119 protein-coding genes and 1 riboswitch (2 of these 120 running past the window's edge) are annotated in these 109,841 nt (G+C 64.5%); of the genes, 71 read left to right on the plus strand and 48 right to left on the minus strand.

Annotated elements, in window-relative coordinates; genetic code table 11:
- The 4 genes from GO499_RS17985 to GO499_RS18000 all read right to left on the minus strand — a co-directional run.
- Positions 1-737: the 5' portion of an ABC transporter permease gene (locus GO499_RS17985; protein WP_161863481.1), read on the minus strand. 64 nt of this gene lie to the left of the window's left edge; 737 of the gene's 801 nt are visible here — the first part of the coding sequence; its start codon is at positions 735-737; its stop codon lies beyond the left edge, outside the window.
- The gene (locus GO499_RS17990) at positions 734-1,702 is read right to left on the minus strand and encodes an ABC transporter permease (RefSeq protein WP_161863482.1); all 969 of its coding nucleotides are present in this window, start codon (positions 1,700-1,702) and stop codon (positions 734-736) included. The genes GO499_RS17985 and GO499_RS17990 overlap by 4 nt, the downstream gene beginning before the upstream one ends.
- Before the next feature lie 73 nt (positions 1,703-1,775).
- Positions 1,776-2,837 carry an ABC transporter ATP-binding protein gene (locus GO499_RS17995; protein ID WP_161863483.1) on the minus strand — a complete coding sequence of 354 codons (1,062 nt, stop codon included), beginning with the start codon at positions 2,835-2,837 and terminating at the stop codon, positions 1,776-1,778.
- A 7-nt stretch (positions 2,838-2,844) separates the two neighbouring features.
- Positions 2,845-3,918: an ABC transporter substrate-binding protein gene (locus GO499_RS18000; RefSeq protein ID WP_161863484.1), complete on the minus strand. Its 1,074-nt coding sequence runs from the start codon at positions 3,916-3,918 to the stop codon at positions 2,845-2,847.
- A 244-nt stretch (positions 3,919-4,162) separates the two neighbouring features.
- Here GO499_RS18000 and GO499_RS18005 point away from each other — a divergent pair, with 244 nt between their 5' ends.
- Positions 4,163-5,239, plus strand: a complete 1,077-nt coding sequence (locus tag GO499_RS18005) for an isopenicillin N synthase family dioxygenase (RefSeq protein WP_161863485.1) — start codon at positions 4,163-4,165, stop codon at positions 5,237-5,239.
- 4 nt (positions 5,240-5,243) lie between these two features.
- On the opposite strand, the gene GO499_RS18010 is transcribed toward GO499_RS18005, so the two are convergent.
- From GO499_RS18010 to GO499_RS18020, 3 genes are all read right to left on the minus strand, one after another.
- Positions 5,244-5,738 (minus strand): SRPBCC family protein, encoded by a 495-nt coding sequence (locus GO499_RS18010; protein WP_161863486.1) that lies wholly within the window; start codon positions 5,736-5,738, stop codon positions 5,244-5,246.
- A gap of 3 nt (positions 5,739-5,741) precedes the next feature.
- Positions 5,742-6,092 carry an ArsR/SmtB family transcription factor gene (locus GO499_RS18015; protein WP_161863487.1) on the minus strand — a complete coding sequence of 117 codons (351 nt, stop codon included), beginning with the start codon at positions 6,090-6,092 and terminating at the stop codon, positions 5,742-5,744.
- Positions 6,093-6,202: 110 nt separating this feature from the next.
- Positions 6,203-6,958, minus strand: a complete 756-nt coding sequence (locus tag GO499_RS18020; RefSeq protein WP_161863488.1) for a Crp/Fnr family transcriptional regulator — start codon at positions 6,956-6,958, stop codon at positions 6,203-6,205.
- Positions 6,959-7,110: 152 nt separating this feature from the next.
- On the opposite strand from GO499_RS18020, the gene GO499_RS18025 reads away from it, so the two are divergent.
- The 6 genes from GO499_RS18025 to GO499_RS18050 all read left to right on the plus strand — a co-directional run bounded on the left by GO499_RS18025 (position 7,111) and on the right by GO499_RS18050 (position 14,695).
- Positions 7,111-8,208: a LacI family DNA-binding transcriptional regulator gene (locus tag GO499_RS18025; protein WP_161863489.1), complete on the plus strand. Its 1,098-nt coding sequence runs from the start codon at positions 7,111-7,113 to the stop codon at positions 8,206-8,208.
- Between the two features lie 36 nt (positions 8,209-8,244).
- A complete protein-coding gene (locus tag GO499_RS18030; protein WP_161863490.1) occupies positions 8,245-9,600 on the plus strand; it encodes an ABC transporter substrate-binding protein in 1,356 nt (451 codons plus the stop codon).
- A 54-nt stretch (positions 9,601-9,654) separates the two neighbouring features.
- Positions 9,655-10,896 (plus strand): carbohydrate ABC transporter permease, encoded by a 1,242-nt coding sequence (locus GO499_RS18035; protein WP_161863491.1) that lies wholly within the window; start codon positions 9,655-9,657, stop codon positions 10,894-10,896.
- Positions 10,897-11,053: 157 nt separating this feature from the next.
- Positions 11,054-12,283 carry a carbohydrate ABC transporter permease gene (locus tag GO499_RS18040; RefSeq protein ID WP_161864055.1) on the plus strand — a complete coding sequence of 410 codons (1,230 nt, stop codon included), beginning with the start codon at positions 11,054-11,056 and terminating at the stop codon, positions 12,281-12,283.
- 136 nt (positions 12,284-12,419) lie between these two features.
- Positions 12,420-13,649, plus strand: coding sequence for an MGH1-like glycoside hydrolase domain-containing protein (locus GO499_RS18045; protein WP_161863492.1), 1,230 nt, complete (start codon positions 12,420-12,422; stop codon positions 13,647-13,649).
- Positions 13,649-14,695, plus strand: coding sequence for an ABC transporter ATP-binding protein (locus GO499_RS18050; protein ID WP_161863493.1), 1,047 nt, complete (start codon positions 13,649-13,651; stop codon positions 14,693-14,695). Before GO499_RS18045 ends, GO499_RS18050 begins: the two co-directional genes overlap by 1 nt.
- 78 nt (positions 14,696-14,773) lie before the next feature.
- Here GO499_RS18050 and GO499_RS18055 read toward each other — a convergent pair whose 3' ends face one another.
- The 4 genes from GO499_RS18055 to GO499_RS18070 all read right to left on the minus strand — a co-directional run bounded on the left by GO499_RS18055 (position 14,774) and on the right by GO499_RS18070 (position 18,282).
- Entirely contained in the window at positions 14,774-15,142 is a 369-nt protein-coding gene (locus GO499_RS18055; RefSeq protein ID WP_161863494.1) for an HIT domain-containing protein, read from the minus strand.
- A gap of 27 nt (positions 15,143-15,169) precedes the next feature.
- Positions 15,170-16,159, minus strand: coding sequence for an adenosine kinase (locus tag GO499_RS18060; protein WP_161863495.1), 990 nt, complete (start codon positions 16,157-16,159; stop codon positions 15,170-15,172).
- Positions 16,156-16,800 carry an endonuclease III gene (nth, locus tag GO499_RS18065; protein WP_161863496.1) on the minus strand — a complete coding sequence of 215 codons (645 nt, stop codon included), beginning with the start codon at positions 16,798-16,800 and terminating at the stop codon, positions 16,156-16,158. Before nth ends, GO499_RS18060 begins: the two co-directional genes overlap by 4 nt.
- 306 nt (positions 16,801-17,106) lie before the next feature.
- Positions 17,107-18,282: a type III PLP-dependent enzyme gene (locus tag GO499_RS18070; protein ID WP_161864056.1), complete on the minus strand. Its 1,176-nt coding sequence runs from the start codon at positions 18,280-18,282 to the stop codon at positions 17,107-17,109.
- 324 nt (positions 18,283-18,606) lie between these two features.
- On the opposite strand from GO499_RS18070, the gene GO499_RS18075 reads away from it, so the two are divergent.
- Both GO499_RS18075 and GO499_RS18080 read left to right on the plus strand, forming a co-directional pair.
- Positions 18,607-19,443 carry a methylated-DNA--[protein]-cysteine S-methyltransferase gene (locus GO499_RS18075; RefSeq protein ID WP_161863497.1) on the plus strand — a complete coding sequence of 279 codons (837 nt, stop codon included), beginning with the start codon at positions 18,607-18,609 and terminating at the stop codon, positions 19,441-19,443.
- A 147-nt stretch (positions 19,444-19,590) separates the two neighbouring features.
- Positions 19,591-20,232 (plus strand): YiaD family glycine zipper/OmpA-like lipoprotein, encoded by a 642-nt coding sequence (locus GO499_RS18080; RefSeq protein ID WP_161863498.1) that lies wholly within the window; start codon positions 19,591-19,593, stop codon positions 20,230-20,232.
- A gap of 167 nt (positions 20,233-20,399) precedes the next feature.
- Here GO499_RS18080 and dxs read toward each other — a convergent pair whose 3' ends face one another.
- Genes dxs through irrA form a run of 5 tightly spaced genes read right to left on the minus strand, consistent with a single transcriptional unit; the run spans position 20,400 to position 24,928 of the window.
- On the minus strand, positions 20,400-22,331 hold the full coding sequence (dxs, locus tag GO499_RS18085; protein ID WP_161863499.1) for a 1-deoxy-D-xylulose-5-phosphate synthase: 1,932 nt from the start codon (positions 22,329-22,331) through the stop codon (positions 20,400-20,402).
- A 35-nt stretch (positions 22,332-22,366) separates the two neighbouring features.
- The gene (locus GO499_RS18090) at positions 22,367-23,254 is read right to left on the minus strand and encodes a polyprenyl synthetase family protein (protein ID WP_161863500.1); all 888 of its coding nucleotides are present in this window, start codon (positions 23,252-23,254) and stop codon (positions 22,367-22,369) included.
- A gap of 51 nt (positions 23,255-23,305) precedes the next feature.
- Positions 23,306-23,548 (minus strand): exodeoxyribonuclease VII small subunit, encoded by a 243-nt coding sequence (locus GO499_RS18095; RefSeq protein ID WP_161863501.1) that lies wholly within the window; start codon positions 23,546-23,548, stop codon positions 23,306-23,308.
- Complete coding sequence (locus GO499_RS18100) at positions 23,545-24,480, minus strand: histone deacetylase family protein (RefSeq protein ID WP_161863502.1); 936 nt, start codon at positions 24,478-24,480, stop codon at positions 23,545-23,547. Before GO499_RS18100 ends, GO499_RS18095 begins: the two co-directional genes overlap by 4 nt.
- 10 nt (positions 24,481-24,490) lie before the next feature.
- Complete coding sequence (gene irrA / locus GO499_RS18105; RefSeq protein ID WP_161863503.1) at positions 24,491-24,928, minus strand: iron response transcriptional regulator IrrA; 438 nt, start codon at positions 24,926-24,928, stop codon at positions 24,491-24,493.
- Positions 24,929-25,103: 175 nt separating this feature from the next.
- Here irrA and fabA point away from each other — a divergent pair, with 175 nt between their 5' ends.
- The 4 genes from fabA to GO499_RS18125 all read left to right on the plus strand — a co-directional run bounded on the left by fabA (position 25,104) and on the right by GO499_RS18125 (position 28,575).
- The gene (gene fabA, locus GO499_RS18110) at positions 25,104-25,610 is read left to right on the plus strand and encodes a bifunctional 3-hydroxydecanoyl-ACP dehydratase/trans-2-decenoyl-ACP isomerase (protein ID WP_161863504.1); all 507 of its coding nucleotides are present in this window, start codon (positions 25,104-25,106) and stop codon (positions 25,608-25,610) included.
- Positions 25,611-25,773: 163 nt separating this feature from the next.
- A complete protein-coding gene (gene fabB / locus GO499_RS18115; RefSeq protein WP_161863505.1) occupies positions 25,774-27,000 on the plus strand; it encodes a beta-ketoacyl-ACP synthase I in 1,227 nt (408 codons plus the stop codon).
- Between the two features lie 4 nt (positions 27,001-27,004).
- Positions 27,005-27,793, plus strand: a complete 789-nt coding sequence (locus tag GO499_RS18120) for an enoyl-ACP reductase FabI (RefSeq protein WP_161863506.1) — start codon at positions 27,005-27,007, stop codon at positions 27,791-27,793.
- A complete protein-coding gene (locus GO499_RS18125) occupies positions 27,790-28,575 on the plus strand; it encodes a metalloprotease (protein ID WP_161863507.1) in 786 nt (261 codons plus the stop codon). Before GO499_RS18120 ends, GO499_RS18125 begins: the two co-directional genes overlap by 4 nt.
- 3 nt (positions 28,576-28,578) lie before the next feature.
- Here GO499_RS18125 and GO499_RS18130 read toward each other — a convergent pair whose 3' ends face one another.
- Positions 28,579-29,025, minus strand: a complete 447-nt coding sequence (locus GO499_RS18130) for an NUDIX domain-containing protein (RefSeq protein ID WP_161863508.1) — start codon at positions 29,023-29,025, stop codon at positions 28,579-28,581.
- Between the two features lie 118 nt (positions 29,026-29,143).
- Between GO499_RS18130 and hslO the strand changes: the two genes are divergently transcribed.
- The 6 genes from hslO (at position 29,144) to GO499_RS18160 (ending at position 33,598) form a co-directional block, all read left to right on the plus strand.
- Entirely contained in the window at positions 29,144-30,127 is a 984-nt protein-coding gene (gene hslO / locus GO499_RS18135) for an Hsp33 family molecular chaperone HslO (RefSeq protein WP_161863509.1), read from the plus strand.
- A 50-nt stretch (positions 30,128-30,177) separates the two neighbouring features.
- Positions 30,178-30,828 carry a CoA pyrophosphatase gene (locus GO499_RS18140; RefSeq protein WP_284154805.1) on the plus strand — a complete coding sequence of 217 codons (651 nt, stop codon included), beginning with the start codon at positions 30,178-30,180 and terminating at the stop codon, positions 30,826-30,828.
- The gene (locus GO499_RS18145; protein WP_161863510.1) at positions 30,828-31,988 is read left to right on the plus strand and encodes a CCA tRNA nucleotidyltransferase; all 1,161 of its coding nucleotides are present in this window, start codon (positions 30,828-30,830) and stop codon (positions 31,986-31,988) included. The genes GO499_RS18140 and GO499_RS18145 overlap by 1 nt, the downstream gene beginning before the upstream one ends.
- Positions 31,989-32,025: 37 nt before the next feature.
- The gene (locus GO499_RS18150) at positions 32,026-32,631 is read left to right on the plus strand and encodes a LysE family translocator (RefSeq protein ID WP_161863511.1); all 606 of its coding nucleotides are present in this window, start codon (positions 32,026-32,028) and stop codon (positions 32,629-32,631) included.
- A 79-nt stretch (positions 32,632-32,710) separates the two neighbouring features.
- Positions 32,711-33,088: a SnoaL-like domain-containing protein gene (locus GO499_RS18155; RefSeq protein WP_161863512.1), complete on the plus strand. Its 378-nt coding sequence runs from the start codon at positions 32,711-32,713 to the stop codon at positions 33,086-33,088.
- Positions 33,089-33,112: 24 nt separating this feature from the next.
- Complete coding sequence (locus tag GO499_RS18160) at positions 33,113-33,598, plus strand: GNAT family N-acetyltransferase (RefSeq protein WP_161863513.1); 486 nt, start codon at positions 33,113-33,115, stop codon at positions 33,596-33,598.
- Positions 33,599-33,601: 3 nt separating this feature from the next.
- Here GO499_RS18160 and hemF read toward each other — a convergent pair whose 3' ends face one another.
- A complete protein-coding gene (gene hemF, locus GO499_RS18165; RefSeq protein ID WP_161863514.1) occupies positions 33,602-34,501 on the minus strand; it encodes an oxygen-dependent coproporphyrinogen oxidase in 900 nt (299 codons plus the stop codon).
- A gap of 238 nt (positions 34,502-34,739) precedes the next feature.
- Here hemF and GO499_RS18170 point away from each other — a divergent pair, with 238 nt between their 5' ends.
- From GO499_RS18170 to GO499_RS18210, 9 genes are all read left to right on the plus strand, one after another.
- Positions 34,740-35,024, plus strand: coding sequence for a hypothetical protein (locus GO499_RS18170; protein WP_161863515.1), 285 nt, complete (start codon positions 34,740-34,742; stop codon positions 35,022-35,024).
- Positions 35,025-35,087: 63 nt separating this feature from the next.
- Positions 35,088-36,926: an ABC transporter ATP-binding protein gene (locus GO499_RS18175; RefSeq protein WP_161863516.1), complete on the plus strand. Its 1,839-nt coding sequence runs from the start codon at positions 35,088-35,090 to the stop codon at positions 36,924-36,926.
- Positions 36,923-38,782, plus strand: coding sequence for an ABC transporter ATP-binding protein (locus tag GO499_RS18180; RefSeq protein ID WP_284154806.1), 1,860 nt, complete (start codon positions 36,923-36,925; stop codon positions 38,780-38,782). The genes GO499_RS18175 and GO499_RS18180 overlap by 4 nt, the downstream gene beginning before the upstream one ends.
- A gap of 39 nt (positions 38,783-38,821) precedes the next feature.
- A complete protein-coding gene (locus tag GO499_RS18185; RefSeq protein ID WP_161864059.1) occupies positions 38,822-40,636 on the plus strand; it encodes an ABC transporter ATP-binding protein in 1,815 nt (604 codons plus the stop codon).
- Entirely contained in the window at positions 40,636-42,465 is a 1,830-nt protein-coding gene (locus tag GO499_RS18190; protein WP_284154807.1) for an ABC transporter ATP-binding protein, read from the plus strand. Before GO499_RS18185 ends, GO499_RS18190 begins: the two co-directional genes overlap by 1 nt.
- An 84-nt stretch (positions 42,466-42,549) precedes the next feature.
- Positions 42,550-43,092, plus strand: a complete 543-nt coding sequence (locus GO499_RS18195) for a P-loop NTPase family protein (protein ID WP_161863517.1) — start codon at positions 42,550-42,552, stop codon at positions 43,090-43,092.
- A 14-nt stretch (positions 43,093-43,106) separates the two neighbouring features.
- Positions 43,107-43,514, plus strand: coding sequence for a hypothetical protein (locus GO499_RS18200; protein WP_161863518.1), 408 nt, complete (start codon positions 43,107-43,109; stop codon positions 43,512-43,514).
- Entirely contained in the window at positions 43,511-44,437 is a 927-nt protein-coding gene (locus tag GO499_RS18205; RefSeq protein WP_161863519.1) for a sterol desaturase family protein, read from the plus strand. The genes GO499_RS18200 and GO499_RS18205 overlap by 4 nt, the downstream gene beginning before the upstream one ends.
- A gap of 54 nt (positions 44,438-44,491) precedes the next feature.
- A complete protein-coding gene (locus GO499_RS18210; protein WP_161863520.1) occupies positions 44,492-45,286 on the plus strand; it encodes a TlyA family RNA methyltransferase in 795 nt (264 codons plus the stop codon).
- On the opposite strand, the gene GO499_RS18215 is transcribed toward GO499_RS18210, so the two are convergent.
- A complete protein-coding gene (locus GO499_RS18215) occupies positions 45,219-45,716 on the minus strand; it encodes a VOC family protein (RefSeq protein ID WP_161863521.1) in 498 nt (165 codons plus the stop codon). The two genes, GO499_RS18210 and GO499_RS18215, sit on opposite strands and share 68 nt — an antisense overlap.
- Before the next feature lie 122 nt (positions 45,717-45,838).
- Between GO499_RS18215 and GO499_RS18220 the strand changes: the two genes are divergently transcribed.
- Positions 45,839-47,035 carry a class I SAM-dependent RNA methyltransferase gene (locus GO499_RS18220; protein ID WP_161863522.1) on the plus strand — a complete coding sequence of 399 codons (1,197 nt, stop codon included), beginning with the start codon at positions 45,839-45,841 and terminating at the stop codon, positions 47,033-47,035.
- Positions 47,036-47,074: 39 nt separating this feature from the next.
- Here the strand turns inward: GO499_RS18220 and GO499_RS18225 are convergent, their stop codons facing one another.
- Both GO499_RS18225 and GO499_RS18230 read right to left on the minus strand, forming a co-directional pair.
- Positions 47,075-47,266, minus strand: a complete 192-nt coding sequence (locus GO499_RS18225) for a hypothetical protein (RefSeq protein ID WP_161863523.1) — start codon at positions 47,264-47,266, stop codon at positions 47,075-47,077.
- The gene (locus GO499_RS18230) at positions 47,263-47,970 is read right to left on the minus strand and encodes a rhomboid family intramembrane serine protease (RefSeq protein ID WP_161863524.1); all 708 of its coding nucleotides are present in this window, start codon (positions 47,968-47,970) and stop codon (positions 47,263-47,265) included. The genes GO499_RS18225 and GO499_RS18230 overlap by 4 nt, the downstream gene beginning before the upstream one ends.
- A 77-nt stretch (positions 47,971-48,047) precedes the next feature.
- Here GO499_RS18230 and trpS point away from each other — a divergent pair, with 77 nt between their 5' ends.
- From trpS to GO499_RS18245, 3 genes are read left to right on the plus strand one after another with little or no spacing between them, the layout of a single operon-like run.
- A complete protein-coding gene (gene trpS, locus GO499_RS18235) occupies positions 48,048-49,076 on the plus strand; it encodes a tryptophan--tRNA ligase (protein WP_161863525.1) in 1,029 nt (342 codons plus the stop codon).
- Entirely contained in the window at positions 49,073-50,575 is a 1,503-nt protein-coding gene (locus GO499_RS18240) for a GNAT family N-acetyltransferase (RefSeq protein WP_161863526.1), read from the plus strand. The genes trpS and GO499_RS18240 overlap by 4 nt, the downstream gene beginning before the upstream one ends.
- Positions 50,572-50,961, plus strand: coding sequence for a hypothetical protein (locus tag GO499_RS18245; RefSeq protein WP_161863527.1), 390 nt, complete (start codon positions 50,572-50,574; stop codon positions 50,959-50,961). Before GO499_RS18240 ends, GO499_RS18245 begins: the two co-directional genes overlap by 4 nt.
- A gap of 4 nt (positions 50,962-50,965) precedes the next feature.
- On the opposite strand, the gene GO499_RS18250 is transcribed toward GO499_RS18245, so the two are convergent.
- From GO499_RS18250 to thiB, 3 genes are read right to left on the minus strand one after another with little or no spacing between them, the layout of a single operon-like run.
- On the minus strand, positions 50,966-51,640 hold the full coding sequence (locus GO499_RS18250) for a thiamine ABC transporter ATP-binding protein (RefSeq protein WP_431309906.1): 675 nt from the start codon (positions 51,638-51,640) through the stop codon (positions 50,966-50,968).
- 7 nt (positions 51,641-51,647) lie between these two features.
- On the minus strand, positions 51,648-53,222 hold the full coding sequence (locus GO499_RS18255; protein ID WP_284154808.1) for a thiamine/thiamine pyrophosphate ABC transporter permease ThiP: 1,575 nt from the start codon (positions 53,220-53,222) through the stop codon (positions 51,648-51,650).
- A complete protein-coding gene (thiB, locus tag GO499_RS18260; protein ID WP_161863529.1) occupies positions 53,219-54,202 on the minus strand; it encodes a thiamine ABC transporter substrate binding subunit in 984 nt (327 codons plus the stop codon). Before thiB ends, GO499_RS18255 begins: the two co-directional genes overlap by 4 nt.
- Before the next feature lie 38 nt (positions 54,203-54,240).
- A riboswitch (TPP riboswitch) is annotated at positions 54,241-54,342 on the minus strand.
- Between the two features lie 127 nt (positions 54,343-54,469).
- Between thiB and GO499_RS18265 the strand changes: the two genes are divergently transcribed.
- The gene (locus GO499_RS18265; RefSeq protein ID WP_161863530.1) at positions 54,470-54,925 is read left to right on the plus strand and encodes a YtoQ family protein; all 456 of its coding nucleotides are present in this window, start codon (positions 54,470-54,472) and stop codon (positions 54,923-54,925) included.
- Between the two features lie 132 nt (positions 54,926-55,057).
- Positions 55,058-55,327 (plus strand): usg protein, encoded by a 270-nt coding sequence (locus GO499_RS18270; RefSeq protein WP_161863531.1) that lies wholly within the window; start codon positions 55,058-55,060, stop codon positions 55,325-55,327.
- A 134-nt stretch (positions 55,328-55,461) separates the two neighbouring features.
- On the opposite strand, the gene GO499_RS18275 is transcribed toward GO499_RS18270, so the two are convergent.
- Positions 55,462-56,169: a glutathione S-transferase family protein gene (locus GO499_RS18275; RefSeq protein ID WP_161863532.1), complete on the minus strand. Its 708-nt coding sequence runs from the start codon at positions 56,167-56,169 to the stop codon at positions 55,462-55,464.
- A gap of 176 nt (positions 56,170-56,345) precedes the next feature.
- On the opposite strand from GO499_RS18275, the gene mscL reads away from it, so the two are divergent.
- Positions 56,346-56,732: a large conductance mechanosensitive channel protein MscL gene (mscL, locus tag GO499_RS18280; RefSeq protein ID WP_161863533.1), complete on the plus strand. Its 387-nt coding sequence runs from the start codon at positions 56,346-56,348 to the stop codon at positions 56,730-56,732.
- Positions 56,733-56,819: 87 nt separating this feature from the next.
- Here mscL and ald read toward each other — a convergent pair whose 3' ends face one another.
- Entirely contained in the window at positions 56,820-57,938 is a 1,119-nt protein-coding gene (gene ald / locus GO499_RS18285) for an alanine dehydrogenase (RefSeq protein WP_161863534.1), read from the minus strand.
- Between the two features lie 101 nt (positions 57,939-58,039).
- Between ald and GO499_RS18290 the strand changes: the two genes are divergently transcribed.
- Positions 58,040-58,528 (plus strand): Lrp/AsnC family transcriptional regulator, encoded by a 489-nt coding sequence (locus GO499_RS18290; RefSeq protein WP_161863535.1) that lies wholly within the window; start codon positions 58,040-58,042, stop codon positions 58,526-58,528.
- A 33-nt stretch (positions 58,529-58,561) separates the two neighbouring features.
- Here the strand turns inward: GO499_RS18290 and GO499_RS18295 are convergent, their stop codons facing one another.
- Positions 58,562-58,894: an AzlD domain-containing protein gene (locus GO499_RS18295; protein WP_161863536.1), complete on the minus strand. Its 333-nt coding sequence runs from the start codon at positions 58,892-58,894 to the stop codon at positions 58,562-58,564.
- Complete coding sequence (locus tag GO499_RS18300; protein ID WP_161863537.1) at positions 58,891-59,604, minus strand: AzlC family ABC transporter permease; 714 nt, start codon at positions 59,602-59,604, stop codon at positions 58,891-58,893. Before GO499_RS18300 ends, GO499_RS18295 begins: the two co-directional genes overlap by 4 nt.
- A gap of 234 nt (positions 59,605-59,838) precedes the next feature.
- On the opposite strand from GO499_RS18300, the gene GO499_RS18305 reads away from it, so the two are divergent.
- The 3 genes from GO499_RS18305 to mobA are packed head-to-tail and all read left to right on the plus strand — an operon-like array spanning position 59,839 to position 61,818.
- Complete coding sequence (locus tag GO499_RS18305; protein WP_161863538.1) at positions 59,839-60,699, plus strand: formate dehydrogenase accessory sulfurtransferase FdhD; 861 nt, start codon at positions 59,839-59,841, stop codon at positions 60,697-60,699.
- The gene (locus GO499_RS18310; protein ID WP_161863539.1) at positions 60,692-61,219 is read left to right on the plus strand and encodes a YcxB family protein; all 528 of its coding nucleotides are present in this window, start codon (positions 60,692-60,694) and stop codon (positions 61,217-61,219) included. Before GO499_RS18305 ends, GO499_RS18310 begins: the two co-directional genes overlap by 8 nt.
- Positions 61,216-61,818 carry a molybdenum cofactor guanylyltransferase MobA gene (mobA, locus tag GO499_RS18315; protein WP_161863540.1) on the plus strand — a complete coding sequence of 201 codons (603 nt, stop codon included), beginning with the start codon at positions 61,216-61,218 and terminating at the stop codon, positions 61,816-61,818. Before GO499_RS18310 ends, mobA begins: the two co-directional genes overlap by 4 nt.
- A 19-nt stretch (positions 61,819-61,837) precedes the next feature.
- Here mobA and GO499_RS18320 read toward each other — a convergent pair whose 3' ends face one another.
- Both GO499_RS18320 and GO499_RS18325 read right to left on the minus strand, forming a co-directional pair.
- On the minus strand, positions 61,838-62,332 hold the full coding sequence (locus tag GO499_RS18320) for a hypothetical protein (protein WP_161863541.1): 495 nt from the start codon (positions 62,330-62,332) through the stop codon (positions 61,838-61,840).
- A 32-nt stretch (positions 62,333-62,364) separates the two neighbouring features.
- Entirely contained in the window at positions 62,365-63,318 is a 954-nt protein-coding gene (locus GO499_RS18325; RefSeq protein ID WP_161863542.1) for a zinc transporter ZntB, read from the minus strand.
- Positions 63,319-63,441: 123 nt separating this feature from the next.
- Here GO499_RS18325 and GO499_RS18330 point away from each other — a divergent pair, with 123 nt between their 5' ends.
- Entirely contained in the window at positions 63,442-64,884 is a 1,443-nt protein-coding gene (locus GO499_RS18330) for a gamma-glutamyltransferase (protein ID WP_161863543.1), read from the plus strand.
- A 64-nt stretch (positions 64,885-64,948) separates the two neighbouring features.
- Here GO499_RS18330 and GO499_RS18335 read toward each other — a convergent pair whose 3' ends face one another.
- The 6 genes from GO499_RS18335 to GO499_RS18360 form a co-directional block, all read right to left on the minus strand.
- The gene (locus tag GO499_RS18335; protein WP_161863544.1) at positions 64,949-65,947 is read right to left on the minus strand and encodes a Hint domain-containing protein; all 999 of its coding nucleotides are present in this window, start codon (positions 65,945-65,947) and stop codon (positions 64,949-64,951) included.
- A 123-nt stretch (positions 65,948-66,070) separates the two neighbouring features.
- Entirely contained in the window at positions 66,071-66,844 is a 774-nt protein-coding gene (locus GO499_RS18340) for a sulfite exporter TauE/SafE family protein (protein ID WP_161863545.1), read from the minus strand.
- A 36-nt stretch (positions 66,845-66,880) separates the two neighbouring features.
- On the minus strand, positions 66,881-67,255 hold the full coding sequence (locus tag GO499_RS18345) for a VOC family protein (protein WP_161863546.1): 375 nt from the start codon (positions 67,253-67,255) through the stop codon (positions 66,881-66,883).
- Positions 67,256-67,281: 26 nt separating this feature from the next.
- Entirely contained in the window at positions 67,282-67,680 is a 399-nt protein-coding gene (locus tag GO499_RS18350) for a GFA family protein (RefSeq protein ID WP_161863547.1), read from the minus strand.
- A gap of 67 nt (positions 67,681-67,747) precedes the next feature.
- Positions 67,748-68,548, minus strand: a complete 801-nt coding sequence (locus GO499_RS18355) for an endonuclease/exonuclease/phosphatase family protein (RefSeq protein ID WP_161863548.1) — start codon at positions 68,546-68,548, stop codon at positions 67,748-67,750.
- A gap of 1 nt (position 68,549) precedes the next feature.
- A complete protein-coding gene (locus GO499_RS18360; protein WP_161863549.1) occupies positions 68,550-69,314 on the minus strand; it encodes a metallophosphoesterase family protein in 765 nt (254 codons plus the stop codon).
- A gap of 240 nt (positions 69,315-69,554) precedes the next feature.
- Between GO499_RS18360 and GO499_RS18365 the strand changes: the two genes are divergently transcribed.
- From GO499_RS18365 to GO499_RS18390, 6 genes are all read left to right on the plus strand, one after another.
- A complete protein-coding gene (locus GO499_RS18365; protein WP_161863550.1) occupies positions 69,555-71,228 on the plus strand; it encodes an acyl-CoA dehydrogenase family protein in 1,674 nt (557 codons plus the stop codon).
- A 413-nt stretch (positions 71,229-71,641) separates the two neighbouring features.
- On the plus strand, positions 71,642-72,133 hold the full coding sequence (mobB, locus tag GO499_RS18370) for a molybdopterin-guanine dinucleotide biosynthesis protein B (protein WP_161863551.1): 492 nt from the start codon (positions 71,642-71,644) through the stop codon (positions 72,131-72,133).
- The gene (locus GO499_RS18375) at positions 72,130-73,158 is read left to right on the plus strand and encodes an aminotransferase class V-fold PLP-dependent enzyme (protein WP_161863552.1); all 1,029 of its coding nucleotides are present in this window, start codon (positions 72,130-72,132) and stop codon (positions 73,156-73,158) included. Before mobB ends, GO499_RS18375 begins: the two co-directional genes overlap by 4 nt.
- Before the next feature lie 17 nt (positions 73,159-73,175).
- Positions 73,176-74,006 carry an aminoglycoside phosphotransferase family protein gene (locus tag GO499_RS18380; protein WP_161863553.1) on the plus strand — a complete coding sequence of 277 codons (831 nt, stop codon included), beginning with the start codon at positions 73,176-73,178 and terminating at the stop codon, positions 74,004-74,006.
- A complete protein-coding gene (locus tag GO499_RS18385) occupies positions 73,999-75,249 on the plus strand; it encodes a molybdopterin-binding protein (protein WP_161863554.1) in 1,251 nt (416 codons plus the stop codon). The genes GO499_RS18380 and GO499_RS18385 overlap by 8 nt, the downstream gene beginning before the upstream one ends.
- Positions 75,250-75,252: 3 nt before the next feature.
- A complete protein-coding gene (locus GO499_RS18390) occupies positions 75,253-76,521 on the plus strand; it encodes a glycosyltransferase family 2 protein (RefSeq protein ID WP_161863555.1) in 1,269 nt (422 codons plus the stop codon).
- On the opposite strand, the gene GO499_RS18395 is transcribed toward GO499_RS18390, so the two are convergent.
- Positions 76,508-77,059 carry a dTDP-4-dehydrorhamnose 3,5-epimerase family protein gene (locus GO499_RS18395; protein ID WP_161863556.1) on the minus strand — a complete coding sequence of 184 codons (552 nt, stop codon included), beginning with the start codon at positions 77,057-77,059 and terminating at the stop codon, positions 76,508-76,510. The two genes, GO499_RS18390 and GO499_RS18395, sit on opposite strands and share 14 nt — an antisense overlap.
- A 184-nt stretch (positions 77,060-77,243) precedes the next feature.
- Here GO499_RS18395 and greA point away from each other — a divergent pair, with 184 nt between their 5' ends.
- From greA to GO499_RS18415, 4 genes are all read left to right on the plus strand, one after another.
- A complete protein-coding gene (gene greA, locus GO499_RS18400) occupies positions 77,244-77,714 on the plus strand; it encodes a transcription elongation factor GreA (RefSeq protein ID WP_161863557.1) in 471 nt (156 codons plus the stop codon).
- A gap of 15 nt (positions 77,715-77,729) precedes the next feature.
- Entirely contained in the window at positions 77,730-78,629 is a 900-nt protein-coding gene (locus tag GO499_RS18405) for a hypothetical protein (protein WP_161863558.1), read from the plus strand.
- 291 nt (positions 78,630-78,920) lie between these two features.
- The gene (locus GO499_RS18410; protein ID WP_161863559.1) at positions 78,921-79,829 is read left to right on the plus strand and encodes a Hint domain-containing protein; all 909 of its coding nucleotides are present in this window, start codon (positions 78,921-78,923) and stop codon (positions 79,827-79,829) included.
- 165 nt (positions 79,830-79,994) lie between these two features.
- Positions 79,995-81,167: a serine hydrolase domain-containing protein gene (locus GO499_RS18415; protein ID WP_161863560.1), complete on the plus strand. Its 1,173-nt coding sequence runs from the start codon at positions 79,995-79,997 to the stop codon at positions 81,165-81,167.
- On the opposite strand, the gene GO499_RS18420 is transcribed toward GO499_RS18415, so the two are convergent.
- Entirely contained in the window at positions 81,157-82,323 is a 1,167-nt protein-coding gene (locus tag GO499_RS18420) for an MFS transporter (protein ID WP_161863561.1), read from the minus strand. The genes GO499_RS18415 and GO499_RS18420 overlap by 11 nt on opposite strands.
- A gap of 255 nt (positions 82,324-82,578) precedes the next feature.
- On the opposite strand from GO499_RS18420, the gene GO499_RS18425 reads away from it, so the two are divergent.
- The 4 genes from GO499_RS18425 to GO499_RS18440 all read left to right on the plus strand — a co-directional run bounded on the left by GO499_RS18425 (position 82,579) and on the right by GO499_RS18440 (position 87,849).
- Positions 82,579-83,229 carry a hypothetical protein gene (locus GO499_RS18425; protein ID WP_161863562.1) on the plus strand — a complete coding sequence of 217 codons (651 nt, stop codon included), beginning with the start codon at positions 82,579-82,581 and terminating at the stop codon, positions 83,227-83,229.
- A gap of 243 nt (positions 83,230-83,472) precedes the next feature.
- Positions 83,473-85,128: an electron transfer flavoprotein-ubiquinone oxidoreductase gene (locus GO499_RS18430; RefSeq protein ID WP_161863563.1), complete on the plus strand. Its 1,656-nt coding sequence runs from the start codon at positions 83,473-83,475 to the stop codon at positions 85,126-85,128.
- 121 nt (positions 85,129-85,249) lie between these two features.
- Positions 85,250-86,947, plus strand: a complete 1,698-nt coding sequence (locus GO499_RS18435; RefSeq protein ID WP_161863564.1) for a tetratricopeptide repeat protein — start codon at positions 85,250-85,252, stop codon at positions 86,945-86,947.
- Between the two features lie 26 nt (positions 86,948-86,973).
- Positions 86,974-87,849: a 4-(cytidine 5'-diphospho)-2-C-methyl-D-erythritol kinase gene (locus tag GO499_RS18440; protein WP_284154809.1), complete on the plus strand. Its 876-nt coding sequence runs from the start codon at positions 86,974-86,976 to the stop codon at positions 87,847-87,849.
- Here the strand turns inward: GO499_RS18440 and GO499_RS18445 are convergent.
- On the minus strand, positions 87,835-88,773 hold the full coding sequence (locus GO499_RS18445; protein WP_161864063.1) for a polyprenyl synthetase family protein: 939 nt from the start codon (positions 88,771-88,773) through the stop codon (positions 87,835-87,837). The two genes, GO499_RS18440 and GO499_RS18445, sit on opposite strands and share 15 nt — an antisense overlap.
- 114 nt (positions 88,774-88,887) lie before the next feature.
- Between GO499_RS18445 and GO499_RS18450 the strand changes: the two genes are divergently transcribed.
- The 3 genes from GO499_RS18450 (at position 88,888) to GO499_RS18460 (ending at position 90,136) form a co-directional block, all read left to right on the plus strand.
- Positions 88,888-89,103 carry a putative signal transducing protein gene (locus tag GO499_RS18450; RefSeq protein ID WP_161863565.1) on the plus strand — a complete coding sequence of 72 codons (216 nt, stop codon included), beginning with the start codon at positions 88,888-88,890 and terminating at the stop codon, positions 89,101-89,103.
- The gene (locus tag GO499_RS18455) at positions 89,084-89,848 is read left to right on the plus strand and encodes a tRNA1(Val) (adenine(37)-N6)-methyltransferase (RefSeq protein ID WP_161863566.1); all 765 of its coding nucleotides are present in this window, start codon (positions 89,084-89,086) and stop codon (positions 89,846-89,848) included. Before GO499_RS18450 ends, GO499_RS18455 begins: the two co-directional genes overlap by 20 nt.
- 117 nt (positions 89,849-89,965) lie before the next feature.
- On the plus strand, positions 89,966-90,136 hold the full coding sequence (locus tag GO499_RS18460; RefSeq protein WP_161863567.1) for a YdcH family protein: 171 nt from the start codon (positions 89,966-89,968) through the stop codon (positions 90,134-90,136).
- Between the two features lie 63 nt (positions 90,137-90,199).
- On the opposite strand, the gene GO499_RS18465 is transcribed toward GO499_RS18460, so the two are convergent.
- Entirely contained in the window at positions 90,200-90,955 is a 756-nt protein-coding gene (locus GO499_RS18465; protein WP_161863568.1) for a type 1 glutamine amidotransferase, read from the minus strand.
- A 10-nt stretch (positions 90,956-90,965) separates the two neighbouring features.
- Entirely contained in the window at positions 90,966-91,907 is a 942-nt protein-coding gene (gcvA, locus tag GO499_RS18470; RefSeq protein ID WP_161863569.1) for a transcriptional regulator GcvA, read from the minus strand.
- Positions 91,908-92,038: 131 nt separating this feature from the next.
- On the opposite strand from gcvA, the gene GO499_RS18475 reads away from it, so the two are divergent.
- The gene (locus tag GO499_RS18475) at positions 92,039-92,200 is read left to right on the plus strand and encodes an RSP_7527 family protein (RefSeq protein ID WP_161863570.1); all 162 of its coding nucleotides are present in this window, start codon (positions 92,039-92,041) and stop codon (positions 92,198-92,200) included.
- 48 nt (positions 92,201-92,248) lie between these two features.
- On the opposite strand, the gene phbB is transcribed toward GO499_RS18475, so the two are convergent.
- The 4 genes from phbB to GO499_RS18495 form a co-directional block, all read right to left on the minus strand.
- Positions 92,249-92,971: an acetoacetyl-CoA reductase gene (gene phbB, locus GO499_RS18480; protein WP_161863571.1), complete on the minus strand. Its 723-nt coding sequence runs from the start codon at positions 92,969-92,971 to the stop codon at positions 92,249-92,251.
- Positions 92,972-93,046: 75 nt separating this feature from the next.
- Positions 93,047-94,222, minus strand: coding sequence for an acetyl-CoA C-acetyltransferase (locus GO499_RS18485; RefSeq protein WP_161863572.1), 1,176 nt, complete (start codon positions 94,220-94,222; stop codon positions 93,047-93,049).
- Between the two features lie 108 nt (positions 94,223-94,330).
- Positions 94,331-95,569, minus strand: a complete 1,239-nt coding sequence (locus GO499_RS18490; protein ID WP_161863573.1) for an alpha/beta hydrolase — start codon at positions 95,567-95,569, stop codon at positions 94,331-94,333.
- Complete coding sequence (locus GO499_RS18495) at positions 95,566-95,715, minus strand: hypothetical protein (protein WP_161863574.1); 150 nt, start codon at positions 95,713-95,715, stop codon at positions 95,566-95,568. Before GO499_RS18495 ends, GO499_RS18490 begins: the two co-directional genes overlap by 4 nt.
- A gap of 128 nt (positions 95,716-95,843) precedes the next feature.
- Between GO499_RS18495 and phaR the strand changes: the two genes are divergently transcribed.
- The 11 genes from phaR to GO499_RS18550 all read left to right on the plus strand — a co-directional run bounded on the left by phaR (position 95,844) and on the right by GO499_RS18550 (position 105,170).
- Complete coding sequence (phaR, locus tag GO499_RS18500) at positions 95,844-96,443, plus strand: polyhydroxyalkanoate synthesis repressor PhaR (RefSeq protein ID WP_161863575.1); 600 nt, start codon at positions 95,844-95,846, stop codon at positions 96,441-96,443.
- A 174-nt stretch (positions 96,444-96,617) separates the two neighbouring features.
- Positions 96,618-98,618, plus strand: coding sequence for a TonB-dependent receptor domain-containing protein (locus GO499_RS18505; RefSeq protein WP_161863576.1), 2,001 nt, complete (start codon positions 96,618-96,620; stop codon positions 98,616-98,618).
- Between the two features lie 24 nt (positions 98,619-98,642).
- Positions 98,643-99,710, plus strand: coding sequence for a hemin-degrading factor (locus GO499_RS18510; RefSeq protein WP_161863577.1), 1,068 nt, complete (start codon positions 98,643-98,645; stop codon positions 99,708-99,710).
- Entirely contained in the window at positions 99,707-100,555 is an 849-nt protein-coding gene (locus GO499_RS18515; RefSeq protein WP_161863578.1) for a heme/hemin ABC transporter substrate-binding protein, read from the plus strand. The genes GO499_RS18510 and GO499_RS18515 overlap by 4 nt, the downstream gene beginning before the upstream one ends.
- A complete protein-coding gene (locus tag GO499_RS18520) occupies positions 100,515-101,615 on the plus strand; it encodes a FecCD family ABC transporter permease (protein ID WP_161863579.1) in 1,101 nt (366 codons plus the stop codon). The genes GO499_RS18515 and GO499_RS18520 overlap by 41 nt, the downstream gene beginning before the upstream one ends.
- Positions 101,608-102,411 carry an ATP-binding cassette domain-containing protein gene (locus GO499_RS18525; protein WP_161863580.1) on the plus strand — a complete coding sequence of 268 codons (804 nt, stop codon included), beginning with the start codon at positions 101,608-101,610 and terminating at the stop codon, positions 102,409-102,411. The genes GO499_RS18520 and GO499_RS18525 overlap by 8 nt, the downstream gene beginning before the upstream one ends.
- The gene (gene hmuQ, locus GO499_RS18530; protein WP_161863581.1) at positions 102,408-102,719 is read left to right on the plus strand and encodes a heme-degrading protein HmuQ; all 312 of its coding nucleotides are present in this window, start codon (positions 102,408-102,410) and stop codon (positions 102,717-102,719) included. Before GO499_RS18525 ends, hmuQ begins: the two co-directional genes overlap by 4 nt.
- A 1-nt stretch (position 102,720) precedes the next feature.
- Positions 102,721-103,392 (plus strand): MotA/TolQ/ExbB proton channel family protein, encoded by a 672-nt coding sequence (locus tag GO499_RS18535; protein WP_161863582.1) that lies wholly within the window; start codon positions 102,721-102,723, stop codon positions 103,390-103,392.
- Positions 103,393-103,396: 4 nt separating this feature from the next.
- Positions 103,397-103,774 (plus strand): ExbD/TolR family protein, encoded by a 378-nt coding sequence (locus tag GO499_RS18540; protein ID WP_161863583.1) that lies wholly within the window; start codon positions 103,397-103,399, stop codon positions 103,772-103,774.
- Positions 103,771-104,157, plus strand: coding sequence for an ExbD/TolR family protein (locus GO499_RS18545; protein ID WP_284154810.1), 387 nt, complete (start codon positions 103,771-103,773; stop codon positions 104,155-104,157). The genes GO499_RS18540 and GO499_RS18545 overlap by 4 nt, the downstream gene beginning before the upstream one ends.
- Positions 104,157-105,170, plus strand: a complete 1,014-nt coding sequence (locus GO499_RS18550) for a TonB family protein (RefSeq protein ID WP_161863584.1) — start codon at positions 104,157-104,159, stop codon at positions 105,168-105,170. Before GO499_RS18545 ends, GO499_RS18550 begins: the two co-directional genes overlap by 1 nt.
- A 191-nt stretch (positions 105,171-105,361) precedes the next feature.
- On the opposite strand, the gene GO499_RS18555 is transcribed toward GO499_RS18550, so the two are convergent.
- From GO499_RS18555 to GO499_RS18565, 3 genes are all read right to left on the minus strand, one after another.
- Positions 105,362-106,222: an EAL domain-containing protein gene (locus GO499_RS18555; protein WP_161863585.1), complete on the minus strand. Its 861-nt coding sequence runs from the start codon at positions 106,220-106,222 to the stop codon at positions 105,362-105,364.
- A gap of 324 nt (positions 106,223-106,546) precedes the next feature.
- Positions 106,547-107,143, minus strand: a complete 597-nt coding sequence (locus GO499_RS18560) for a DUF922 domain-containing protein (RefSeq protein WP_161863586.1) — start codon at positions 107,141-107,143, stop codon at positions 106,547-106,549.
- A 74-nt stretch (positions 107,144-107,217) separates the two neighbouring features.
- Positions 107,218-107,790, minus strand: coding sequence for a TlpA family protein disulfide reductase (locus GO499_RS18565; protein WP_161863587.1), 573 nt, complete (start codon positions 107,788-107,790; stop codon positions 107,218-107,220).
- A 24-nt stretch (positions 107,791-107,814) separates the two neighbouring features.
- Here GO499_RS18565 and argH point away from each other — a divergent pair, with 24 nt between their 5' ends.
- Complete coding sequence (gene argH / locus GO499_RS18570; RefSeq protein WP_161863588.1) at positions 107,815-109,197, plus strand: argininosuccinate lyase; 1,383 nt, start codon at positions 107,815-107,817, stop codon at positions 109,195-109,197.
- Between the two features lie 151 nt (positions 109,198-109,348).
- Positions 109,349-109,841, plus strand: the 5' portion of a protein-coding gene (locus tag GO499_RS18575) for a P-loop nucleotide/nucleoside kinase family protein (protein WP_161863589.1). 2 nt of this gene lie beyond the right edge of the window; the window shows 493 of its 495 coding nt (coding positions 1-493); it begins with the start codon at positions 109,349-109,351; the stop codon is cut by the window's right edge — 1 of its three bases falls inside, at position 109,841.

Genomic DNA, 109,841 nt, shown 5'->3' on the forward strand with positions numbered 1-109,841 from the left:
AAGACGATGATGGATACGGCGATGAAGGTAATGGCGGCAACGGCCATCGTCGGCGTATAGCCGTTGCGCAGCGAGTTGAAGATTTGCAGCGTGACGGTGGAATAGGCGGAGGCCGACACGAAGAACATGACTATGAACTCGTTGAACGACAGCACCAGCGCGAAGAAGAAGCCGGAGGCGGTGTAGGGCAGTGTCTGCGGCAGGATGATGGTGCGGAAGGCCACGGCTTCGGTGGCGCCCATGGTAGCGGCGGCGTCGAGATGCGCGCGCTCGATGGATTGCAGGCCGATGGAGATGGTGACGAGCGGCAGCGCCATGAAGAGTGCGGCGTGGCTGACGATGGCAACCGGGAGCGCGCCGAGAACGCCCGCGAAGCTCCAGAAAAAGCCGAGACCGACGCCGAAGACGATTGGCGGCAGCGCGAAGGGCAGCGAGCCAAGGGCTGCGAGGGTTTTGGAGAGGCGCGAACCCTTTGCCCAGAGTAGGTAGGCGACGGGCCAGGCGATGAGAACGGCGAGGGCGGCGGAGCCGAAGGCGATGATGAGCGAATTCCACAGGGCCACGCGCCAGACCGGCTCGGTTATGAAGAACTCGGCAAAGCGGGCAAGTGTCGGATCCTGCGGAGGGAACAGCATCGTGCGGCCGCCGTTCAGTGCTGCGCCGGAGACGACGATGATGGGCAGGGCCAGCATGATGGCGGAGAGGGCCATGAAGGCGGGGGCGAGCGCGCGCTTCATGGCCTGCCCCGCAGCATCAGCAATTGCCCGAGGCCCAGGAAGGTCGCGGCGGTGACCAGCAGGATGACGGCCTGCGCGGCGCCGAACGGGGCGTTGAGGGTGGAGCCGCGGACGCTCTCGTAGACGGAGATCGCGGTGGTCTGTTTCGCGGGTTCGGCGAAGACGGTGACGGCGACATATGTGCCGAGCAGGAACACGAACAGCAGCAGCACCGCGCCGGTGAGCGGCAGGCGCACGGCGGGGAGGATGACGGTCGTGAGCACCTGGCGTGGGGTGGCGCCCATGGTTCGGGCGGCTTCGATCTGGCTCTGATCGAGCCGGGAGAGGGCGGGATAGAGCAGGATGACGGCGTATGGCCAGACGAGGTAGGCCATGCACATGACCGTGGCGAAGGCGGAGGTCTTGAACTTGACGTTGCGGGGCGAGGCGAGGCCCCATTCGCGGAGCAGGTCGAAAAGGCCGTTGGCTTTCAGCCAGTCCGTCAGGCCGGTTTCCCTGAAGACCATCGGCAGGCCGGAGCGGTTGGAAAAGAGCACATCCCAGCCCATGACGACGAAGACCTCCGACAGTGACAGGGAGGCGAGTATGAACACCAGCCAGCGGCTCTGCGCCCGTCGGGACAGGCGGGTGAGGCAGAGTGTGAAGGGAAAGGCGGTGAGCACCGCCAGCAACGAGGCGATGACGGCGTAGTAGAGCGAGTACCAAAGGCGCTGGAGGTAGAGGTAGGTGACATCCTCGGGCCAGCCGGCGCCGACGAAGAAACGCTGGAAGTTGGCGAAGGTGAACGCCCATTCCCAGCCGGCGCCCTCGATCTTCTGACCGAAGGCGATGGCGATGACCAGCAGGAACGGGGTGACGCAGAGCAGGAGAATCAGGGCTGTCAGCAGCGCCGGCAGCAACCGCGCCGGGTTGAAAGCGGGGCTTGGCGGTGCCGCCGGCAGGGTAAGGGATTCGCTATGGCTCATCTGGGGTGGTCACGGCGCGTGTGTCGGGTTGCGCGGGGCAGGCGGCGGGCGTTGCCCACGGGCAGACGCGCGATCATGCTGCTGCCTCCTCGGGGAAGACCTGCAAGGCTTCGGGCGGCAGGATGAGGTCGATGCTGTCGCCGACGGCGAAGGGGCGGGCCGATTCCCCGATGGCGTATTCGACGATGATCGGACCGATATCGGTTTCGAGGTGGATATCGCGCACCGGGCCCAGATCCCGCACGAAGGTGATGCGTGCGGGCAGGCGGTTGGTGGCGCTGTCGCTTTCATCGAGGCAGGCCTTTTCCGGGCGGCAGGCGACGCGAACGGCGGCGCCGTCGATAAAGCTGGCGGCGGGGCTGACTGAGAGGTTGCGGGGGCCGATGCGCACCGTGCCGTTCTCCACCACGCCGTCGAAAAAATTGGCGCGGCCGATGAAATCCGCGACGAATGCATTGGCGGGCCGGTGATAGATTGTTTGCGGCGGGCCGACCTGTTCCACGCTGCCGCGGGACATGACGACGATGGTGTCGGCCATTGTCATCGCCTCGCGCTGATCATGGGTTACGACGATGGTGGTGATGCCCAGACGCTGCTGGAGAAGGCGCAGTTCTACCTGCATTTCCTCTCGCAACTTGGCATCAAGAGCGGACATCGGCTCGTCCAGGAGGAAGATATCCGGTTCCTGCGCGAGGGCGCGGGCAATGGCGACGCGTTGGCGCTGGCCGCCGGACAACTCACCGATGCGCCGGCTGGCGAAAGGCTGGAGCTGGACGAGATCGAGGAGGCGATGGGCGCGTTCCGCTGCCTCGGCCTTGGCAACTCCAGCGATGGTGAGGGCGTAAGCGACATTTTCTGAGACGTCGAGATGCGGAAAGAGCGCGAAATTCTGGAAGACCATGCCGAACTTGCGCTTGTGCGCGGGCAGGTTGGTGATGTTGCGACCCCCGAGGGTGATCATGCCGCGGGAAGGTTCCTCCAGCCCGGCGATCATGCGCAGGAGTGTGGTCTTGCCGCAGCCGGAAGGGCCGAGAAGGGCGGCAAGCTCGCCCTCCCGGAAGGTGAGGTTGGCGGAACCGACAGCGCGGGCGCTGCCATAATCCTTGCCGATGTTCTGAAGAACGAGGTCCGCCATTTTCGGATCACGCCCCGGCGAGCATCTTGTCCCACGCCTCTTTCATGAAGGTTTCCTTGTCGAGATAGGCCTCGTAGGCGGGTTTGATGGAAGGCGTGCCGGAGACGAAGGCAAACTCCTCGTCTGTCAGGTCCGTCTTCGACTGCTCCAGCAGCGGAGCTGTGCCGATCTTGCGCGACATCAGCGCCTGTATGGCGGGATCGGAGGAGAAGTTGATGAATTCGGCGGCTTCCGCGCCCTTGTCCGACAGGGCTGACAGGCACCAGGAGCCGTAATCCTGCGGGTTCCCTTCTTTCGGGAAGACGGCCTGGATCGGGAAGCCGTCGGCGGCCATGAGGTTGGAGACGTCGAGATAATAGAGGCCGCCGATGACGTCGGCGTTCTTCATCGACTGTTCCATCTGGCTTTCCGCCGACCACCAGAGCGCGACGTTGGGCTTCAGTTCGGCGGCCTTCTCGATCAGGGCAATGATGCCCTCGTCGGTGGCGAAGGTGGCTTCGCCTTCGAAGAACGTGGCGGCGACGATGTCGAGGAAGTGGGAGTTGTAAAGCTTGGAAATGCCGAGCGAGGCTTCGTATTTTTCCGAATCCCAGAATTCGGCCCATGAGGCGGGAGGCCCCACCTCGTCGGGGTTGATGACCATGGCGGTGAACCATGACATAGCGCCGACGCCGATAGGACCTGTGCCGTCCTCGAAGACGAAGTAGCTGTCCAGACCCTCGGCGGCGGGAATGGCGGACATGTCGAGTTTTGCGAGCATGCCGCCGAGACGGCTGGCCTTGATCATCGTGTCGCGGGCATAGAGCGACAGGTCGGCGGGTACGGAGCCGGCGGCGGTGGCCTGCTGCATGGTTACCAGCCAGTCGGAGGAGTTGGGCTGTGTGACGCTTTCGACAGCGATGCCGGTGGCTTCGGTGAAGGCGGGATAGACATGTTCCTTGAAGCTGTTTTCGAAATAGCCGCCATAGGAACCGATTTTCAGCGTGCGGTCCTGCGCGATGAGTGGCGTGCCAATGACGGCGGAGGCTGCGGCAAGGCCGGCCGTGTTCTTCAGGAGGGTTCTTCTGCTGAGGTTGGACACGAGTGTTCCCCTTTGGACATGGTGGTTACAGCCGCGCTCCCGGTGCGCGGAACGGTTTCATTGGGGCGGGGATACGGCGGTGCGGTCAACGGGTCTTGGATGAAAATGGTGCAGTTGCGAAATGGAATGCAAAATATTTGGACATAAATTTAGATGAAGGCTGAAAAGTAATCAAAAAAGGATGCGCTGCTGTTTAGGGGCGGGCAGGCTTCAGCGGTAATCGGGCAAACAGGGGAGACGAGCCATGACCGAGACCGCCGCAGACCAGAAAGCGTTGACGGTAGAGGATGCTACGCTGCCGGTGATCGACCTGTCGGGCCTGTTCGGCGGCGGGGCGGACGACAGGGCGGCGGTGGCCGCGGCACTGGGCGAGGCGGCGCGGACTTCCGGCTTCTTCTACATCACCGGACACGGTATCCCGCAGGCGCAGATCGACGCGCTGCTGGCGGCGTCGCGGCAATTTCACGAAATGCCGCGCCGCTTCAAGATGAAATACTGGTCGGGGTTCACCACCCATCACCGGGGTTATGTGCCGTTCGAGGAGAACGGCGGGGATTTTCCAAAGTCGATCAACTTCAACGAGGCGTGGGACATGTCGTTCGAGGCACCGGCGGACCACCCGGACTACCTGGCCGGCTGGCGGATGACGGGGCCAAACATCTGGCCCGACATTCCCGGCTGGAAGGAGACGGTTAGCGGTTATTACGACGCGGTGTTCGGGCTGGGGATGAAGATGCTGGAGGCGCTGGCGCTGGAGCTTGACGTTGATCCGGAGGAACTGACGCGCCAGATCAGTGCCCCGACTTCGCAATTGCGGCTGCTGCGCTATGTCGAGAACGACATGCCGGCAACCAAGGACGTGGTGGGCATCGGCGCGCATTCGGATTTCGAGTGCTTCACCATTCTGCTGCAGGGCGGGCCGGGGTTGCAGGTGCTGAGCACGGAGGATGTGTGGATCGAGGCGCCGCCGCTGCTGGGATGCTTCATCGTCAATATCGGGGACATCTTCGAGACGTGGTCGGGCGGGCAGTTCAAGTCCACCCAGCATCGGGTGGCGAATATCGGGCGGGAGCGGTATTCCGTGCCGCTTTTCTTCGGGCTGGACTACCATGCGGTGGTCGAGCCGCTGGCGAAGTTCCGCACGCCGGAGGTGGTGGCGAAATACCCGCCCATGAAGGCGGGTGAGCACCTGATGCGGATGTCGATTTCCGCGTTCCGCTACATGGCCGACGCGAAGGCGAAGGGCGAACTGGTGCCCGACTACGAAGTGCCCGAGGAGAACCCGTTCAAGCGCGAGGCGAAGCAGACGGCGGCGGAGTGACGGTTCAGGCCGGTGGCTCGGCGAGGATGGTGTCGATCTCGGCAAATCCCGAGCCCCAGCCGTTCTGCATGTTGCCCATCGCCTGCGCGAAGCACTGGAGTTCCGCTTCGGTGGCGTCCTGCGGTGTCATCGTCAGCGTGACTTCGGTTTCCGCGCCCGCCTCCGCGAGTGTGATGGCGATGTAGAATACACGCGGCCAGTCGGGCATCATCGGGTTGGCGGCGGGTTGCCAATCTGCGTCGGTGGACATCTGCTGCCAGCTGAGACGAGCCGGCGGTTCTACCTCCGCGAAGGTCATCTGGCTGTAGTCGGACATCGAGCGCATCTTCATCTCGTTGCGCCAGTGGCCGCCGGGGCGAAGATCAAAGCCGTGGATCACCGTTTCGACGCCGGGGCCGTACCACCGGGAAAGGAGGGCCGGATCGGTGAAGCAGGTCCAGACGCGTTGGCGGCTGGCGCTGAAGCGGCGGGTCATCGTGAAGGTGGGCGCGTCGGTCATTGGTCAGTCCTTCGTCAGGGAAGCAAGAAGATCGTCGAGCTGGTCGAAGCTGCCGTGCCAGAAGGCGCGAAACTCGACGAGCCAGGCGGTGGCCTCGCGCAGGTTTTTGGCGTTCAGGCGGGCGGGGCGGCGCTGCTCGTCGATGCCGCGCTCTACCAGTCCGGCGCGTTCCAGAACCTTGAGGTGACGCGAGATCGCGGGCTGGCTTATGGGAAAGGGGGCGGCGATTTCCTGTACTGAGGCCTCACCTCCGGCGAGCCGCATGAGGATGGCCCGGCGTGTCGGATCGGCGAGCGCGGCAAAGACCGCGTCGAGGTTGGTTGGGACGGAGGATGCATAACCAGGTGATTCCATAACTATATGGTTATATAAAATCGACGGGCGGTCAAGTTGCCGGTTGCGGTAACGGTATCGATGACTTGAGGATGGTCCCTGGATGCACGCAGGCTCGGGCGGCGCGGGCTTCAGCCGTCCGAGGAGGTGGCGTCGCGCAGGGCGTCAATATCGGGAATGCGGATGTAGCGGTTCTGGGTGACCTCGACGAGGCCTTCCTTGCGCATCTCCGTCAGGCGGCGGCTGACGGTTTCGGGGGTGAGGCCAAGAAAATCGGCGATATCGGTGCGCTTGAGCGGCAGTTCGAATTGGGCGCTGTGGATGCCGTTGGTGTCTTCGCTGCCCTCGGGATCGATGTGGTCGGCGATGAGGCAGAGGAAGCTGGCCAGTTTTTCCCGCGCGGAGCGGCGTCCCAGCGACAGCAGCCAGTCGCGGGCTTCGTCCAGTTCGCGCAGTGCCTGATTGTGGAGGCGGTGTTCGAGGTCCGGGGCTTCCTCGATCATCTTTTCCAGCGCCGATTTGGGGAAGGAGCAGATGCGGAGGGTGGTGGCGGCCTCGGTTGTGAGATCGCTCTGTTCGGAGAACGGGCGGCCGATGAAATCGGGTGCGAACTGAAGGCCGACGATCTGCTGGCGACCGTCGGGGAGCAGCTTGGAGAGTTTCACGACGCCGCCGAGGATGTTGGAGAACTGGGTCACATCTTCACCGGCGCTGGTGAGGGGTGTTTCCTTGGAGACGGCCTTGCGTGTGGTAGACCTGCTGAGGCGGACAAGCTGGTCTTCCGTAAGCGCGCCGCAGACGCCCTTGTGACGGGCTTCGCAGGCACGGCAGAGCACGGGGATGCCCGCGCTGTGGATGTCCTTCCGCTTGTCGTCGCCGCCTGCCATCGCCCGCCATCGCTGCGTGTTGCCCCTTGAAACTAGGGATGAGCGCCCGTTTGCGCCAGAGAAAACCGGCGTGCGAGCGGCAGATGATGCAAAGAAAGATATTGACGAAACCGGTTTCGGAAGGCACGGTTTGATGCAAGGGGAGGAAATACTTGGACGAAACTCTGGCAAAACAGGGATCCAAGGTTGGTTCGAACAAGCTGAAGATCGGGGATCTTGCCCGGCATCTCGGCCTGTCGAAGGGCACGGTTTCGCGTGCGCTGAGCGGCTATCCCGACATTTCCGAAAAGACCAAGGAACGCGTGATCCGGGCGGCGAACGAGCTTGGCTACAAGCCGAGTTCGTATGCGCGGGCGCTGTCGACTGGCCTGGCGCGATCCGCCGCGCTGGTGCTGTCCGTTTCCGGCGACAGCGTACAGAAAGCCTATCTGCCGGATATTCTCGACGGGCTGTCAACGCGACTGGGCGCGGATGGCTGGACGCTGACGGTGGCTACGGCCTCGCCCGAAGAGGATGACCTTGCCGTTCAGGAACGGTTGATCGCGGAGCGGAAGGTGGACGGGTTCATCATCACCCGCACCCGTCGCCACGACCCCCGGATCACGGCGCTGCTGGAGGCGGAGGTGCCGTTCGTGATGTACGGGCGGCAGGAAGACATGAGCGGCAAACCCTCGTTCGATTATCTAGGCGAGACGGCGATGGAGCAGGCGGTGATACGGCTGGCCAGGCTTGGGCACCGCCGGATCGGCTATATCGGTGCGCGCGACGGGTTCTACATGCAGGAGCGCCGGACAGAAGGTTACGTGGCGGGGCTGGCCGATGCCGGCTTGCCGCTGGACATGGACATGGTGCGTGCCGGCGGGATGACGGAGGCCGAGGGCGCGGCGCTGGCGGCCGACCTGCTGGCGCAGACGGAGCCGCCGACCGCGATTGTCTGTGCGATGGATGTGGCGGCGCTGGGCGCCTATCGCGCGGTCGAAGCGCTGGGCCTGCGGGTGGGGCACGAAGTTTCGCTGATGGCCTATGACGGCATCGCCGAGGGTGCCTATGCGCGGCCGGGGCTGACGACATATGCCGTGGACGGGCGTGCCGCGGGGCAGGCACTGGCGGACCTGCTGTTGCGGCGGATCGCGGGTGAGGCGCCGGACAGGTTGCAGGAGACTGGCGAGGCACGGCTGATCGCGCGGGGTTCCGACAGGGCACCGGCGCTGACCTCTGCCGAACTGGCGGTGCGGATCGCCGGGCGCTGACATGACATTCAAGAAGAGTTCAACAGGGAGAAGACCATGAAACTCAGTAAATCGTTCGGGCCGCTTGCTTTGGCCACTGTTCTCGGCCTCGGCGTTTCCGCCGTGGCGGTACAGGCGCAGAGCATCCGGTTCTGGACCACGGAGGAGCAGCCGGAGCGGCTGGCCAAGCAGCAGGAGATGGCGGATGCCTTCCGCGAGGAGACCGGCATTGCCGTGGAGGTGATCCCGGTGACGGAAACCGACCTCGGGACCCGCGCCACGGCGGCGTTTGCTGCCGGTGACCTGCCGGACGTGATCTATCACACGTTGCAGTATGCACTGCCCTGGGCGGAGGCCGGTATCCTGGATACCGACGCGGCGACGGAAGCAATCGAAGACCTTGGCGAGGACACTTTCGCTTCCGGAGCGCTGGGCATGGCGGCGACGGACGGCGGCTATGCCTCTGTCCCGGTCGATGGCTGGACGCAGATGATCATCTACCGCAAGGACCTTTTCGACGAGGCCGGGCTGGAAGCACCGGACAGCTATGCCGACGTGCTGGCGGCCATCGAGGCATTGCACAACCCGCCGGAGATGTTCGGCTTCGTGTCGGCCACCAAGGTGGACGAGAACTTCATGAGCCAGGTTCTGGAACACGTGTTCCTCGCCAACGGTGTCTCGCCGGTCGGACCGGATGGTTTCTCGCCGCTGGATGAAGCCGCGACGACCGAGGTGCTGGAGTTCTACAAGGCGATCACCGAAGCCTCGCCGCCGGGTGAGCTGTTCTGGCAGCAGAGCCGGGAGCTGTATTTCGCGGGCAAGGCCGCGATGATCATCTGGTCGCCGTTCATCCTCGATGAGTTGGCTGGTCTGCGCGACAGCGCGCCGCCGACGATCAACGATGACCCGACTTCCGCCGAATTGGCATCCATGACCGGAGTAGTGACGAAGTTCTCCGGCCCCTCCAACCCCGATGGCGCCGCCTGGGGGGACCTGCGCTATTTCGGGATTACCTCGGACGCCGATATCGACAGTGCGCTGGACTTCGTGAAGTACTCGATGGACGAGGGTTACATGCAGACGCTCTCCATTGCGCCGGAGGGCAAGTTCCCGGTGCGGCGCGGAACGGCGGATGCGCCGGGCAAGTTCTCCGAGGAATGGGCGAAACTGCCGGTGGGCGTCGACCGCAAGGCGCCGCTGTCCGATCTCTATGATCCGGCGATGATCGACGAGATCGTGGCCGGTCTGGACACCGCCCAGCGTTGGGGCGTCACCGATGGGCAACTGGCGCTGGCCTCGAAGATGATCAACTCGCAGGTCATCAACCGTCTGGTGCGCGAGTATATGGATGGTGAACGCGACGCGGCCGCGACCGTGGCGGCGATGAACGACGAACTGTCGAAAATCGAGTGAGCGAACGGCGGGGCCGGCGATGGTGCCGGCCCCGCGACCATGACGGACGGACACATGACGGATATTGCACCAACAGGCCGGGGAGCACTGGAGAAACGCGAGGCGCGGCTGGCCTGGGGCCTGCTGGCGCCGACGCTGATATCGGTGGCGCTGGTGGTGCTGCTGCCGTTGGCGGCAATCTTCTGGATCAGTTTCAAGCCGGTGGAACTGGCAGATTTGCGGGTGCCGGAAGCGGAGGCCTATGAACGGCTGCGCGGCGATATCGAAGCGCCGGGTGACAGTGCCGAGATCTCCTACCGGCTGAGCAACTCCTCGCGCGAGGTGGCGGTGACCGGGGTGACGCTGCGCGACACCCTGCCCGTCGGGCTGGAGGTGCAGAACATCGACCCGCGGTGCACGCTGGAGGGTCGGGAACTGTTCTGCGACCTCGGCGATTTCGAGCCGGGTCATCGCGAGCAGATGCGGATGGACGTCGTTGCCGCCGAGGATTTCACCGGGCCGCTGCCGAGCCTGCGCGACACTCCGGCGGAGATGGTGGGCAGCGCCTCCTCCGACCTGTGGAACGCCACGTTCACGCTCGAGAACTTCCGCACCCTTTTTGATGGCGGCCAGTTCTGGAATGTTCTGGGGGTGACGCTGTTCTACACGGTGTTCGGCACCATCGGGGCACTGGTCGTAGGCCTGTTCGCGGCGCTGCTGCTGAACAAGAGTTTTCGCGGGCAGGGGCTGTTGCGGGGGTTGTACCTGTTTCCCTATGTTGCCCCGGTGATCGCCGTGGCCTTCACCTGGGTGATCCTGCTCGACCCGTTCTCCGGCTCCATCAACGCGCTGCTGGTGCAGATGGGGGTGGTGAACAGCCCGATCAACTTCTTCGGCGAGCGGCCGCTGGCACTGATCATGGTGACGGTGTTCGAGATCTGGCGGTATTTTCCGCTGTCGTTCCTGTTCATCCTGGCGCGGATGCAGAGCATCGACACGGATATGTACGAGGCCGCCGATATGGACGGGGCATCACCGTTTCAGCAGTTCTGGTATCTGAGCATGCCGCAGTTGCTGGGTATCCTGAGCGTGCTGTTCCTGCTGCGCTTCATCTGGACGTTCAACAAGTTTGACGACATCTTCCTGCTGACGGGCGGCAATGCGGGCACGCGGACGCTGACGGTGAATGTCTACGAACAGGCGTTCGCGGTTTCCAACATCGGTGCGGGGGCCGCGGTGGCGGTGGTGATCTTCGGCTGCCTGATCCTGTTCGCGCTGTTCTTCTTCCGCTTCGTCAGTCGGGAGGAGGGGCTATGAGAAGAGTGCCTCCGGCGGGGATATTTTCGGGAAAAATGAGGGGGCGTGCCTTCGTGCCCGACAGTGGGCCGCGGGGCGCGGCAGGGATGGTTATTTGTGGAATGATGAAGGGTGCGGCGCGGTGGCAGCGGACCCTTCGGGCCGGGAGGGGCGCGTGATGCGGGCGGTGCGTTACGGCTATGTGACCGGGCCGCTGATCGGCGGGTTGTGGGGCGTGGTGATGGCGGTGGTGATCGCCGTCGTCGTGAGTTTCGCGACCGGGGCCGGGCTGCGACCGGTGCTGCTGCCCGCTTTCGCGTTCGGGGCCTGGCTGGGGCTGGTGTGGTTGCCCGATGGCGGACGCGGGATGCGGGCCCGGCTGGCGCTGGGCGGCGCGCTGGCGGTGGTGGTGCTGGCCGTGTTCTGGCTGTTCGGCCTGCCGCTGGCGGGTGCGGCGGAGACCGGACTGGGCGTGATGCTGGTGGCGTGGCTGTTGTGCGCCGCCGCGGTGTTGTGGCCGCTTTTGTCGATGCTGCGGCCGTTGCCGTTCGGGGTGGCGACGCGGCACGAATTCGAGGACGCGGTGATCCGGTTTCTGACCGGTTTCGGCTACATCTTCTTTACGGCGCTGGTAGCCATTCCCTTCTACGTGATGGTGATGACGAGCCTGAAATCGCAGCAGGCGCTGTTGCTGAACCCACTGGACTTCAGCCTCGATCTCGAACGGGGCTGGGGGCTGTTCCGTTCCTATTTCGAGTTGTTCGGGCAGTTCAACTTCGGCGACTATCTGCTGACCTCGTTCTTCGTGTCGGTGATGACGGTGTTCATCACGCTGCTGTTCAGCGTGCCGGGAGCCTATGCGGTGGCGCGACTGCGGTTTCGCGGGCGGGCGGCCATGGGGCGTTCGATCCTGCTGATCTACATGGTGCCGATGATCGTGCTGGCGCTGCCGATCTACATCGCCTTCTCGATGCTGGAGTTGCGCAATTCGCTGGTGGGTATCCTGATGATCTATCCCGTCACCACGATCCCCGTGGCACTGTATATGCTGCAGGGGTATTTCCGCGGGCTGCCGGCGGAGGTGGAGGAAGCGGGGCTGATGGACGGGCTTTCGCGCCTCGCCGTGATCTGGAAGATCACGCTGCCGCTGAGCCTGCCGGCGCTGGCGAGTGTTTCGCTCTATGTGTTCATGATCGCGTGGAACGAGTTTCTGCTGGCGTTCATGCTGCTCGACGATCCATCCAAGTTCACGCTGACGCGGGGGGTGGCGATGCTCAATTCTTCCGAGATACCGCGCCAGCACCTGATGGCCGGTTCGGTGATCGCCACCGTGCCGATCATGGTGATCTTCCTCGGGCTGGAGAAATTCATGACCAAAGGCCTGACAGCCGGATCGGTGAAGGGATGAGCACCGGTTTCGAGAAACGAGGCGAAAGGCGTCGGTGGCGTGTTTCGAAAGACGAATGCGGCGTCGTCCTGCCCGGGGCCGGTTTCGTCGTGGACTTTGACAACACGGGCCGCATGGCCCTCTGGAGACTGCAAGCGTGAGAGAACTTGACGACCGGGCGAGAGCCATTCTGACGGGCAACGACCGGGGCGGGTACACCGTGCCGACGCGGGGGCTGTACCCGTATCAGTGGAACTGGGACAGCGCCTTCGCCGCGATGGGTTTCTCCGCCTTTGATCCCGACCGGGCGTGGCGGGAACTGGAGACGCTGTTCGCTGCGCAATGGGAAACGGGAATGGTGCCGCATATCATCTTCCACGAGGTCGATCCCGGGTATTTTCCGGGGCCGGACGTGTGGCAGACGCACCGGCAACCGCCGACCACCGGCATTACCCAGCCGCCGGTGGCGGCGACAGCGGCGCGCCGGATCTACGAGCGTGACCATGACCGGGCGCGGCTGGCGGCCCTCTATCCGAAGATGCTGGCGTGGCACCGCTGGTTCGCGGCCCACCGGCTGGACCGGGGTGCGGTGTGTATTGCCCATCCATGGGAGGCCGGGCGGGACAACGCGCCGGACTGGGACGGGGCCATGGCGGGCGTCGACAGTTCCGGTGTCGGCGAATACACGCGCCGCGATACTGCCCATGTGGACGCGGCAATGCGGCCGCAGAAGATCGACTACGACCGTTACCTCTCGATCCTCTATTTCGGGCGCGACACCGGCTGGGACGCTGCCGAGATTGCCGCGAACGGGCCGTTTTTCGTTGCCGATCCCAGCATGACCTTCATCCTGCTGCGGGCCAACCGCGACCTGGCGGTGCTGGCCGGGGTGCTGGGGGAGGATAGCGGCGAAATCGAGGGCTGGATCGCGGAGCTGGAAGCCGGGGCTGAGACATTGTGGAACGCGGACGGCGAATACTACGACAGCCGCGATGTGCGCACCGGAACCTTCGCCAACTCGCTGTCCTGTGCCTCGTACCTGTGCTGGTATGCCGGCATCGACAACCGGCGGATGCTGGAGCACCTGCGTTCCGTGCTTGGCCGGGTGCGCTATGGCGTGCCGAGTTATGACCCGGAGGGGCCGGAGTTCAATGCCCTGCGCTACTGGCGCGGGCCGGTGTGGGGGGTTGTCAATTTCCTGATCGCGGACGGGCTGGCGGCGGCGGGCCACGAGGTACAGGCGGATCGGATAAGGGCCGATACGCGGGCGCTGATCGAGCGGAACGGATTCTTCGAATATTTCGACCCGCTCGAGGGACGACCTGCGGGCGGCGATAATTTCACCTGGACGGCCGCCATATGGCTGATCTGGGCGGGGAGGGACTGATGGGAAGCATCGCACTGAGGAGTGTCGAAAAATGGTTCGGACAGACGCAGGTGATCAAGGGTATCGACCTTGATATCGGCGACGGCGAGTTCGTGATCTTCGTCGGGCCTTCGGGCTGCGGCAAGTCCACCCTGTTGCGGATGATCGCCGGGCTGGAGGACATCAGCCGGGGAACGCTGACATTGGACGGCCGCGACGTGACTGCCGAGCCGCCCTCGAAGCGGGGGCTGGCGATGGTGTTCCAGTCCTACGCCCTGTACCCGCACATGGACGTGCGTGCCAACATGGGTTTCAGCCTGAAAACGGCGGGCCGGAGCAAGGCGGAGGTCGCGGCCAAGGTGGATGCCGCCGCCAAGGCGTTGCGGCTGCAGCCGTTTCTGGACCGGCGGCCGAAGGAGCTTTCCGGTGGGCAGCGGCAGCGGGTGGCGATCGGGCGCTCGATTGTCCGTGACCCGGTGGCGTTTTTGTTCGACGAGCCGTTGTCCAACCTCGATGCCGCCCTGCGGGTGGAAATGCGCTACGAGATCGCCAAGCTGCACCAGACTCTGAAATCGACGATGATCTATGTGACCCATGATCAGGTGGAGGCGATGACGCTGGCGGACCGGATCGTCGTGCTGCAGGGCGGGGTGATCGAGCAGGTGGGCTCGCCCAAGGAGCTATACGAGCGACCCGGCAACCTGTTCGTCGCCCAGTTCATCGGCAGCCCGAAGATGAACGTTCTGCCAGGCACCTGCGCCGGGGGGCAATTCGACATCGCGCTGGGAACATCCGTGCCCGGACCGGAGGGCGCGGCCTATCTCGGGATCCGTCCGGAGGACATCGAGATCACCGCACCGGGCGGCGGCCAGATGGACGGAATCGTCGACGTGACGGAGTATCTCGGCGCCGACACCTACCTGATCGTGGAGACCGGCGCGGCGGAGAAGATCACCGTGCGGGCGCCCGGTGGCATCGATATCCGGGCCGGGGCCGAGGTCGGGCTGGGCTTTCCAGAGGCGCGGCGGCATTTCTTCGACGCCGACGGACGGGCGTTGCGCGGCTGAGAGCGGCAAGCTGCGCCGCCCCGGATAGTGTGTGCGAATAAGAAGGCGCAGCGCTGTGGATGTCGGCGCCGACCCGGATCAGGCTTTGCCGAGGATGCGCCCGAGCGGCCGGCCGCCGACAATATGGACGTGGAAATGCGGGACTTCCTGCACCGCGTCTTCGCCCGCATTCGATATAAGCCGGTAGCCGTTGCCGGCGGCGAGGCCGGCCTCGTTGCAGATCCGGCCGACGGTGCGGGTGAAGTCAGCAATTTCGGCATCGCTGGCTTCGGCGGCGAAGTGATCGTAGGTGACGTAGGCACCCTTGGGGATGACCAGCACGTGGGTCGGCGCCTGGGGGGCGATATCCTCGAAAGCGAGGGTGTGCTCGGTTTCCGTCACTGTCTTGTTCGGGATCTCGCCGCGCAGGATCTTGGCGAAGATATTCTGGTCGTCGTAGCTGTGCATCTGGGGTCTCCCGGATCGTATTGCGGTTCAGATCAGGCCAGCCTGCCGGAACAGGTGCTGGACATTTGCTTCGGGGCGGGGGCCGATGTGGCCGATGACCTCGGCGGCGGCGACGCAGCCCATTTTTCCAGCCACGGCCAAAGGCTGGCCGGTGGCGTAGCCGTAGAGGAAGCCCGCAGCGAACTGGTCTCCCGCACCGGTGGCATCTACGGGCGTGGCGGGAGTGACCGGAACTTCGACACGGGTCTCGTCTTCGATCAGGATCACCGGTTCGCCGGAATGGGTGCAGACAACGAGGCGGCAATCGCGCGCGGCCGCGGCCAGCGCTTCATCCAGGTCGTCGCACTGGTAGAGCGATTTCCATTCGGCGGCGTTGCCGATGACATAGTCGAGGGTGGTGACGAGACGGCGGAAATCCCGGCGGTGCCTGTCGACGCAGAACGGGTCGGACAGGGCGATGCCCGCCTTGCCGCCACCTTCGTGACAGGCGGAGGCCGCACGCTCGAACGCTTCCTTGCCCTTGTCCTTGTCGTAGAGGTAGCCCTCCAGGAACAGGATGCGGGAACGGCTGACGGCGGTGTCGTCGACGTCGCCGCCGCCGACTTCGGAGGAAATGCCGAGATAGGTGTTCATCGAGCGTTCGCCATCCGGCGTAATGAAGATCATAGAGCGCGAGGTCGGCAATTCGCCCTGCGGTACCGGCGGGTTGAGAAAACTGGTGCCCTCTTTCTCCATCTCGGCTGCATAGAAGCGCCCCAAGGCATCGTCGCGGACGCGGCCGATAAAGCCGGTGCGCAGGCCAAGCATGCCGAGGCCCGCCAGCGTGTTGGCGACCGAGCCGCCCGCGGCTTGCCGCCGCGCATCCATCGCAGCGTAGAGCGTTTCGGCCCGCGTCTGCTCTACCAGCTGCATGATGCCTTTCTCGATGCCCATGATGTCGAGGAAATTGTCATCGGCGGCGGACAGAACGTCCACCACCGCGTTGCCGATGCCGATCACATCATAGGTTTCGCTCATATGGTTTTCTCCTCAAAGGCGCAAAGATCGCTGATGAGGCAATCGACGCAGCGGGGTTTGCGGGCGAGGCATATGTAACGCCCGTGCAATATCATCCAGTGGTGCGCGTGGCGCTGGAACTCGGCGGGGATGTGATCCTCTATCGCGCGTTCCACCGCAATGACATCCTTGCCGGGGGCCACCCCCGAGCGGTTGCCGAAGCGGAAGATGTGGGTATCGACGGCCTGTGTGGGCTGGTGGAACCACATGTTCAGCACCACATTGGCGGTCTTGCGGCCGACGCCCGGCAGGGATTCCAGTGCCGCGCGGGAGGAGGGCACCTCGCCACCGAACTCGTCCATGATCCTTTGGCTGAGCGCGATGACGTTCTTGGCCTTGTTGCGGTAAAGCCCGATGGTCTTGATGTGCTCGGTCACGCCCTCGAGGCCGAGCGCCAGCATCTTCTGCGGCGTATCCGCTACCGCGAAGAGCCCGCGCGTGGCCTTGTTCACGCCCTTGTCGGTGGCTTGTGCGGACAGCGCCACGGCAACGACCAGCGTGAAGGCGTTCACGTGCTCAAGCTCACCCTTCGGCTCCGGCTCTGCGGCCTGGAACCGGGTAAAGATTTCCTTGATCGTGGCATAGGGAAGCTGCTTGGCCATGCGGGTTCTTGGCATGGGTTCGGAAGCGCATCAAGAGCGCGGATGACGCGGTTAAGGAGAGAAGCGCTACAGGGCGTCAGTTTGCACCTGGCTGCCGGTGCGAATACCGGGAACGTCGAGAGATTTGGCGGGTATAAGCGCGGTTTATTTATGCAGCGCACGGCGTCGCGCGGGCAGACGCTCGCCCGGCCCGCATTGTAAGACTTGACTGGTGGATTGGCCGAAAGAAGAGCGGCCTCGGCTGGGGAGTCGAGGCGGGGCGGGCGGCACGGCGGTAATCTCGCCTGCCGCGCCGCCCGGAAGCCATCAGATGCAGATCACATCCAGCGGCGGGAAGCCGTTGAAGCCGATCGAGGCATAGGTTGTGGTATAGGCGCCGGTGGCGAGAATGCGCACCTGATCGCCTGCCTTCAACGCCACGGGAAGCTGCATCGGGCGCTTCTCGTAGAGCACGTCGGCGCTGTCGCAGCTCGGGCCCGCGAGGATGCAGGGGCCCATTTCGCCGCCGTCTGCCGTCGTCTCGATCTGGTAGCGGATGGCTTCGTCCATCGTCTCGGCGAGACCGGAGAATTTGCCGATGTCCAGCGTCACCCAGCGGGCGATGTCGCTGGGCCGTTTGCGGGCGACCAGCAGGACTTCGGCAGCGATCACGCCGGTATTGCCGACGAGGCCGCGACCCGGCTCCGCCATCACGTAATCGACATGGCCAAACAGTTCTCCGACCATGCCGCGCACGGAGCGGCCGTAGTTTTCCGGGTCTTCGACCGGATCGCCATAGTAGGTCGGGAAACCTCCGCCGATATTCAGCAGGCTGAGGTCGTGGCCCTTGCGCACGGCTGCGTGCCAGATTTTTGCCACGTCTTCCAGCACGCGGCGCCACATCGCTGCACGGCGCGTCTGGGAACCGACGTGGAAGGAGATGCCAACGGGGCGCAATCCCAGTACCACGGCTACATCCATCAATTCCAGCACGCCCTCGGCGGGGACGCCGAATTTGCGTGAGAGCGGCCAGTCGGCTTCGGAGTTCTCGACGAGGAAGCGGATGTAGACGCGGGTGCCCGGGGCATGGGCCGCGATCTTCTCCAGCTCTTCGGCGCTGTCCGCGGCGAACAGGTCGATGCCTTCGGCGAAGGCCCAGGCGATATCGAGCGGCTTCTTGACGGTGTTGCCGAAGGAAATGTCCTGCGGCTGCGCACCGGCGGCGCGGCAGAGCGCGATTTCCTGACGCGAGGCGGCATCGAAGCGCGAGCCTTCGGCGACCAGCGCCTCCAGAACCGCGCGTTCCGGATTCGCTTTCACCGCGTAGTGGATGTGGGTCTTTCCGAGGCCGGCTTTCAGGGCACGGTAGTTTTCGGCCACTTTCTCGATATCGAGAACAAGCGTCGGCCGTGCGAACGTGGCGCTGTCGAGGAACGCCCGCAGGCGCTCCGGCGCGGCGGAGTTGGTGAAGGGACGGCGGGCAGCAGCAATCGCCGCCGGCATAAGGGCAGTTTCAGCAAACATTATGAGTATCCTCGGTGCGTGAACGCAATTGGGCCGGAATGTTCCGGGGTAGACGAAACGAGGACGCTTTTCGTCGCTACATAAACACGGTGCTGTTAACACGTATTCGGCCAGAGGCGCGTGCTAGGGCGTCAATCGCGCATATGGGGCAAGTGGGTGAATCGTGCAAATGTTTTTTGCACTGACGGCACAGTTTTTTTCGTACCGTTTCCCGCTGGAGGCACAGGGGGCGATTTGCGCAGGAAACGGGTGGTGCGCAGGCGGTGGCTGCGGGATGATGTTCGGGCTTTCGGAGGAGTGAAGATGTCGGAGACACCAAGCTATCATTACGGCGTCATGGCCCGGGCGATCGACTATATCGGCGCGGAGCGCAATGCGCAGCCGACGCTGGAGGATGTGGCGGCGGCGACTGGGCTGTCTCCGGCGCATTTCCAGCGCATCTTCAGCCAGTGGGTGGGCGTCAGCCCGAAACGCTACCAGCAGTACCTGACGCTCGATCATGCCAAGACACTGCTGGCGGAGCGGTTTACCCTGCTCGACACGGCGGCGGAAACGGGGCTTTCGGGCACAGGCCGGTTGCATGACCTGTTTCTGCGCTGGGAAGCGATGACGCCGGGCGAATACGCGCAGGGCGGTGCAGGGCTGACGCTGCGATGGGACTGGGTGGAGACGCCTTTCGGCGAGGCGCTGCTGATGGTGACCGACCGGGGAATCGCCGGGCTGGGGTTCTCCTCGGAGACGGGACGGGTGGCGACACTGGCAGATATGACCGCACGCTGGCCGAAGGCGGAGTTCGTGCAGGACGGCGCTGCGGTGGCGCCGCAGGCGGCGGCGCTGTTTCGTGCCGAAGGCGCGGCGTCGCTCCACCTGATCGGCGCGCCGTTCCAGATCAAGGTTTGGGAGGCGCTCTTGCTGATCCCCACCGGCCACGTGACGACCTACTCGGAAATTGCCGGTGCGATCGGTCATCCGAAGGCGGTGCGGGCCGTCGGCACGGCGGTGGGCCGCAACCCCGTGAGCTGGCTGATCCCCTGCCACCGCGCGTTACGCAAATCCGGAGGGCTGGGTGGCTATCACTGGGGGCTGCCGGTGAAGCGGGCGATGCTGGCGTGGGAAGCGGCGCGGCTGGAAGCGGGGTAAAGCCGCCGGCGCGCATCTGAAATCATCGGTAAGAAACCGCCTATAGGCGCACCAGTGCGTGATGATGCAACCTTTTCCATTGGTTCCGCGTTCCGGTACGGTTAAGCAAACGCAAACCATATGACCAAAACCAACAAGGGTACAAAAATGGCTAGCTTTACGCGCCCAATCATTCTGATCGCCGCAACCGGCTTCGGCCTCGCGGCCTGTACGAACCCAGACGGCTCCCAGAACCGGACCGGGACAGGCGCTGCCATCGGCGGCCTGCTCGGCGCAGCAACGGGTGCAATCGTTTCCGGCGACGACAAGAAGGGTGCCGTCATCGGCGGTATCGCCGGTGCAGCGGTCGGTGCCGGCATCGGCAACGTTCTTGACCGCCAGGCCCGCGATCTGGAGCGTGATATCGGCGGTTCCGGCGCGCGCATCATCAACACCGGCGATCAGCTGATCGTCCGTATGCCGGAGGCCATCACCTTCGCGACGGAGAGCGCCAACGTACGTCCGTCCATTCAGGATGACATCCTCGCCATCGCTCGCAACCTTCAGCAGTATCCGAACAACACGGTTCAGGTTATCGGCCATACCGACAACACCGGCACGGCCAGCTTCAACCAGGGCTTGTCGGAGCGTCGTGCAAGCGCCGTTGCCTCGCTGCTGCGTCAGGGTGGCGTACCGGGTGGCCGTATCGTGGCCTTCGGCCGTGGCGAGACTCAGCCGCTGGCGTCCAACGGCAACGCCGAGGGCCGCGCCCAGAACCGCCGCGTAGAAATCATCATCACGCCGCGCTGATCCGGCCTGCAGGCACAATGAAGGGCGTCCCGGTTTCGGGGCGCCTTTTTTATTTGGAGGGTAGCTCGGGTTAAATTGTCTAGGAACCGGGCCGCGCTGCGACCATCCGCTCTCCCATCGCCGGGTCGAAGCCGAAACAGCGCGTCAGCGGCGGGACGGAGGCGGCATCAGGCCCGTCGTTCGGCCGCGAGGCTGGCGATGTCCAGTACCTTCAGCACCTTTGCCTCGATGTCGGGTGCGTTCATGGCGGCGGCCGCATACATCGACGCCGGGCTGTCGTGATCAATGAACGTGTCGGGGAAGACCATCGAGCGGAATTTCAGGCCAGTGTCGAGAAGGCCTTCGTCAGAGAGGAACTGGGCGACGTGGGAGCCGAAGCCGCCAACGGCACCTTCCTCGATGGTGATGAGCGCCTCGTGGTTGGTCGCCAGATCGCGGATCAGGTTCTGGTCCAACGGTTTGGCGAAGCGGGCGTCGGCGATTGTCGGGGTGATGCCGCGCGCCGCCAGATTCTCGGCGGCCCTGAGGCATTCCGACAACCGGGCACCGAAAGACAGGATGGCAACGCGGCTGCCCTCGCGCACGATACGCCCTTTGCCAATTTCCAGCGGTGTGCCGCGTTCGGGCATCTCGACGCCGACACCCTCGCCGCGCGGAAAGCGGAAGGCTGACGGGCGGTCGTCGATACTGGCGGCGGTGGCGACCATATGCGCCAGTTCCGCCTCGTCCGCCGCGGCCATGACTACGAAGTCCGGCAGGTTGGCGAGAAAGGCGATGTCGAAGCTGCCTGCGTGGGTGGGACCGTCGGCACCGACCAGTCCGGCACGATCGATGGCGAAGCGCACCGGCAGGCGCTGGATCGCGACGTCGTGGACAACCTGGTCGTAGCCACGTTGCAGAAACGTGGAATAGAGTGCGCAGAACGGTTTCAGCCCGCCGGCAGCCATTCCGGCGCAGAAAGTGACGCCATGTTGTTCGGCGATGCCGACATCGAATGTGCGATCAGGGAACCGTTCCGCGAACAGGTTGAGGCCGGTGCCGGAAGGCATCGCGGCGGTGACGGCGGTGATCAGCGGATCGGCCTCGGCCTCACGTATCAGGTAGTCGGCGAAGACGCGGGTATAGGACGGCGCGTTGGAGGGGGCCTTTTTCTGTTCACCTGTCGCGGGGTCGAATTTCGCGGTGGCGTGGCCCTTGTCCTTCGCCTGTTCCGCCGGGGCATAGCCCTTGCCCTTGCGGGTGATTGCGTGGATCAGCACCGGGCCGTCAGCGCGGGCCTTGACGGTGCGGAGTACGTTCAGCAACTGCTCCATATCATGGCCGTCGATCGGGCCGATGTAGGAAAAGCCCAGTTCCTCGAACAAGGTGCCGCCAACGGTGACTGACTTGACCAGCTCCTTGGCCCGGCGGGCCCCTTCCTGGAAGGGTTCGGGCAACAGCGACACCGCGCCCTTGGCGGCGGCCTTGAACTCCTGAAACGGCGCGCCGGCGTAGAGGCGCGAGAGGTAGGAAGACATCGCACCGGTCGGTGGCGCAATGGACATCTCGTTGTCGTTGAGGATGACGATCATCCGCTTTTTCAGGTGGCCCGCGTTGTTCAGACCCTCGTAGGCCATTCCGGCCGAGATCGCGCCATCGCCGATAACGGCGATGACGTCGCCAAGGCCGTGCTCGGGACTGGCACCGAGGTCGCGCGCGACGGCAAAGCCGAGCGCGGCGGAAATGGACGTTGAGGAATGGGCCGCGCCGAACGGATCGTAGGGACTTTCACTGCGCTTGGTGAAGCCGGACAGGCCGCCGCCCTTGCGCAGGGTTTTTGCCCGCGGGCGCCGTCCGGTGAGTATCTTGTGGGGATAGCACTGGTGGCTGACATCCCAGATCAACCTGTCGCGTGGGGTGTTGAACACGGCATGAAGTGCGACTGTCAGTTCGACGACGCCAAGGCCGGCGCCGAGATGACCGCCGGTTTCCGCCACCGTAGAAATGGTCTCATGCCGCAGCTCATCCGCGATCTGACGCAATTCCGTATCCGAGAACCCCTTCAGGTCCGAGGGCAGGTTCACCCGGTCGAGCAGCGGTGTGGCTTGGTCTGGCGTCATTGCGTGTCTTTCCCGGCCCGATGGCCACGTTTCCTTCAGTTTTCGCGGGCGACGATATATTGCGCCGCACGCCGCAGCCCGGAGGCGGCGGATCCGTAGGGCGCCAGTGCATCGCAGGCTTCGCTGACAAGGTCTTGCGCTTTTTTACGGGCGGCGTCGAGGCCCAGCAGGGATACGAAGGTCGCCTTGCCCGCCTCGGCATCCTTGCCGGTGGCCTTGCCGGTGGTTTCGGCGGTGCCGGTTACGTCGAGAATGTCATCCTGGATCTGGAACGCCAGCCCCACCGCCTCCGCATAGACTGCCAGAGCATCCGTGTTGGATTTCCCGAGGATGCCGCCTGCCTCGACCGACCAGGAAATGAGTGCCCCGGTCTTGAGCGCCTGCAGGTCGGTGATCTCCTCAAGGCTGAGCGGCGTGCGGCGGGTCTCGGCCAGGATGTCGAGCATCTGGCCGCCGACCATGCCGCGCGCGCCGGCGGCTTCTGCCAGCCGGGTGATCAGCTTCAGCCGGACCGCCGGGTCCGGGGCCGTCTTGGGTGCGGCGAGAATCTCGAAGGCGATGGTCTGGAGCGCGTCTCCGGCGAGGATGGCGGTGGCATCGTCCCATTTCCGGTGCACGGTGGGTTTGCCGCGGCGCAGGTCGTCATCATCCATCGCCGGCAGATCGTCATGGATCAGCGAATAGGCGTGCAGGCATTCCACCGCCGCCGCCGCGCGAACGGCCTGCGTTGGCGGTACGTGGAACATGTTGCAGGTCTCGATCACGAAAAAGGCGCGCATGCGCTTGCCGCCGGACAGCGTTGCATAGCGCATGGCTTCCGTCAGCGGGCTGGAAGCCGGCGGCAGCAACGCCTCCAGCGCCTCCTCGGTAGCGGTTGCGACCTGGCTCAACAGCGCGTGGAAATGGAGCGTCTCGGTATCCATCGCATCCGCTCTTGTTTTCGGTGTTACGGCGCCGGCGTGCAGCACGGGCCGTCAATCCACGGAGAGTGGTTTCGTGCCCGTCGCCTTGCCATCCGGCCCCTGCGTGATCTGGGCGACCTTTTCCTCGGCGGCGGCAAGCTTGGCTTCACAATGCTTCTTCAGTTCGGCGCCACGCTCATAGAGTGCAATTGACGCCTCCAGCGGGACGGATCCGGATTCCAGTTGCGAGACGACATCCTCCAGTGCGGCCATTGCGTCCTCGAAGGTCATCTCTGCAATCGGTGTGTCAGTCACTTGGCGGCCTCCATCAGTGTGCGGACATGCGCGGCAGCGGAACTTGCCAGCGCATCGAGATCGTAGCCGCCTTCGAGAGTGGAGACAACGCGGCCGCCGCAGAGCCCATCCGCCAGCCTGCAGATTTCCCGCGTTGCCCAGGCGAAATCTTCCTCGATCAGGTTGAGATTGGCCAGTGGATCGTCGCGGTGCGCATCGAAGCCGGCGGAGATGATGATGATCTCGGGCTTGTGGGCCTCGACGGCAGGAAAGACGATCCTCTCATAGGATTTGCGGAAGAGCGTGCCGTCGGAGTTGGGTGGCAGGGGCACGTTGACGATCTGGCCGTGCGCGCCCTGCTCCTCCGGCTTGCCGGAACCGGGGTAGAGCGGGCTCTGGTGCGAGGAGGCGAACAGGATGTCGGCGTCGTCCCAGACGAGATCCTGCGTGCCGTTGCCGTGGTGCACGTCGAAGTCGATGATCGCGGCGCGGGAAAGGCCATGGGCCCGCAGCGCGTGGCGGGCGGCGATCACGGCATTGCCGAACAGGCAAAAGCCCATCGGCGTCTGTTTTTCCGCATGGTGGCCGGGCGGTCGGGTGGCGCAGAATGCGTTGCCGACCTCGCCATCCAGCACCATGTCCACGGCTTTCACATTGGCACCGACGGCGCGGAGCGCCGCGTTCAGGCTGCCGGGCGACATGTGCGTGTCGGGATCGAGCGAGATGGTCTCGTCCGCAGGCGCGGCGTTGCGGATCGCGGTGACATAGGCCTGCGGATGCGCAAGCAGGAGATGCGCGTCCTCGCCTAGCGGCGCCTCGACGCGCACCAACGGGGCGAATTCATCCGTGGACAGCGCCCTGCTTACATATTCGAGGCGGGCAACCTGTTCGGGGTGGCCATACGGTGTGACGTGGCCGAGGCAATCGGCGTGGTGAAGAAGGGCTGTGCTCATGTCCGGGCGGTCAACGGGTTTTGCGAAGGCGGATCACGACATCGACCTTGGCGATCTCGCAGCCTTCAGGCGGTGTCGGCAGCGCCTCGATCCGCACGCTGTCCACCGGCGCATCGGTGATGCGACCATCCTCTTCCCAGTAGTAGTGGGGATGATCATCGGTGCGTGTGTCGAAGTAGGACCGGTTGCCGTCGACCGTGACTTCCGTCATCAGACCGGCATCGCAGAAGGCGCGCAGCGTGTTGTAGACGGTCGCCAGCGATACGGCCTCGTCACTCTCTCCGGCGGCTTCGTGCAGGCTCTCGGCGGTGACGTGCCGGTTGCGGCCGTCGCCCACCAGCAGCGCGGCAAGCGTCAGGCGCTGGCGCGTGGGTCGCAGACCCGCCTCCGTCAGCCATGCGGCCGCGCGGGTTTTCGGATCGTTCAAATCAGATGCGGCATCACTCATGGCGCAAGATATAACGTGCTTGGCCGGGCTTTGGCGAGTCCCCGCGCGGATTTTTCGCCTGCGTGGCATGGCCGCACGCCGGTTTCGGAAGGCTTGCACCTGTTCCACCGCGTCTGATAGGAGAGGCGAAACGCAGAAAGGCGTGCAAAGAGGCCGGGACAGGAAGACGCACAGCATGGCAGAGAGACCGACCAGTTTTGATTTCGAGGGCCTGATGGAATGCGCGCGGGGCGAGCTTTTCGGCCCGGGCAATCCGCAACTGCCGGCGCCGCCGATGCTGATGATGGACCGCGTCACGGAAATATCCGCCGACGGCGGCAGTACCGGCAAGGGCCACGTGATTGCCGAATTCGACATTCGCCCGGACCTCTGGTTCTTCGAATGCCATTTCCTCGGTGATCCGGTGATGCCCGGTTGCCTCGGCCTCGATGCGCTCTGGCAGTTGACCGGCTTCAACCTCGGATGGCGCGGCATGCAGGGCAAGGGCCGGGCACTCGGCGTCGGCGAGGTCAAGTTCACCGGCATGGTGGTGCCGACGACGAAACTGGTGACCTATGAAGTCGATTTTACCCGTGTCATCGACCGCAAACTCAAGCTCGGCCTCGCGAACGGGCTCGTGAAGGCGGACGGCGAGACGATCTTCACGGCCACCGACATGAAGGTGGGCGTGTTTCAGGAATAGGTTTTGACGGCGTTGCAGGACGTGTTCGGCGAGGGGTGAAGACAATGCGCTCTTTCATCTTTCACGAAATATCCCCGCCGGAGGCAAAAACTCTTGTAATACCGGCCAAGAGATCAAACGTACTCGGGCGGAGTGCGATCAGAAAGCAAGGGGAGGTGCGGTCATGAAGCGCGTCGTCATCACGGGATTGGGGATCGTTTCTTCGATCGGGAATTCGGCCGAAGCGGTCCTGGCGTCCCTGAAACAGGGCAAGTCGGGCATCAGTTTCGCCGAGGACTACGCGGAGCACGGCTTCCGCAGCCAGGTTCACGGTCAGCCGGACATCGACATCACCGAACACATCGACAAGCGCAACCTGCGCTTCATGGGTGATGGCGCGGCCTACAACTTCATCGCCATGGAGCAGGCGATTGCAGACAGCGGCCTGGAAGACAGCGATGTCTCCAACGAGCGGACGGGGCTGGTGATGGGGTCCGGCGGACCTTCTACCAAGAGTTTCTTTCGCGCCCACAACATCGTGCGTGAAACAGGCAGCCCCAAACGGATCGGCCCCTTCGGTGTGACCAAGGGCATGAGTTCGACCAATTCCGCCTGTCTTGCGACACCATTCAAGATCAAGGGTGTCAACTATTCGATCACGTCCGCCTGCTCCACCTCCGCCCATTGCATCGGCAACGGGGTCGAGCAGATCCAGATGGGCAAGCAGGACATCGTCTTTGCCGGCGGCGGCGAGGAGCTGGACTGGACGCTTTCGTGCCTGTTCGATGCGATGGGGGCGATGAGTTCTAAATACAACGACACCCCTTCCACCGCATCCCGCGCCTATGACGCCACCCGCGACGGATTTGTCATCGCCGGCGGCGGCGGTGTCGTCGTGCTGGAGGAACTGGAGCATGCGAAGGCACGCGGTGCGAAGATCTACGCCGAGGTCACCGGCTACGGCGCCACGTCCGACGGCTACGACATGGTCGCCCCCTCCGGTGAGGGGGGAGAGCGTTCCATGCGGCTGGCGCTGGGCACCATCGGCGACCGGAAGGTAACCTATATCAACAGTCACGGCACCTCGACGCCGGTGGGCGATGTGGGCGAAGTCGAGGCCGTCCGGCGGATTTTCGGCGAGGGTCAGACGCCCCTGATCTCCTCGACCAAGTCCCTGACGGGTCATTCCCTCGGCGCGACCGGCGTGCAGGAGGCAATTTACTGCCTGCTGATGCTGCAGAACGATTTCATCACCGCGAGTGCGCATATCACCGAACTCGACCCTGCCCTGAAGCCGGAGGAGATCGCGCTGGAGCGCGTCGACGGCGTGGCGCACGACACCATTCTTTCAAACAGTTTCGGCTTTGGCGGAACCAACGCAACGCTCGCCCTGAGCCGGTACCAGGATTGATCCCATGGCAGATCTGATGAAAGGCAAACGCGGCCTCGTAATGGGCGTCGCGAACGAGAAATCCATCGCATGGGGAATCGCGCAGGCGTTGGCTGCCGAGGGGGCGGAGATGGCCTTCACCTATCAGGGCGAAGGGTTCGGACGGCGCGTGCAGCCGCTGGCAGAAAGTCTTGGCGCCAGCCTCGTGCTGCCGGCCGACGTGCAGGACGACGCCTCATTGGACACGCTGTTCGCGACGCTGGAGAAAGAGTGGGGCGGAATCGATTTTCTGGTTCACGCCATCGCCTTTTCCGACAAGTCGGAGCTGACAGGGCGGTTCGTCAATGCGACTCGCGCCAACTTCCTGAACTCTCTGGATATCTCCTGTTATTCTCTCGTCGATCTCACGCGCAGGGCGGCACCTCTGATGAAGGAGGGCGGTTCGATCATCACGCTGACCTATATGGGTTCGCAGCGGATCACGCCGAACTACAACGTCATGGGCGTGGCCAAGGCGGCGCTGGAAAGCGCGGTGCGCTATCTTGCCAATGATCTCGGTCCTGACGGCATTCGCATCAACGCCATCAGCCCGGGACCGATGCGCACGCTGGCTGGCGCGGCCATCGGCGGTGCGCGCCGGGTCTACAAGCATTGCGAAGTGAACGCCCCGCTGCGCTCCAACGCGACGCTGGAGGCCGTTGGCGGTGCGGCTGTCTATCTGCTTTCCGACCTGAGTGCCTGCACGACGGGTGAGAATATCTTCGTTGACGGCGGTTATCACATCACGGGCGTGGCGTTGGCCGAAACTCTGTGACGCTGGCCTGGGTACTGTTGGCGGGTGTCACCGCGCTGACATGGGCCGTGCTGCGCGGAGGCTGGCGGCAGCGGCTGGCGCAAATGGATATGCGACCCGAGGGCAATGCCCTGTTCACGGGAATCCTGGCCGTCGGCGCCGCAATCTGGTTTTTCGGCATCGAGGGCGGGCTGGCGCTGTCACTCACGATCGCCATTCACGAATACGGGCATGTTGCCGCTTTTCGCGTGGCTGGCCACCCGGACGCGACGTTCCGGCTGATTCCCCTGATCGGTGGCGTTGCCATTTCCCGCAAGAGCCCTGCCAGCGACCTGCATGACCTCTACATTACCATCATGGGGCCGGGCATCTGCCTCGGGTTGATGGCAGCGGCATGGATGCTGCTGCAGACAGAGCTGGCCTATATCCCGCATGTCGGCCAGTTCCTCTATTACCTTGCGGCCTTTACGGGCGGACTGAACTTCTTCAACCTGCTGCCGATTTACCCGCTCGACGGCGGCAAGATCTTCTGGCTGATCTTCGGGCGTTATGCGCCAGCGATTGCCCGCTATGTCCTGTTCGCGATGACAGGGGTGATCCTGTTGCTGGCGATCCTGCGGTTTTCGCTGTTCATCTTCATCCTTGCCCTGTTCTCGTTTCAGGCGCTGCGGCAGATCGGCCACGGGCGGCACCGGATGCGGCCGATGAGCCACGGGCAGGCGCTGATGGCGACCGGAGCGTGGCTGGCGATGCTCGTGTCATTCGCCCTTGGCGGCCTGTCGTTCCTGCTGGCGCAAGCCTGAGGATCATCGCCGCGTGGCGCGGCGGACGTAGAACTGATCGCCGGGGCTGTAGAGCCGGGCCACGGCGTCTGCCGGTGACATCCAGAGCGGCCGGTGATCCGGCTCCCGTGGCGGGCCGTGGCGTGGGCCGGCGGCGGCGAGGTAGATGTGGCAGATCTTCTGTGCCCAAAGATCGTAGTCGGGCATGTAGGTGAATCGCTGGTAGGTGCCGAGGCGGCGCAGACCGAACAGGCGGTAGCCGGTTTCCTCCAGCGCTTCGCGGTGCAGGGCACCGACAGGGCTTTCGCCGGGGTCGATGCCGCCACCGGGCAACTGGATTTCGGGTTCGGGCAGACGGTCGCCATCCTGTTCCGTCACGAGGATGCGGTCGCCGCGCAGAATCACCGCGTATGCCCCCGGTCGGGCGGTGTAGCGCTGGTGGCGGAAGGGCGGCTCTCCGAAACGTCTCATGGGCTTTCGGGTGCCATACTTCACGGCGGAATGCACGCCGCAATCGGCCGGGGTTTGCATTCACGGGGGGAGCGCTTATGTGATGCGGCTTGAGGCCACGGAGCCAGTGGAGACAGCCATGAACCAGCATACAGACAGATGGGACGATACCGTTCTGCCCTTCCAGCTCGACCGCGCGGACATTCGCGGCCGGGTGGCGCGGATGGACGAGACGCTGGAAAAGATCCTTTCGCAGCATGACTATCCGGCGCCTGTCGCGGCACTGGTTGCCGAAGCGGTGTTGCTGACGGGTCTTATCGGCCAGACCATAGATCTGCGCTGGAAGCTGTCGCTGCAGATTCGCGGCGACGGGCCGATCCGGCTGATCGCGACCGACTATTTCGGTCCGACGAAGGAGGGGCGGCCGGCGCGTCTGCGCGCCTATGCGGGCTTCGACGAGAACCGTCTGGCGGAGGGTGAAGGCCAGACCCCGTTCGAGATGGTGGGCAAGGGCATGTTTGCGATCCTGATAGACCAGGGTCAGGGCACCACGCCCTATCAGGGGATCACGCCGCTTGCGGGTGGTTCGCTGGCCTCCTGCGCCGAGACCTATTTTGCCCAGTCGGAACAGTTGGCAACCCAGTTCGCACTGGCCATGGGTGTGGCCGCGGAACCGGGAGGCGAGGAGCAATGGCGTGCCGGGGGCGTGATGCTCCAGCACATGCCCAAGGCTTCGCCCTTTGCCAAGAAAGAGGCGACGGGTGAGGAAGGCCTGCTTGCGGCTTCCGACATGCTGGACGGGGATGACGAGGAGAATTGGGTGCGGGCAACGACGCTGCTGGAAACAGTGGAGGAGACCGAACTCATCGGTCCCCATGTCAGCCCCGACCAGTTGCTGCTGCGTCTGTTCCACGAAGAGACGCCGCGGGTCTACGAAGCCCAGCCGGTGGAGTTCGGCTGTACCTGCGGGCCGGAGAAGGTGATCCAGTCGATGTCGATCTACTCGGCCAAGGACATCGGTCACATGACCAACGACGATGGCCGGGTGACGGCGGATTGCCAGTTCTGCGGTGCGCATTACGAGTTCGACCCGAAGACGCTGGGATTTGAGGCAGAAAAGTAGAACGGCGGGCGGCGGCCACTTTACGGCCGCCGCTTTCCTGCGATCTTCCCTTGCCCTCCCGCACCGGCATGGCCATCTTCGCGGCGATGGATATCCAACGGCTCACCTATGCGGAGCTTGCGCGGCGGCTGGAACGCCCGGCTGCGCAGGCCTCTTCCGATTTCGATCTGATCCCGGGGCTCAAGAGCCTGCCGGAGGAGGCGCTGCGCCCGGCCGCCGTGCTGGTGCCGCTGCGGCAGGGGCCGGATGGATTGCAGGTTGTGCTGACGCGGCGGTCGCGACACCTGCGCCACCACCCCGGTCAGATCGCCTTTCCCGGTGGCAAGATCGACGATGACGACGGCGGGTCGGCGGCCGCGGCTGCCCTGCGCGAGGCGGAAGAGGAGATCGGGCTGAGCGCTGCCGAGACCGACATCCTGGGCACGCTCGCGCCGCATCACACCGTGACACGGTTTCGCGTCACTCCGATCGTTGCCAGAATTCCGGCGGATTTTGTCGGCGTGCCCGAAGAGGGAGAAGTCGAGGAGATCTTCGAGGTGCCGCTGTCCTTTCTGCTGGACCCCGCCAATCTGCAGATCCAGTCGCGCGTGTGGCAGGGTACGGAGCGGCGCTACTACGTCATTCCCTATGGCCCCTATTATGTCTGGGGGGCGACAGCGCGGATGCTGAAGGGCTTCGCCGACCACCTGGGGGTGGCGTGATGCGCATTGCCCCGTCATGGCTGGACAGATCGGCGACCCGGGCTGTTGCAGCGGCGCTGCACGGGCGGTTCCACTTCGTCGGCGGCTGCGTGCGCGACGCGGTGCTGGGCAGGGACGCCGCCGACATCGATATCGCCACTCCGTTGCCGCCCGAGGAAGTACAGGCGCTGGCCGAGGCCGCGGGCCTGCGCACCGTGCCCACCGGTATTGCCCACGGTACGGTGACCGTCATCGCGGATGACATGCGGTTTGAGGTGACGACGTATCGCCGCGATGTTTCGACAGATGGTCGCCGGGCGACAGTGGCCTTTAGCGACAGCCTGGCGGAGGATGCCGCCCGCAGGGATTTCACGATGAATGCGCTGTATGCCGCGGCAGACGGCGAGTTGACGGACCCGGAGGGTGGGTTGGAAGATCTTGCCGCCGGGCTGGTGCGCTTCATCGGTGATCCGTCCCGGCGCATTCGCGAGGATTACCTGCGCAGCCTGCGGTTCTTCCGTTTCTACGCCTGGTACGGCGATGCCGGGCAGGGGCTGGACCCCGACGGCATGGCGGCTGTTGCTGCCAACCTCGACGGCATCCCGAGGCTTTCTGCGGAACGGGTGGGAGCGGAGATGCGCAAGCTTCTGGCCGCGCCCGACCCCGCGCCGTCGGTTTCGGCCATGGCGATTTCCGGCCTCCTGCCGCTGTTGCTGCCGGGCGCGGAGCCGCGCTTTCTGCCGCCGCTGGTGCATCTGGAGACGGAGGCCGGGGCGGGGCCGCGATGGCAGCGACGACTCGCGGTATTGGGCCTGGAAGACAGGACGGAGGCCCTGCGGTTGTCGAAGGCCGAAGCGCGGGAGCTTGCGGTGTTGGCCGATGCCTTGCGGGCGGATACGCCGCTGGCCGAACTGGCCTACAGACACGGCCGCGCGGCGGCGGAGGATGCCGCCCTTGTGCGCGGCGCCGGCCTCGGCGCCATGCCGCCCGACTGGCAGGCGCGGATCGCGTTGGGTGAGGGCCAGCGTTTCCCCCTTGCCGCCGAAGACCTGTTGGCGAAATATGGGCAGGGGCAAGCGCTGGGAGCAGCCTTGAGGCGTCTGGAGGCGCTGTGGATTGCCGAGGATTTTCGGCCCGATCGGGATGCGCTGCTGGTGATTGACAGAGATGGGGGTGTCTGAAAGGGTCTGCAACGCTGACCTTTCCGTGAGTTCTCCGATGCACCCTGAAACGCTTCTCACCCTCGCCGGGATCTTCGCCGCCTCCGTCTGGACGCCGGGGCCGAACAACGCCATGCTCGCCGCCTCTGGGGCCACCTTCGGTTTTCGCCGGACGGTGCCGCATCTGCTGGGCGTGGCACTGGGGTTCCCGGTGATGATCTTCTGCGTCGGTCTGGGGCTCGGCTTCGTGTTCGAGGCGTTCCCCGTTTTGAAGGACTTGCTGCGCATCATCGGCATTGCCTTGCTGCTGTGGGTGGCCTGGAAGATCGCAACCATGGCTTCCGCCAGCAGGGCGGATCGGGAGGCGCAACCATTCACTTTCCTGCAGGCCGCGGCGTTTCAGTGGGTGAACCCGAAGGCGTGGGCCATGGCGATTTCGATTGTCTCCGTCTTCGTCTCTCCGGACCACGTGCTGCTGCACTCGCTGATCGTCGCCGTTGTCTCCGCCGCGCTCGGCCTTACCTCCGCCAGCGGCTGGACGGGCTTCGGCCATGCCATGCAGCGGGTTCTGGCGAGACCGGGACGGCTGAGGGCCTTCAACCTGGTGATGGCGGGAACGATCCTGCTGGGGGTCGCCTATCTTGTCCGGGATGCGCTGATCTGACTTCGTTGCGAACGGGCTTTGCCCGAATCGGGGTCGCGTGGCATAGTGAACAAACCATGAACAAAATGGAGATGCCGATATGGCGAGGGAAGCATTGAAGCAAACGGCGGAAACGCTGGTGGAGTATTGCCGGACGGGGCAAGAGGAGAAGGGGCTGGAGGAGCTTTACGCGCCGGATGCTGTTTCCGTCGAGCCTATGGCGATGCCCGGAACAGACAGCAGGGAGACGGAAGGCGTGGAAGGGATCAAGGGCAAGCACCTGTGGTGGAGCGAGAATTTCGAGGTGCATGGCGGTGATGTGCAGGGGCCGTATTTTCACGGCGACGACAGGTTCGCCGTGATCTTCGAGATCGACGCGACGGAGAAATCCTCCGGCAAGCGCGAGAAGATGAAGGAGGTCGGTCTTTACACCATCGACGCGGCGGGCAAGATCAGGCGCGAGGAATTCTTCTACTGACAAGACCTGCCGGAAGGAACGGAAATGATGGTGTTCACGATCCGGCATGCGGAGGGCACCGGCGATCTTGCGCGGATCGCCGGGCTTTTTACGGCCTATGCGCAATGGCTGGAGCGCGAGCATGGCCTCTCGCTCTGTTTTCAGGGATTCGAAGAGGAAGTCGCGGGCCTGCCCGGCAGGTATGCACCGCCGGGCGGTGTGTTGCTGCTGGCAGAAGGGCCGGATGGCGATGCCTGGGGCTGCATCGGTGTGCGACCGCTGGATGGCGACATCTGCGAGGTGAAGCGGCTCTATGTCCTGCCAGAGGCGCGGGGCCACGCCCTGGGCAAGGCACTGGTGGCGGCGATTCTGGAGGCCGCGCGCGGGTTGGGCTATCGGCGGGCCGTGCTGGACACGGCGCCGTTCATGGCGGGGGCCCAGCGCATATACGAGGCCTTCGGCTTCACCGACATTCCGGCCTATTACGAGAACCCGCTTCCGGGCGTCCGCTACATGGCCGCGCAGCTCTGACCTTCAGGGCCATTTGGCCACCGGTGGCAGCGACATCAGCACCGCCTCGGGGTTGTGGCCCGTTTGCAGCCCAAACTGGGTGCCGCGGTCGTAGACAAGATTGAACTCGGCGTAACGACCGCGTTTCACCAACTGGATTTCACGTTCCGCATCCGTCCAGTCGCGGCGCATGTGCCTGTCCACCAGCGGCACGAAGGCGTCGATGAAGGCGCGGCCAACATCCTGGGTAAAGGCGAAATCCGCTTCCCAGTCGCCGGTGCAGAGATCATCGTAAAAGATGCCGCCGACGCCGCGCGGTTCGTTCCAGTGACGGATCAGGAAATACTCGTCCGCCCAGGCTTTGAAGCGGGGATAATAGTCGGCGTCATGCCGGTCGCACGCGGACTTCAGCACGCCGTGGAAATGCGCGGTATCGTCCTCGTTTTCGATCATCGGGTTCAGATCGGCGCCGCCGCCGAACCACCATGCGCCGGGCGTCCAGAACATCCGAGTATTCATGTGCACGGCCGGGGTGTGTGGGCTTTGCATGTGGGCGACGAGGCTTATGCCGGCGGCCCAGAAGCGCGGGTCGTCGGCGAGACCGGGAATTTCCTTGCGTGCCGTCAGGCTGCGTTGCGCCTGCTCCGCCAGTTTGCCGTGGACGGTGGAAATGTTGACGCCGACCTTCTCGAACACCCGGCCACCGCGCATCACGGACATGACACCGCCGCCCGCATCCTCCCCCTCGGCGCCGGTGCGCCTGGTTTCCTTGCGCTCGAATCGTCCGGCTGGCAGGTCGGAAAACGGCCCCGCGTCCTGTGCGTCCTCAAGGCCTTCAAAGGCAGCGCAGATCTGGTTGCGGATGTCCGCGAACCACGCGGAAGCGCTGGCTTTGCGGGCATCGAATGGGTCGTGAGCAGTCATGGCGATTCCTGTTTTTTCAGCTTTGCGCCGCCGTTGCGGGGCGTAGTGCCACATAAAAGGCTGACAACAAACCCGCTTTGATGTATGTCAATCGCGACTCATGCAAAAGGAGGGTCGTCAATGATGCTACCGGGGATTTTCTACACCAACCGCTGACGGCGGGCCCCGGTAAGGCCTGCCCACAGGGCGGCCGTTCTTCATTCGACAATCCGAACCTTTCGCCCCGCAGGAGGGGACCATGAGCGATTTACACACATATTTGCAATCCGAGTTCCGGGATCTGTCTGCGAACCGTCTTGGCCATCATGCCGACATGGCGGGCGCAGAACGTTTCGCGCTGGCCAGCTATTTGCGTCAATCCGGAGAGTTCGGACCCCGCGTGCCGGTCAATCCCGCGCATTATCTGCGGGCGCTGTCTACCGACGCGCCGGCGCGGGCGCCACGAAGCTCCGGCTTCGCGTTCCCCTTGCGCCTATCCTTCCGCCTGCCGCGGTTTGGTCTGCGCATTCCCCAAAAGATCTGACCAGCATGGCGACGCCGGGTCGCCATGCTGAAACCCTGAAACACAAATACAAGGGCTGGACCGATGTACCGGCGTTTTGAACGACTCGTTGATTCCTTTGCGCCTTTCGATGAAAAGACGCCCCCCGCAAACCTGTTCGCCTATTACCGCACACAATGGAGCAGTTTCGGCCGTTTCGTGCCCTACATGGCTGCCACGGGTGCTGCCGTGGCCATCATGGAGAGCGGCCTTCTGTTCTACTCCGGCAGGCTGATCGACCTGATGGCCAATGCCGGGCCCGGAGCCTTCCTCGGCCTGCACATGCTGGAACTGGCGCTGGTTGCCAGCTTCGTGATCCTCGCGCGGCCGTTGCTTATCGGCCTGCATCACCTGTTCCTGGAGCAGATGCTCTCGGGCAACCTGATGGACCAGGCGCGCTGGCGGGCGCACAAGCACATGCTCGGCCAGAGTATGGGATACTTCCAGAACGATTTCGCGGGGCGGCTTTCCAACCGCGTGATGCAACTCGGCTCGGCGGTGGAAGACACCACCTACATGTTCTTCGAGGCGGTCTGGTTCGCCAGCGCCTACGTGATCGGCGCGATCATCGTGGTCACCGGGATCGACTGGCGCATTTCGCTGCCGCTAGTGATCTGGGTTGTCGTGTTCTGCGCCTATACTCACCGCATCGCCAAGCGGGTGGCGGTGGCGTCGGAGAAATGGTCGGACGCGCGCAGCCTTGTCTCCGGGCGCGTCGTCGATGCCTATGCCAATATCGAAACGGTGAAACTGTTCGCCCACGGTGCGCGAGAGGAAGCCTATGCGCGCTCCTCGATGAAGCGGCACCAACTGCGGTTCCAGCGATTCCTGCGGCTGATGACGGAACTGCAATTGGGCCTGAACGTCATCAACGGCATCCTGCTGGTGGGCATGATGGTGCCTGCCATCTGGTTGTGGACGGCGGGTACGGTCACGATCGGCGAGGTGGCGGTGGCATCGGCGCTGGCGATCCGGCTGAACGGGATGTCCGGCTGGATCATGTGGGTCGTCATCCGCCTGTTCGAACAGGCCGGTGTGGTGCGCGAAGGGCTGCGCTCCGTCTCCGTGCCCCATGCGGTGACCGACAGGGCGCAAGCTGGAGAGTTGAAGGTTACCGCCGGTGAAATCCGCTTCGACGGGCTGACCCATCACTATGGCAAGGACACCGGCGGCCTAACGGATGTGAACCTGACAATCCCGGCCGGCCAGAAGGTCGGGCTCGTCGGTCGATCCGGCGCCGGCAAATCGAGCCTCGTCAACCTGCTGCTGCGGTTCCGCGACGTGGAGCAGGGCCGCATCCTGATCGACGGTCAGGATGTCGGGGCGGTGACGCAGGACAGCTTGCGGCAGGCGATCGGGATGGTGACGCAGGACAGTTCGCTGCTCCACCGCTCCGTTCGCGCCAACATACTCTATGGCAAGCCGGAGGCGACAGAGGCGGAAATGGTGGAAGCGGCGGAACGGGCCGAGGCACACCGGTTCATTCAGGACCTCGAGGATCCGAAGGGTCGGCGCGGCTACAACGCCTTCGTGGGCGAGCGCGGCGTCAAGCTGTCAGGCGGCCAGCGCCAGCGCATCGCGCTTGCGCGGGTGATCCTGAAGGACGCGCCGATCCTGATCCTCGACGAGGCGACGAGTGCGCTGGACAGCGAGGTGGAGGCCGCGATCCAAGAGACACTCTACGGCGTGATGGAGGGCAAGACGGTGATCGCCATCGCCCACCGCCTCTCCACCATCGCCCAGATGGACCGGATCATCGTGCTTGATCACGGGCGCGTGGTCGAGGACGGCAGCCACGAGGATCTGCTGTCCTCCGGCGGACTGTATGCCGGGCTCTGGGCGCGGCAGTCCGGCGGCTTCCTCGGCATCGAGGCGGCAGAATGAAGATGCGAGGCGGCCTGCGCCGCCTCGCAACGCCGTTCGAAACCCTCGCCGATCCGTTCGCGCCGGTGGAACGGCCATCCGACAGGGTCTGGCCGTTCCTGCGCTCATTGCTTGTGGCCATGCGCTGTCCGATTCTGCTCGCGCTTGGCCTCTCCGTCATTGCCGGCGGTATCGAGGTGTTCCTGATCGCCTACGCAGGGCGGTTGATCGATGTGCTGGCCACGGCAGACCGCGCGACGCTCTGGCAGGTTCATGGCTGGCACCTGATCGCCGTGGTGCTGGTGCTGCTGGTAGTCCGGCCGGTGTTTCACTTCGCGCGGGAAGCGACGAACGACCTCGGCCTGCGCCCCAACCTGGATGTGATGGCCCGCTGGCGGGCTTGGGCCCATGTCTCCCGCCAGTCGGTCGGCTGGTTTCAGGATGATCTGGCGGGGCGCACCGCAACACGGGTGATGGAAACCGGCGGGGCGGCGACGGTGGCAATCTATCGGGCCGTGAACACGATCGTTTACGTGGTCATCTACGTTGTCGGTATCCTGATCCTGATGGCCGCCGCCGACTTGCGCCTCGCAATGCCGATCCTGCTTTGGACATCGCTCTACATCTGCATGACGATACTGGTCGTGCCGAAGATGGAGGCGACGACCGAGCGCCATCAGGAGGCGCGTTCGGCGCTCAACGGGTTGATGGTCGATGTGTTCGGCAATATCGGCACGGTCGCGCTGTTCGCCGACAGCAAGGCACGGGAGCGGGAGGCGCGGACGCTGTTCGAGGGCTTGCGACAGCGGTTCTATGCGGTGCAGCGGGTGGAGGTCGGTCTCAACGTCGCGATCACGGTACTGGAAGGGGTGATGCTGGTGGGGCTGGTCGGCTACGGAGTCTGGCTGTGGCAGCAGGGCGCCGCCACACTGGGCTTGGTGGCGGCGGCGCTGGCGCTGGGCTTCAAGATCACCTCGATGGCCGAATGGTTGCTCGATGCGGTGGCCGACATCTTCGCCAGCACCGGTGCGTTGCGCGAGGCACTGAAGACAGTCGGGCAGCCGCTGGCGATCACCGATGCCGCTGATGCCCGCCCGCTGCGGGTGAGCGGCGGTGCGATCTCGCTGCAGGGCCTCCACCACCGCTACGGCAAAGAACGCGGCGGGCTGGATGGCGTTTCGCTGGAGATACGGGCCGGCGAGAAGGTCGGATTGGTCGGCCCTTCGGGCGCGGGCAAATCGACGCTAGCTAACCTGATCCTGCGCTTTTTCGAGCTGGAAACGGGGCGGATTGCCATCGACGGGCAGGACCTTCGCAAAGTCACGCAGGAGAGCCTGCACGCCAATATCGCCATGGTCGCCCAGGACAGTGCACTGCTCAACCGGTCGCTGCGCGACAACATCACCCTGGGGCGCGACGTTTCGGAGGAGGCGATCCGAAGGGCAGCACGGTTGGCGGAAGCCGAAAATTTCATCCCCGATCTGCAAGACAAGGCGGGGCGGCGCGGCTATGATGCCCATGTCGGCGAGCGGGGCGTCAAACTTTCCGGCGGGCAGCGACAAAGAATTGCGATTGCACGTGTCATCCTGAAAGATGCCCCTATCTTGATACTGGACGAAGCCACCTCCGCCCTCGACAGCGAGGTCGAGGCAGCCATTCAGAAAACGCTGTTCCGGCTGATGGAGGGCAAGACGGTGCTGGCCATTGCCCACCGGTTGTCAACCATCGCGGCGATGGACAGGATCGTGGTGATGGAAGCGGGCCGGATCGTGGAGCAAGGCACCCACGATGCGCTGCTGGCCGCCGGTGGGTTATACGCCCGGCTGTGGGCGCGGCAATCGGGCGGGTTCATCGGTGCGGAAGACGGGCAGGCATAAGAAAAGGGACGACGGCAGGTGTTGAACAAGATCGCGGACATGGTCGATGCATTTCGCCATGCGGACGGCCCCGCGCCGCGCAGGCTCGGCCCGTTCATGCGCTGGTGCCTGTCGGGGGCGTTTCCGGCCATCTTCGTGGCGCTGGCACTGTCGGTGATCGTCGGGCTGATGGAACTGGCGGCTGCGTGGTTTGTCGGCTGGGCCATCGATTCCGCGCAGGCGACCGGCCCGGATTTCCTGTCGACGCAGGTTGCTGCCCTGATAGCCATCGGTGTTTTCCTGGCCTTCCTCCGCCCGGCCGTCATGGCGCTGAACGCGGCCATGACCTCGTTGGCGCTCGGCCCCAACCTTTACCCGCTGATCCTGACCCGCCTGAACCGGCACACGATCGGCCAGGCGATGAAGTTCTTCGATGACGATTTCGCGGGCCGGATTGCCCAGAAATCGCAGCAGACGGCGCGGGCGCTGACGGATGTGGTGGTCGAAACCTGCAACATCTTCGGCTTCGCCATCGCCTCCACCACCGGCGCGATGGTGCTTATGGGCAGCGTCAATGTGGAATTGGCAGTCGTGCTGATTGTCTGGCTGGCACTCTATATCCTGTTGATCCGCTGGTACCTGCCGCGCATCCGCGTCCGGTCCCGCGCGCGGGCCTCGGCGCGGGCGATGGTGACGGGCCAGATCGTCGACACGGTCACCAACATCGCCACGGTCAAACTGTTCAGCCACGGCGATCACGAGGACCGGGCCGCCATTGACGCACTCGGCAAGTTTCGCGGTGCCTCCCTCGGGTTCGGCCGGCTGGTCGTCGGCTTCAGGCTGACGCTGTTCACGCTGGCCGGACTGCTGCCGGTGGTGCTGATCGGCCTGACCCTTCACTACTGGTCCGTCGGCACCGCGACAGCCGGGGATATCGCCATGGCGGGGCTGATTTCCATGCGTCTCGCCCAGATGTCCGGCTGGGTGTCGTTCACAGCGCTCGGTATCTTCGCCAACATCGGCGAGATCGAGGACGGGATGCGGACCCTGTCGCCGCCGCATGCGATCCAGGATAAGCCGGGGGCTGTCTGGCCTGCGCCGCAGGATGCCGGAATTCGCTTCGAGGGCATCAATTTCGGGTACGGCCGGGAGGGCTCGGCGGCGCTGGCGGATTTCAACCTGTCGATCAGGCCGGGCGAGAAGGTCGCGCTCGTCGGCCAGTCCGGCGCCGGCAAGACCACGGTCGTATCGTTGCTGTTGCGGCTCTACGAGATCGAGGAGGGACGCATCCTTCTGGGTGACAATGACATTCGCGATATCGCCCAGGACGGCCTGCGCAAGCAGATCAGCGTCGTCCGGCAGGAAACCGCTATGTTCAATCGCTCCGCCCGCGAGAACATCCGCTATGGTCGGATCGAGGCGACTGATGCGGAAGTTGTCGAGGCAGCAAGACGCGCCAGTGCCGACGATTTCATCCACGAGCTGCGCGACCTGCACAAGCGGGAGGGATACGACGCCCATCTCGGGGAGCGCGGGGTAAAGCTGTCCGGCGGCCAGCGACAGCGTATTGCCCTCGCCCGTGCCATCCTGAAAGACGCACCCGTGCTGGTACTGGACGAGGCGACCAGTGCGCTGGACAGCGAGGTCGAAGCGGAAATCCAGACGGCCTTGCACGAGGTGATGGAAGGCAAGACCGTTGTCGCCATTGCCCACCGCCTTTCGACCATCGCGGAGATGGACCGGATCGTGGTGATGGATCAGGGCCGGATCGTCGAGGAGGGCACACACGAAGACCTGCTTTCCAGGGGCGGCCTGTATGCCCGGTTCTGGCGGCGCCAGTCCGGCGGGTTCCTCGACCTCAAGGCGGCTGAGTAGTGGCGAAATACCTAGGCCTGATCGATCCGTTCGCCCCTGCCGAGGGGCCGCCACCGACAAGCCTTTATGCGTTCATGCGCTGGGGGCTGAGAGGTGCGGAGCCGTCGATCCTGCTGGCCTTTGCCGTTACCTTCCTGACCGGCGCGTCGGAGCTTGTCGCCGCGCGTTTCACCGGCTGGGTGATCGACAGTGCGTCGGCCACCGGCACGGGCGGGTTTTGGGAGCCGTTCTGGCCCCTGATCGTCGCCGGCTGCATCTTTTTCCTCATTGTTCGTCCCCTCATCTTCGTGTTCGACGCAGCTGTTTCCGGCATTCTGCTTGGCCCGCATCTGTTCCCGTTGGTCCTGTCGCGTCTCAACCGCCATGTCCTTGGCCACTCGATGCGCTTTTTCGAGAACGACTTCGCGGGCAGGATCAGCCAAAAAGCACTGCAGGCGGCACGGGCGCTGACCGATCTCGTCATCGAGGTTTCCGATGTCGTGGTCTACTCGCTGGCGATGTTCGCCGGGTCCTTCCTGCTGCTTGGCGCGATCGACCCGCGCCTTTTGCTGATCTTCGTCGTCTGGGCGGTTCTTTACGTGGCGGCGCTGCGGTTCTTCATCCCCCGCGTTCAAGCGCGGTCCGCCGACAGGGCGGGCGCGCGTACCCACGTCACCGGGCAGATCGTCGACACCCTGTCCAACATCACCACCGTCAAGCTGTTTGCGCAGGATGCGGAGGAGGATCGTGCCACGATCCGTGCGCTCGACACGTATCGCGAGCGATCACTGTCCTTCGGCCATATTTCCGCGTTGTTCCGCATGGTGCTGATGACGCTGGGTGGCATGCTGCCGCTCTTTGCCATACTCGGTGCGCTCTACCTGTGGAGCCTGGGCCAGGCAACGGCAGGTGACATCGCGATGACGGCGATGGTCACCACCCGGCTTTCCATGCTGACCAACCGGCTGGGACGGGTGGCGATGTCGATCTTCACCAACATCGGCGAGATCGAGGACGGCATGGCGACACTGGCCGCCGCGCACGAGATCACCAACCGCAAGGGCGCGGCGGAACAAGCGCCACATGGCGCGATCCGCTTCGATGACGTCACCTTTCGCTACGGGGGCGACATTGCGGCGATGAACCGCTTTTCGCTGGAGATCGCGGAGGGTGAGAAGGTTGGCCTCGTCGGGGCATCGGGTGCCGGCAAATCCACCGCGGTGTCGCTGCTGCTGCGCCTACACGATGTGGAGGAAGGGCGCGTGCTGCTGGGCAGAACTGATATCCGCGACATCACGCTTGCCGCCCTGCGCGAGGCGATAGCGGTCGTCCGGCAGGAAACTTCGATGTTCAACCGCTCGGCGATGGAAAATATCCGCTATGGCAGGCCGGATGCCAGCGACGAAGAGGTGTTCGAGGCCGCGCGGCGTGCCTCCGCCCATGACTTCATCCTGACGCTGCGCGATCACAAGGGCCGGAAAGGCTATGATGCCCGTCTGGGCGAACGCGGCGTCAAGCTGTCCGGCGGGCAACGCCAACGCATCGCACTGGCCCGCGCCTTCCTCAAGGATGCACCGGTGCTGGTGCTGGATGAGGCAACCAGCGCCCTGGACAGCGAGGTGGAGGCCGAGATCCAGACCACGTTGCACGAGGTGATGCAGGGCAAGACGGTCGTGGCCATCGCCCACAGACTCTCGACCATCGCGGAGATGGACCGGATCGTGGTGATGGACAAGGGCCGGATCGTCGAGGAAGGCACGCATGAGCAGTTGTTGGCGCGGGGAGGACTTTACGCGCGGTTCTGGCAACGCCAGTCCGGTGGTTTCCTCGACCTCGACGCGGCAGAGTGATGACAGGAAACTTGACAGGCCTTTGCGGTCCCTGCCATCAGAGCTGTCTTTCAAGAGCGATCACCATCACGGCGGGGGCGGCAGATGCAGCGCGTCATGATTATCGGCGGACCCGGGTCCGGCAAGACAACACTGGCGCTGGAGCTCGGTGAACGCACCGGCCTGCCGGTGTTCCACATGGACCAGATCCACCATCTGCCCGGCTGGGTGGAGCGGGACCGAGAGGAGAAGGGACGGCTCTGTTCAGAGGTGCACGCGCGCGAGCGCTGGATTTTCGAGGGCAATCACAGCGCCGCCTACCCGGAGCGTGTGGCCCGCGCCGATACGTGTATCTGGCTGGATCTGCCGGTGAGCCTGCGCCTCGCCCGTGTCGTCTGGCGCACGTTGCGTCACTACGGCCAGGACAGGCCTTCACTGCCGGAAAACTGCCCGGAACGGTTCAGCCGCGAATTCTTCGCCTTCATCTGGCGCACCCGCAACACCACCCGCGTCAGACCGCTGGCCATCAAGGCCGACCCGCCGCCACACCTGACTTTCGTGCACATCACTTCCGTCGCGGAACTGCGTCGCTATCTTGCGTCGCTCAACTTGACGGTGTGTGCGGCTCTGGCACAGACTTCCGGCTGAAACCCGGAGGGAACATGCCTCTTACCATACTTGTCCCGCTCGTGGTCGGCGGAATTCTCGGCATCGTGTTCATCGTCCACATGTCCGGCTGGACAGGCCGTCTGACCCTTGATGACCATGCCGTCCGCCGGGCCTGGGCCGGCGAATACCCGGATGACGAGCCGACGCGCGTCGCCCTGTCCGATGACGCCCGCGCCGCGCTGCTGACGACGAAGTCCGGCGCACGCGGTGTCGTCTGGTGCATGGGCGACGGCATCGTCCTGCGCCGGTTTCAGCCCCAGGGCGTTCGGGTAGAGGAAACATCCGACGGCCTGCGCCTGCGTTTCCGCGACACCGGCGCACCCGCAGCCCTGATCCGCCTCGCCGATGCCGGCAGCCGCGCGGAATGGACAGCCCCCGAGCAACAAGGCAGATCCGTATGAGCGACACCCTGACCTATCCTGATATCGTTACCCTGGCAGTGCCGGTGTTCATCCTGACGATATTGGCGGAAATCGCAGCGATCCGCTGGCTGCGGGCCACGGGGCGCTACGAAACGCGTGATGCCCTCACCTCGCTGCTGATGGGGGCCGGCAATGTCGTCGCCGGTATCGCGCTGGGTTTCATTGCCTACGGGTTCTACCTCTGGCTCTGGGAGTACCGCGTCTTCGATCTGGGCACTGCATGGTATGTCGTGCTGCTCTGCTTCGTCCTCGATGACTTCCGCTATTACTGGTATCACCGTATCGCCCATACCTCGCGTTGGGTCTGGGCGGAGCATGTCAATCACCACTCTTCGCAGCACTACAATCTGACAACAGCGCTGCGGCAAAGCTGGACCGGCACGTTCACGTTCATGTGGCTGCTGCGGGCACCGCTGATCCTGCTCGGGTTTCACCCGGCGATGGTGATCTTCGCCGGCGGCATCAACCTAGTCTACCAGTTCTGGATTCATACCGAAGCCATAGGCAAGCTGCCACGCTGGTTCGAGGCGGTGTTTAATACCCCGTCGCATCACCGCGTCCACCATGGCCGCAACCCCCGCTACCTCGATGCCAATTATGCCGGAACCCTGATCATATGGGACAGGATGTTCGGAACTTTCGTGCCGGAATTGGAGGAAGAGGCCGTGCAATACGGTCTCGTCCACAACATTGGCACCTTCAACCCGCTGCGTGTCGCCTTCCACGAATGGGTGGCGATGCTTCGCGACATTTGCCAGCCCGGACTGACATGGCGCCAGCGGCTCAACTATGCCATCGCGCCGCCGGGCTGGAGCCACGATGAAAGCCGCGAAACATCAGAAATGATCAAGGCTGCCTATGTCAGGCGCAATCCGGACCAGAAAGGCACGCCGGGGTTGTGATGCGGGGCGGCAGGGTCCAATCTCCTGCCGAACCACCGGAGCAGCCTGCATCGCATGAGCAAAGACCCGATCCGTCTCGATCTCGCCCTCGTCAGGGCCGGTCTGGCCGAGAGCCGCAGCCGCGCGCAGATGCTGATCGGCGCGGGTGCCGTGCGGGTGAACGGCGTGGCGGCGACAAAGCCCTCGCAACCGGTGACCGACGAAGCGCTGGAGGTTGAGGGAAATCCGCTTCCCTGGGTATCTCGCGCCGCACTCAAGCTCGTGGCCGCCCTCGAGCATTTCGAGCTGGACCCGGGCGGCGCCATTGCCCTCGACATTGGCGCTTCCACCGGTGGTTTCACCGAAGTGCTACGGGCACATGGCGCACGGCGGGTCTATGCAGTCGATGTCGGTCGCGGCCAGTTGCACGCCTCCGTCAGGGCCGATCCGGGTGTCGTCTGCCTTGAAGGGCTGGATGCCCGCAACCTGACGGACGAGGTGGTGCTGCCCGACTGGGTCGTCTCCGATGTCAGCTTCATTTCCGCGACCAAGGCACTGCCGGTGCCTCTGTCCCTTGCTCGTCCTGGCGCCCATGCGATCATTCTCGTCAAACCGCAGTTTGAACTTTCACCGGCGGACATCGGCAAGGGCGGCATTGTCAGGTCCGAAGAGGCCCGCGCCAGAGCTTGCGACAGGGTGCGCGAATTCGTCACCGGCGAGGGGTGGGATGTGCTGGGCCTGATCGAATGCCCGGTGACGGGCAGCGACGGCAATCAGGAATACCTGCTCGCCGCCGAGAAGGTCACGCCGCCCGCAATGCGGCTAGATCCAGACGCCTATTCGTCATCTCGAGCTGGCCCTCTGCGTTGACGGGCCACATCTCCCTCGGCCTGTCCCAGTAGAGTTCAACGCCGTTCATGTCCGGATCATCGAGGTAGAGCGCCTCGCTGACACCGTGGTCCGCAGCACCGGATAGCCGGATGCCAGCCGCGTCCAGCCGTCGCAGCGCGGCACCGAGGTCGGCGCGTTCCGGATACACAAAAGCGGTGTGATACAGACCGGTATGACCCATGGGCGGCGGCGTTCCGCCGAGGCTCTCCCAAGTGTTCAGTCCGATATGATGATGATACCCGCCTGCGGACAAGAAAGCTGCCCCCGGCCCGTAGCGTTGGACGAGGTCGAGGCCGAGCACGTCCTTGTAGAAGCTGATGGCGCGCTCCAGTGAAGAGACGCGCAGATGAACATGGCCGATGCGCAACCCCGCAGGGGCGGGAGGGCGGGCCGGGATGCTGGCCTGCATGATGATATCCTTATTTGTTTCACGAGAAAAGATAGTTCCCGGCTGTCGATGTGATAATGGTCTTTTTGGGAAACAAAAGGTTTCGCTTTCCGAAGCCGCATCCGCCGCGTAAACCGATGGCGATGACAGATATCGAAATCACCCGCCTAGGCCACCTCGGTGATGGCATCGCCATTGACGGCAGCTTCCATCCGTTCGCCCTGCCGGGGGAGAAACTGGCGGCTGCTCCGCCGCATGGGCTTCTGTCCGCATCGCCCGACCGGGTTGTGCCGCCCTGTCCGCAATTCACCCGCTGCGGCGGCTGCGCATTGCAGCACGCGTCGGATGGCTTTGTCGCAGGCTGGAAGCAGACGGTCGTCACGCGTGCCCTTGCCGCGCAGGGGCTGAACGCGGAGTTCCGCCCGGTTGCCACCTCGCCTCTCTACAGCCGCCGGCGTGCGACGCTTGCGGGCCGGCGCACCAAGAAGGGCACGGAGATCGGCTTCCATGCCCGCCGTTCCGATGCGATAGTTCCCATTGATGGCTGTGTGATCCTTGTTCCGCAGATCCTTGAACTCACCGGAAAGCTCGGGGCGTTGATCCGTATCGGCACGTCGCGCAAGGGGGTGTTGCGGCTGTCGGTGACGGAAACGGATGGCGGCGCGGATCTCGCGGTGGAAAACGGCAAGCCGCTCGACAGACCGCTGCGCGAGGCGCTTGCCGATGAGGCCCGATCCCTCGGCCTTGCGCGGTTGACTTGGAACGGCGAGGGCGTTGCCCTGGCCAGCCAGCCGCGTGCCACGCTGGGTACCGCGCAGGTGCCGCTGCCACCGGGCGCCTTCCTGCAGGCATCGGCTGCGGGACAGCAGGCATTGGTAAAGGCCGTCGGCGAAGCGGTCGGAGATCACGCCCGGATCGTCGATCTTTTCGCCGGATGTGGCACCTTCTCCCTGCCGCTGGCGCAGACGGCCGATGTTCATGCCGTCGAAGGCGCCGCGGAGATGCTGGCGGCACTCGATTCCGGCTGGCGGCACGCCACCGGCCTGCGTCAGGTCACGACCGAAACCCGTGATCTATTCCGCCGCCCGTTGATCGCAGGAGAACTGGGCCGCTTCGATGCCGCCGTGATCGACCCGCCGCGGGCAGGTGCCGAGGCGCAGGTCGCCGAAATCGCGGCCTCGGACCTGAAGACAGTCGCCATGGTGTCCTGCAACCCGGTGACCTTCGCGCGAGATGCCGCGACACTCTCGGCTGCCGGTTTTGCCCTGCAATGGGTGCAGGTTGTCGACCAGTTCCGCTTTTCCCCCCACATCGAACTCGCCGCCGCCTTCCGGCGCTGAGGGCCGCCGTATCTTCCCCGCGACCGGCCGGACGCATCTTTATTGCGCCATGCCCGGCATCCGCCTTCGACCGCCGAATTCCGGTGTCAGCCATTCCGGCCAGCCGAACATCAGTTCGATACCATATAGCACGAAGACACAGGCAAGGACGGCCAACACCAGCTTCACACGTCCGGCGCTCGGTGGGTTTTGCACCCAGCGCTTCATCCGCAGAAGCCACAGAAGGTTCATCGATTCTGCAGCCGTGCCCGCAGCCGCCGCAGGCCGCCGGGGATCAGCAGCGGCGCGAGGCCGAAGCCGGTGAGAAAGCCCGCAGCCTCGCTGGCGATGGTCAGTTGCCCGCCGTCTCCCTGCAACAGTTGATAATAGACGAAGAACAGCAGTTGTAACGCCACCAGCACCCCCACCAGCCGGAAGGCCATTATCGGGTTTTCACCCTTCTGGCGGGCGATGATCCACAGCGTCCACGTCATCAGACCGAGGAAACCATAGAGCGGCGGATAGGCGCCCAGCAGCGCGTAGCCGCCCTGCATGATCAATCCGTGGGCCAATGCCCCGCAGAAGGACGCGGCGACGAAGACGATGGCGAGCGCCAGGCCGGAAAACACCCGTGAAGCGTAGTTACCGATGGCCAGCAGCAGGGCGACGGCGAACAGTGCGTGCGTCGCGTTCTGGTGAATGAACGGGTAGGTGAAGAACCGCGCTGCCGTGTCCAGGTTCCATGTCCCAGTAGCGCGTGCATATTCGAACACCTGGTCGACGAAGCCGAAACGCTGGGCCGCGGCGATGCGCCAGCCCACGGCCTCGGGCCCGCCGATCAGGCCACGCGCGCCAAGCTGGAACGCAACCTCGATCAGCCCCATGGCCAGCGCAAGCGCCACCAGTACTGGCGGAAGGGCGTTGAAGGGTGAGGCGTTCTGGTCCGGGTTGTGCATCCCTTGCTCCGGTTGACGTTCCGCGATCCTGCGGCGATAAGCGAGGCCGTCTCTAACCGATTTCAGGCAATAGCTCCATGACCGATGCTCAACACGCACGCCGCGTCTTCTCCGGGGTTCAGCCGACAGGTGATTTGCACCTCGGCAACTATCTCGGAGCCGTGAAACGCTTTGTAGAGATGCAGAACAACGATTGGGAAACCATCTACTGCATCGTCGACCTGCACGCGATCACGGTCAGCTGGCCTGGGCGCGAGGGGATGACTGCCGCGACGCGCGAACTGGCGGCGGCCTTCCTTGCCTGTGGCATGGACCCGGAGAAATCCGTCCTCTTCAACCAGAGCCAGGTGCCGGCCCATACGCAGCTTGCGTGGATCTTTTCCTGTGTTGCCCGGCTTGGCTGGATGAACCGGATGACACAGTTCAAGGACAAGGCGGGCAAGAACGCGGAGCGCTCCAGCCTCGGGCTCTACGCTTACCCGGCGCTTCAGGCCGCCGACATCCTCGTCTATCACGCAACGCATGTGCCCGTCGGCGAAGACCAGCGCCAACACATCGAATTGACGCGGGATATCGCCACCAAGTTCAACCTCGATTTCGGAGCGGAGAATTTCTTCCCCCTGCCAGAGCCGATGATCGAGGGTGTGGCGACGAGGGTTATGAGCCTGCGGGACGGCTCCAAAAAAATGTCGAAATCCGATCCTTCCGATCAGAGCCGCATCAACCTCACCGATGATGCAGATACGATCGCAAAGAAGATCCGCAAGGCCAAGACGGACCCGGAACCCCTCTCCGAAACGCTCGAAGGGCTTGAGGAACGGCCCGAGGCACTCAACCTCGTGCGCATCTATGCCGCGCTGGCCGAGACGACGCCGGAGCAGGTGATGGCCGAACATGGCGGTGCCAGCTTTTCTACCTTCAAGCCGGCCCTCGCAGACCTTGCCGTCGCCAAGCTTGCCCATATCGGCGAAGAGATGCGGCGTTACCTTGCCGACCCTGCGGAGATCGACCGCGTGCTTGGCAAGGGCGCGGAGAAGGCGGCGGCCATCGCCGACCCGATTCTCGCCAGGACCTATGACATCATCGGCTACGTGGGTAGCCGGTGATCACGCTCCGCCCCGCATGGCCTGAAGAGGCCGGGCGGCTGGCGGAGATCGCCGAGGCAGCCTTTGGCGGCTACATCGCCGCCATCGGCAAACCGCCGGCGCCGATGTATCCCGATTTTCCGGCTCTGATCGCCAAGGGGCGTGTCTGGGTCAACGAGGACCTTTCTGCATACAGCGTCCACTATCGCGATGGCGATGCGCTCCACCTCGAAGCGGTAGTCGTTGCGCCGGATGCGCAGGGCAGGGGGCTGGGGCGGAAGGTGATCGCCTGGGTGGAGGCCGAGGCACGGCGGCTCGGCCTGCCCCGTGTCGAGCTTTACACCAATGCCGCGATGGCCGGCCCGCTGCGGCTCTACCCTGCGCTTGGCTATGCCGAGGTTTCGCGCCATGAAGAGGCGGGTTTCGCCCGCGTATTCTTCGAAAAGGATGTGCGTGGGCTGGAGGTGCACCCTGTCCGCCGTGCCCTGCTCATGCAGGCCACGATCTGCCGCCGTCTGAAATCGCCGTTCACGGCGGCCGTCATAGATTGCATCACGGCGGCGCTTCGCGAAGGCACGGTGCTTGGCGACAGGGTGCTGCACTGGCCAGGCGATCCCGCCCCGCGCGGCGACGCACTTGCTTTGCGCCTCGCCGGAGCGCTGCACGTTTGCGTTCGCGCGGGCCGGTTGCCGCGGCTTGCGGAATTCTATCCACCGGCAGCCATGTCCGCCTTCGCTGACCTTCAGGACGCGGTCACGGAGGCTTGCCGGGCAGAGGGGCAGATGCTCGCCGACTGGCTGACCTTCGCGCCGCAAACGAACGAGACCGGCCGCTCCGCTGCGCTCTATCCCGGATTGATGGCCATTGCGGATCGCTTCGGTTTGCCGATGGATCTGCTGGAGCTCGGTGCCAGTGCGGGATTGAACACGAACCTGGCCCGCTATGGTTATACCCTGGGCGGCACGGACTTCGGAGACAGGAAAAGCGCCGTGCAGATCGTGCCAGAGTGGCGCGGCCCGGCGCCCACCGGTCCTGAGCCGTGCATCGGTTCGGCTTGTGGTGTCGACCTCAACCCGTTGGACACGGCGAATCCGGAAGTCGCGCGTCGCCTAATGGCCTATGCATGGCCCGACCAGCCGGAGCGACTGGCGCGGCTCGAAGCGGCCATCGCCATCGCCCGCGCGCATCCGCCGCGACTCGTTGCCGGTGATGCGGCCGACTGGCTGGAGGCTGAACTCGCCGCTACGGCCCTGCCCGGCCGCGTGCGCGTGGTGTGCCATACCATCGCTTTCCAGTACTTCCCGCCCGACTCGCAGGCCCGCATCCGCGCCGCCCTTGCGGCAGCCGGCGCACGGGCAGGGGCGGAGGCGCCGCTGGCATGGCTGACATTGGAATTCGAGGATACGGTCAACCCGGTGCTCTGCCTGCAGACATGGCCGGGTGGTGGCCGCGAAACCCTGGCCACGGCCCACCCGCACGGCACATGGATCGAGTGGCGCGGGGAGGAAGCAACAGCATGAAAACCTACCTTCTTGCCATCCTTCTGACCGTCCCGGCCACTTTCGCCGCGGCCGAACCGTTCAAATGCCGGGTCACCGATGTACTGTTGTCGTCGGAAGAAAATCCCGAGTTCGTACGCAAGAACAAGCAGAAACAGTTCCTGATTACCGTCGGCAGCGAAAGCATCGTCATCGCACAGAGTTCGCCCGACTTCGCCCCGTCGGAGCGGGAATTCTTCCCGGTCAGCGAGCCCCCGTCCGACATTCTCGCCATGGCGACCGACAGCTTCAGCGTCTCGACCTTCGCGATGCCCTACCTGACAAACAGCGGCATCCGTTTCGATGCCACGCTGACATTGCAGACAGCCAACTTCGTCAATGTCTGGACCCTCGATTGCCTGCCATGACGTCTCAGCGGGCACCGAGGTAGCTGCGCAGGCTTTCCGGAGGGTCGGCAAGAAGCGCCCCGGTGTCCTGCGGCCCCTCGACCGTGCCGTCGGCCACCAGCAGCGTCTGCGGGCAGATGCGCAACGCGTCCTCCGGTGCGTGGGTGATCATCAGCAGGGTGATCGCCTCCTCCGCGCAGATTTCGGCCACGAGATCGAGCATTTCCAGCCGCAGCGCAGGGCCGAGGGCGGCGAAGGGTTCGTCCAACAGCAGTAGCGGCCTGCCACGCAACAGCGCCCGTGCCAGTGCCGCCCGACTTTGCTGCCCGCCCGAAAGGTCCGGCGGCAATGAAGCCTCCTTCCCCTCCAGCCCCACGCGCGCAAGCACCGCGCTCACCCGGTCTTTCTGCGCAGCGTTCAGCCGCAGGTTCGGCGCGATGCCGAGGCCGGTGTTCTGGGCCAGCGTCAGGTGCGGGAACAGGTTGTTGTCCTGAAACACCATCGTCAGATTGCGTGCGGCAGGCGCTGCTTGCGTCACATCCTCACCGGCGATCTCGATCCGGCCGGAGGCAGGTTGCAGGAATCCGGCGACGGTGTTCAGCAAGGTCGATTTGCCGCCGCCGGAAGGACCGATCACGGCCACCCGGCTCTTCGATTGCACGTCGATATCCGCCAGCAGCCGGAAATCGCCGCGCACCATTTCAAGATCAACGCAACGCAGGGCCAAGCCGTCCTCCCCGATCGAAAACCCAGAACAGCAGCAGCGACAGAGCCATCAGCACCAGCGCCGCGCCCGCCGCCTCCTCCATCCGGTAGGCACCCATCAATCGGTACATGTACAGCGGAAGTGTCTCCACCCCCGGGGGTGCGAACAGGGTAATGACGCCGAGATCCCCCATCGACAACGCGGCTGCCAGCCCCAGCGCAAAACCGGCAGGGCGGCGAATCGCGGGCCATGTCACCAGCCGCAACCGTGCCCACCCGGTAAGATCCAGCGATGCGGCCAGTGGCCCGAACCGGGCCTCCGCCTGCCGCAGCGCCGGCACAAGCGCCCGCAGGGCGAAGGGCAGGGCGGCCATGGCGTTCAGCAGGCCGGTGATCGGCAGCGCGAAGGCGAACGGCGAAGCGAACGGATTCAGCAGGATGAAAAGCCCGGTCCCCATCACGAAAGGCGATGCCGCCAACAACAGCAAGCCGAGGCCTTCCACCACGATGCCGCGCGTTCGCGACAGGCCAGCGACCCACACCGCGAGGGCCAGCGCCATTGCTGTCGAGACAAATGCACTGCCGAGTGCAACGGCGAGGCTTGTCGCCACCGCAGGGGCGAAACCAGAAGTCATGCCGCCGGTCAGCCCCCAGACCCCGTTCCAGGCGATAAGCACCAGCGGTGCCAGCAGAAAGGCGAGCATAGCACAGAGGATGAGACCATCGACGAAACGCTGGCGGTGGTTGGTGCCGGCGCGTATGTCCGGCGCGGTGATACTGCCGCCCACGGGCTGAAGCCGCGTCAGTGACAGCGCCAACACGGCGACGCCGCCGCAGATTGCGAACTGCACCAGCGCCAGCCGTGCCGCCTGTCCGAGGTCGAACTCGAACCGCAACGCCTGATAGATTGCCAGTTCCACAGTCGTCGCCTTCGGCCCGCCGCCCAGCGCCAGCACCGTGGCAAAACTGGTCATGCACAGTAGAAAGACAAGCAGGAAAGCGCCCGGAAGTACGGCCCGCAACATCGGCATCTCGATGATGCGGAAGCGGGCCAGCGGCGTCAGCCCAAGCCCGGCGGCGAGGCGGAATTGCGTCTCCGGGATCGCGGCCCATCCCTGCAGCAACAGCCGCGTCACCAGCGGCAGGTTGAAAAACACGTGTGCCAGCAGGATGCCGGGTAAACCGTAGATATCGAGTCGGGGCAGGCCCAGCGGCACCAGCAGGTCGTTGACGACGCCACCGCGCCCCCAGATTGCCAGCAATCCCAGAACGGCGACGATCACCGGCAGGATGAAGGGCGCGCCCAGCAGCGTGATCGCCAGACTTCTGCCCGGAAACCGTCGGCGCACCAGCGCACGCGCCAACGGCACCGCCAGCGCGGCGCTGATTGTGGCCGACAGCAACGACTGGAGCAGCGTGAAGCGGATGGCGGCCCAGTCGAACCGTGTCAGCCCGCCGGAGCGCTCCACCGTCAGCAGCGCAGCGACGGAACCGAAAGTCAGCAGCAGCACCAGCGCCAGCACACCGATGCCGGGCAGGGCGGCGGAGAAGTTATTCCGGCCCGCCTTCAGGCTCACTGAGACAGCGCCTCCTGCCACTCCTCTATCGCCGTCTTGCGCAGCGCTTCGGCTTCTTCCGGCGGGAACAGCAGCGCCTTCTCGGGGGTGATCAGCTTGCCGAAGGCCGGATCAAGCTCCGTCGCCACCGCCGGATACATCCAGTTGGTCGTCGGAATGATCGACTGGAAGGCGTCGGTCAGCATGAATGCCATGAAATCCCGCGCCAGGTCCGGCTGATCGGTCGATTTCAGGATACCCGCCACTTCCACCTGCGTGTAGTGGCCTTCGGTGAACGGCGCCGCATGCTTGGTGTCGTCTTCCTCGGCGACCATGTGATAGGCAGGAGATGTGGTGTAGGACAGCACCATGTCCGCCTCGCCTTCGAGGAACATGGAATAGGATTCGCTCCAGCCCTTCGTGACGGTCAGGATACGTGGTGCCAATGCTTCCCACATCGCCTGCGCCTCGTCACCGTAGGCGGCCTTTACCCAGAATACGAGCGAAAGACCGGGCGTGGAACTGCGTGGATCCTGAATGACCACGGAGAGATCGCTCTCGGCAAGTTCACGGAAGCTTGCGGGCGGCTCAGACAGCCGGGTCTCGTCATAGATGAAGGCGAAGTGCGACCAGTCATAGGGCAGGAAGATTGGGTCGTTCCATTCGACCGGCACCGTCAGGTCGGCGGGTGCGCCACCGTGCTCGGCGAAAAGCCCGGTCGCCGTGGCCGCCTCGGTCAGCGACGTGTCCAACCCCAGCACGATATCGGCTTCGGTGCGTTCGCCCTCCAGCCGCACCCGCGCCAGCAGTGCCGCACCGTCACCGGCGCTGACGAAGTTGAGGTCGCAGCCGCAGGTCTCCTCGAAGGCGGCCTCGATCTGCGGGCCCGGCCCCCATTCGGCGACGAAACTGTCGTATGTGTAGACGGTGAGCGTCGGTGTCTGGGCCGCGGCACTGCCGGCAAGCAGTGCGAGGGCCGCAGATGTCAGGAAAGTCCGCATGGCATCCTCTGTGTTCTGCGGCGTATGGCAGGCAGAGGGTACGTGTCTCTGACCTTCCCTACGCCGGTGTGATCCGGTTCAGGTTCAACGGGTTCGCGCAATGCATCTCAGCCCTTGTGGGGACACCCCGAGGTATCCCGGAAGCTAGTGCCGCGGGCGGGCGTAGGCAAGGCGGAAGTGCCGCGGCGGACGGGGCTTGCCTTTTCGGCGCCAGACGTCACCTTGAAGCCGCAACGGCACGACAGGCACGAGGAAAGGACCCAGCCCATGACACTCTCCGTATATCTCTCCGGTGAAATCCACACCGACTGGCGCGAAGACATCATGGCGGGTTGCAAGGCGGCGGGCCTCGACATCGCCTTTTCCAGCCCTGTGACGGATCACGCGGCTTCCGACGATTGCGGTGTCGCCATCCTCGGGGCCGAGGAGAACAAGTTCTGGCACGACCACAAGGGTGCCAAGCTGAACGCGATCCGCACCCGCAAAGGTATCGAGGATGCCGATGTAGTGGTGGTCCGTTTCGGGGAGAAGTACAAGCAGTGGAACGCGGCCTTCGATGCCGGCATGGCGGCCGCACTTGGCAAATCCTTGATCGTCCTGCACGGTGCCGACCACCAGCATGCGCTGAAGGAAGTTGACGCCGCCGCCCTGGCCGTGGCGGAGGAACCGCGACAGGTCGTGGAAATGCTGACCTACGTTCTCCGCGGCACCCTTCCGGGCTGATGATGTTTGGCAGCACTCACGTAGGGTGAGCGCTAACATGTTGAAATTACGGGCATTTACCAAAATTTTGCTTGCCCGTGTAACCCTCCTTCACTCAAGATTCAAGCATGAGATCCGAGTGAAGGAGGCAACATGAAGTTATCGGATACCGAATTGATGCTGAACGGTCACGGGCTGGTGACCGCAGAGATTACATACCGGATGCCGGATTTTCAGTCGATGCTGCAGGTTTTTACCTGGCAGGACTACGATCTTGCGCCGGAATTCCCCAAGCTGCACGGGTTCCTCGATTTCTGGAAGGAAAGCCTCGACGGCCCGCTGCACTCCGTTCGCTACAGCCACCAGAAGCTGATCCGCGCGGGTGAGTGGCGCAAGGTCGACGGCGAGATCCTTCTGCACTGACAGCGCAGAGCCTGCCACGGGAACCGGCGTGCGACCTGCTGCGCAGGTCCCGGTGGCCGGGTCCACCGGAAACGCCTGCAAGGCGTTTGCACGCCTTGCCGCCTGCACCGGGCGCTGCGCACCGGCCGCGAGTCTCAGCCGTTGCGGTCAGGAATGTTCAGACCCTTCTCGCTCGGAGGCCGCGCAATCGCCGCGTCCAGCCAGCGGTTGACGTTGGGCATGTCCGTCAGACCGACCAGATCACCGGCCTCGTAGAACACCTTCAGGCCGCGCACCCACGGGAAAATGGCGATGTCGGCGATGGTGTAGAGATCGCCCATGATCCATTCGCGCCCCTCCAGCCGTTGTTCCAGCACCTTCAGCAGCCGGTTGGCCTCGTTGACATAGCGTTCGCGCGGGCGCGGATCCTCGATATCCCTGCCGGCGAACTTGTGAAAAAAGCCCAGTTGCCCGAACATCGGCCCGATACCGCCCATCTGGAACATCAGCCACTGTATCGTCTCGTATTTTCCGGCAGCATCGCCCGGGATCAGCTTGCCGGTCTTCTCTGCCAGGTAGATCAGGATCGCACCGGATTCCCACAGGCCTATCGGCGCGCCGCCCGGCCCGTCGGGATCGACGATCGCCGGGATCTTGTTGTTGGGGTTGAGCGACAGGAATGCATCGCTCTTCACGTCTTCGTCGGCCAGCGTCACCTTGTGGGCCTCATAGGGCAGCCCCAGTTCCTCCAGCGCGATCGAAACCTTCACGCCATTCGGCGTCGGGAAAGAGTAGAGCTGGATGACGTCCGGGTTGGTTGCAGGCCAGCGCTGCGTGATCGGAAAGCTGGAGAGATCGGCCATCTTGGTGTCCTTGTGTCTGAGTTGTCGCCCTTACCTGTGCTTCCTTTGCGTCAAAACAAACCCCCGAACAGGAAACATGTTGTTTTTTGGCTATACTTGTTGCACCTGTCCGCACCGCCGGGGATTCTCAGGCGATCTGTGGAACAGTGTCAGTCAAAAACAGGAGTGGGAACAACATGATCAACGAATTCAAGGATTTCATCGCCAAGGGCAATGTCATGGACATGGCCGTCGGTATCATCATCGGCGCGGCCTTCACGGCGATCGTCACCTCGCTGGTGGATGATCTCGTCAACCCGCTGATCGGCCTGTTCGTCGGCGGCGTCGACTTTTCCGGCATCAGCTTCGGCCTCGGCGAAGCGCAGTTCATGATCGGCAACTTCATCAACGCCGTCATCAAGTTCCTGATCATCGCATGGGTCGTGTTCCTGCTCGTCAAGATGGTGAACCGCGTCAGCGCCATGGCAGAGAAGCCCGACGATGTGGCACCTGAAGTCGATACCGGCCCATCCGAGAAGGACATCCTGATCGAGATCCGCGACTCGCTGAAAGCCGGTTCCTGAAGATCAGGCCGTCCGACAATTCAGGGGGCCGCTCGACGGCGAGCGGCCCCCGATGCCTTCAGCCGGGCGGCGGATCAGGGCTCGGCGTCAGAGCTTGAGCGCCAGTCGCGGCGACAGCACATCCAGCCCCAACGCCCGGCCCACTGCCGCATAGGTCAGCTTGCCTGAATGGGTGTTCAACCCTGCCAGCAGGTGCGGGTCGTCCTCGCAGGCCTGTCGCCAGCCCTTGTTCGCCAGTGCCAGCATGAACGGCATCGTCGCGTTGCCGAGCGCGATGGTCGCCGTCCGCGCCACGGCGCCGGGCATGTTGGCGACGCAGTAGTGCAAGATACCATCCACTTCGTAGATCGGGTCGTCATGTGTCGTGGGTTTCGAGGTCTCGAAACAGCCGCCCTGGTCAATGGCGACATCCACCAGCACCGCGCCTGGCTGCATCTCCGCCAGTTGCGCCCGGCGCACCAGTTTCGGCGCCGCCGCGCCGGGTATCAGCACCGCGCCAATTACCATGTCTGCCTCGGCGATCAGTTCCGAGACGGCACCGCGGGTCGAATAGCGGGTTCGGAACTCCCGCCCGAATAGATCGTCCAGTTGCCGCATTCGCGCCAGCGACAGGTCCAGCACCGTTACTTCAGCACCCATTCCGGCCGCGATCCGCGCCGCCTGCGTACCGACAACGCCGCCGCCCAGAACCGCCACTTTCGCGGGGCCGACGCCCGGTACGCCGCCCATCAGCACACCGCGGCCGCCGTTGGCTTTCTGCAAGGCCCAGGCACCCATCTGCGGCGCCAGCCGTCCGGCCACTTCCGACATCGGTGCCAGCAGCGGCAGGCCGCCCGCGCCATCCGTCACTGTCTCGTAGGCAATCGCGGTCACACCGCTTTCCAGCAGATCGCGGGTCTGGTCCGGATCGGGGGCAAGGTGCAGGTAGGTGAACAGAACCTGCCCCGCGCGCAAGCGCTTGCGCTCCTCCGTCTGCGGTTCCTTGACCTTCACGATCATCTCCGCCGTGGCGAAAACCTCCTCGGCCGTGTCCACGATGTTCGCGCCGACGGCCTCGTAGGCCGCATCGGCGAAACCGGCCCCGGCCCCGGCGTCGCGCTCGATCACCACTTCGTGGCCCGACGCGATAGCTTCCTCCGCCGCGCGGGGTGTCAGCCCCACCCGGTATTCGCGGGTCTTGATTTCCTTCGGGCATCCGATACGCATGGCTGTCTCCTCCGTTTTGCACCAGCCTAGCCCTCTATGTCCGACAGTTCTGTGCAAACTTCTGTTTTGCAGCGCCGAAATGACGCAATATATCCGGCAAAATGAACCAAAAACCGGGAGAATTCTCCGAAGTGCCCTTTGACAGCTTCGATGCCGCCATCCTCAGTGTCCTTCAACGGGAGGGTAGAATTTCCAACGCCGATCTGGCGGAGCGCGTGCATCTTTCTGCCTCCGCCTGCCACCGCCGCGTGCAAAGGCTGGAGAAGGAGGGGGTCATCCGCGGCTATGTCGCGCTGCTGGATCCGGCTCGGGTGGAGCGGCGGGCAACGGCGTTTGTCGAGATAACGCTCAGCGGTCAGGCGAACGAATTGCTGGACGCGTTCGAAAAGGCCGTATCCCGGATCCCTGATGTGCTGTCTTGCCACCTTATGGCCGGCACGGCGGATTACCTGCTCAAGGTCGCGGCGCGGGACACGGAGGATTTCGCCCGCATTCATCGCCAGCACCTGACACGCCTGCCGGGGGTGGCGCAGATGCACACCAGTTTCGCACTGCGGACCGTGGTGCAGACAACTGCCCTGCCACTGTGATAGTTGCGCCTGCAGGTCAGGCTGGCCGGCGGGTCAGGTCAGCGCCTGCACCAGATACAGCATCCCCATCCCGGCCACGATGGAGCCTATCAGCGAACGGGTCAGCGCCCCGACCAACAGGGCCGCCGCCGCCGCCGCCAACCGGGCTGCATCCGGGTTGCCGCCCGTCGCTTCCGGCCACAGCACCATCGGTGCAATCAGCCCCGGCATCACACCGACGGTGACATAGCGCAGCAGCCGCAGAACGAACGGATGCAGAGGACGGTCGCCGATCAGACCGATGAAGGAAAACCGGATCAGATAGGTGCCGACGCCAAGCAGCACGATGACCTGCCAGATCAGGCCGTCCGGGATGCCACCGCTCATACCCGCTTCTCCAGCCAGATTTCCACCAGCGCACCGGTGAACATCGCCAGCACGGCGGCGATGATCAGGCCAAGTGAGTAGGGCACGCCGGCGAAGACCAGTGCCGCGGTGACGCTGACGACGGCGGCAGCGATGTGCGGCACGGTGCGCAGCGAGGGCGCGACCAGTGCAAGGAAGGTGATCGGAACCGCGAAGTCGAGTGCGTATTCCGGCGGAATGGCAGTGCCCGCCACCGCGCCAACGAAGGTGAAGATGTACCACAGAGGACAGACGGCCATCACCGCGCCGAAATAATAGGCCATCTTCTGCGGCACGGTCATTTCGGGGGAACGTTCATATTTCTGGACCGAGACGCCGTAGCTCTGGTCGACCAGCAGATAGGCGGCCAGCGCCCTCTGCCACATCGGCGCTGCCCCGATGTGCGGCACGAGGGCGGCGGAGTACATCGCCATTCGCATGTTCACGGCAAGGCTGGTGGCAAGGATGATCAGCAGCGGTGCCTGATCCTTCAGAAGCGCCAGGGCCGTGAACTGCGATGCCCCGGCGATGACGAGGAACGACATGCTCATTGTCTGCACGATGTCGAGCCCCGCCTCGGTCGCGACCACGCCGAACAGAAGCGAGAACGGAATGACGACGAGCACGAAAGGAACCCCCGCAAGGTAACCGGAGATGAACGCCGAGAAGGGAGAGGCAGAGGCGGAACGCATGGTTCTGCCCCTAGCCCGGTTCGGCGGGGAGCACAATTCAGAATTCTGCATGACGGGTATCGCGATCCTGAATGGAGGGCAGCGGAACCTTCGGGGGTGCGCCCGCGGCGCCGGCCATCGAGGCCGCCGCCGCAGGCTTTGGCGACCTGTTCGAGCCTGCCGCGCCGGATGCGCCGCCCTCCGGCTTGCCATTCCCGCCCGCCGGTGCTTCTCTCGCCGCAAAGGAGACGCCCCATGATCATCCGCCCGGATCCGGATGCGCCCGGCCTCACCCGCGCCGTTACTGCCCGCGACCACACCGGCGCGGCGCAGGAGATCCGCGTGGTGGAAGAGAGGCCGCTGACGATCTACCTCAACAGCCAGGAAATCGTCACCGCCATGACCATCGGCGACCATCCCGAATGGCTCGCCATCGGCTATCTGGCCAATCAGGGCATGTTGTTGCCGGAAGATCAGATTACCGGCACCGACTTCGACGAGGACCTCGAGACAGTTGTCGTCCGCACGGCGCGCGCAACCAATTACGAGGAAAAGCTGAAGAAAAAGACCCGCACCTCCGGCTGCGCCGTCGGCACTGTCTTCGGCGATGTGATGGAGGGGCTGGAAGGGCTGACGCTGCCGGCCACGCCGGTCCGCACCTCCGATCTCTACGCCCTCGCGCAAAAGATCAATACCAGCCCCAGCCTCTACCTCAATGCCGGGGCCATCCACGGCACCGTGCTCTGCAAGGCGGCGGAGCCGCTCGTCTATATGGAGGATGTCGGCCGTCACAACGCCGTCGACAAGATCGCGGGGTGGATGCGCACCGAGGGCATCGACCCGGCGGACAAGCTGCTCTACACCACCGGCCGCCTGACCTCCGAGATGGTGATCAAGACGGCGCTGATGGGCATTCCGGCGCTCGCCTCCCGTTCCGGCTTTACCGCCTGGGGCGTGGAACTTGCCCGCCAGACCGGCCTCACCCTCATCGGCCGGATGCGCGGCCAGCGCTTCCTCTGCCTCTCGGGCGAGGAGCGGCTGGTCTATGATGCCGATCTTGCGAGCGTGCCGGAAGAAAACCGCAAGTCCCGCCGCAAGGGAGCAGGGGATGACTGACATTACCGCGACGTACCGGGTCGATCCGGCGATCACCGTGGCAACTGCTGCCAGGAATTTGCAGCAGCACAGCGGCACGGGCCGGGCCGCACTCATCAACATGGCCGTTACCGCCGCCGTTCTCTTCGGCGGCTACTGGCTCTTCCTGCGCTACACACCAATGGAAGCCGTACCAGCATTTTTGGCGGGGGTCGCCACCGGAGCTGCCGCCTATCTCTTCGGCCTGATGGCCTGCAACCGCGCCAAGCGGACGGGCATGCACCGGGCCCTGCGGGCGGACGCTGAGCGGCGAGGCCCCGCCACTCTCCGCCTCTCCGAGTCCGGCGTTGCCACGGAAACTGCCCATGGCAAGGCTAGCCTGCCCTGGGCGGGCATCCGTGCAGTGGAAGAAATCAAACCGGGAATCGCCCTGCTCACCAGTGGCTTCGGGGCGATCATCCTGCCGGACGACGCCTTGCCGGCGGGTCTCGACCGTGCCGAGGCGCTCGCCCGCATCAGCCGATGGCGGGCGACGGCATGAAGGCTTTAGGCATCATCCTCGCCGGCGGCCGGGCTACCCGGATGGGCGGCGGCGACAAGTGCCTGCTGCCGCTGCATGGTGCGCCGATGCTGACCCATATCGTCCTGCGTTTCCGTCCGCAGGTGGCGGGGCTGGCTCTCAACGCCAACGGCGATCCGTCCCGCTTCGCCGCATCCGGTCTCCCGGTGTTGCCCGACAGCATGGAAGATCATCCAGGCCCGCTTGCCGGCGTGTTGGCGGGCATGGACCACGCCGCCGCCGAGGGATACAGCCACATCGTCACGGTGGCCGGAGACACGCCCTTCTTTCCCCGCGACCTCGTCACCCGCCTCACGGAGGCGGCGTCACGGGAGGATACACCCCTGGCCATGGCCACGACCCCGGCGGAAGACCGTCCCTTCCATCGTCACCCGACCTTCGGCTTGTGGCCGGTTGCGCTGCGCGAGAACCTGCGCTCGGCCCTCGCGGGTGGCACGCGCAAGATCGTCGCCTGGACCGATCCGCTGGGCTGCGCCCGCGCGTCCTTCCCCGAACGCCCGGATCCGTTCTTCAACATCAACACGCCCGAGGATCTGGAGGTGGCGGAACGCATGACGTAATGCGTCGCGTATGCCGCCCCTACCGCCGCCACGCCGGCAGCAGCCTGCGCCGGGGTTCATCATCCACCAGCGCCAGCGCATCCGCACTGCAGGTGAACGTCCCGGCCATCTGCCTTTCAGCCAGGTCTTCGATTCCCTGCGTCACCTCTGCCATCCGCTGCGGGGCGGCACCGCCGTGCATCGTCGCCGCTATTGTCACCGTGAAATCGGTGATCTCGGTGGAAAAACGTGCATCTTCGGCCTCCATCTCGAAGGCGAAACTTCCTTCGGCGGCATTGATCATCCGCTGGCCACCCACGGGCTGTTCGATCTCGAAATTGCTGATCGTGCCCCGGCCACTGCCATCGGCCGCGATTTCCATGACGATGTCACCATCCACCCTTGTCACCGGTGCCGGGGTGAGGGCCTGATAGAACGCCGTCAGGTGCCCCGTTTCTGCCTGCCACCGGCCGACCATGCAATCCGGCACCTCTGCCCCTGCAGGTGCCGCCATCAGCACCGCCAAACCTGTCATCAATCTCATCCTGCCCCCCGTGGCCTTCTGTCCTACATCCATTTCATCCAGCGCAGCACTGCCACCAGCACCACGCCCAAGACCGCCATCGCTGCCGTCAGCACGGCGAACGCATTTGCCGAACCCACGCCCGGCATGCCACCCACATTGACACCGAACAACCCAGTCAGGAAGCCCAGCGGCAGGAACACCGCCGCCACCACGCTCAGCAAATATCCGTTGCGGCCAAGTTTCTGCCCCGTCTGCACGTCGAGATGATCCTGCACAGCCGCCAGCCTGTCGCGCGTGGCTTCCAGTTCCTCGACGCTTCGGGTCAGCATATTGGCCGTTTCACGCAGATGCACCCTGTCCGGCCCGCTAAGGAAATCGACCTCCGCGACGCACAGTCTGGCCAACGCCTCCCGTTGCGGCCGCAGATAGCGCCCGAGCTTGATTGCCTTCTGCCGCAGCGGCGCCAGTCGGGCGCCAAGGCCGTCCGGCGCGTCGAACATCGTTTCCTCAAGGGCGTCAGCCTCGTCTTCCAAGGCCAGGGAAACAGCCTCGATCCGGTCAGTCAGCCCCGCCGTTACGGCAGCCAGCACCGCGCCCGGCCCAACAAATGGTTGCTCGGCCTCCACCGCCTCACGCACTGCCGCAACGGCTTTCAGCCGCCGCAAGCGCACCGTCAACAGCAGATCGGCTCTCGCCCAGACCCGCAGCGAGACCATGTCCTCCTCATCCTCGCCAGGGTTGAGGTTCACCCCGCGCAGGTTCAGCATCAGGCCGCCTTCATGAATATCGCAGCGTGGTCGTGTTTCCGCCTGCACAAGCGCATGGGCGACCACCGGCGGAACCTTGTTCGCCAGCCAGTCCACCAGTGCCGCATCATGACGATCGAGGTGCAGCCAGCGGAACCCGCCCTCAGGCGGGCCATCGCCCTCTGATGGCCGTGCCAGCCCCTCCGCATTGAAATCGAAGGCAAATACCGGTGTCACTGCCGCGTTCATGCCGTCCTCCCACCCGTCTTGCCGCCATCTTCCCGGTTTCGTGGGCAGAGGCAACCCGCGGCAGGGCTTGACCATCACGCCGCATCCGGCCACTTGTTGCCGCCAGCAAACGCGGAAAACCCCATGCCCTTCGCCATCGCCTCAGGCCACGCCCTCACAACCGAAAGCGCCGCAGCCGTCCTGCGCGAGGGTGGCACGGCCGTTGATGGCCTCGTCGCGGCGGCTTTCACGGCCTTTGTGGTGGAGCCGGTTCTCGCGGGTCCGCTTGGCGGCGGGGTCGCCATGATCCGGGAGCCGGGCAAGCCTCCGGCCATCCTTGACGCCTTCGTCCAGACACCCCGCCGTGCCGCTCGCGAGGCCGATCTCGATCTTGACACGATCACGGTCGATTTTGGCGCGGAGACCCAGGTCTTCCACATCGGCGCGGGAACGGTTGCCACACCCTGCCTCGTGCCGGCACTGCTCGACCTGCACGCGCGCCTCGGCCGGATGCCCCTGCGCGAACTGGCTTCCGAAGCCTGTGCGCTGGCCCGCAAAGGCCATGTTGTCTCGCCGTTTCAGGCACATGTTCTGGAACTGGTCGCCCCCATCGTCACCAGTACGCCCGAGGCCAAGGCACATTTCAGCGCTGGTGATGGCCTTGTGCGACCCGGCGACACGCTCGCCAATCCGCTCTTGGCTGACGTGCTGGAAACCCTCGCCCTCGAAGGTCCGCGTTTTTTTGCCGAGGGCGAAATTGCAGCCGCCCTGCTGGCGCTTCCCGGCGGCCATCTGATGGCGGACGATCTGCGCCACGCCGCCCCCGTCCGCCGAATGCCGCTCCACACCGCCCGCCGCGGCCATGACATCTGGCTCAACCCGGCTCCGGCGATGGGCGGCCTTTCCATTGCCGCCGCGCTGGAGGCTCTGCCGGACAGTTTCGGCCCGCTTACGCTGGCAAAGGCCTTCGACCAGATCGACCGCCTGCGCACGGAGGGACCGATCGACATCGAACCGCTGAGGGCGCTGCTGAAGGATCATGCCGCTGCCACCCGCGGTACCACCCACATCTCGATCATGGATGCGGGCGGGTTGACTGCCGCGCTGACCCTGTCCAACGGCGAGGGCTGCGGCCGGATGCTGCCCGGTACCGGCATCATGCCCAACAACATGCTGGGGGAGGAGGATCTTGTTCCCGAAGGCCCCCTTGCATGGACGCCGGACACACGCCTTGCCACCATGATGTGCCCGATGCTGCTGCGTGGCGCCACCGGGGAAGCTGTGATGGGCTCAGGCGGGTCGGCCCGCATCCGCACGGCACTTACCCAGGTGGCACTGCACTTGACGAACGGCATGCCGCCCGAGGAGGCTATTCTCGCGCCGCGCCTGCACATGGAAAGGGGCAACATCGCCTTCGAGGATTCCCCCCGCTGGGCGGAGGAACTGCGACGCGCCTATCCGGAGGCGCGCATTTTCACCGAACCCCACATGTTCTTCGGCGGCACCCACCTCGCCATGCGCACCGCCCGGGGTGGCTTCGAAGCGGCTGCTGACCCCCGCCGCGAAGGTGCCGCGACCATCGCCTGACCTATTGCCGTACCATGGCCGCATCGGGCCGTTCCCGCATCCCGCCTCAGGCGGGACCCCCGTTTCACATCCCCGACAGGAACCCTGCGGCCAGCCGTTCCTCGGCCCGCGGGAGTACCGGGCGCGCAAGCTCCGCCGCCGCACCGTCGGCAAGTTCCGGGAACAGCGCCAGAACCTCGTCGCGCACGGCCGCGTCCATACCTGCAAGCGCCGTTTCGCCGGGCCTGAAACTCTCGGACGGAGCACCGTTGCCGAAGATGATTTCGTGGCGGTCGAACAGCAGGTGATGATAGGTTACCTCACCGCCAGTGTCGCGCAGGATGGTGCTGTCATTCACCAGCGACGCCGCCGTCACCAGCACTTCCGGCGCGCCGAACAACACCTCCGCCCGCCAGCCCGTCACCAGCATCCGGTGGTTGGGTGAAACCCGCAGGTCGCGGTCATTGCCCAGCGTTCCCTTGCGTATCAGCACCGGCGCGAAGGCACCCACCGCGGGCCGGCGCGTGCTGCCGATCCAGCGCAGCGGCTGGAATCCGTTGTCTCTGGTCTCCACCAGGTCGCCAACCATCAGCGCCTCGATCGCCACTTCGCCCCGCATGGTGCAGATCAGCGTGCCTTCGGCAAAGCACAGAAGGTCGCTCATCGTTTCGATATCGCCATAGGCAATGCTGGGCGAGAAATCCTCGGCCACGATCTCCACCAGAGTGCCCGCTGGCGGCAATGGCCCTTCCAGCAACAGCACCATACCGTGTTCGGGAAAGTCTTCCGGAACCAGCCAGCCGAGAACAGTCTGCTGCGTCGCGCCCTCGCCGTCCGTCCATTCGACGGTCACCGCGTGTTCCAGCTCTACACCGGCCTCTTCGTAATACAGGTCGCCGGAGTTGACCGTCACCAACTGGTTGATGTCTTCATCATCCGCGAGAATATCGTCCGTGTCGGAAATCAGCGCGGTGTCGAGAGTATCGTAATCCTCTTCGGTCACCAAATACGTCCGGCCGATGAAACCGTTGGCCAGAAGGGTGTTGAACCCACCCGTAACAAACTCGACGCTATGGTCACCCATACCATCACCTCCACTCACCAGTACCCCCGCCGCGACATTAACGAGACATCGCGGAATTCCTATCTTTATTTTCGATTTTGGCCACGATTTTGCCGTGATTTGCCCACAATTCGGGCAGGCTGCCTACATGGCGAGGAAACCGCGCCGCAGCAGGTTCAGCCCGGCCAGCACCAGCACGAACAGCGTCAGCCGGCGAAAACGCTCCTGGTCCAGCCGGTCCTGCGCCACGCGGCCAAGCAGCATTCCGGCCACTGCCGGCACCACCATCGCCGCCGAGAACGGCAGCGTTACGCCATCCAGCAGGCCGGACCGCAGGTGCGCGATCACGAGTACGATGGAGCCGGTCAGGAAGGAAATTCCCTGGGCGCGGACAAGGTCGACCTTTGGAACGCCCCGCGCCAGCAGGTACATCAGCACCGGCGGTCCCCAGACGCCCGACAAGCCGCCGAAGAACCCGGCCACTGTTCCCGCGATCCATTCCATGCGATGTGCCCGCGCATCCGGAATGACCGGACGCCAACCCGAGAGCTGTATCGTACCGAACACCGTCACCATGCCGCCGAGGATCAGGAACAGCAGCCAGCCCGGTAGCACCGCCACCAGTTGCGCGCACAGCGCGATCATCAACAGCATGACAAGGTTCAGGCGCCAGTAGGTGCGCAGCGTCGCCGTCGCCGCTCCCAGTCCCTGCCGGGTCGCCTGCATGGTGTTTGTCACCAGCGCCGGCAGCACGATCGCGGCAATCGCCGCCTCCGCATCCATCAGCGACCCGACGCCGCTGATCATGATCATCGGCAGGGCAAAGCCCACCGCGCCCTTCACGAACCCGGCAAGGACCACGACCGCGAAGGCCAGTATCAGTGATGTCGTGCCGAACTCGGCCAGCAGGCTTTCCATACCGCCCCTCTGGCACCGGTCGCGAAGAATGGCAAGTCAGGCATCTTCCTGGGTAGAGATCCACCAGACACAGCCGGTACCATCCGAGATGCCTCCGCGATAATCGCCGTCACCCTTGCGCTGCAGCGGCTGCACCACCGTGCCCCCGGCCGCCTCCGCCCGGGCAAAGACCGCTTCGGCATCCGGCACGTAGACGTGCACATTGCTCTCCGGCCCGTCGGGCGCCTCGCCCATCATGATCACGGTGTCATCCAGCATCGCCTCGGCGTGCATGATGCCGCCACCCTCACGCGGAAACACCCTCAGCCGCCGTCCGCCGAACACGTCCTCGACAAACCGCAGCGTCCGCTCCGCGTCCGTTACCATCAGATACGGGCTCGCGCTGGTATATCCCTGCGGTTTCCAATCCATGTATCCACCTCCCTTGCCGCACATTGTCAGGTTGTTACCGGATGCCCCTCGAACTGCTTGGCATCGTCGCATATCTCGTACCACGAAGGCTTCTCGGCGATGAATTCGTGAAAGCTGTTGCGCACCGCGAACTCACCATCCAGCGCATTGGCAGAGAGCGGAAAGCTGTCCTCATCCGACAGAATCTCCCCCAGCGCGCTGCCGCAACGCCCGCAGAAGCACCGTTTGTATTTGTAGGGCGCTTCCGGTGTGAACACGCGTACCTCTTCCTGCCCGGCGATCCATTTCAGATCTTCCCGCCGTACGAAGACAAGGGCACTGGCCCCCACCTTGCGGCAACGACTGCAATGGCACGTGCCCATCAACGTCGGTTCGGCCGACAGTTCAAATCGAACCGCCCCGCAGCAACAGCTTCCCTTGATCATCCCGTCATACCCTCCCTGAGTGAGAACATTACAGGAACATTTATTGATTCTGTCAACGCCGCAGATGTCAGATCTGCAGAATGAGCGGGCAATGGTCGGAGACTTCAGGCGTCCGCAGCACTTCGAACCCGCGCACCTTCACTCCCGGTCCGACGCACATGTAATCGGCAAAGCGTTCCGTCTTGCCGTAATGCGATGTCCGGGTTCCCGCTTCCCCCCGCGCTGTCACCAGTTCCGTGAAGCCGGCATCGCGCAGCAGCGTCAGTGTCTCGCTGCCCGGCGTGACATTGAAATCGCCGCACAGCACCATTTGATCATCGGGCGCCGCCACGCTACGGGCCAGTGCCAGAAAGCGCTGCGCCTGCACCCGCCGCTCTGGTGTGTCCATCTTGCCGCGCAAGTCCCGCAACCCGTGCATATGCGCCACCACCACCGCCCGATCGGCGGCGAAATCCCATAGCCGCACCGCATGGGCGGAGCGGGAGCGCGGATGGTCGCCGTATCCTTTGGGCCCGAAATCCTTGTGAACAAACCACTGTGCCTGGCCGATCAAAGGCATGTTCGGGTCCACAAATGTCGCCAAACCCCATTGAGACGGCACTGCGAAGGCACCATCCCACAGCACACCCTGCGCCGCCGGACAGAATGTTGCCACGTGTCGTGGCAGTGCGGCACGAACCTCGGCAAACAGGTTGGTCCGCTGCTGCAGTACATGCGTGCCATCGCGGTATTCCAGAACATCCTTCTCCGCTTCCGGCGAATGGATCACTTCCTGCAAGCACAGCACATCCGGCTGCATCTCGGCGAGCCATGGCAGCAGTGCCGTGTGCAAGGTTCCACCCCAGGCGTTGAGACTTATGATCCGCATGTCAGGCACCGCCGATCCAGCCCGACGCGACCGCCGCAGCCCATTCATTACGTCCGGCCTCCCGTGCCAGCGCTGCCATGCGCATGGGATCATAGGGCACGTGCCGGAAACTGCTCATCCATCCCGCTTCGCGCCGCTCGACCACCGCATAGCACGCTGCCGCCGTCCCCGCCTGCACCACGTGCGGCACTGGAAGATCATCGTCGAACCCCGGACAGCCAACGCTGCCGGGGTTGAGGATTACGCGCCCGTCCGGCAGGTCGACCCGCCGTGGCACATGCGTATGCGCACACAGAATCAGCGACGCTTCGATCCCTTCGGCGGCCGCTGCAATCTCTGATCTGTCGCGCAGCACGATCTCACCCGCTGCCGTGACCCGCTCCAGCCAATAGCTGTTGTCGTCTTCCGGCATTGCGTGGCACAGGAATATGTCTTCCCCTACCCATGCCACCGGCGGCAAGGCCCGCAGCCAGTCCAGCGCATCCGGCGCCAATTGCTCATAGGCCAGACGGTCGGAGGCACCCATCTCCGCCGGCGTCTGCTCTAACAGCCAGCGGTCATGGTTGCCGCGAACGGCAACGAAGTCCCGCGCCATCAGGATCTGCGCCACCTCCGACGCCGCCAAGGGCCCGCTGAGGTGATCGCCGAGGTTGATGACGCTGCGCAGTTCCTGCGCCGCGATATCGGTCAGCACCGCCCGCAGCGCATCGGCGTTGCCGTGGATATCGGCAATAACCGCAAACCTATCGATATCGAATTCGGCCATTCCGTCCTCCCGTTTCCCCAAACGCTTTTGCCATGCAATCGCTTGCGCCACCATCCTCCACCGACTGCCTCAAAAGACAGCAGGCACCGGCGGCCCAAAAAAGTTAACGCAATAAAAATGCGCAAAACAAGTTTTTGAAGTTTTTTTATTGCGCCAGCATTGACGCGACCTGTCAGAGTCCCTAGAAAGCCTCGCAACCGCAATATACGCTTTCGCAATGCACCATGGAAAGGATGCGCGATGACCGAGGCCAGCCACTCCTTCGAGACGCCCGTCCTGCCGGACCTGCGCAGCCTCACCGCCGCCGCCCTGCCCGCCGCAGAGGGCTGGCTCGCCCACGCCCGCAGTGCCATGAGCAACCGCCTTGGCGCAAAACCGACCGCCGCCGCATTGGAGGAGCACCAGCACGCGCTTCACGGCCTCGCATGGATCGCGACCTATGTCGAAGGCCTCCGCCAGATGCACCGCTGGGCCGATGGGCTCCACGCCGACGGCAAATTCGGAACGATGGAGCAACTCCTCCTCCAGATCGCCTTCGGTGAATATCTCGCCCAACTCCGGGGCGGCATTCCGATGAGCCAGAACGAGGTCATCCGCCCGGCCGATCTCGGGCTGGAGGCCGACGAACTCGACACCGCGGAAATCGCCATCCTGACCGCCACCGGCAACTCTCCTGCCGCCCGCCACGCCCTCGTGACGCTGATCGCGGAACAGGGCGGTGTTTCCGTCTTTGGCGCCACTGGCCTCGACGACGAGATGGACATGGTCCGCGAACAGTTCCGCCGCTTCGCCGAAGACCGCGTCATGCCCCATGCCCACGAATGGCACCTGAAGGATGAGCTGATCCCGATGGAAATCATCGAGGAAATGGCCGAACTCGGCACCTTCGGCCTGACCATCCCGGAGGCATACGGCGGATTCGGTCTTTCCAAGACGGCCATGTGCGTCGTGTCGGAAGAACTCTCCCGTGGCTACATCGGCGTCGGCAGCCTCGGCACCCGCACGGAGATCGCCGCCGAGCTGATCCTCTGCGGCGGCACGGAGGAACAGAAACAGCACTGGCTGCCGAAACTCGCCTCGGGCGAAACCCTCCCAACCGCGGTGTTCACCGAGCCCAACACCGGCTCCGATCTCGGTGCGTTGAAGACCCGGGGGGTGAAGACGGAGACCGGTTACACCCTCAAGGGCAACAAGACATGGATCACCCACGCCGCGCGCACGGATGTGATGACGGTGCTGGCCCGCACTGTTCCCGGCACGACCGACCACACCGGCCTGTCGATGTTCCTCGCCGAGAAGACGCGCGGTACCCCCGAAAACCCCTTCCCGGACGCCACCATCTCTGGCGGCGAGATCGAGGTTCTGGGCTATCGCGGCATGAAGGAATACACCGTCGCGCTCGACGACCACCCCGTTCCGCAAGAGGCATTACTCGGTGGGCAGGAAGGGCAGGGCTTCCGCCAGTTGATGCAGACTTTCGAGAGCGCCCGCATCCAGACAGCGGCACGTGCAATCGGCGTCGCCCAGAACGCGCTGGAACTCGGCCTTGCCTATGCCCGCGACCGGGAGGCATTCGGCAAGCCCATCCTGTCCTTCCCCCGCGTCCACGGCAAACTTGCGCTGATGGCGGTGGAGATCATGGTCGCCCGCCAGATCACCTATCACGCCGCCCGCGAAAAGGACGAGGACCGCCGCTGCGATCTGGAGGCCGGCATGGCCAAGCTTCTCGGCGCCCGTGTGGCATGGGCCGCCGCCGACAACGCGCTGCAAATCCACGGCGGCAACGGCTTCGCGCTCGAATATCCCATCTCCCGCGTCCTCTGCGACGCCCGCATCCTCAACATCTTCGAGGGCGCCGCCGAGATCCAGGCCCAGGTCATCGCCCGCCGCCTGCTCGATACCCGCAGGAACTGAGCGGCAAAAGGCCCGGGACAAGGCGTAAAGCGCCGCCGGTACAATCATCGGGCGTAGTGAGGGCACTGGTCCGACGGCTCGCCTTCGAGACGGAAACCTGATGGCCGATGCTCGCCCGGCAGGTTCCGCAACCCCCTCCGATCAGGCGACCGAGATCGCCAAGGCCGTGTTGTCGAAGAAGCTTTGATCGGCAGTCCCGCGAAGGTGACGGATTTCAGGCCCTGCTGCTCGCAGGATCATTTCCCTTTTCCCCTCTTTTTGCCGCATGACCGCCGCGTCACCCAGACATGCCGAAAGGTCGATGCTCGCCCATACCAAACCCATACCGAAACCATACCAAACCCATACGCCGCCGAAGCCCCTTGCGCAGCCTTCGCTGCGCCGCCACACTCCCGGCAAAAAGGGCAGGGCGCATGAAACTCTACGGCATCACCGGGTGGAAGGATCAGGGCAAGACGACGCTGGTCTCCGCCCTCGTACAGCACTTCACCGCCGCCGGTCTCACCGTTTCCACGATCAAGCATGCGCATCACGCCTTTGACGTCGATCAGCCGGGGCGCGACAGTCATCGGCACCGGGAGGCCGGGGCGGCAGAGGTCATCCTCGCCAGCCGCAAGCGCTTTGCCCTGATGCACGAAATCCGGGACGAGGCGGAGTGGGAACTGCCTGAACTCATTGGAAAATTGTCGCCGGTCGACCTCGTCCTGATCGAGGGGTACAAGAACGCGCCCCACCCCAAGATCGAGGTCTACCGGGAGGACAGGGGCCGACAACCCATCGCCCTGACCAACCCCAGCATCCGCGCCGTCGCCGGGGCGGCTCCGGGCCATGACCTGCGGCAACCGGTCTTCCCGCTCGACGATATCGCCGCCATTGCCGCCTTCATCCGGGATGACGCACAGTGATCTACCTCAACTCTGCCAGCCACGGTTTGCCGGCGGCGGCCACGCGCCGTGCCATCGCCGCCTACACGGCTCAGGAGGCTGAGGTCGGCGTGTTGGAAGCGCTTGAAACCGTTGAAGAAAAACTGGCGTCTGTTGCCGGGCTTGCTGCCCGCCTGCTCAACGCCAATGCGGCACAAATCGGTTTCAACACCACCACCAACGCCGCGTGGCTTGCACTCCTCCAGCGTCTGCCGCTGGCCGGCAGCCACGTGCTGGCCGCGCCGTGGGAGTGGGGCGACAACCTGCGTGCGCTGCGCCACTATGCCGATGCCACCGGCGGCAGACTGGAGATCCTGCCGGAGGACTTCTCCGCATGGCCCGCGCACTATCGCGAAAACACCGCCGCGCTCTTCCTGCCGCTCGTCACCTCTGTCACCGGGCGTCTTCTTCCGGTCGCGGAGATCATGTCCCAACCGCGCCCTGACGGTATGTTGACGATCCTCGACGCCGCGCAGGCGCTCGGCCAGATCCCGGTGGATGTGCAGGCTCTCGGCTGCGATGCGATGGTCGGAACCACCCGCAAATGGCTGTGCGGCCCGCGTGGTACGGCCCTGTTCTGGGCAGGAGAGCGCCTCGGTGGCGGCGCCACCGCCCGGCAACTTACGCCAACCGACTACAATGTCGCCCTCCGCCTCGGCCTTGCTACTGCCATCGAGACGGCGCTCGAAGAAGGTATCGAAACCCGCAGACAAAGCATTGCTGGGCTGCGCGATCATGCCGTCAACGCGCTGCAAAACCTGGGACTTTTCGCGCAGGCAGGCCAGACCGGCGCGCTCGCCTTCACCCTGCCGGAGGCTCAGGCTGAGCGGTCCTTCGAGGCGCTGGCGGCAGAGGGCATCATCATCAAACGCCCCGACCCGGCGTGGGACGAGCCGGCCGCAGCACTGCCGCCGGAGGGCGCGGCAACGCTCCGCCTCGCCGCCAACGTCTACAACAGCGAGGCGGACATAGACGCCTTCGCCACCATCCTTGGCCGCAGCCTGTGAAGGATAAACCGGTTCAGATGAACGCCTGCGATCTGGCGGCAACCTTCGGCACCGCCAATCCGCGGCTTGTGGCGCAAACTGCGGTCGCCGAAATCTGGCGGGTGGAACAGGCCGACGGTACGCCTGCAGCGTTGAAACGGTGGCATCGTCCCGAGATGGGGAACGAGGGCGGTGGCATTGCGCTGGCGGAGGCCGTGGCAGGCCAGGGGATGGTGCAGGTCCTTGCCAGGGGTGAAAATTCCGTGCTGATGGAATGGCTTGAAGGCCCGCCCCTCGGCGATCTCGTGCGCAGCGGTGACGACGAAGCCGCCACCATTGCGCTGGCGGCCACCGCGCACCGCCTGCACGGGGTCCGGCTCTCACGTCCCGTCCAGCTCTCAAGCCTCCGCCGCTGGTACCGGGCGTTGTTCGAACTCCGATTCACGGCGGAAGCACGGCCGCTGACCCGCTCGCTCATGCGCGAGGCGGCGACTCTGGCGTTGAAGTTGCTGGAAAGCCAGACCACGCAGCGTCCGTTGCATGGCGACCTCCACCACGACAACATCCATCGCACGGCCCGCGGCGACATCGCCTTCGATGCGAAGGGACTGCTCGGCGATCCGGCCTTCGAATACGCCAACGCTTTCCGCAATCCCGTCGGGGCGGAAGCTCTCATGCGCCACCCCGCCACCATCCGCGCCCGTGCCGACATCTTCGCCACCACCTGCGGCGTGCCGCGCCAACGGCTGCTGCAATGGGCGGCCACGAAATGCGCATTGTCGATCGCCTGGCGCGCGGAAGGCCGGCTGACGCGCGATCGGGAGCTTGACCTTCTGGCCCAGCTTCTCAGGATGGCCCGCGATGGCTGACAAACTGAAAGATGACTGTTTCGCCCTGCCGCCCGGCGTCAACTGGACACCGGTGGACGATGCACTGGCGAAACTTCGCGAAACCCTGCCCGTGGTGGCGGAGGCGGTGCAGGTGCCGGTGGCGCAGGCTACCGGCCGCATTCTTGCTGCGCCTGCGGTGGCCACCCGCGCCAACCCGCCCACGGCCAATGCTGCCGTCGATGGTTATGGTTTTCATTCCGGTGCCGTCGCCGACGGTGCCCTCTCCCTGCCGCTCGTGGAAGGTCGCGCCGCTGCCGGGGCGCCCTATGGTGCCGCGCTCGCACCCGGTTCGGCGTTGCGCATCCTCACTGGTGCCAGCCTGCCCGAAGGACTGGATACTGTAGTCCTGCAGGAGGACGTCACGCTGGAGGAAGGCCATGTCCAGATTCCCGCGGGCTGGAGACCGGGCGCCAACACCCGGCCTGCGGGCGAGGATGTCGCTGCCGGTGCCAGCCTGCTGCCTGCCGGTCACCGCCTGCGTCCGCAAGATCTGGCGCTGCTGGCAGCCACCGGCATCGGCGTCGTGTCTGTTCACCGGCCGCTGCGCGTAGCCGTGCTTTCCACAGGCGACGAACTCGTACCCGCCGGCGAACCTGCCGCGCCGCATCAGATCTACGACGCCAACCGCCCGATGCTGGCCGCGCTGCTGGAAAGCTGGGGTGCCGAAGTGGTGGATCTCGGGCGTGCGCCGGACAACCGCAGCGAAATCCTCGCCCGGCTGGATGCCGGGGCTGAGGCTGACGCGATCGTCACAACCGGCGGTGCCTCCGCCGGCGACGAGGATCATATTTCCGCGGCGTTGCGGGAGGCGGGCAGCCTCACGCACTGGCGCATCGCCGTAAAGCCGGGCCGCCCGCTGGCACTCGGCCTCTGGCGGGGCACCCCGGCCTTCGGCCTGCCGGGCAACCCAGTGGCCGCCTTTGTAACCGCGCTCGTCTTCCTGCGGCCTGCCCTCATGCAGATGGCCGGTGCCGGCTGGCAGCAACCGGCACCGACACTGTTGCCCGCCGCCTTCACCAAGCGGAAGAAGGCAGGCCGACGCGAGTTTCTCCGCGCCCGCCTCGGGCCGCAGGGTGTGGAAGTCTTCGCCTCCGAGGGCTCGGGGCGTATCTCGGGCCTGTCCTGGGCGCGAGGACTTGTGGAACTGCCGGACGATGCCGCCAGCATCACCGCCGGTGATCTGGTCGCCTACACACCCTTCACGGCCTACGGCATCGCCTGAAAGATGGCCAAGGCCCTGATCCTTTGCCCCACTCACGACCATTGCGAGGCCCTCTTCCTCTCCATCGCCAGCGTCCGTGCCCAGACGGAAACGGATTGGCGCATGGTGGTCATCTGTGATGGCTCCCCGCCGCGCACCCGAGAGATCGTCGAGGCGTTGGCGGCGCAGGACCCGCGCATCGAGGCGCGTCACTACCCGAAGGGCGAACGCTACGGTGAAGCCTATCGTGACGAGGTGATCCGCGATGCCACTGAGCCGCGTATATTCCACCTCTCCGACGATGATATCTGGCACGAGAGCCATCTTGCCCGGATGGATGCCCTGCTCGACGTTGCCGACTGGGGATATCAGAGCGCACTGGGCATCAGTACCGGTGGTTCCATTGCCTGGTCCGTTGCCAATCTGGGCACTCGAACGGCCCGCGCCGCTTTTGCCGATCAAACGTTCATCACCGGCGGGCTCAACAACGTCGCCTATCGCCGGGATGCGTACTTGTCGTTGCCACTGGGCTGGCAAGCTGCGCCCGCCCATCTGCCATCCGATTGCTTCATGTGGGCGAAATTCCTCAGCCAGCCGCAAGTAACGGTCGCGTCCTCGTCCGAGACGAGCTTTCTGAAGCTCGCCAGCGCTCCGCGCAGCAGCGCGGGCATGACGCGCGACCAGAGCCTCGCGGAACTCGGGCCGTGGCTGGCGCGCGTCAACCGTCCCGGCACCATTACGGACCTGAGGGCGCGGGCGGGCATACTGGCAGCCATCTTCCGCTGTTTCGCGCAGCATCGGGCCGGGCACTGCGAAACGCCGGAGGAGGCTTTCGCCACAGCCGGTTTCCAACCGCGGCCGGAAACCGCCAGCACGGGCGTTGCGCTCGGTGGGGCTCCCTTGCCACTGCCGCTGACGGCAGCACAGCGCCAAACGGCCGCGCACTGCCACCTGACCCTGCGGGCCTTCGCAGGCCCTTCGCCGGATCCGCAACGCTGGCAGCAGGCGTTCGCCGATGACCCGGCCACTGCCCGCCAGCAGCTTGTCCAGCTCAGCCATAACCTGCCGGATCTGTTCGAAACGGGCGTGGCGGCGTTCGAGTCCGGTCCCGGCAACCGTCGCCATGCCGCTGTCCACCGTGTCCGCCATGCCCTGTTCTGGAAAGATACGGATGTAGCGGATGCTGGTATCGCCGCGCTGTCGCGGCAATGGCCGACCCTGCCTGCCCTGCCTGCCCTTCGAAAGGAACTGGCCGCCGTCCGTGCGGCACTTCCGCCGGCTACAGCGCCGTGACCAACGAATGGTCCGGATGCAGTTGCGCCAGCGTGGGCAATCCTGCGTCCTTCTCGGATAGCAGGGGGTCTGCCACGGGCCAGTCGATGGCCAGCGTCGGGTCGTTCCAGATCACCCCGCCGCGCCCCTCCGGCGTGAATTCTCCCGAAACATCGTTGATGTAATGCACTTCGGAGAAGGTGTAGAAGCCGTTGCTCAGCCCCTCGGCGATGAAAACCCTGTCCCGCGTCCCTTCGTCGCCCAGCAGAAACCGCTCATGCCGCCCGAAAGTCGGGCTCTCCGGCCGCGTATCGGCGACGACGCAGAGGGCGGTGCCGCTGGCGACGTAAAAAAGCTTGTCCCAAGGCTCGGTGTGAAACCCGCGCAACACCCCCGGCTGAGAACGGGAGTGATTGCCCTGCGCAAAACGGTAGGGCCGTCCAAGCGCCGCCGACAACTCCGATTGCCGGTAGGTTTCCACAAAGAACCCCCGGTCATCCTCCAGAATCGTGTTCTCCACCCGAAGGCAGCCTTCGATTGTCGTCTTCGTTATCTTCATGTAGCAGCTCCGAAACCGACCCGGTTGTCACGCAAGGAAGTGCTTTACCCGGCTGGGCAATGCAAGAGCAGGTGCCGGCCGATAGCCTGAGGTCGCCCGTTGCCTCCGGGAACCCGCTTGAACTCCACTTGGGGCATGCTTATCGTCGGTGAAACCCTCTGCGCTACTTGGGGAGTGCATAACCTTGGATAAGATACCGCTGACGAAACCCGGTTTTCAGAAACTGGACGCGGAACTGAAGAAGCTGAAGTCGAAGGACCGTCCGGCCGTGATCCGGGCGATTGCGGAAGCGCGGGAGCATGGCGACCTTTCGGAAAACGCCGAATACCACGCAGCGCGCGAGCAGCAGAGCCATATCGAGGGCCGGATCAAGGAACTTGAAGGCATCATCGGGCTGGCCGACGTGATCGATATCAGCCGCATGTCGGGGCCGGTCAAGTTCGGTGCGACCGTGACGATTGTCGATTGCGATACGGATGCGGAGAAGACCTATCAGCTTGTCGGAGAGGCCGAGGCGGATATCGAACACGGTTTGCTGAACATCAAGTCGCCCATCGCCCGCGCCCTGATTGGCAAGGAAGAAGGCGACGTCGCCGAGGTGAAGACACCGGGCGGCACCAAGGATTACGAGATTCTTTCGATCAAGTACATCTGAAGCGGAGGGCCCGATATGCGGCAGGAAGCGGCGATCGGGCTGATCTGGGCGGCGCTGGCGGTGGTGCTGGCGGCGTTCGGCCTCGTGCTGCCCGCTGTGGCCGTCGTCGTGCTTGGTGTGCTGGCTCTGGGCTTTGCAGGCCTTCGGCTGCTCGCGACGCAATCCGGCATAGAGGCGCGGCTCGTCGATCTGGAGGCGCGGATGGCTTCCGTCGCCAACCGGCCGGCGGCGGCACCGGCGGCCAAGCCGGCACCCGATACCGGGGCGCTGCTGGCCCGTCTGAACGGATTGACGACACGCCTGGAAGTGTTGGAGGCGCAACGGGCGTCCCCGCCAACTACACCGCCACCAGCCGTGGCGGAGCCACGCGCGGAGCCGACGCCCCCCAGTCAGCCGGATCAGCCGGAACTGCCGATCCTTGAGCCGCCCGGTGATGTCGAACTCAGCCGCGCACAGGTGGTGCGGGCGCTGAACTTCCCGGAGAACGCGGGCGACGATGTCGGCTTCGCGCTGATGCGGCGGGCGCTGGCGCGGCGCGACCTCGCGGAACTCCTTCAGGCCGCCGAGGACTGTCTCAATTATCTCAGTCAGCAGCTTCTCTACATGGACGATCTGCTCATGGAGCCTGCGGGCGCGGAGGACTGGCGTGCCTTCGCGAAAGGCGGCCGCTCGCGGGCGGCGCTCCTGCCGATACAGGGCATCCGTGACGAGGCGGCGGCGGCGACCGTGCAGAAGCGCATGCGCAGCGATGCCGTCTTTCGCGACACGGCTCTGGTGTTCCAGCGCCGGTTCGACATGTTCCTCGGCGACTTCGCCAAAGAGGCGTCCGACGCTGAACTGCTCGGCCTGATGGACACCCGCACCGGTCGCGCGTTCATCCTCTTTGCACAGGTCAGCGGTTCTCTGGCGGCCTGACTTCCGAGGGAGAGCAGGACGATAGCCGTCTCCCGAACCTCTCCTCATTGTGCGCAGCCATGAAGCCTGCAAATTTCCGGAACATCTTCCAATATTCCAACATTCTTATTCCTGCCTCCTTTCTGCCATTGCTAAAGCGTTTTCAGAATGTTTGAGTGCGCTCGTTTTAAGCGGTTTGTGTTCCCGATGAACATTGGACAGGTTCAGACAACCTCTCCCATTAGCGAGTTCTGCCAATTCCCGACCGTGCCGGCTGTCTGCCGGTCGCGGTCCTAACTGCGAAGGTTGATAATGCCTGCTACTTTTGAATTCACGCTCAGCGGAGACGGCTCCCAGGGCTATATGAATGCCTACAGCGATTACGAGGCGTCGGTCGTTACGATCACGATTCTCGAAACGCTCGCCGGCAGTGGAAATCCGAACTATTCCGCAGGCGGTTGGGGCCCTGACTATGCTGGCGACACTGTCACGGATGACTTCAATTTCGTCGTTCCCGAAGGCTGGACAGTCACGGAATCCTACATAAGCACCGTCAATGGCGGCCAGTTCGATGCCAATGTCTACGATTCCTACGGCACACTGGTCACCACGATAAACGTGAACGGTGGCGATTTCGGCACAGTCACGAACGTCTGCTTCACACGCGGAGCCATGATCGCGACGCCTGAGGGAGAACGGACTGTCGAGTCGCTTCAGGAGGGCGATCTGGTGATCACGCGCGATCGTGGCGTCCAACCCATTCGATGGATCGGCTCCTCGAAAGTGACCGCCGAAACGCTCGCACAGTTCCCGGACCTGCGCCCTGTACGGCTGCTGCCCGGCGCTCTCGGCGACCACGACGAGACGTTGGTTTCCCCGGCGCACCGGATGTTGCTGAGCGGATGGCGTGCCGAGGCACTGTTCGGCGAATCCGAAGTGCTGGTCAGCGCGAAATCGCTGATCAATGACAGCACCGTGCGGGTTGCCGACGATCTGACCGAAGTCGAATATTTTCACGTCATGTTCGATACGCATGAGGTCATCCGCGCCGACGGCGCATGGTCCGAGAGTTTCCACCCGGCGGCGCTGGGCATGGGCACCGCGTCCGAAACCACGCGCGATGAGGTGCTGGCGCTCTTCCCGGAACTGGAGAGTGACAACGGCCAGATGCAGCGTGCACGGATGACGCTGACGTCCGCCGAAGTTCTCGTCTGCGTCTGAACTGGCGGCGAATGGGGCAGGCACAACGCACAGCGATGTCCGCGTTCTGCCTCAGTGACTGATTTGGGGCCCCCGAAACGGGGCCCTTTCCTTTTGCACCTGGCAGGTGTGAAGGCCGATCTTCCGCATTGCCAAACCCGTCGGGCGCCGGGAATAGTCAGTGGCATGGATCAACGTTCCGGCATCGTCTGGCGCATCCTCGGGCGAAGGGCCCTGACGATGCTATCGTTTTCACTTGGTGAACACCGGCTGCAGGGTTCCATGGGCAAGGCATTGCTCCTCGGCATCGGAGTGCTTGCCTGTTGCGGCTTCCTTGCCCAGCGTGTCGCGGCCGATGAGAGGGCGGAGAAGCTGGTGGCTCTGCTGCTGGAAGAAAGCGGTGCGCCCGGCGTTGCTGTTGCCTATCTCGATGGTGAGAATACGGGCTTGGCGGCAGCCGGCCTGCGGGCAAAAGGCAAGGATGCAGAGGCGACGGCGGATGATCTCTGGCACATCGGCTCCATTACCAAGTCGATGACTGCGATGATCGTGGCGCGGCTGGCGGCGCGCGGTGAACTATCGGTGAAGGACAGTATCGGCAGGGTGTTGGGCCAGCACATCAAGGTGCATCCGGAATTTGCGGACATCACCTACGAGGAGTTGCTCACCCACCGCGCCGGGATCGCAGATGACATCGGGCCGCTCAAGGGCTTCGGCCTCTACGGCAAGGTGACTGAACGGGATCTGGCTGCGGACCGGCTGGACCTCGCGGCGACGGTGCTTGCGAAACCGCCCGCCGATGTCGACTTTGCCTATTCGAATTTCGGCTACGTGGTTGCCGGCGCGATGCTGGAGGCCACGACTGGCGAAACTTGGGAGGCTCTCGTCACTCGGGAGGTGTTCACACCGCTGCGGCTGGAAAGTGCCGGGTTCGGTGCGCCCGGCAAGGCGGCGGCGGTGGATCAGCCATGGGGCCATTCGCCGGGCTGGTTCGGGCGCGTGGCCGCGGCTCCGCCGTCTGCCTATGCCGATAATCCGCCCGCTTTCGGGCCGGCGGGGACGGTGCACATGACGGCATCGGATTTGCTGAGGTATCTGACGCAGCACCTGCAACAGCCGGAGGATTACCTTCCCGTCCGCTGGTGGGACTGGCTGCACACGCCTCCGGCCGGAAGTTACGCGATGGGTTGGGGCGTGGCCGGGCAGGTTCTTTCCCACGACGGCTCCAACACCCTCTGGTATGCCCGCGCGTCGTTCTGGCCGGGAAAAGAGCGGGCGCTTGTCCTGCTGGCGAACATGGGCAGCGACGACGCCCTGAAACCAGCCTTCGACACGGTGGAGGCTGCGTTCAGAAACTGAGTTCCTGCCCCTGCCACCGGCGGGCGAGGCCGATGAACAGCAACAGACCGGTCGCCGACATCGCGGCGGCCAGGAGATACGTACCGCCGCCGAAGATCGGATAGAGCGCCGCCGAGGCCCCCATTGCCGCCGCAGTCAGCAACCCGCCGGCGAGCCCGGTATAGGCACCCTGCGCGGTGCCTCCGAATCGCTCCGGCACCGCCGCGGCGATGAAGGCCATGGCGCCGAGATGGCCGAGGGCGAAGCTGAACGCATGCAGCGATTGCAGCACCCAGACCATCGCGCCAGTAGGGTCGAAAACCATCAGGCTCCAGCGCACGATCCCGGCAACCGCACCTCCGGCCAGCGCGCCGACCGGGCCGAGACGGGCCATTAGCCACGCGCCGGGGCCCAGCATCAGCACGATCTCCACGACCACCGAGAATGACCAGAGCGCGCCGATGCGCGGCTCCGACATGCCCAGCGCCCGCCAGTGGACAGAACCGTAGGCGTAGTAGACTGCGTGCGAGGATTGGGCGAGGGCTGCTGCGGCGGTGAACAGCAGAAACGTCCGATCCGTCATCAGCCGGAAAATATCCGACAGTGCCGGCGGACTCTGGCCCTTCAATGTGCCGCCGCCGGGATGAACGAGGCCGAGCGCGGCACTGGCGATCAGGAAGATCACGATTGTCCACAGCGCGGCATTGGCTCCGAAAGCTGCGATCAGCACTCCCAGCGCCATGGACGCGGCGAGAAACGAGATTGATCCGGCGGAGCGGACGCGCGCATAAGCGAAGCCGAAACGGCGGGAGGCCCCGGCACCCAATGCTTCGCCGAGTGGCATCAGGCCCGAGAATATGGCGCCGGATGCGAGGGTAAGGATCAGCAGCGCGGTTCTGGTATCGGCCCACAAATGCGCCACAAACAGCATCGCGGCGCAGATGCACAGCGCCGCCATCGTTGCCCGCCGCCTGTCCAGCCGGTCCGCGATCATCGGCAGCGCGAACCCGGCGGCGGTACGCGTCAGCATTGACAGCGACAAGAACAGGCCGACCTCCGCCGTGCTCAGCCCCCAGTCCTCAAGCCAGACCGGCCAAAATGGCAGGTAGGCGCCGAGGGCCGCGAACATGGTGGTGTAGAAGGCCGCTGTCAGAAGTGCGGGGCGGGAGAGCCGCATGGGTCTGCTTTCTGTAATTGCACCCTGCCATAGCGCCATGGACTGCCGGGGTAAAGACCGGGGGTGCGCATCCCAATCGCTCTCGTCAACCCGGTCCCCGATCACGCGCTTTGTGCGTCCTCAGTCGACTGCAACCGGCGCTCAAACTTTCGCCGAAATTCCGCAATCTGTTCTGAACGAAACTGCACCGACAATTCTTTCGGGGCCAATATCGGGGATTAACAACATTACTTTTCAGTCGGAAGGAACAGGATCATGGTCGTCGTCTATCGTCGCCCGAACGGTTTCATCAATGCCACTGCAATTGCCCCCGGCAATTACGTGAACACCGATCCGGGGCAGGGCAGCGGAATAGACACTGCCATTGCCGGAAATTTTCAGCAGGGCATCTGCGCGGGACTGGCGGCGGCTTGGATTATGGCCTTCGCCAGCGGCGCGGAGGACGCCCGCGATACCGCCAATTTCGAATCCTACTTCAACAACATGCTCCGTTTCCAGGGCGCTTACCTGATGAACTACAAGGGCAAACAGGGCATCAGCACGACAACACAGGGCATGGACCCTTTCATTCGGCCTGTGCAGGATCTGGGCGTCGGGGTCGGCATCCACCGCCACAGTTCTCACGAAGTCCGTCTCGTTGGCGAAAACGTATTGCCCGCCGGAAACTTCGCCGGCTACACGGTCGTCCCCGGTCATGCGATCGGCATGGGACGACATGGCGGCACCTGCTACATCATGGATCCGAACTACGGACTGCAAAGTTACGACGACATCGTCAATTTTATCGTCGATCTCAACTATCTCTACGGTGCTTACCGTCAGCGCTTCAACTGCATCGGCTCGACGGTCCAGCTCTACTTTTACAAGCAGGGTAATCGCGCCCGCGCCGACGCGTTCTCTGCCTGAGGCGCCAGCCACCTTGGCGGATGTTCTGACCGGACGCCGGAGTAGGACTTCGTAACGCCCATCGGCTAGGCCACTGGAGCCTTTACCGCCCCGTTGATGTCTGGTGAAGGCGGGTGGCATCGGGATGCCATGAATTGGGCAGCAGGGCAAAATCCTGCCGCTCTGACGTTCTGTGACGCCATGTCCCGATTGACCCGCCATCCCCTCCCGCCTAACTCTTGGGCAAGCCAACGGGAGACAGCCATGAGTGACATCGAACGCGAAAGCATGGAGTATGACGTCGTTATCGTCGGGGCGGGTCCGGCCGGTCTCAGCGCAGCAATCCGTCTCAAGCAACTCGATGCAGACCTTGATGTCGTCGTTCTGGAGAAGGGTTCGGAGGTTGGCGCCCATATCCTTTCGGGTGCCGTACTCGACCCGTCCGGCCTCAACGCGCTGATCCCGGACTGGAAGGGAAAGGGGGCCCCGGTCTCCACCGAGGTCACTGAGGATCGTTTCTTGATGCTGGGCGAAGGCGGTCATGTGCGCGTGCCGAACAAGCCGATGCCGCCGCTGATGAACAACCACGGCAACTACATAGTCTCCATGGGCAATGTCTGTCGGTGGCTTGCCGAACAGGCAGAAGCGCTGGGCGTGGAGATTTTCCCCGGCATGGCCTGCTCCGAACTGGTCTACGGCGACAACGGCGAACTTGCCGGCGTCATCGCCGGTGAATTCGGTCTGGAAAAGGATGGTTCCAGGGGGCCGGGCTACGAGCCGGGGATGATCCTCAGGGGGAAATACGTGTTCCTTGCCGAAGGCGTCCGCGGGTCGCTCTCCAAGCAGGCAATCGCCCACTACAAGCTAGACGCCGACTCTGAGCCGCAGAAATACGGTCTCGGCATGAAGGAAATCTGGGATATCAAACCAGAGAACCACAAGCTGGGACAGGTCACCCACACGATGGGCTGGCCGCTCGGCGCGAATGCCGGCGGCGGATCTTTCATGTATCATGCGGAAAACAATCAGGTTTTCATCGGGTTCGTCGTTCATCTGAACTATGAGAACCCGCATCTGTTTCCGTACATGGAGTTTCAGCGCTTCAAGCATCACCCCGAGATCGCCAAGGTTCTGGAAGGTGGCAAGCGCGTCGCCTACGGTGCCCGCGCCATTACCGAGGGTGGCTGGCAGTCCCTGCCGAAACTGGTCTTCCCGGGCGGTGCGCTGCTCGGCTGTTCCGCCGGCATGGTCAACGTGCCGCGCATCAAGGGCAATCATAACGCCATGCTGTCCGGTATCGCCGCCGCCGAAGCCGCCGCCGCCGCACTGCAGGCCGGAAGGCAGAGCGATGAACTGTCCGACTATGAGGCCAGCGTCCGCACCGGGCCGATTGCCGACGATCTGAAGAAGGTGCGCAACGTCAAGCCGCTGTGGTCGCGCTTTGGCCTCACCGCCTCCCTGGCGCTTGGCGGCTTCGATATGTGGGTTGCGTCTCTGACCGGTTTCAACCCGTTCGGCACCCTCGGTCACGGCAAGACAGATGCCGGTGCAACCAAACGTGTGACGCGGGTGGAGCCGATCGAGTATCCCAGACCCGACGGAAAACTCAGCTTTGATCGCCTGACGAATGTCAGCTTCTCCGGCACCAACCACGCCGAGGATCAACCCAGCCATCTGCGGCTGGAAGACCCGGAAATCCCCGTCCGCTGGACGCTTCCGAAATTCGCCGAACCGGCACAGCGCTACTGTCCGGCGGGGGTTTACGAGATCGTGCGGGACGACGACGGCAGCAATCCGCGCTTCCAGATCAACGCCCAGAATTGCGTCCACTGCAAGACGTGCGACATCAAGGATCCGCCGCAGAACATCACCTGGGTGACGCCCCAGGGTGGTGACGGCCCGAATTACCCCAATATGTAAGCATATTGCTGCGGTAATTCGGCGTTTATCTGCAAAGAAATTGAACTTTCCGCGCGGCGCGTTTAGCGTCGTGTGCAAGTTGAACGCAGGAGTACAGGCAGTGAATATTCGGACACGATGGATGGCCGCATGTGTGGCTGCAACCCTAACGCTCGGCGTCGGTACTGCCAGCGCACAGGGTCTCGCCGGGCCCTATCTCGCCGCCACACAGGCCGATTTCCGAAATGACTACGAGGCAGCGGCCGATTTCTACTCCCGTATCCTGCTGCACGATCCGCAAAACCGTGCGATCCTGCAGAATGCCCTCGTCGCTCATATCGCTGCCGGCCGGTTTGACGGTGCGGAATCGGTAGCCGCACGTCTCCTGAGTGCGGAGCCGTCGAACCAGGTAGCCGGCCTGATGAAGCTCACCATCGCCATCCGCGAGGGCGCCACCGGCACGGCCGAGGCTATTCTGCGCAACCCGGAGTTCCGCTTCAACGAACTCTTCTCGGGCCTGTTGTTGGGGTGGGTTGCGGTGTCTGAGGGCAACTTCGCCAAGGCAACAGAGGCATTCGAAGCCCTTCAGGCCAACGAAACGCTGGTGGTTTACGGCACCTATCACAAGGCGCTGGCCACGGCGCTTGCCGGTGATTACGCGACTGCCGCCGCCCTGATGGAAAGCGATCCGGAAGGCCCGTTGCACGTCGACCGGGCGGCCGTGATCGCCCATATCGCCATGCTCAGCCAGTCCGATCAGCAGGACAAGGCGCTGGCAATTGCCGACATGGCCCTCAGCGACGGCTATGTCGACAAGGAAATCACCGCCATTCGCGAAAAGCTGGCGGCGGGAGAGAAGGTGCCCTTCACACTCGTCGAAACCGGAGAGGATGGCGCGTCACTCGTATTCGGCCTCCTTGCCTCCGCGCTGGCCCGCGACGATGCGGATCGTTTCGCTCTGGTCTACTCGCGTCTGGCCAACCACATCGACCCGGCCTATGAGGAATCCCTCATCCTGACGGCAGAGGTTCTCTCCGCCCAGGGCCAATACGACATGGCCATTGCCACCTACAAGGCCATCGCGCCGAACTCGCCGTGGTACATCACCGCTGAGGTTGGTCGTGCCGATGCGCTGCGAGACAGCGATCGCGCCGACCTCGCAATCGAAGTGTTGTCGAAACTTGCCCGCGAAGAACCGGACGAACTGACGGTGATCACCGCGCTGGGCGATTTGCAACGCACCAGCGAGAACTTCGAGGCGGCGGCGGAAGCCTATACAACCGCGATCAACCTGCTGGAGGATATCGCCCCGTCCCATTGGGTGGTCTTCTACTCCCGCGGCATTTCCTTTGAGCGTTCGGGGGAGTGGGACAAGGCCGAGGCAGATTTCCGCAAGGCTCTCGAACTTCAGCCGGATCAGCCACTGGTGCTCAATTACCTCGGCTATTCCCTCGTCGAACTCCCCCGCGACCTGGAAGAGGCGCAGGCGATGATCGAGAAGGCGGTGGAGCAGCGCCCGGACGACGGCTACATCACTGACAGCCTGGGATGGGTGCTCTACCGGGTCGGCAAGTTCGAAGAGGCCGTGCCGCACATGGAACGCGCCGTCGAACTCGAACCGGTGGACCCGATCATCAACGACCATCTGGGCGATGTGCTCTGGAAGGTCGGCCGCAAGCTGGAGGCCGAGTTCCAGTGGCGCCGCGCCCTGTCCTTCGATCCGGAAGACAAGGACGCCGAACGGATTCGCCGCAAGCTGGAAGTAGGTCTGGACCGTGTGTTGGAAGACGAAGCCGCTGAAGGTGCCTCCGGCCCGGGGAATACGGCGCAGGACCTCTGAGTTCGGCGCCGCGGGCAACCACCAGCATGCCGATGCCGCAAGCAACGGTCATAACCCGCACAGCCGCCGAGGTGGCCCGTGCCAAGGTCAACCTCTGTCTGCACGTCACCGGGTTGCGTCATGACGGCTATCACATGCTCGATAGTCTCGTGGTCTTTCCCGACGCTGGTGACCGTGTGGAGATCGAGCCGTCACCACACCTGTCTCTCACCCTGTGCGGTCCGTTCGGCCTGTCGCTCAGCGCTGGCGACGACAATCTCGTAACCCTCGCCGCCCGCCTGATGACAACCAACGGCGGCGCGATACTCCTCGAAAAGAACCTCCCGGTGGCTGCGGGCCTGGGCGGAGGTTCTGCCGACGCCGCCGCCGTTCTGCGCCTCTACCGCGATCAGGGCGGCATCCTGCCGGACGCGGAGGTCTTGGCCCGTATCGGAGCCGATGTTCCCGTCTGCATAGACTCCCGGCCGCGGCGAATGCAGGGCATCGGCGAGATCCTGAGCGATATACCGGAACTGCCCCCCTTCTGGATGGTCCTGGCAAACGCCGGCCCATCGGTCGATACCGGCGTCGTATTTCAGGCGCTGGAGCACAAGAACAACCGGCCGCTGCCGCCGTTGCCACCGTACTTCGCCACCGCGGCCGACATGTTCGAGTGGCTGGCGCAAACGCGCAACGATCTTGCGGAACCGGCAATGGCCCTGCAACCGCAGATCGTCGAAGTCGTTTCAGCGCTTTCAGAATTGCCGGGATGCGCGCTTGCCCGGATGTCCGGCTCCGGTGGCACCTGCTTCGGGCTTTTCGCCGATCAGGCCCCGGCGCTTAGGGCCGCCGAATCCCTGCGCGACGCCCATCCGGCCTGGTGGGTCGTCGCAACGCCAGCCACACATTCAAACGGCGCGTGACACCACGAAGTCGGCCAGTTCGCCCAGCAGGTCCTTCAGATCCGATGCCGGCAGCGGTGCCAGCGCATCTCGTGCCCGCTGACCCCACTCCAATGCCGAGTCCCTCGTGCTCTCTAATGCGCCATGCGCCTGCATCAGACGCAGCGCCTCTTCGAGATCGCCCTCATCCTGCTGGCCCTTCTCGATAACCCGTGTCCAGAAGGCACGTTCCTCCACGCTCGCCGCAGCGACGGCCCGGATCACCGGCAGGGACATCTTCCGCTCCCGGAAGTCGTCACCGATGTTCTTGCCGAACACGGCCGAGGTGCCGCCGTAGTCCAACAAGTCGTCGACGATCTGAAAGCTGATCCCCAACGCATCACCATAGTCTCGCAACGCCGCCGAATGTGCCGGTTCGGCAGCTGAAATCACGCCGCCCACCTCTGTCGCCGCCGCGAACAGCGCCGCCGTCTTGCCCCGGATCACCTGCATGTAGACGCTTTCGTCCGTGGCGAGGCTCTGCGCCGCCGAAAGCTGCAAGACTTCGCCTTCGGCAATAACCGCCGACGCTTCCGACAGGATGCGCAGCACGTCGAGGTTGCCCGTCTCCACCATCAGCAGGAATGACCGCGCGAACAGGTAATCACCAACCAGCACCGAAGACTGGTTGTCCCACAAAAGGTTGGCCGTCGGCCGCCCGCGCCGCTGCTCGCTCTCGTCCACCACGTCATCGTGCAACAGCGTTGCCGTGTGAATGAACTCTACCGTCGCCGCCAGCTTGATATGATCTTCGCCCGAATAACCGCACAGCTTCGCGGCCGCCAGCGTCAGCAGCGGTCGCAACCGCTTGCCGCCTGCGTCCACCAGATGTGCCGTCACCTGTGGAATCCGTGGCGCATGCTCAGAGGCCATGCGCTCTGCGATGAGCGTGTTCACCGCCTCCATCTCCGGCGTAAGCAGTGCCTGCAATCTCTCGAACGGTCCGATCTTGCTCACTGGCTGCCTCTTGCCTGTTCTTTGTCACTCGACGCGCCAACTGGGCGCGGATAGGCTGCCGAAATGAAGGAAATCCTCCGCACAAACGACCCCACGGTCATCGCGTTCGCAACAGCCCTGCTGCGTGCCGAGGGTATAGAATGCTTTGTCATGGACGTCCATATGAGCGCGCTAGAAGGCTCCATCGGCATATTGCCGCGCCGCATGCTTGTCCGCACCGGAGAGCTGTTCCGCGCCTCCGCAATCCTGCGCGACAACGATGTCGAACTCTCCGCCTGATCAGCTGACGGAGGACGCCTTTCTTGGCGGCCGCCTGCGAATCCTGCAGCCGCGAACCGGTTACCGTGCCGCCACCGATCCGGTGTTGCTGGCGGCTGCGCTGGACGCGCGCGCCGGCCAGCACGTCCTTGATCTCGGCTGCGGCGTCGGCACCGCGGCGCTGGCCGCGCTCTCGCGCATCGCGGGTCTGGCTGCCACCGGCGTCGAACTCCAGCACGAATACGCCACGCTTGCCCGCCGCAATGCCGAGATGAACGCCTTGGCCCTGCACGTAGCGACCGCCGATATCCGTGCCCTGCCGTCCGCGCTCGTCCAGCGCAGTTTCGACCATGTGCTTATCAATCCGCCGTTCTATGCTGCCGAAACCGCCACCGCACCACAAGATGAAGGCCGCGACACGGCTCATCGCGAGGGTGAGGCCACCCTTGCCGATTTCCTCGATTGCGGTCTCCGCCGCCTCGCCCCCGGCGGCAGCATCACCGTAATTCACCGCACCGAACGCCTCGCCGATATCCTCGCCGGTCTCTCTTCGCGCACCGGTGGCATTCGCATCAAGCCGCTGGCCGCGCGGGAGGGCAGGGCGGCGGGGCGGGTGCTTGTATCCGCCCGCAAGGGCGCCCGCGCACCGCTGACGCTGCTTGCTCCGCTGGTGATTCACGAGGGTGCGGCCCACGGCAGCGATGGTGCGAGTTATTCACAGGCGGTGGAGGCAATTCTCCGCCACGGCAAGTCCCTGATTTGGTGACACAAACATCCGGAGCCTGCCCTCTTCTCGCCGTTAAGCATCAGTTAAGGTGACACTGGCACGGTTTTGTGATGCACTGATTGTGCTGAAGAGAGTGAAACTGAAGGAGGTCTATTGATGACAATGAGTTCCCACCTCACCGAACTCCAGAAAAAGCACCAGACGCTTTCCCTCAAGATCGAGGAAGAATTGCGCAGCCCCGCGGCCGACGATCTTGCCGTCGCCACACTCAAACGCCAGAAATTGTATTTGAAAGACGAGATTGCGCGCCTGTCGTCGCAACTCTGAGCTTATCCCGTAAATTCCAGCCACGGCCCGCTGCCAGCGGGCCGAACCAGCCACAAGGCTACCTCAGGCTGCGCCTGCGGCCGGTGCCTTGCGGCGGGCATGCGCTTCCCTGAAGAAGCGAACCATCACCTTTGCCCACGCGGCATTGTCAACCTCCGTGCCCAGCCGTTCGCGGGCCGCGGCGACAATCTCGTCTGGCACGATGCCCTCCAGCCGCACATTGATCAGCCCTTCCACGAACCCGGCGGAGAACTCCGGATGCGGCTGCACGGAAATGGCATCCGGTGCATCAAGGTCACCATATGCCAGCGCTGCGTTCTCGCAAAAGGCCGAGCGAGCTATCACCCGCGCATCCGGCGGTACTACCGTAACCTGATCTTGGTGCACGGCATGGCCTTTCCATCCCGTCGCCAGGTCGTCCATCCATGCCGGCCGCGCCACAGGTTCGTATTCATGCACGCCGAGTCCCCAGCCCTTGTCCGATTTTTCCGCCTTGCCGCCCAGCGCATCGGCCAAGATCTGGTGGCCGAAGCATACACCCACCACCGGGATCTTCGCAGCCACCGCCTGCCGCATCAGTGCCTTCAGGGGCTCGATCCACGGCAGGTCGTCATAGACACCGTGGCGCGACCCTGTCACCAGCCAGCCATCGGCCTCCGTCGCGTTTGCGGGCATTTCCCCGCCAACGACATCGACAGCGAAGAACTCCAATTCCGCATCAACGGCGCCCAGCATCGCGGCGAACAGATCAGGGTATTCGCCAAATTCGGCGGCCAGTTTCTCGTTGACGTTGCCCGTTTTCAGAATGCCAATGCGCATGTCCGTCTCCTCAGCGAATGCTGGCCGCCGGTACGAAATCCAGCCCTTCCGCCAGCGGCTTGTCCTTGGCCACCTCGCCGTGAATCCATTCGCGGAACTGGCGGATGGCGGGGCGGGTTTCCTGGCCCTTAGGGCAGACAAGACGGAACATGGCGTCGGTTGTCAATGCCAGCCGGAACGGCGCCACCAGTGCGCCCGTCCGCAGCAGGTTGAGCGAGATCGAACTGCGCCCCAGCACCACGCCCGCCCCCTCCAGCGCCAGGTCCAGCGCATGGTCCGCTTGGCTGAAACGCGGTCCCTTCAGCACTCCGTGCGCCACACCCGCCGCCTTCAGCCAACGCTCCCAGTTCGGCACCACCGGCAGGAAGCGCAGGCTGTCGTCATGGATCAGTGTCTCCTTCATGAGGTCCGCCGGTTCCTTTACCCGTTCGGCGACATCCGGGCGCATCATCGGTGTCAGGAAACCGTCGTAAAGCGGCTCGGAAAACAGATCCTCGTCCTGGCCCAGCCCATACCGGATGGAAATGTCCACCTCCTCGCGGTCGAAATCCATCATCCGCAGTGTCGCCACGAATCGCAGTTCGATCTCCGGATGGGCGGCGGCGAAATTGTAGAGCCTTGGCGCCAGCCACTTCGCCGTAAAGGCCGGCCCCGCTGTAACCACCAATGTCGAACTGTCCTGCAACCGGCGCGCCCCGCGCCAGCCACGCCGCAGCGCCTCGAACCCTTCGGTCGCGTCCGGAAGCAAGACCCGCCCCGCCTCCGTCAACTCCACCGCCCGGTTCAGCCGCCGGAACAACGGCGCGCCCAGATGTTCCTCCAGGTTCTTGATCTGGAAGCTCAGCGCTGCCGGTGTCACCGCCAGTTCATCTGCCGCTCTGGCGAAGCTCAGATGCCGCGCCGCCGCCTCGAAGGCACGCAGGGCATTCAGAGGTGGCAGGCGGTCGGGCATCGCATTCACTTAAGATAAACTGAACTGAAACTGCAGAAACTCTCGTTTGTAGGTCAATGCAGAAAGCATCATATTCCTACCAGACAGATTAACACCAGACAAACAGAACTTGTTTGAAAAGGAGTTTCCCGATGGAAAACCCGCACATTCCACACCCCTCGACCCATGACATCCGCCGCGCCATCGACCGTGCCCATCAGGAGCGTGCGGATGCGCTCCGCCATGGGTTCAGGGCATTCGCCCGGTTATTCTCTCGTCGCGCAGATCTGGCCCACGCGATCCCTGCAGAATGAAGAAGGGCCGGCGCACCTGCCGGCCCTTGCACCTGAAATCGCTATGGCTCACACGAAGAACTGCGCTCCGTTCGCAGAAATCGTGGAGCCATTGATGAAGCCCGCGTCGTCGGAGGCGAGGAAGGCCACGCAGCGCGCAATCTCCTCCGGCTCGCCCAGCCGACCAGCCGGAATTTGGCCGATGATGCTCTCGCGCACCTTCTCGGGCACCGCCATCACCATCTCCGTCGCGATATAGCCCGGGCAGATGGCATTCGCCGTGATGCCCGCCCGCGCGCCTTCCTGCGCGAGGCTCTTCACGATGCCGAGGTCGCCCGCCTTGGTGGCGGCATAGTTTACCTGCGCGAACTGGCCCTTCTGGCCGTTGATCGAGGAAATCACGATGACGCGGCCGAACTTCCGCTCCCGCATACCGGGCCAGACCGGATGCACGGTGTTGAATACGCCTGTCAGGTTGGTGTCGATCACCGCGTTCCACTGTTCCGGTGTCATCTTGTGAAATGGCGCGTCCTTGGTGATCCCGGCATTCGCCACGACAACTTCGATCGGGCCGAGATCCGCCTCCACCTGGTCGATCCCGGCTTTTGAAGCTTCGTAATCTGCCACATTCCACTTGTAGGTCTTGATCCCGGTCTCGTCCGAAAATGCCTTCGCGGCCTCGTCATTGCCGGCGTAGCTTGCCGCAACGCTGTAGCCCGCATCCTTCAATGCTCTGGATATGGCCGCGCCGATGCCGCGCGATCCGCCAGTTACGAGTGCAACCCGTCCCATTGTCTGATCTCCCTAGGTTAGTCTTTTTAAGTTTAGGCAGGGTGCATGATCTGCACCCTGATCTGCATCACGACTTCAGTCGCGTTCAACGCACAGTGCAACACCCATGCCGCCACCGATACACAGCGTGGCGAGGCCTTTCTTGGCATCGCGGCGCTGCATTTCGAACAAAAGCGTGTTCAGCACCCGGCAGCCGCTGGCGCCAATCGGGTGGCCGATGGCGATGGCGCCGCCGTTCACGTTCACCTTCGCCGGGTCCCAGCCCATGTCCTTGTTGACTGCGCAGGCCTGGGCCGCGAAGGCCTCGTTGGCTTCGATCAGGTCGAGATCCTCGACCTTCCAGCCCGCCTTTTCCAGCGCCTTGCGGCTGGCATAGATCGGACCGACGCCCATGATCGAAGGGTCGAGCCCGGCCGTGGCGTAGGAGGCGATGCGGGCGAGCGGCTGGATGCCCCGCTTCTCCGCATTTTCCGCGCTCATCAGCAGCGTCGCCGCCGCGCCGTCGTTCAGGCCGGAGGCATTGGCCGCTGTTACCGTGCCGTCCTTTGAGAAGGCGGGGCGGAGCTTCTGCATCGCTTCCATCGTGGCACCATGGCGGATGTATTCGTCATCCTCGACCACAACGTCGCCCTTGCGGGTCTTGACCGTGAACGGCGCGATCTCGTCCTTGAACTTGCCGGCCTTCTGCGCAGCCTCCGCCTTGTTCTGGCTGGCAACAGCGAATTCGTCCTGCGCCTCGCGGCTGATCTGCCATTTCTCCGCAACGTTCTCGGCGGTCGTACCCATGTGGTAATCGTTGAATGCGTCCCAGAGCCCATCCTTGATCATCGTGTCGGTGAAGCTCATGTCGCCCATCTTCTTGCCGTTGCGCAGGTTCGCGGCATGGGGGGCGAGACTCATGTTCTCCTGCCCGCCGGCAATGACGATATCGGCGTCACCCAGCATCACATGCTGCGCGCCCAGTGCCACCGCCCGCAGGCCGGAACCGCACACCTGGTTGATGCCCCAGGCGGCCGATTCCTTCGGCAATCCGGCAAGTATATGCGCCTGCCGCGCCGGGTTCTGGCCCTGTCCGGCAGTCAGCACCTGCCCGAGAATGGTCTCGGAGACCTCCTCGGCGGCCACGCCGGCACGTTCCAGTACCGCTCCGATCACCGATGCGCCCAATTCGTGGGCCGGCGTATTGCCGAATGCGCCTCCGAAGCTGCCAACAGCCGTTCGCGCTGCCGATGCGATCACAATGTTCGTCATGTCGTCCCCCGATATGTTCTAAGGCGGAAAGGTCCCGATATCTCTGGCGGCAGACTGGCCGGGGAGGGGGCCGCCTTCCCATGTCACAGATCGCCGCACTCCTTCAGACTATGGTAGCGCCGAAAGAAATGCCACTACCGGATCGACAACTTCCCGTCGTGAATTGCGGCTGACCACCATGCCGACATGCCCAAGCCCGGTTTCCAGCGTCAGCGGTGCGGGCAGGCGGCGGGTCAGCGGACGGGTGGTGGCAGACGTGGCAATGTGGTCGCGGAGGCCCGTCACCACCATGGCCGGGCAGTGAATTTCTTCGGGTCTTGCCGCCCGCCCGAGGCAGTGCCAGTCGCCCCGATCGAGGGCGTCCGCGATTTGCCAGCGGACCAGCAGATCGCGGGTCGCCGGGCCGCTCATCGCCCTTCCGTCGGCCAGCCAGTCCTCCAGTGCAACAAACCGCTCCGCCGCTTTTCCGTCCTGCGGCATGGCGGCAAACGCCCGGAACTTGCGGGCCGCCTGCATCGGGTCGACAAGTGCAAACAGGTGCTGGAAGGTTGCAGCGGGCACCAGCCCGAACGCCGCTGTCAGCCCGTCGATGATCCGGTCGAGCTTTGCCGCTCCCATCTGCCGCGCCCCCAGCCGGATTTCCGCCGCCAGCCCGGTGCCACCGGCGAAGGACCAAGGTGCGCCGATTGTCACAAGTCCGGGCGCGCCCGGCATCGTCGCGGCCAGCGCTGCCACCAGCGACCCGCCCATGCAGTAACCCAAAAGCGGCGGACGCCGCCCGCTCCAGCCTTCGAGGAACATCCACGCCGGCAGCAGCCGTCCGGCGATATACTGGCCGAGATCCAGCCCCGCCTCCGCCCGCTCGGGTGCGCCCCAGTCCAGCAACACCGGCCGCAGTCCTTTGGCCGACAGTGCAGCAAGGAAACTGGCGTTTGGTGTCAGGTCGAGGATATCGGCCGAATTGATCAGCGAGGGCACAACCAGCACCACCGGCCCTGCGCCGCCATAGTCCAACAGCCGGGTGGATCCGGCTTGCCACAGCACGGGCCGTACCGTTTCCGGACGCTGGTAGGGGTGCTGCTGCCAGGCCCGGATGCCTTCCTCCGCTTGCCGAAGCCGCGCCAGTGCGGCCTCCGCCACGGCCAACGGCGCAGGTGCCTGCGACGGAGGCGTGATGTCGGGGTGCCACGGAAACGCCTCTTCCGCGGCCGCGGGCGCCCCGGCCACCGCCGCCTGATAGGATGTGATGGCTGCGCACAAATGAAAGATCAGTGGCGCAGGATGGCCGCGCCGATGGGGCTTGCCCGCAACTTCTGGCAGCCGCTCCACCATGTCCGTCACGGTCATTTGTGCTCCGCCGCCGGGCGGAACACCGGCCCCTTGGTACAGGCCAGCCGCTGGCTCTCTTCCCAAAGGTCGAGATAGGCCTCTGCCGTCTTCCGTTCCGCATCGCTGTCCGGCCGTCCGGCCGGGGCATCGCCGTCCTTGCTCATCTGTACCCCTCCGGCCCCGGCCCATAGCATGGCACCCATCGTTCGCGTACGCAAAATTGATGTTGCGGTGCCATAGAGTCCCGGCAATACTGCGCCCAATGGTCGCGTTGCAGGGAGGTAATTGCGGTATGGCTCGGGCGAAACAGGAAGAAGGTGACGAGATCGTCATCAAGAAATATGCCAACCGCCGTCTCTACAACACCAAGAAATCAAGTTACGTGACTCTCGAAGACCTCGCGCAGATGGTTCGCGATGGCGATGATTTCATCGTTCGCGATGCCAAGTCAGGCGAAGACATTACCCGCAGTGTCCTCACCCAGATCATCTTCGAGGAGGAAGCCAAGGGCCAGACGATGCTGCCCGCCAACTTCCTGCGCCAACTGATCCGCCTCTACGGCGATACGCTACAGGGCGTCGTGCCGGGCTATCTCGAGGCGTCGATGGAAAGCTTTTCCCGAAATCAGGAGCAGATCCGCGAACAGATGGCCCGCACCTTCGGTGCCGCACCGGCAATGAACAATCTGGAGGCGATGACACGCGCCAACATGGAAATCTACCAGAATGCGATCCGCATGTTCTCACCCTTCACCGCCACCGGAACGGGCCCCGGACCCGAAGGCGCGGAAAAGCCGGCGAAACCCGAGGAAAGCACCACGGAGCTCGACGAACTGAAGTCCCAGCTCACCAAGATGCAGGATCAGCTTTCCAGGCTCGTGAAGGATACCTGAGCCGCGCCGCAGCTCTCACCTGCACATACATAAAGCAACCTTTTCACTTGGATTCAGCACTGTACAGTAATTCTTGACAAATTAGATCAGGAAACCTAGAACCGGCCCGAAATAGCCACCCGACCCTCGTCAGGCAGCGAATCCACGCTTGCAAGATTGGAAGAGGGTTTCCCCGTGAAGTATGTAGCGTTTGCAGTGGCGGTTGGCTCCGCCGTAGGGCCGGTTTCAGGTCTGGCCCAAGAAGTCTATGACATTGACGACATCGTCGTTTCAGCTGGGGAAGCCAAGGTAGCGAGCGAGACGCCGCAATCCGTTTCCGTTGTCGATCAGGAGGAACTCGACGCCGCCCAGCCGACAACCATCGGCGATGCGCTGACGGACCTGCCGGGCGTAAAAGCCATCGGCTCCGATCGTGTTCTCGGCGAGGGCTTCAACATCCGCGGCTTCGGTTCGGACCTCGCGGGCGGCGAAAACCGCCTGATCGTCCAGGTAGACGGTGCGACCAAGTTCTTCCAGCAGTACCGCATGGGATCGCTCTTCACCGATCCGGAACTCTACAAACGGGTCGAGGTTTTGCGCGGCCCCGCCTCTTCCACCCTTTACGGCTCCGGCGCTCTCGCCGGCGTGGTGACGCTGGAGACGAAGGACGCATCCGACTTCCTGGAGGAAGGGGATAATTTCGCCGTACGGCAGAAACTCGAATACACCTCCAACGGCCAGGGCGGGCTCTCCAGCACCGTCCTCGCCTTCCGCCCGACCAGCAACTTCGAACTGCTTGGCGCACTTGTCTACCGTGCCAACGACGATTTCGAAGACGGCGATGGCGTCGAGGTTCCCGGCTCCGCCTTTCAGGCCCCGTCCGGTCTCGTCAAGGCCCGCCTCCGTTTCGGCGAAAGCAGCGAACACAGCGTCTTTGCGTCCTATCAGCACTGGACGACACAGGAGGACGGCGCCCGCTACGAACAGACGTCCACGGGCAGCGATGTCTTCGGCCTCATCGACCGCGAGGTGACTGACCAGACGGCGACCGTCGGCTACACCTACACGCCACTGGACAATCCGTGGATCGATTTCAGTGCCACCTACTCCTATTCCAACACCAAGAACGTGCAGGAAAACGCCACGGCGCTTATCCCCAGCGTTCTGTTCGAGGACAGCACCTACTACTACCGCACCCATCAGCTCAAACTGGAAAACACATCCAGCATCGCCTTCGCGGGCATGTCCGAAGGCTACCTGACCTTCGGGGCGCAGGTCAGCCAGCAGACACGCTTCGCAGAGGCCGAAAGCGGGGAAGTCGGCTTCCAGCCCGGTGGCAAGGACACCAAGATCGCAGGATACGTGCAGGGTGAATTCACCTTCGGCGACCGCTTCACCATCATTCCCGGTGTCCGCATCGAACATGCGACACTCGAACCCGACGACCTGAACAGCGTCTTCTCCGAAAGCGTTTCCAACACCGCCATCTCGCCCAAGCTGGCCGCGCTCTTCGAGGTGACGGATAACATCAACGTCTTCGGCTCCATCGCCTACACTGAGCGTCTGCCGGTGCTCGATGAACTCTACGATACCGGCAGCGGCTCGATCGCACTGGAACCGGAACAGTCGATCAACTACGAGCTCGGCGCATCCTTCACCGCCAATGACATGCTGCAACGCGGCGACGCGCTGACGGTAAAGGGCACGCTCTTCCACAACAACGTCGACAACCTCATCGACCGCGCCTCGACCGCAACGCCCTACGAGAACATCGGCGAGGCCCGGATTCAGGGCTTCGAACTCGAAGGCGCCTACCAGTCCGAACGGTTCTTCGGCAACCTTGCCTACACCATCATTCGTGGCGATGACCTGACAACCGACGAACCGATGACATCAATCCCCGCGGATGAAGTCGTTCTCGCCCTCGGCACCCGTCTTCCGGCCTACAACCTCGAATTCGGCTGGCAGGGCACCTTCGCGTGGGAGCAGGACCGCCTGCCTACCGGCGACGACCCCACCCCGGGCTACGGCATCAACGATGTCTATCTCGCCTGGCGGCCCGATACCGGCGTGCTGGCCGGGGCCGAAATGCGGTTCGGCGTCGATAACATCTTCGACAAGGCCTACCAGGAGCATCTCTCCGGCGATCCCGCCAAGGGCCGCACCTACAAGGTCACTCTTTCCAAGACCTTCTGACCCACGTCATAGCAGGAGAAGCCAATGCTGGATCACCCCGATGTCACCGCCCTCTATGACCGCTACCTTTCCCTGGCGGCTGACGGCGGCACCCCCCGCGCCCGCGATGCCGCCGAACAGCTCGGCGTCAGCGAGGCGGAACTGGTCGAAGCCAAGGGAACGGCGGGTCTCTCTCGCGCCCTCCGCCCGCACGAGGAACGGGGGTTCGCCCCGCTCCTCGAACAGATGCCGGAAATGGGCGAGGTCATGGTTCTCACCCGCAACCAGAGCTGCGTTCACGAACGCCACGGCACCTTTGGTAACGTCCGCATCGGTGAAAAGATGGGGCTGGTGCTGAACAAGTCCGTCGACCTGCGCATCTTCATCAACCATTGGGCCAGCGGTTTCGCGGTGGAGGAGGACGTCAAATCCGGCAAGCGCCTCTCACTCCAGTTCTTCGATCCGCAAGGCACGGCCATCCACAAGATCTACGCCACCGCCAAGACCGACCGCCCCGCCTTCGAGGCGCTGATCGAGGCATGGGTAGATCGCAACCCTCAGAAACTCGTCCCCCTGCCGCCGGAGCCGCCGAAGGCGGATCGGCCGGACAGCGAGATCGACGTGCCGGCCCTGCGCCGCGATTGGCAGGCGATGACCGACACCCACCAGTTCTTCGGCATGCTCCGCCGTCACAAGACAGGCCGCCTTCAGGCCCTGCGGCTGGCGGGCGACGATCTCTCCCATCGCGTCGCGGCCGATGCCGCTGCCCGCATGCTGGACATGGCCGCCGCCGATGCCGTACCGATCATGGTCTTTGTCGCCAACAAGGGCTGCATCCAGATCCATTCCGGCCCCGTCAGCACCATCAAGACAATGGGCCCGTGGCTCAACGTGCTGGACCCCGAGTTCAACCTCCACCTCCGCACCGACCACATCGCCGAGAGTCGCATCGTCCGCAAGCCGACGAAGGACGGCATCGTCACTTCGCTCGAACTCTTCGATAGCGAAGGCGGCGTCATCTGCACCTTCTTTGGCGAACGCCACGAAGGCGAGGGCGAATTGGCCGGTTGGCGCGATGTCCTCGCCCGGCTGGAACGGGAGGTCGCGGCATGAGGCTGGCACTGCTTTTCACCTGTCTCGCCTCCGCCGCTCTGGCACAACCCTACGAGCGGATCGTGACCGCAGGTGGTGACCTCACCGAGGTCGTCACCGCCCTCGGCGCCGCCGACAGCATCGTCGGCATCGACAGCACCTCCACCTATCCTGCCGAAATCACCGACCTTCCCGACATCGGCTACGTCCGCGCTCTCTCCGCCGAAGGTGTGCTCACGCTCCGGCCCGATCTTCTGATCGGCGCTTACGACACCGGCCCCGAGGCCGTCCTCGGCCAGTTGCAGGCTGCCGGTGTGCAGGTCGAAATCGCCCCCGGCGGCGAAGATGCACAGAGCGTCCCGGCCAAGATCCGCTTCGTCGGCGATCTGCTCGGCAAGTCCCGGGAGGCCACGGCCCTCATCGCGGCCTATGAGGCCGACATGGCCGAACTCGCCACCGCCCTTCAGGGCGTGGAGGACCGCCCCCGCGTGCTCTTCATCCTGTCGATGCAGAACGGCGCACCGCTTGTCGGCGGTGCCCTTACCGCCGCCGACAAGATCATCGCTCTTGCTGGCGGCGTGAATGTCGCCACAGGCTTCGACGGCTACAAACCCATGAACCGCGAAGCCATCCTCGCTGCCGCCCCCGATGTCATCCTGATGATGAACGGCCACGCCGACAGGCTCGGCGGTGTCGATGAAGTGCTGGCTCTTCCCGAAATCGCCCTGACCCCGGCCGGGCAGAACCGCCGTGCCATCACGATGGACGGCATGCTCCTGCTCGGCTTCGGCCCGCGCACCCCGCTGGCGGCGCGGGAACTTGCACGTGCGCTCCATCCCGAAGACGCCGCCGCGCTGGGTCAATGACGTGGCACTGGCCGAGAGAATAACCGACGGCCCCCGCATCGGCGCGAAGCCACTGCTCCTCTGTGGCCTGCTTGCCGCCGCGCTCGCAGCGGCCGTGGCGGAGCTTGTTCTCGGCCCCGTCGCCGTCCCGCTTGCCGAGCTTCAGGCGTGGCTGGCAGGTCGGGCAGATGCCGGAACTGCCGCCATCCTCGGCCAGATCCGCGCGCCACGGATGGTGCTGGCGCTCCTCGTCGGCACCGGCCTTGCGCTGGCCGGCACCACCCTTCAGGGCATCCTTCGCAACCCGCTGGCCGATCCCGGTCTCATCGGCGTCACCGCCGGGGCCTCGCTCGGTGCCGTGACCGTCATCGTTCTCGGCGGCGCGTTTTTCGCCGGAGTGCCGACGTTCCTGCGTCCCTACCTTCTGCCCTGCGGCGCCTTCCTTGGCGCCGCCACCGTCACCGGCTTCGTCTTCCTTGTCTCCCGGCGCGGCGGCCAGACCTCCGTCGCCACCCTCATCCTCGCCGGTGTCGCCATCAACGCGGTCTGTTTCGCCGGTGTAGGTGCCCTCACCTACATCTCGGACGACCAGCAGCTGCGCAATCTCACCTTCTGGCAAATGGGGTCGCTCGGCGGTGCCAGCTGGCCGGTCGTCCTCGTCACCGCTCCGGTTATCACCGTGTCCGCCTACCTTCTCCACCGCCTCGCCACGCCGCTTGACCTCTTCCAACTCGGCGAACGCGCGGCCTTCCATTCCGGCGTTGATACCGAACGTGTGAAGCTGAAGGCCGGGCTCCTTACTGCGCTTGCCGTCGGCTCCGCCACCGCCGCCGCCGGGCCGATCGGCTTTATCGGCCTCGTCGCCCCACACATGGCCCGGCTGGTCCTTGGCGCACAGCACCACTGGGTTCTGCCCGGCGCGGCCCTGCTGGGCACCGCCCTGCTTCTCGCCGCCGATCTCGTCGTCCGCCTCGCAGTACCCCCGGCGGAGCCGCCCATCGGCCTCGCCACTGCTCTCATTGGCGGCCCGTTCTTCCTCTGGCTGCTCCTCACGCGCCTGCGGGGGCTCACCCATGTATGAGGTCGCGGGCGTAACCCTGGGCCACGGTGGCCCCCCGGTCGTCTCCGGTCTCGACCTGACATTCGAATCCGGTGCGGTAACCGCGCTCTGCGGCCCCAACGGCGCGGGCAAATCGACTTTGCTCGCCGCGCTCGCCGGCGACCTTGCCCCACGCACCGGCGTAATCCGCCTCGCCGGCCATCCCGTCGCCGGCCACTCGCCCGCCGCCCTCGCCCGGATGCGCGCAGTGCTGGAGCAATCCCCCGGCCTCGCCGCCGACTTCGATGTCACCACTCTTGCCGGTCTGTCCGTACCGCGCGAAGTTCCGCCCGCCGCCGCCGCCCGGCTGGTGCGACAGGTGTTGGTGGATCTCAATCTCTCCGCTCTCGCCACAGCGTCCGTGCTCACGCTGTCCGGAGGGCAGCGCCATCGCGCACATCTTGCCCGCGCCATTGCCCAGCTTCGCGCAGGGCGCAGCCTCGGCGGCGGCAAGGCATTGCTGCTCGACGAACCCACCGCCAGCCTCGACATCACCCACCAGGTCACGGTGATGGAAGCGGCCCGTCAGGCCGCAGCCGAAGGCGCCGCCGTCATCGTCGTCCTGCACGATCTCAACCTTGCCGCAGCCTTCGCTGACCGCATCGTCATTTTGCACCAGGGCGGCGTCGCTGCCGATGGGCCCGCCGCCACCGCCCTGCGTTCGGAGACGCTTTCCCGCGTCTACCAGTCCGCCATCGACGTCACCCATCACACCGGCCGGACACTTGTCGTGCCCGTCTATGCCAGCCAACCAACCCTTCAGGAGGCACGCCAATGACCTATATCGCCATGAACCGTTTCCAGGTGCTGCCCGACCAGACCGAAGCTTTCGAACAGGTCTGGGCCAGCCGCGATTCCCAACTCGCGCAGGTTCCGGGGTTCGTTTCCTTTCGCCTGTTGCGCGGCCCGGCGGCGGACGATCACGTGCTCTATGCGTCTCACACCGTTTGGGAAAACGAACAGGTCTTCACCGACTGGACGAAGTCGGAGGCGTTCCGAAAGGCGCACGCAGGGGCAGGGCAGGGGCCGCGCCTCACCACCGGCCACCCCCGTTTCGAAGGCTTCGCCACCGTGCTGGAGGCATGAGATGGACCAGATCGGCTTCGACCCGTCCGCACTGACGGACCGCATGACAGGCCTGCTCGACAAGGGCGGAGCCACCATCTGGCTGATCGCCGGGCTGTCCGTGCTGACACTGGCGCTCATCCTCTGGAAGGCATGGCGGCTTTCCGTCCTCGGCGCGTGGTCGCGCAACCGTGCGGAAACCGCCGTGCAGGCATGGGTTGCGGGCAACCGCCGCGCCGCGCAGGAGCGACTGATCGGCCGTCGCGCCGCCCGCGCCCGCCTGTCCTCCGCCGCCATGAGCGCCGTCGAGAGTCTGCCGCCACCATCCGCGCGCGAGGAAACCACACGCGTCGCCAAGGGCATACTTGCCGAAGCCGGGCGCGGCCTGCGCGCTCTCGAACTCATTGCCACCATCGCACCGCTGCTCGGCCTGCTCGGCACCGTCCTCGGCATGATTGCCGCCTTCCAGACATTGCAGGAGGCCGGAAGCCGCGCCGATCCCTCTGCCCTCGCAGGCGGCATCTGGGAGGCCCTACTGACGACCGCCGCCGGCATGGCCGTCGCCATTCCCGCCTCCGCAGCGCTGACATGGTTCGAAAGCGTCATCGACACCCTGCGGCTGGATATGGAAGATGCCGCCACCCGCATCTTCACCCATGCCAACCCCGTCGATCTGAAACTCGCTGCCGAGTAGCGCCATGTTCGATCTCGCCGAACAGCGCCTCCGCCGCAGGCCCAGCCTGACGCCGATGATCGACGTCGTCTTTCTGCTGCTCGTATTCTTCATGCTCGCCGCCCGGTTCGGTCAGGATCACGCCATCACCCTCGGTGCCGGCGGCGGGGCAGGGGATTACACCGGCCCGCCGCGTCTGATCGAGGCGACCGCCGACGGCGTGCTGCTCAACGGCATCGCCATGCCGGAAACCGCGCTCGCCAGCGCGCTGGCGCCGCTGATGCAGGCGCCCTCGGATGTACTCGTTCTCCGCAGTCGCGACGGCGCCACCACCCAGCGCGTGGTCGATATCCTGATGTTGCTGGACGACGCCGGCTTCACCGCCGTCGCGCTGGTCGAATGATGGACTTCGCCCAACCTCCCCGCCGCCCGCGCGCCGAGAGCATCGTGCCGATGATCAACGTCGTGTTCCTGCTGCTCATCTTCTTTCTGATGACCGCCCGGATCGCTCCGCCGGAACCGTTCGAGGTCTCGCCGCCGGAAACCCGTGCAGCCGAAGCCGCCGACGGCACCCTCATCCTGTATGTCGGCGCCGACGGGCAGGTGGGCTATAGTTCCCTCACCGGCGAACCTGCGCTGGAGGCCCTGATCGAGGAAACCGCCGAAGGCCCGCTGATCCTCCGCGCCGATGCCGCCCTGCCGGGGCCGGAACTGGCCCGCCTTCTCGCCCGCCTTCGCTCTGCAGGTATTGGCCACATTGATCTCCTTGTACAGGCGGGCGGCTGATGCGCCTGCTCGAGTCGGCCCTGTTTCTCGGACTTGCCGCGATGCTCCACATCGCCGTACTCGGCTTCGCTCGGCCGGATGGGGAGCAGGCGGCCGGCGCGGGCGGCGATGCCAGCATAACTCTCACCGGCTCCACCGGCAGTCTCGCCGCCATGGTCGAGGAATGGACGACACCGCCCGAGGCCGAGGTCAAGGCAGTTCCACCGACTGCGCCGGATACACCGGAGGCAGCGCCGCGGGCACCCGCCGCGCAAGAGGCGCCGTCGACACCAGCGGTCCCGGTGAAGACAACCACGACATCGACCGCCGCACCGCTGCCCAGCCGGCTGCCGGATGCACTGCCCCTGCCTGCCCCGCCACAGGTCGAGCCGGCAGAAATGCAGCCGCCGCCAAGCACCACCGCCGCCCGGGCTCCGGCCGTGGCGCAGGCACCGCAACGCCAGCCGTCGCCAACAGCGCCACCGGCGCCGCAGCCGGATATCCAGCCTCAGGCGCAGGCACCCGCGCCGCCGCCTGCTTCCGAACAGGCGCCGCGCAAGGCCGAACGCCCGGCGGCGCGGCCCAAAACACTGGCAAACGCCGCGCCTGCGGTACCCCGGCGGCAGCCGTCAACCGCCAGTGCCGCCCAGCCCCGCACACAGGCGAAGGGCCAAGGCGGCGGGCAGGCCGCTGGCACCAATGGTTCGGCCGCCCGCTCCTCACCCGATGCCGGCAATACCGCCTCGCTCATGGCGCAATGGGGCGGCCAGATTCAGCGCGCCGCCCAGCGGAATCTCGTCTACCCGCGCAAGGCCCGCAACGCCGGTATGACCGGCCGAGCCATCGTCCGCGTCAAGCTTGGCACCAGCGGCCAGATCCTCGCCCGCTCGATCGTGCAAAGCTCCGGCAACGCCCTGCTGGACCGCGCGGCGCTTGAAACTCTCGCCCGCGTCGGTCGGTTTCCCGGCGCGCCGCAGGGTATCAGTTCCGGCAGTCATGATTTTCGCATCCCGGTTGTCTTCCGCGGCCGGTGAAGGTTTCGCGACGCATGTCCCGCTGCGGCACGATACGATTGCCCGCCCAACGGTCTGGACATGCGCAGGCCGAAATCGTCATCATCGGGTCGCAGAAACAGCGAAGAGAGGCAGGCGGCGTTGTCGTGGAGCGGCCTGTGGCGGACACCCCCGCCAATCGGCATCGCCCCCACCGCTGGTCTGCCGCTCTCTCAGGCGTGCCGCTGTTCCTGGCCCTTCCCGGTGCCGGTCTGGCCCATCTCCTTCGAAAGGGATACCGACAATCCGAAACATGCACCTTGCAGGCAGTCGACGCCAAGTCGTGCTGCCATTTCGGCATCCGCCTCCCTGCTGATGAATTCCGCAACGGTGACGAGATCATGATGGCGGGCAATGTCGACGATGGCCGCAACCATGCATTGCAGGCCGTCATCGTCTGCCAGCCCCCGGCAAAGGCTGCCGTCGATCTTCAGAAAGTCGAAGCGGAAGACACGCAGGTCCCGCAGGCTGGTGGCACCCGCGCCGAAGTCATCCAGCGCCAGGCTGACGCCCCGCTGCGCCAGAAAGCCGAGGAAATCCACCGCTTGTGGGTTGTTTGTCAGCGAAGTCTCCTCGCTGACCTCGACGATCAGCCGAAAGCCGAGTTCCGGCCGCAGGGCAACGGCATGGCGCAGAATGCCGCGCCAGCCCTCATCGCAAATGGTTTCGGGATGGATATTGACAGACAGGCGCAGCGCCGGGTCAAACTCAAGTTCCGCCAGCACGCGCCGCAGTACCGCCCGGTCCATCTCTGCCGCCAGTCCGGTTCCGACGATCGCCTGCAAAAACGCCCCCGGCGGCACTTCCGTACCGCTCTCCGTCGTCAGTCGCACAAGCGCTTCGTGAAACGCCACCCGCCTGTTCGCGCGGCTGGAAACAACCGGTTGATAGGCCAGCCGAACCCTGCCGTCCCGCAACGCGTGTCGCACGAAGGCGCAGACCTCGGTGTCCATTTTTCCGGAGACTTGCGCCATCTGCGGCAGACAGCTGGCGACGGGCTTCCATCTTTCCTTGCGGCGGTTCGGCGTTTCCATTGTTACGACTTTCCTGGACAAGAATTCCTGTTCTCGAGCCTTGGGGAATACGGTTAAGCGTTCGTAAATCTTTCCCTTTTGTTCTAAATTTGTTCCTATTCACCATATATGGGTGAACACGCACAGCCGCACCTCAATACCTGCGCATCCCGGCTCCCGCTTATCGGCAAGCCGCCGCGCAGACCTCCCCCAAAACTGCGGGGGTGGTGCGAATCAAGTGGCTGTTTTGGGCAGCGGCGGGTCGCGCCAGGGGCAATCCATGGACGTCGCCCGGCGCAGCGCCGGGCGGTCTTCTGCATCGCGAACAGTTCGGCAAGAAACGTGTCAGGCCTCGGGTGTGGTCAGCCGCACCCCTGATTTGGCACCGTTCTCGGTGCTTTCGTCCATCGCCGCCGATTTCTCCCGGTACTTGGCGATTACTGCCTCGATGCCGCCTTCCTCCTCGGTGGTGCAGTTGAGGCTTCGCACCTCGGTGGCCGCTTCCCGCCCGATGGCGACATGTTCCTGCTGATAGGCCTCCAGCGCCGTCAGCATCTCCTCCCAGACGATCATGTCCTCGTCCGTGAACGCGGACTTGCCGATGAGTTTGGGCATGGAAATCGTAGCGGAGAGCGATACCGTGCAGGGTTCCAGCCCGTAACTGACGTTCCAGATCCCCTGTCCGGCCAGCGCGTCCGGCCCCTTGGCCCGCATCGCTTCCTCAAGACCTTCCAGTGTACTGCCCTGTACGAGATAATAGCTGGTGCCGACGCTCTCATCCACCGGCGGCAGTTCGGCGACTGTCTTGGCAAGTTCCTCTGCAGCCACCTCCGGATCGACCACCTCCGGTTCCGGCGGCGGTTCGGGAATGGAAATCTGAGCCAGCGCCATGCCAGCGGGAAAGGCGAGCGAGGCGGCCAGTAATGCGGCGCGGTAAGCCATGATGGTCAGGTCCTATCCTTCTGAATACCATCACAGTTTAGCCCGCTGGAGCGTGGCGTCAAAGAGAAAGGGCGTCAGCCGTCGGCAGCCAGCAGGCGGTCGATGATCGCCCGGGCGCTCTCGCTCTCCCAGTCGGCTCCGCCCTGAAGTCGCGCGATCTCGCGGCCGTCACGGTCGAGGATCACGGAAACCGGCAGTCCCAGCACGGAGTAGGCCCGCGCCACCTCGCCCTTCGGGTCCAGCCGTGTTGCCAGCGCACCCGTGCCGTACTCGGCGTTGAAACGCGCAATGCCTTCCGGTGAATTCCGGCCCGTGGCCAGCGCCACCACCTCGAAATCCGCGCCACCCATCGCTGTCTCCAGCGCGGCAAGCGAAGGCTTCTCCTTCCGGCACGGCGCACACCACGTGGCCCAGAAGTTGAGCACCCGCACCTTGCCGTTGGTGTCGGAAAGCTGCTCGGTCCCGCCATCCTTGCGCCCGAATCTCACATCCTTCGTGGGTTTCGGTGTGTCATGCACCACCAGCTTGCGCATCGGGCCTTCGCGCAGGGCGGTGATATCGTCCTGCAATTCCCCGGCAAGGGCATTTGCACCGAGGCTCGTGGCCACGTATAGAACCGCAATCGAAACACCTGCCAGAATTCTCACCAGAGCCTCCTTCAAGGACCAAAGATGACCGACAGCAACAAGATGTGGGGCGGACGCTTCGCCGCCGGACCGGACGCCATCATGGAGGCGATCAACGCCTCCATCGGGTTCGACCAGCGCCTCGCTGCCCAGGATATCGAAGGCAGCCGCGCCCACGCCGCGATGCTGGCGGCCTGTGACATCATCACCGATAGCGATGCGGAGGCCATCCGGGAAGGCCTGCTCACGGTGTTGTCAGAAATCGAGGCCGGAGATTTCAACTTCTCCACCGCGCTCGAGGATATTCACATGAACGTGGAGGCGCGGCTGAAGGATCTCATCGGTACGCCCGCCGGTCGCCTCCACACCGCCCGTTCCCGCAACGATCAGGTCGCGGTCGATTTCCGCCTCTGGGTGCGGGACCAGTGCGATGCCGCCATCTCCGGTATCACCGCCCTGATCGCCGCGCTGCTCGGTCAGGCGGAGCGGGGGGCCGACATGGTGATGCCCGGTTTCACCCACCTGCAATCCGCCCAGCCGGTCACATGGGGCCACCACATGATGGCCTACGTGGAGATGCTGGGGCGGGATCGCGCCCGGTTTCAGGATGCCCGCACCCGCATGAATGAAAGCCCGCTCGGTGCGGCCGCGCTGGCAGGCACCAGCTTCCCGATCGACAGGGAGATGACGGCGAAGGCGCTGGGCTTTGATCGCCCGATGGCCAATTCGCTCGACGCCGTGTCGGATCGCGATTTCGCGCTCGAATACCTCTCGTCGGCAACGATCTGCGCCATGCACCTGTCGCGTCTGGCGGAGGAACTGGTGATCTGGTCGTCCGCACAATTCCGCTTCGTCGCGCTGTCGGACCGGTTCTCGACCGGTTCCTCGATCATGCCGCAGAAGAAGAACCCCGACGCCGCTGAACTGATCCGCGCCAAGATTGGCCGCATCCTCGGTGCCCAGGTCGGACTGCTGACGGTGATGAAGGGCCTGCCGCTGACCTACTCCAAGGACATGCAGGAAGATAAGGAAAAGGTCTTTGACGCGGCGGATTCCCTGATGCTGGCTCTGGCGGCGATGGAAGGGATGATGGGGGATCTGAAGCCGAACGCAAAGGTGCTGGCAGAGGCCGCCGGCGCCGGCTTCGCCACGGCGACCGACCTCGCCGACTGGCTGGTACGCACCCTCAACCTGCCGTTCCGGGAGGCGCACCACGTCACCGGGGCGCTGGTAAAAAAGGCTGAGGACAAGGATGCCGACCTCGCGGACCTGTCGCTGGCGGAAATGCAGGAGGTGAATGCGGACATCACGCAGGATGTTTTCTCCGTCCTTACCCCGCAGGCCTCCGTCGCCAGCCGCACCAGCTACGGCGGCACCGCGCCGGGTCAGGTCCACACCCAGATCGCCCGCTGGCGGGCCAAGCTGTGATCCGCGCGCTTGTCCTCTGCACCCTGCTTGCCGGCTGCGGTATCAAGGGTGATCCCCTGCCGGTGACGCGGGCAGATGGGCCGCCGCCCGCGGCCTTGTCCGCTCACTGACTGTTTCCGATGCGATCCCCGCTCCAAGTCTGATACCGACGATGCCGACCGAACCGACCCTTCACATGCTGTGTGGCAAGCCCGCGTCCGGCAAATCGACGCTGGCCGGGCGGCTGGCCGATGCGCCGCGAACGGTATGCATCGCCGAGGATGCTTGGCTCGCCACACTGTTTGGCGACGAGATGAGTACGCTGTCCGATTACGTGCGCTGCTCTGCGAAGCTTCGCGAGATCATGGCGCCCCATGTCGCCACGTTGCTGGGGCAGGGCCTGAGCGTGGTTCTGGACTTCCCGGCCAACACGATCGAGACGCGGGAATGGATGCGCGGCATTCTCGACCGCACGCATGCCGCGCATGTGCTGCATGTACTCGACCTTCCTGATGAGAGCTGCCTGGAGCGGTTGCGGGCACGCAACGCTGCGGGAGAGCACCCCTTCGCGGCGACTGAAGCGCAATTCCGGAGGCTTTCGGCGCACTACAGGCCACCGTCTGCCGATGAAGGGTTCAACGTGAGGGTTTACACGGACACCGCGT

Origin of the sequence: Algicella marina (genome assembly GCF_009931615.1) — a bacterium.
Lineage (GTDB): Bacteria > Pseudomonadota > Alphaproteobacteria > Rhodobacterales > Rhodobacteraceae > Algicella > Algicella marina.

Excerpts from the sequence above, each read along its gene's own strand:
- GO499_RS17990 (WP_161863482.1), bottom strand. The coding sequence starts at position 1,702 with ATGAGCCATAGCGAATCCCTTACCCTGCCGGCGGCACCGCCAAGCCCC.
- GO499_RS17995 (WP_161863483.1), bottom strand. The coding sequence starts at position 2,837 with ATGGCGGACCTCGTTCTTCAGAACATCGGCAAGGATTATGGCAGCGCC.
- GO499_RS18005 (WP_161863485.1), top strand. The coding sequence starts at position 4,163 with ATGACCGAGACCGCCGCAGACCAGAAAGCGTTGACGGTAGAGGATGCT.
- GO499_RS18010 (WP_161863486.1), bottom strand. The coding sequence starts at position 5,738 with ATGACCGACGCGCCCACCTTCACGATGACCCGCCGCTTCAGCGCCAGC.
- GO499_RS18015 (WP_161863487.1), bottom strand. The coding sequence starts at position 6,092 with ATGGAATCACCTGGTTATGCATCCTCCGTCCCAACCAACCTCGACGCG.
- GO499_RS18020 (WP_161863488.1), bottom strand. The coding sequence starts at position 6,958 with ATGGCAGGCGGCGACGACAAGCGGAAGGACATCCACAGCGCGGGCATC.
- GO499_RS18030 (WP_161863490.1), top strand. The coding sequence starts at position 8,245 with ATGAAACTCAGTAAATCGTTCGGGCCGCTTGCTTTGGCCACTGTTCTC.
- GO499_RS18035 (WP_161863491.1), top strand. The coding sequence starts at position 9,655 with ATGACGGATATTGCACCAACAGGCCGGGGAGCACTGGAGAAACGCGAG.
- GO499_RS18040 (WP_161864055.1), top strand. The coding sequence starts at position 11,054 with ATGCGGGCGGTGCGTTACGGCTATGTGACCGGGCCGCTGATCGGCGGG.
- GO499_RS18050 (WP_161863493.1), top strand. The coding sequence starts at position 13,649 with ATGGGAAGCATCGCACTGAGGAGTGTCGAAAAATGGTTCGGACAGACG.
- GO499_RS18055 (WP_161863494.1), bottom strand. The coding sequence starts at position 15,142 with ATGCACAGCTACGACGACCAGAATATCTTCGCCAAGATCCTGCGCGGC.
- GO499_RS18060 (WP_161863495.1), bottom strand. The coding sequence starts at position 16,159 with ATGAGCGAAACCTATGATGTGATCGGCATCGGCAACGCGGTGGTGGAC.
- nth (WP_161863496.1), bottom strand. The coding sequence starts at position 16,800 with ATGGCCAAGCAGCTTCCCTATGCCACGATCAAGGAAATCTTTACCCGG.
- GO499_RS18070 (WP_161864056.1), bottom strand. The coding sequence starts at position 18,282 with ATGCCGGCGGCGATTGCTGCTGCCCGCCGTCCCTTCACCAACTCCGCC.
- GO499_RS18075 (WP_161863497.1), top strand. The coding sequence starts at position 18,607 with ATGTCGGAGACACCAAGCTATCATTACGGCGTCATGGCCCGGGCGATC.
- GO499_RS18080 (WP_161863498.1), top strand. The coding sequence starts at position 19,591 with ATGGCTAGCTTTACGCGCCCAATCATTCTGATCGCCGCAACCGGCTTC.
- dxs (WP_161863499.1), bottom strand. The coding sequence starts at position 22,331 with ATGACGCCAGACCAAGCCACACCGCTGCTCGACCGGGTGAACCTGCCC.
- GO499_RS18090 (WP_161863500.1), bottom strand. The coding sequence starts at position 23,254 with ATGGATACCGAGACGCTCCATTTCCACGCGCTGTTGAGCCAGGTCGCA.
- GO499_RS18100 (WP_161863502.1), bottom strand. The coding sequence starts at position 24,480 with ATGAGCACAGCCCTTCTTCACCACGCCGATTGCCTCGGCCACGTCACA.
- irrA (WP_161863503.1), bottom strand. The coding sequence starts at position 24,928 with ATGAGTGATGCCGCATCTGATTTGAACGATCCGAAAACCCGCGCGGCC.
- fabA (WP_161863504.1), top strand. The coding sequence starts at position 25,104 with ATGGCAGAGAGACCGACCAGTTTTGATTTCGAGGGCCTGATGGAATGC.
- fabB (WP_161863505.1), top strand. The coding sequence starts at position 25,774 with ATGAAGCGCGTCGTCATCACGGGATTGGGGATCGTTTCTTCGATCGGG.
- GO499_RS18120 (WP_161863506.1), top strand. The coding sequence starts at position 27,005 with ATGGCAGATCTGATGAAAGGCAAACGCGGCCTCGTAATGGGCGTCGCG.
- GO499_RS18130 (WP_161863508.1), bottom strand. The coding sequence starts at position 29,025 with ATGAGACGTTTCGGAGAGCCGCCCTTCCGCCACCAGCGCTACACCGCC.
- hslO (WP_161863509.1), top strand. The coding sequence starts at position 29,144 with ATGAACCAGCATACAGACAGATGGGACGATACCGTTCTGCCCTTCCAG.
- GO499_RS18145 (WP_161863510.1), top strand. The coding sequence starts at position 30,828 with ATGCGCATTGCCCCGTCATGGCTGGACAGATCGGCGACCCGGGCTGTT.
- GO499_RS18150 (WP_161863511.1), top strand. The coding sequence starts at position 32,026 with ATGCACCCTGAAACGCTTCTCACCCTCGCCGGGATCTTCGCCGCCTCC.
- GO499_RS18155 (WP_161863512.1), top strand. The coding sequence starts at position 32,711 with ATGGCGAGGGAAGCATTGAAGCAAACGGCGGAAACGCTGGTGGAGTAT.
- GO499_RS18160 (WP_161863513.1), top strand. The coding sequence starts at position 33,113 with ATGATGGTGTTCACGATCCGGCATGCGGAGGGCACCGGCGATCTTGCG.
- hemF (WP_161863514.1), bottom strand. The coding sequence starts at position 34,501 with ATGACTGCTCACGACCCATTCGATGCCCGCAAAGCCAGCGCTTCCGCG.
- GO499_RS18170 (WP_161863515.1), top strand. The coding sequence starts at position 34,740 with ATGAGCGATTTACACACATATTTGCAATCCGAGTTCCGGGATCTGTCT.
- GO499_RS18175 (WP_161863516.1), top strand. The coding sequence starts at position 35,088 with ATGTACCGGCGTTTTGAACGACTCGTTGATTCCTTTGCGCCTTTCGAT.
- GO499_RS18180 (WP_284154806.1), top strand. The coding sequence starts at position 36,923 with ATGAAGATGCGAGGCGGCCTGCGCCGCCTCGCAACGCCGTTCGAAACC.
- GO499_RS18185 (WP_161864059.1), top strand. The coding sequence starts at position 38,822 with ATGGTCGATGCATTTCGCCATGCGGACGGCCCCGCGCCGCGCAGGCTC.
- GO499_RS18195 (WP_161863517.1), top strand. The coding sequence starts at position 42,550 with ATGCAGCGCGTCATGATTATCGGCGGACCCGGGTCCGGCAAGACAACA.
- GO499_RS18200 (WP_161863518.1), top strand. The coding sequence starts at position 43,107 with ATGCCTCTTACCATACTTGTCCCGCTCGTGGTCGGCGGAATTCTCGGC.
- GO499_RS18205 (WP_161863519.1), top strand. The coding sequence starts at position 43,511 with ATGAGCGACACCCTGACCTATCCTGATATCGTTACCCTGGCAGTGCCG.
- GO499_RS18210 (WP_161863520.1), top strand. The coding sequence starts at position 44,492 with ATGAGCAAAGACCCGATCCGTCTCGATCTCGCCCTCGTCAGGGCCGGT.
- GO499_RS18215 (WP_161863521.1), bottom strand. The coding sequence starts at position 45,716 with ATGCAGGCCAGCATCCCGGCCCGCCCTCCCGCCCCTGCGGGGTTGCGC.
- GO499_RS18220 (WP_161863522.1), top strand. The coding sequence starts at position 45,839 with ATGACAGATATCGAAATCACCCGCCTAGGCCACCTCGGTGATGGCATC.
- GO499_RS18225 (WP_161863523.1), bottom strand. The coding sequence starts at position 47,266 with ATGAACCTTCTGTGGCTTCTGCGGATGAAGCGCTGGGTGCAAAACCCA.
- GO499_RS18230 (WP_161863524.1), bottom strand. The coding sequence starts at position 47,970 with ATGCACAACCCGGACCAGAACGCCTCACCCTTCAACGCCCTTCCGCCA.
- trpS (WP_161863525.1), top strand. The coding sequence starts at position 48,048 with ATGACCGATGCTCAACACGCACGCCGCGTCTTCTCCGGGGTTCAGCCG.
- GO499_RS18245 (WP_161863527.1), top strand. The coding sequence starts at position 50,572 with ATGAAAACCTACCTTCTTGCCATCCTTCTGACCGTCCCGGCCACTTTC.
- GO499_RS18250 (WP_431309906.1), bottom strand. The coding sequence starts at position 51,640 with ATGGTGCGCGGCGATTTCCGGCTGCTGGCGGATATCGACGTGCAATCG.
- thiB (WP_161863529.1), bottom strand. The coding sequence starts at position 54,202 with ATGCGGACTTTCCTGACATCTGCGGCCCTCGCACTGCTTGCCGGCAGT.
- GO499_RS18265 (WP_161863530.1), top strand. The coding sequence starts at position 54,470 with ATGACACTCTCCGTATATCTCTCCGGTGAAATCCACACCGACTGGCGC.
- GO499_RS18270 (WP_161863531.1), top strand. The coding sequence starts at position 55,058 with ATGAAGTTATCGGATACCGAATTGATGCTGAACGGTCACGGGCTGGTG.
- GO499_RS18275 (WP_161863532.1), bottom strand. The coding sequence starts at position 56,169 with ATGGCCGATCTCTCCAGCTTTCCGATCACGCAGCGCTGGCCTGCAACC.
- mscL (WP_161863533.1), top strand. The coding sequence starts at position 56,346 with ATGATCAACGAATTCAAGGATTTCATCGCCAAGGGCAATGTCATGGAC.
- ald (WP_161863534.1), bottom strand. The coding sequence starts at position 57,938 with ATGCGTATCGGATGCCCGAAGGAAATCAAGACCCGCGAATACCGGGTG.
- GO499_RS18290 (WP_161863535.1), top strand. The coding sequence starts at position 58,040 with ATGAACCAAAAACCGGGAGAATTCTCCGAAGTGCCCTTTGACAGCTTC.
- GO499_RS18295 (WP_161863536.1), bottom strand. The coding sequence starts at position 58,894 with ATGAGCGGTGGCATCCCGGACGGCCTGATCTGGCAGGTCATCGTGCTG.
- GO499_RS18300 (WP_161863537.1), bottom strand. The coding sequence starts at position 59,604 with ATGCGTTCCGCCTCTGCCTCTCCCTTCTCGGCGTTCATCTCCGGTTAC.
- GO499_RS18305 (WP_161863538.1), top strand. The coding sequence starts at position 59,839 with ATGATCATCCGCCCGGATCCGGATGCGCCCGGCCTCACCCGCGCCGTT.
- GO499_RS18310 (WP_161863539.1), top strand. The coding sequence starts at position 60,692 with ATGACTGACATTACCGCGACGTACCGGGTCGATCCGGCGATCACCGTG.
- mobA (WP_161863540.1), top strand. The coding sequence starts at position 61,216 with ATGAAGGCTTTAGGCATCATCCTCGCCGGCGGCCGGGCTACCCGGATG.
- GO499_RS18320 (WP_161863541.1), bottom strand. The coding sequence starts at position 62,332 with ATGACAGGTTTGGCGGTGCTGATGGCGGCACCTGCAGGGGCAGAGGTG.
- GO499_RS18325 (WP_161863542.1), bottom strand. The coding sequence starts at position 63,318 with ATGAACGCGGCAGTGACACCGGTATTTGCCTTCGATTTCAATGCGGAG.
- GO499_RS18330 (WP_161863543.1), top strand. The coding sequence starts at position 63,442 with ATGCCCTTCGCCATCGCCTCAGGCCACGCCCTCACAACCGAAAGCGCC.
- GO499_RS18335 (WP_161863544.1), bottom strand. The coding sequence starts at position 65,947 with ATGGGTGACCATAGCGTCGAGTTTGTTACGGGTGGGTTCAACACCCTT.
- GO499_RS18340 (WP_161863545.1), bottom strand. The coding sequence starts at position 66,844 with ATGGAAAGCCTGCTGGCCGAGTTCGGCACGACATCACTGATACTGGCC.
- GO499_RS18345 (WP_161863546.1), bottom strand. The coding sequence starts at position 67,255 with ATGGATTGGAAACCGCAGGGATATACCAGCGCGAGCCCGTATCTGATG.
- GO499_RS18350 (WP_161863547.1), bottom strand. The coding sequence starts at position 67,680 with ATGATCAAGGGAAGCTGTTGCTGCGGGGCGGTTCGATTTGAACTGTCG.
- GO499_RS18355 (WP_161863548.1), bottom strand. The coding sequence starts at position 68,548 with ATGCGGATCATAAGTCTCAACGCCTGGGGTGGAACCTTGCACACGGCA.
- GO499_RS18360 (WP_161863549.1), bottom strand. The coding sequence starts at position 69,314 with ATGGCCGAATTCGATATCGATAGGTTTGCGGTTATTGCCGATATCCAC.
- GO499_RS18365 (WP_161863550.1), top strand. The coding sequence starts at position 69,555 with ATGACCGAGGCCAGCCACTCCTTCGAGACGCCCGTCCTGCCGGACCTG.
- mobB (WP_161863551.1), top strand. The coding sequence starts at position 71,642 with ATGAAACTCTACGGCATCACCGGGTGGAAGGATCAGGGCAAGACGACG.
- GO499_RS18380 (WP_161863553.1), top strand. The coding sequence starts at position 73,176 with ATGAACGCCTGCGATCTGGCGGCAACCTTCGGCACCGCCAATCCGCGG.
- GO499_RS18385 (WP_161863554.1), top strand. The coding sequence starts at position 73,999 with ATGGCTGACAAACTGAAAGATGACTGTTTCGCCCTGCCGCCCGGCGTC.
- GO499_RS18390 (WP_161863555.1), top strand. The coding sequence starts at position 75,253 with ATGGCCAAGGCCCTGATCCTTTGCCCCACTCACGACCATTGCGAGGCC.
- GO499_RS18395 (WP_161863556.1), bottom strand. The coding sequence starts at position 77,059 with ATGAAGATAACGAAGACGACAATCGAAGGCTGCCTTCGGGTGGAGAAC.
- GO499_RS18405 (WP_161863558.1), top strand. The coding sequence starts at position 77,730 with ATGCGGCAGGAAGCGGCGATCGGGCTGATCTGGGCGGCGCTGGCGGTG.
- GO499_RS18410 (WP_161863559.1), top strand. The coding sequence starts at position 78,921 with ATGCCTGCTACTTTTGAATTCACGCTCAGCGGAGACGGCTCCCAGGGC.
- GO499_RS18415 (WP_161863560.1), top strand. The coding sequence starts at position 79,995 with ATGGATCAACGTTCCGGCATCGTCTGGCGCATCCTCGGGCGAAGGGCC.
- GO499_RS18420 (WP_161863561.1), bottom strand. The coding sequence starts at position 82,323 with ATGCGGCTCTCCCGCCCCGCACTTCTGACAGCGGCCTTCTACACCACC.
- GO499_RS18425 (WP_161863562.1), top strand. The coding sequence starts at position 82,579 with ATGGTCGTCGTCTATCGTCGCCCGAACGGTTTCATCAATGCCACTGCA.
- GO499_RS18430 (WP_161863563.1), top strand. The coding sequence starts at position 83,473 with ATGAGTGACATCGAACGCGAAAGCATGGAGTATGACGTCGTTATCGTC.
- GO499_RS18435 (WP_161863564.1), top strand. The coding sequence starts at position 85,250 with ATGGCCGCATGTGTGGCTGCAACCCTAACGCTCGGCGTCGGTACTGCC.
- GO499_RS18440 (WP_284154809.1), top strand. The coding sequence starts at position 86,974 with ATGCCGATGCCGCAAGCAACGGTCATAACCCGCACAGCCGCCGAGGTG.
- GO499_RS18445 (WP_161864063.1), bottom strand. The coding sequence starts at position 88,773 with ATGGAGGCGGTGAACACGCTCATCGCAGAGCGCATGGCCTCTGAGCAT.
- GO499_RS18450 (WP_161863565.1), top strand. The coding sequence starts at position 88,888 with ATGAAGGAAATCCTCCGCACAAACGACCCCACGGTCATCGCGTTCGCA.
- GO499_RS18455 (WP_161863566.1), top strand. The coding sequence starts at position 89,084 with ATGTCGAACTCTCCGCCTGATCAGCTGACGGAGGACGCCTTTCTTGGC.
- GO499_RS18460 (WP_161863567.1), top strand. The coding sequence starts at position 89,966 with ATGACAATGAGTTCCCACCTCACCGAACTCCAGAAAAAGCACCAGACG.
- GO499_RS18465 (WP_161863568.1), bottom strand. The coding sequence starts at position 90,955 with ATGCGCATTGGCATTCTGAAAACGGGCAACGTCAACGAGAAACTGGCC.
- gcvA (WP_161863569.1), bottom strand. The coding sequence starts at position 91,907 with ATGCCCGACCGCCTGCCACCTCTGAATGCCCTGCGTGCCTTCGAGGCG.
- GO499_RS18475 (WP_161863570.1), top strand. The coding sequence starts at position 92,039 with ATGGAAAACCCGCACATTCCACACCCCTCGACCCATGACATCCGCCGC.
- phbB (WP_161863571.1), bottom strand. The coding sequence starts at position 92,971 with ATGGGACGGGTTGCACTCGTAACTGGCGGATCGCGCGGCATCGGCGCG.
- GO499_RS18485 (WP_161863572.1), bottom strand. The coding sequence starts at position 94,222 with ATGACGAACATTGTGATCGCATCGGCAGCGCGAACGGCTGTTGGCAGC.
- GO499_RS18490 (WP_161863573.1), bottom strand. The coding sequence starts at position 95,569 with ATGACCGTGACGGACATGGTGGAGCGGCTGCCAGAAGTTGCGGGCAAG.
- GO499_RS18495 (WP_161863574.1), bottom strand. The coding sequence starts at position 95,715 with ATGAGCAAGGACGGCGATGCCCCGGCCGGACGGCCGGACAGCGATGCG.
- phaR (WP_161863575.1), top strand. The coding sequence starts at position 95,844 with ATGGCTCGGGCGAAACAGGAAGAAGGTGACGAGATCGTCATCAAGAAA.
- GO499_RS18510 (WP_161863577.1), top strand. The coding sequence starts at position 98,643 with ATGCTGGATCACCCCGATGTCACCGCCCTCTATGACCGCTACCTTTCC.
- GO499_RS18515 (WP_161863578.1), top strand. The coding sequence starts at position 99,707 with ATGAGGCTGGCACTGCTTTTCACCTGTCTCGCCTCCGCCGCTCTGGCA.
- GO499_RS18525 (WP_161863580.1), top strand. The coding sequence starts at position 101,608 with ATGTATGAGGTCGCGGGCGTAACCCTGGGCCACGGTGGCCCCCCGGTC.
- hmuQ (WP_161863581.1), top strand. The coding sequence starts at position 102,408 with ATGACCTATATCGCCATGAACCGTTTCCAGGTGCTGCCCGACCAGACC.
- GO499_RS18535 (WP_161863582.1), top strand. The coding sequence starts at position 102,721 with ATGGACCAGATCGGCTTCGACCCGTCCGCACTGACGGACCGCATGACA.
- GO499_RS18540 (WP_161863583.1), top strand. The coding sequence starts at position 103,397 with ATGTTCGATCTCGCCGAACAGCGCCTCCGCCGCAGGCCCAGCCTGACG.
- GO499_RS18545 (WP_284154810.1), top strand. The coding sequence starts at position 103,771 with ATGATGGACTTCGCCCAACCTCCCCGCCGCCCGCGCGCCGAGAGCATC.
- GO499_RS18550 (WP_161863584.1), top strand. The coding sequence starts at position 104,157 with ATGCGCCTGCTCGAGTCGGCCCTGTTTCTCGGACTTGCCGCGATGCTC.
- GO499_RS18555 (WP_161863585.1), bottom strand. The coding sequence starts at position 106,222 with ATGGAAACGCCGAACCGCCGCAAGGAAAGATGGAAGCCCGTCGCCAGC.
- GO499_RS18560 (WP_161863586.1), bottom strand. The coding sequence starts at position 107,143 with ATGGCTTACCGCGCCGCATTACTGGCCGCCTCGCTCGCCTTTCCCGCT.
- argH (WP_161863588.1), top strand. The coding sequence starts at position 107,815 with ATGACCGACAGCAACAAGATGTGGGGCGGACGCTTCGCCGCCGGACCG.